General features: G+C 69.3%; 105 protein-coding genes and 1 pseudogene. 53 read left to right on the forward strand and 53 right to left on the reverse strand.

The annotated features are described in order from the left end of the window. From JCR33_RS14905 to JCR33_RS14925, 5 genes are all read right to left on the reverse strand, one after another. On the reverse strand, nt 1-518 hold a 518-nt coding region (locus tag JCR33_RS14905; RefSeq protein WP_198882901.1), incomplete at its 3' end, for an ATP-binding cassette domain-containing protein. Next, on the reverse strand, nt 515-1,396 hold the full coding sequence (locus JCR33_RS14910) for an ABC transporter permease (RefSeq protein ID WP_198882902.1): 882 nt from the start codon (nt 1,394-1,396) through the stop codon (nt 515-517). The genes JCR33_RS14905 and JCR33_RS14910, both read right to left, overlap by 4 nt. Beyond that, entirely contained in the window at nt 1,393-2,316 is a 924-nt protein-coding gene (locus JCR33_RS14915; protein ID WP_198882903.1) for an ABC transporter permease, read from the reverse strand. Before JCR33_RS14915 ends, JCR33_RS14910 begins: the two co-directional genes overlap by 4 nt. A gap of 53 nt (nt 2,317-2,369) precedes the next feature. Beyond that, nucleotides 2,370-3,902 (reverse strand): ABC transporter substrate-binding protein, encoded by a 1,533-nt coding sequence (locus JCR33_RS14920; protein WP_198882904.1) that lies wholly within the window; start codon nt 3,900-3,902, stop codon nt 2,370-2,372. A 56-nt stretch (nt 3,903-3,958) separates the two neighbouring features. Then, complete coding sequence (locus tag JCR33_RS14925) at nt 3,959-4,585, reverse strand: RraA family protein (protein ID WP_332461200.1); 627 nt, start codon at nt 4,583-4,585, stop codon at nt 3,959-3,961. Nucleotides 4,586-4,740: 155 nt separating this feature from the next. On the opposite strand from JCR33_RS14925, the gene JCR33_RS14930 reads away from it, so the two are divergent. Continuing rightward, complete coding sequence (locus tag JCR33_RS14930) at nt 4,741-5,682, forward strand: LysR family transcriptional regulator (RefSeq protein WP_198882905.1); 942 nt, start codon at nt 4,741-4,743, stop codon at nt 5,680-5,682. A 30-nt stretch (nt 5,683-5,712) separates the two neighbouring features. Here the strand turns inward: JCR33_RS14930 and JCR33_RS14935 are convergent, their stop codons facing one another. Further along, entirely contained in the window at nt 5,713-6,825 is a 1,113-nt protein-coding gene (locus JCR33_RS14935; RefSeq protein WP_198882906.1) for a hypothetical protein, read from the reverse strand. A 306-nt stretch (nt 6,826-7,131) separates the two neighbouring features. Here JCR33_RS14935 and JCR33_RS14940 point away from each other — a divergent pair, with 306 nt between their 5' ends. The 3 genes from JCR33_RS14940 to JCR33_RS14950 are packed head-to-tail and all read left to right on the forward strand — an operon-like array spanning nt 7,132 to nt 9,694. Next, nucleotides 7,132-7,869, forward strand: a complete 738-nt coding sequence (locus JCR33_RS14940; RefSeq protein ID WP_198882907.1) for an ABC transporter ATP-binding protein — start codon at nt 7,132-7,134, stop codon at nt 7,867-7,869. Beyond that, on the forward strand, nt 7,866-9,119 hold the full coding sequence (locus tag JCR33_RS14945; protein ID WP_211110324.1) for an ABC transporter permease: 1,254 nt from the start codon (nt 7,866-7,868) through the stop codon (nt 9,117-9,119). Before JCR33_RS14940 ends, JCR33_RS14945 begins: the two co-directional genes overlap by 4 nt. Nucleotides 9,120-9,127: 8 nt before the next feature. Continuing rightward, on the forward strand, nt 9,128-9,694 hold the full coding sequence (locus JCR33_RS14950; protein ID WP_198882908.1) for a DUF3299 domain-containing protein: 567 nt from the start codon (nt 9,128-9,130) through the stop codon (nt 9,692-9,694). A 25-nt stretch (nt 9,695-9,719) separates the two neighbouring features. Here the strand turns inward: JCR33_RS14950 and JCR33_RS14955 are convergent, their stop codons facing one another. The 4 genes from JCR33_RS14955 to JCR33_RS14970 all read right to left on the reverse strand — a co-directional run bounded on the left by JCR33_RS14955 (nt 9,720) and on the right by JCR33_RS14970 (nt 13,976). Next, nucleotides 9,720-10,646 (reverse strand): HlyD family secretion protein, encoded by a 927-nt coding sequence (locus tag JCR33_RS14955; RefSeq protein ID WP_198882909.1) that lies wholly within the window; start codon nt 10,644-10,646, stop codon nt 9,720-9,722. A 5-nt stretch (nt 10,647-10,651) separates the two neighbouring features. Next, the gene (locus JCR33_RS14960) at nt 10,652-10,855 is read right to left on the reverse strand and encodes a DUF1656 domain-containing protein (RefSeq protein ID WP_198882910.1); all 204 of its coding nucleotides are present in this window, start codon (nt 10,853-10,855) and stop codon (nt 10,652-10,654) included. Beyond that, entirely contained in the window at nt 10,845-12,956 is a 2,112-nt protein-coding gene (locus JCR33_RS14965; RefSeq protein ID WP_211110325.1) for an FUSC family protein, read from the reverse strand. The genes JCR33_RS14960 and JCR33_RS14965 overlap by 11 nt, the downstream gene beginning before the upstream one ends. 105 nt (nt 12,957-13,061) lie before the next feature. Further along, nucleotides 13,062-13,976, reverse strand: coding sequence for a LysR family transcriptional regulator (locus JCR33_RS14970; protein WP_198882912.1), 915 nt, complete (start codon nt 13,974-13,976; stop codon nt 13,062-13,064). A 343-nt stretch (nt 13,977-14,319) separates the two neighbouring features. Here JCR33_RS14970 and JCR33_RS14975 point away from each other — a divergent pair, with 343 nt between their 5' ends. Together JCR33_RS14975 and JCR33_RS14980 are read left to right on the forward strand one after the other, a co-directional pair. Continuing rightward, complete coding sequence (locus JCR33_RS14975) at nt 14,320-15,150, forward strand: alpha/beta fold hydrolase (RefSeq protein ID WP_198882913.1); 831 nt, start codon at nt 14,320-14,322, stop codon at nt 15,148-15,150. Between the two features lie 24 nt (nt 15,151-15,174). Then, complete coding sequence (locus JCR33_RS14980) at nt 15,175-16,056, forward strand: MBL fold metallo-hydrolase (protein ID WP_198882914.1); 882 nt, start codon at nt 15,175-15,177, stop codon at nt 16,054-16,056. Here the strand turns inward: JCR33_RS14980 and JCR33_RS14985 are convergent. From JCR33_RS14985 to JCR33_RS14995, 3 genes are all read right to left on the reverse strand, one after another. Beyond that, complete coding sequence (locus JCR33_RS14985) at nt 16,035-17,432, reverse strand: M20/M25/M40 family metallo-hydrolase (RefSeq protein ID WP_198882915.1); 1,398 nt, start codon at nt 17,430-17,432, stop codon at nt 16,035-16,037. The two genes, JCR33_RS14980 and JCR33_RS14985, sit on opposite strands and share 22 nt — an antisense overlap. 85 nt (nt 17,433-17,517) lie before the next feature. Continuing rightward, nucleotides 17,518-18,981 (reverse strand): dihydropyrimidinase, encoded by a 1,464-nt coding sequence (hydA, locus tag JCR33_RS14990; RefSeq protein ID WP_198882916.1) that lies wholly within the window; start codon nt 18,979-18,981, stop codon nt 17,518-17,520. 21 nt (nt 18,982-19,002) lie between these two features. Continuing rightward, nucleotides 19,003-19,734: a GntR family transcriptional regulator gene (locus tag JCR33_RS14995; RefSeq protein WP_198882917.1), complete on the reverse strand. Its 732-nt coding sequence runs from the start codon at nt 19,732-19,734 to the stop codon at nt 19,003-19,005. 131 nt (nt 19,735-19,865) lie between these two features. On the opposite strand from JCR33_RS14995, the gene JCR33_RS15000 reads away from it, so the two are divergent. Genes JCR33_RS15000 through JCR33_RS15040 form a run of 9 tightly spaced genes read left to right on the forward strand, consistent with a single transcriptional unit; the run spans nt 19,866 to nt 29,460 of the window. After that, complete coding sequence (locus tag JCR33_RS15000; RefSeq protein WP_198882918.1) at nt 19,866-21,524, forward strand: ABC transporter substrate-binding protein; 1,659 nt, start codon at nt 19,866-19,868, stop codon at nt 21,522-21,524. 60 nt (nt 21,525-21,584) lie between these two features. Next, nucleotides 21,585-22,409 carry an oxygen-binding di-iron domain-containing protein gene (locus JCR33_RS15005; protein ID WP_198882919.1) on the forward strand — a complete coding sequence of 275 codons (825 nt, stop codon included), beginning with the start codon at nt 21,585-21,587 and terminating at the stop codon, nt 22,407-22,409. Continuing rightward, nucleotides 22,406-23,278 carry an oxygen-binding di-iron domain-containing protein gene (locus tag JCR33_RS15010; protein WP_198882920.1) on the forward strand — a complete coding sequence of 291 codons (873 nt, stop codon included), beginning with the start codon at nt 22,406-22,408 and terminating at the stop codon, nt 23,276-23,278. Before JCR33_RS15005 ends, JCR33_RS15010 begins: the two co-directional genes overlap by 4 nt. A gap of 27 nt (nt 23,279-23,305) precedes the next feature. Beyond that, nucleotides 23,306-24,310: an ABC transporter permease gene (locus JCR33_RS15015; RefSeq protein ID WP_198882921.1), complete on the forward strand. Its 1,005-nt coding sequence runs from the start codon at nt 23,306-23,308 to the stop codon at nt 24,308-24,310. Next, nucleotides 24,307-25,197 (forward strand): ABC transporter permease, encoded by an 891-nt coding sequence (locus JCR33_RS15020; protein WP_198882922.1) that lies wholly within the window; start codon nt 24,307-24,309, stop codon nt 25,195-25,197. Before JCR33_RS15015 ends, JCR33_RS15020 begins: the two co-directional genes overlap by 4 nt. A 3-nt stretch (nt 25,198-25,200) precedes the next feature. Beyond that, nucleotides 25,201-26,277: an ABC transporter ATP-binding protein gene (locus tag JCR33_RS15025; RefSeq protein WP_198882923.1), complete on the forward strand. Its 1,077-nt coding sequence runs from the start codon at nt 25,201-25,203 to the stop codon at nt 26,275-26,277. Next, nucleotides 26,274-27,326, forward strand: a complete 1,053-nt coding sequence (locus tag JCR33_RS15030; protein ID WP_232372595.1) for an ABC transporter ATP-binding protein — start codon at nt 26,274-26,276, stop codon at nt 27,324-27,326. The genes JCR33_RS15025 and JCR33_RS15030 overlap by 4 nt, the downstream gene beginning before the upstream one ends. Further along, nucleotides 27,323-28,561: a cytochrome P450 gene (locus tag JCR33_RS15035; RefSeq protein WP_198882924.1), complete on the forward strand. Its 1,239-nt coding sequence runs from the start codon at nt 27,323-27,325 to the stop codon at nt 28,559-28,561. The genes JCR33_RS15030 and JCR33_RS15035 overlap by 4 nt, the downstream gene beginning before the upstream one ends. Then, a complete protein-coding gene (locus JCR33_RS15040; protein ID WP_198882925.1) occupies nt 28,558-29,460 on the forward strand; it encodes a polysaccharide deacetylase family protein in 903 nt (300 codons plus the stop codon). Before JCR33_RS15035 ends, JCR33_RS15040 begins: the two co-directional genes overlap by 4 nt. Before the next feature lie 25 nt (nt 29,461-29,485). Here JCR33_RS15040 and JCR33_RS15045 read toward each other — a convergent pair whose 3' ends face one another. Then, nucleotides 29,486-29,962, reverse strand: coding sequence for a MarR family winged helix-turn-helix transcriptional regulator (locus JCR33_RS15045; protein WP_269751200.1), 477 nt, complete (start codon nt 29,960-29,962; stop codon nt 29,486-29,488). Between the two features lie 398 nt (nt 29,963-30,360). Here JCR33_RS15045 and nadC point away from each other — a divergent pair, with 398 nt between their 5' ends. From nadC to JCR33_RS15100, 11 genes are all read left to right on the forward strand, one after another. Continuing rightward, on the forward strand, nt 30,361-31,194 hold the full coding sequence (gene nadC / locus JCR33_RS15050; protein WP_198882926.1) for a carboxylating nicotinate-nucleotide diphosphorylase: 834 nt from the start codon (nt 30,361-30,363) through the stop codon (nt 31,192-31,194). Between the two features lie 12 nt (nt 31,195-31,206). Continuing rightward, nucleotides 31,207-33,282 (forward strand): phosphonate metabolism protein/1,5-bisphosphokinase (PRPP-forming) PhnN, encoded by a 2,076-nt coding sequence (phnN, locus tag JCR33_RS15055; RefSeq protein ID WP_198882927.1) that lies wholly within the window; start codon nt 31,207-31,209, stop codon nt 33,280-33,282. An 87-nt stretch (nt 33,283-33,369) separates the two neighbouring features. Continuing rightward, the gene (locus tag JCR33_RS15060) at nt 33,370-34,344 is read left to right on the forward strand and encodes a TAXI family TRAP transporter solute-binding subunit (protein ID WP_198882928.1); all 975 of its coding nucleotides are present in this window, start codon (nt 33,370-33,372) and stop codon (nt 34,342-34,344) included. Nucleotides 34,345-34,407: 63 nt separating this feature from the next. Further along, a complete protein-coding gene (locus JCR33_RS15065; RefSeq protein ID WP_198882929.1) occupies nt 34,408-36,339 on the forward strand; it encodes a TRAP transporter permease in 1,932 nt (643 codons plus the stop codon). Nucleotides 36,340-36,449: 110 nt separating this feature from the next. Then, on the forward strand, nt 36,450-37,595 hold the full coding sequence (locus JCR33_RS15070; protein WP_211110326.1) for a transporter substrate-binding domain-containing protein: 1,146 nt from the start codon (nt 36,450-36,452) through the stop codon (nt 37,593-37,595). 81 nt (nt 37,596-37,676) lie between these two features. After that, nucleotides 37,677-38,372, forward strand: coding sequence for an ANTAR domain-containing response regulator (locus JCR33_RS15075; RefSeq protein ID WP_198882930.1), 696 nt, complete (start codon nt 37,677-37,679; stop codon nt 38,370-38,372). Nucleotides 38,373-38,551: 179 nt separating this feature from the next. Next, the gene (locus JCR33_RS15080) at nt 38,552-39,394 is read left to right on the forward strand and encodes a nitrilase family protein (RefSeq protein ID WP_198882931.1); all 843 of its coding nucleotides are present in this window, start codon (nt 38,552-38,554) and stop codon (nt 39,392-39,394) included. 37 nt (nt 39,395-39,431) lie between these two features. Beyond that, a complete protein-coding gene (locus JCR33_RS15085) occupies nt 39,432-40,586 on the forward strand; it encodes a substrate-binding protein (RefSeq protein WP_198882932.1) in 1,155 nt (384 codons plus the stop codon). Between the two features lie 230 nt (nt 40,587-40,816). Next, nucleotides 40,817-41,650 carry a branched-chain amino acid ABC transporter permease gene (locus JCR33_RS15090; RefSeq protein ID WP_198882933.1) on the forward strand — a complete coding sequence of 278 codons (834 nt, stop codon included), beginning with the start codon at nt 40,817-40,819 and terminating at the stop codon, nt 41,648-41,650. A gap of 85 nt (nt 41,651-41,735) precedes the next feature. Then, complete coding sequence (locus JCR33_RS15095; protein WP_232372603.1) at nt 41,736-43,424, forward strand: branched-chain amino acid ABC transporter ATP-binding protein/permease; 1,689 nt, start codon at nt 41,736-41,738, stop codon at nt 43,422-43,424. Further along, nucleotides 43,417-44,142, forward strand: a complete 726-nt coding sequence (locus JCR33_RS15100) for an ABC transporter ATP-binding protein (protein WP_198882935.1) — start codon at nt 43,417-43,419, stop codon at nt 44,140-44,142. Before JCR33_RS15095 ends, JCR33_RS15100 begins: the two co-directional genes overlap by 8 nt. Before the next feature lie 22 nt (nt 44,143-44,164). Here JCR33_RS15100 and JCR33_RS15105 read toward each other — a convergent pair whose 3' ends face one another. Together JCR33_RS15105 and JCR33_RS15110 are read right to left on the reverse strand one after the other, a co-directional pair. Further along, a complete protein-coding gene (locus JCR33_RS15105) occupies nt 44,165-46,288 on the reverse strand; it encodes an acetate--CoA ligase family protein (RefSeq protein ID WP_198882936.1) in 2,124 nt (707 codons plus the stop codon). A 2-nt stretch (nt 46,289-46,290) separates the two neighbouring features. Then, nucleotides 46,291-47,061 (reverse strand): enoyl-CoA hydratase/isomerase family protein, encoded by a 771-nt coding sequence (locus JCR33_RS15110; RefSeq protein WP_332461201.1) that lies wholly within the window; start codon nt 47,059-47,061, stop codon nt 46,291-46,293. A gap of 144 nt (nt 47,062-47,205) precedes the next feature. Here JCR33_RS15110 and JCR33_RS15115 point away from each other — a divergent pair, with 144 nt between their 5' ends. From JCR33_RS15115 to JCR33_RS15135, 5 genes are all read left to right on the forward strand, one after another. Beyond that, nucleotides 47,206-48,186, forward strand: coding sequence for a LysR family transcriptional regulator (locus JCR33_RS15115; protein WP_198882937.1), 981 nt, complete (start codon nt 47,206-47,208; stop codon nt 48,184-48,186). Between the two features lie 139 nt (nt 48,187-48,325). Continuing rightward, nucleotides 48,326-49,399: an acyl-CoA dehydrogenase family protein gene (locus tag JCR33_RS15120; RefSeq protein WP_198882938.1), complete on the forward strand. Its 1,074-nt coding sequence runs from the start codon at nt 48,326-48,328 to the stop codon at nt 49,397-49,399. Nucleotides 49,400-49,524: 125 nt separating this feature from the next. Then, nucleotides 49,525-50,643, forward strand: coding sequence for a TAXI family TRAP transporter solute-binding subunit (locus JCR33_RS15125; protein WP_198882939.1), 1,119 nt, complete (start codon nt 49,525-49,527; stop codon nt 50,641-50,643). A gap of 66 nt (nt 50,644-50,709) precedes the next feature. Continuing rightward, nucleotides 50,710-52,653, forward strand: coding sequence for a TRAP transporter permease (locus JCR33_RS15130; protein WP_198882940.1), 1,944 nt, complete (start codon nt 50,710-50,712; stop codon nt 52,651-52,653). A gap of 15 nt (nt 52,654-52,668) precedes the next feature. Continuing rightward, on the forward strand, nt 52,669-53,418 hold the full coding sequence (locus tag JCR33_RS15135; RefSeq protein ID WP_211110327.1) for an SDR family NAD(P)-dependent oxidoreductase: 750 nt from the start codon (nt 52,669-52,671) through the stop codon (nt 53,416-53,418). Nucleotides 53,419-53,425: 7 nt separating this feature from the next. On the opposite strand, the gene JCR33_RS15140 is transcribed toward JCR33_RS15135, so the two are convergent. From JCR33_RS15140 to JCR33_RS15150, 3 genes are read right to left on the reverse strand one after another with little or no spacing between them, the layout of a single operon-like run. Further along, nucleotides 53,426-54,604: an acyl-CoA dehydrogenase family protein gene (locus tag JCR33_RS15140; RefSeq protein WP_198882942.1), complete on the reverse strand. Its 1,179-nt coding sequence runs from the start codon at nt 54,602-54,604 to the stop codon at nt 53,426-53,428. Next, nucleotides 54,601-55,575, reverse strand: a complete 975-nt coding sequence (locus tag JCR33_RS15145) for a D-2-hydroxyacid dehydrogenase family protein (protein WP_198882943.1) — start codon at nt 55,573-55,575, stop codon at nt 54,601-54,603. The genes JCR33_RS15140 and JCR33_RS15145 overlap by 4 nt, the downstream gene beginning before the upstream one ends. Continuing rightward, nucleotides 55,572-56,807: a CaiB/BaiF CoA transferase family protein gene (locus tag JCR33_RS15150; RefSeq protein ID WP_198882944.1), complete on the reverse strand. Its 1,236-nt coding sequence runs from the start codon at nt 56,805-56,807 to the stop codon at nt 55,572-55,574. The genes JCR33_RS15145 and JCR33_RS15150 overlap by 4 nt, the downstream gene beginning before the upstream one ends. 233 nt (nt 56,808-57,040) lie before the next feature. Between JCR33_RS15150 and JCR33_RS15155 the strand changes: the two genes are divergently transcribed. Both JCR33_RS15155 and JCR33_RS15160 read left to right on the forward strand, forming a co-directional pair. Further along, a complete protein-coding gene (locus JCR33_RS15155; RefSeq protein ID WP_198882945.1) occupies nt 57,041-58,237 on the forward strand; it encodes an acyl-CoA dehydrogenase family protein in 1,197 nt (398 codons plus the stop codon). Further along, the gene (locus tag JCR33_RS15160) at nt 58,234-59,229 is read left to right on the forward strand and encodes an acyl-CoA dehydrogenase family protein (RefSeq protein ID WP_198882946.1); all 996 of its coding nucleotides are present in this window, start codon (nt 58,234-58,236) and stop codon (nt 59,227-59,229) included. Before JCR33_RS15155 ends, JCR33_RS15160 begins: the two co-directional genes overlap by 4 nt. A 15-nt stretch (nt 59,230-59,244) precedes the next feature. Here the strand turns inward: JCR33_RS15160 and JCR33_RS15165 are convergent, their stop codons facing one another. Genes JCR33_RS15165 through JCR33_RS15215 form a run of 11 tightly spaced genes read right to left on the reverse strand, consistent with a single transcriptional unit; the run spans nt 59,245 to nt 70,132 of the window. Further along, nucleotides 59,245-59,691, reverse strand: a complete 447-nt coding sequence (locus tag JCR33_RS15165; protein WP_198882947.1) for an acyl-CoA thioesterase — start codon at nt 59,689-59,691, stop codon at nt 59,245-59,247. Beyond that, nucleotides 59,691-60,851 (reverse strand): iron-containing alcohol dehydrogenase, encoded by a 1,161-nt coding sequence (locus JCR33_RS15170; protein ID WP_198882948.1) that lies wholly within the window; start codon nt 60,849-60,851, stop codon nt 59,691-59,693. The genes JCR33_RS15165 and JCR33_RS15170 overlap by 1 nt, the downstream gene beginning before the upstream one ends. Nucleotides 60,852-60,858: 7 nt before the next feature. After that, nucleotides 60,859-62,370 (reverse strand): class I adenylate-forming enzyme family protein, encoded by a 1,512-nt coding sequence (locus JCR33_RS15175; protein ID WP_198882949.1) that lies wholly within the window; start codon nt 62,368-62,370, stop codon nt 60,859-60,861. A gap of 32 nt (nt 62,371-62,402) precedes the next feature. Next, entirely contained in the window at nt 62,403-63,158 is a 756-nt protein-coding gene (locus JCR33_RS15180) for an SDR family NAD(P)-dependent oxidoreductase (protein ID WP_198882950.1), read from the reverse strand. A 2-nt stretch (nt 63,159-63,160) separates the two neighbouring features. Further along, a complete protein-coding gene (locus JCR33_RS15185) occupies nt 63,161-65,542 on the reverse strand; it encodes a xanthine dehydrogenase family protein molybdopterin-binding subunit (protein ID WP_198882951.1) in 2,382 nt (793 codons plus the stop codon). Then, nucleotides 65,535-66,296: an N-acyl homoserine lactonase family protein gene (locus JCR33_RS15190; RefSeq protein WP_198882952.1), complete on the reverse strand. Its 762-nt coding sequence runs from the start codon at nt 66,294-66,296 to the stop codon at nt 65,535-65,537. The genes JCR33_RS15185 and JCR33_RS15190 overlap by 8 nt, the downstream gene beginning before the upstream one ends. Beyond that, nucleotides 66,293-66,775 (reverse strand): (2Fe-2S)-binding protein, encoded by a 483-nt coding sequence (locus JCR33_RS15195; RefSeq protein WP_198882953.1) that lies wholly within the window; start codon nt 66,773-66,775, stop codon nt 66,293-66,295. Before JCR33_RS15195 ends, JCR33_RS15190 begins: the two co-directional genes overlap by 4 nt. Then, the gene (locus JCR33_RS15200) at nt 66,772-67,641 is read right to left on the reverse strand and encodes an FAD binding domain-containing protein (RefSeq protein WP_198882954.1); all 870 of its coding nucleotides are present in this window, start codon (nt 67,639-67,641) and stop codon (nt 66,772-66,774) included. The genes JCR33_RS15195 and JCR33_RS15200 overlap by 4 nt, the downstream gene beginning before the upstream one ends. A 1-nt stretch (nt 67,642) precedes the next feature. Then, the gene (locus JCR33_RS15205) at nt 67,643-68,410 is read right to left on the reverse strand and encodes an enoyl-CoA hydratase-related protein (protein WP_198882955.1); all 768 of its coding nucleotides are present in this window, start codon (nt 68,408-68,410) and stop codon (nt 67,643-67,645) included. Then, nucleotides 68,410-68,871 carry an SRPBCC family protein gene (locus JCR33_RS15210; RefSeq protein WP_198882956.1) on the reverse strand — a complete coding sequence of 154 codons (462 nt, stop codon included), beginning with the start codon at nt 68,869-68,871 and terminating at the stop codon, nt 68,410-68,412. Before JCR33_RS15210 ends, JCR33_RS15205 begins: the two co-directional genes overlap by 1 nt. A gap of 58 nt (nt 68,872-68,929) precedes the next feature. Continuing rightward, nucleotides 68,930-70,132 carry an ABC transporter substrate-binding protein gene (locus tag JCR33_RS15215; RefSeq protein WP_198882957.1) on the reverse strand — a complete coding sequence of 401 codons (1,203 nt, stop codon included), beginning with the start codon at nt 70,130-70,132 and terminating at the stop codon, nt 68,930-68,932. 215 nt (nt 70,133-70,347) lie between these two features. On the opposite strand from JCR33_RS15215, the gene JCR33_RS15220 reads away from it, so the two are divergent. The 4 genes from JCR33_RS15220 to JCR33_RS15235 are packed head-to-tail and all read left to right on the forward strand — an operon-like array spanning nt 70,348 to nt 73,741. Then, on the forward strand, nt 70,348-71,151 hold the full coding sequence (locus JCR33_RS15220) for an ABC transporter ATP-binding protein (protein WP_198883032.1): 804 nt from the start codon (nt 70,348-70,350) through the stop codon (nt 71,149-71,151). Then, nucleotides 71,144-71,872, forward strand: a complete 729-nt coding sequence (locus JCR33_RS15225) for an ABC transporter ATP-binding protein (protein ID WP_198882958.1) — start codon at nt 71,144-71,146, stop codon at nt 71,870-71,872. The genes JCR33_RS15220 and JCR33_RS15225 overlap by 8 nt, the downstream gene beginning before the upstream one ends. A 10-nt stretch (nt 71,873-71,882) precedes the next feature. Next, nucleotides 71,883-72,761 (forward strand): branched-chain amino acid ABC transporter permease, encoded by an 879-nt coding sequence (locus JCR33_RS15230; protein WP_198882959.1) that lies wholly within the window; start codon nt 71,883-71,885, stop codon nt 72,759-72,761. Between the two features lie 2 nt (nt 72,762-72,763). Further along, on the forward strand, nt 72,764-73,741 hold the full coding sequence (locus JCR33_RS15235) for a branched-chain amino acid ABC transporter permease (RefSeq protein WP_332461203.1): 978 nt from the start codon (nt 72,764-72,766) through the stop codon (nt 73,739-73,741). Here JCR33_RS15235 and JCR33_RS15240 read toward each other — a convergent pair. Together JCR33_RS15240 and JCR33_RS15245 are read right to left on the reverse strand one after the other, a co-directional pair. After that, nucleotides 73,720-74,682, reverse strand: coding sequence for a winged helix-turn-helix transcriptional regulator (locus JCR33_RS15240; RefSeq protein WP_198882960.1), 963 nt, complete (start codon nt 74,680-74,682; stop codon nt 73,720-73,722). The two genes, JCR33_RS15235 and JCR33_RS15240, sit on opposite strands and share 22 nt — an antisense overlap. Nucleotides 74,683-74,736: 54 nt before the next feature. Then, a complete protein-coding gene (locus JCR33_RS15245) occupies nt 74,737-75,630 on the reverse strand; it encodes a LysR family transcriptional regulator (protein ID WP_198882961.1) in 894 nt (297 codons plus the stop codon). A 95-nt stretch (nt 75,631-75,725) separates the two neighbouring features. Between JCR33_RS15245 and JCR33_RS15250 the strand changes: the two genes are divergently transcribed. Continuing rightward, nucleotides 75,726-76,655, forward strand: a complete 930-nt coding sequence (locus tag JCR33_RS15250) for an AEC family transporter (RefSeq protein WP_198882962.1) — start codon at nt 75,726-75,728, stop codon at nt 76,653-76,655. A 70-nt stretch (nt 76,656-76,725) separates the two neighbouring features. Here JCR33_RS15250 and JCR33_RS15255 read toward each other — a convergent pair whose 3' ends face one another. The 6 genes from JCR33_RS15255 to JCR33_RS15280 form a co-directional block, all read right to left on the reverse strand. Then, entirely contained in the window at nt 76,726-78,189 is a 1,464-nt protein-coding gene (locus JCR33_RS15255; RefSeq protein WP_198882963.1) for an NAD-dependent succinate-semialdehyde dehydrogenase, read from the reverse strand. A 186-nt stretch (nt 78,190-78,375) separates the two neighbouring features. Continuing rightward, entirely contained in the window at nt 78,376-79,107 is a 732-nt protein-coding gene (locus tag JCR33_RS15260; protein ID WP_198882964.1) for a dienelactone hydrolase family protein, read from the reverse strand. 3 nt (nt 79,108-79,110) lie between these two features. Further along, nucleotides 79,111-79,503 carry a Zn-ribbon domain-containing OB-fold protein gene (locus tag JCR33_RS15265; protein ID WP_198882965.1) on the reverse strand — a complete coding sequence of 131 codons (393 nt, stop codon included), beginning with the start codon at nt 79,501-79,503 and terminating at the stop codon, nt 79,111-79,113. A gap of 2 nt (nt 79,504-79,505) precedes the next feature. After that, a complete protein-coding gene (locus JCR33_RS15270) occupies nt 79,506-80,687 on the reverse strand; it encodes a thiolase family protein (RefSeq protein WP_198882966.1) in 1,182 nt (393 codons plus the stop codon). A 115-nt stretch (nt 80,688-80,802) separates the two neighbouring features. Further along, nucleotides 80,803-81,195, reverse strand: coding sequence for a Zn-ribbon domain-containing OB-fold protein (locus JCR33_RS15275; RefSeq protein ID WP_198882967.1), 393 nt, complete (start codon nt 81,193-81,195; stop codon nt 80,803-80,805). Nucleotides 81,196-81,198: 3 nt separating this feature from the next. Further along, nucleotides 81,199-82,368 (reverse strand): thiolase domain-containing protein, encoded by a 1,170-nt coding sequence (locus JCR33_RS15280; RefSeq protein ID WP_198882968.1) that lies wholly within the window; start codon nt 82,366-82,368, stop codon nt 81,199-81,201. A gap of 185 nt (nt 82,369-82,553) precedes the next feature. Between JCR33_RS15280 and gcvA the strand changes: the two genes are divergently transcribed. Continuing rightward, nucleotides 82,554-83,498: a transcriptional regulator GcvA gene (gcvA, locus tag JCR33_RS15285; RefSeq protein ID WP_198882969.1), complete on the forward strand. Its 945-nt coding sequence runs from the start codon at nt 82,554-82,556 to the stop codon at nt 83,496-83,498. Here gcvA and JCR33_RS15290 read toward each other — a convergent pair. Further along, nucleotides 83,474-84,730 carry an MFS transporter gene (locus JCR33_RS15290; protein WP_198882970.1) on the reverse strand — a complete coding sequence of 419 codons (1,257 nt, stop codon included), beginning with the start codon at nt 84,728-84,730 and terminating at the stop codon, nt 83,474-83,476. The genes gcvA and JCR33_RS15290 overlap by 25 nt on opposite strands. 335 nt (nt 84,731-85,065) lie before the next feature. Between JCR33_RS15290 and JCR33_RS15295 the strand changes: the two genes are divergently transcribed. Together JCR33_RS15295 and JCR33_RS15300 are read left to right on the forward strand one after the other, a co-directional pair. Further along, entirely contained in the window at nt 85,066-85,908 is an 843-nt protein-coding gene (locus tag JCR33_RS15295) for a CoA transferase (RefSeq protein ID WP_198882971.1), read from the forward strand. Beyond that, a complete protein-coding gene (locus JCR33_RS15300; protein ID WP_198882972.1) occupies nt 85,905-87,032 on the forward strand; it encodes a CaiB/BaiF CoA transferase family protein in 1,128 nt (375 codons plus the stop codon). The genes JCR33_RS15295 and JCR33_RS15300 overlap by 4 nt, the downstream gene beginning before the upstream one ends. A gap of 9 nt (nt 87,033-87,041) precedes the next feature. Here JCR33_RS15300 and JCR33_RS15305 read toward each other — a convergent pair whose 3' ends face one another. Together JCR33_RS15305 and JCR33_RS15310 are read right to left on the reverse strand one after the other, a co-directional pair. Then, nucleotides 87,042-87,878 carry a fumarylacetoacetate hydrolase family protein gene (locus tag JCR33_RS15305; RefSeq protein ID WP_198882973.1) on the reverse strand — a complete coding sequence of 279 codons (837 nt, stop codon included), beginning with the start codon at nt 87,876-87,878 and terminating at the stop codon, nt 87,042-87,044. A 2-nt stretch (nt 87,879-87,880) separates the two neighbouring features. Further along, nucleotides 87,881-88,318, reverse strand: a complete 438-nt coding sequence (locus JCR33_RS15310) for a nuclear transport factor 2 family protein (RefSeq protein WP_198882974.1) — start codon at nt 88,316-88,318, stop codon at nt 87,881-87,883. 145 nt (nt 88,319-88,463) lie between these two features. Here JCR33_RS15310 and JCR33_RS15315 point away from each other — a divergent pair, with 145 nt between their 5' ends. Then, nucleotides 88,464-90,005, forward strand: coding sequence for an acetolactate synthase large subunit (locus tag JCR33_RS15315; RefSeq protein ID WP_198882975.1), 1,542 nt, complete (start codon nt 88,464-88,466; stop codon nt 90,003-90,005). Here JCR33_RS15315 and JCR33_RS15320 read toward each other — a convergent pair. Continuing rightward, a complete protein-coding gene (locus JCR33_RS15320; RefSeq protein ID WP_198882976.1) occupies nt 90,002-90,898 on the reverse strand; it encodes a LysR substrate-binding domain-containing protein in 897 nt (298 codons plus the stop codon). The two genes, JCR33_RS15315 and JCR33_RS15320, sit on opposite strands and share 4 nt — an antisense overlap. A gap of 83 nt (nt 90,899-90,981) precedes the next feature. Here JCR33_RS15320 and JCR33_RS15325 point away from each other — a divergent pair, with 83 nt between their 5' ends. The 11 genes from JCR33_RS15325 to JCR33_RS15375 all read left to right on the forward strand — a co-directional run bounded on the left by JCR33_RS15325 (nt 90,982) and on the right by JCR33_RS15375 (nt 102,182). Then, the gene (locus JCR33_RS15325) at nt 90,982-91,626 is read left to right on the forward strand and encodes a glutathione S-transferase family protein (protein ID WP_198882977.1); all 645 of its coding nucleotides are present in this window, start codon (nt 90,982-90,984) and stop codon (nt 91,624-91,626) included. Further along, complete coding sequence (locus JCR33_RS15330) at nt 91,623-92,426, forward strand: alpha/beta fold hydrolase (protein WP_198882978.1); 804 nt, start codon at nt 91,623-91,625, stop codon at nt 92,424-92,426. Before JCR33_RS15325 ends, JCR33_RS15330 begins: the two co-directional genes overlap by 4 nt. A gap of 210 nt (nt 92,427-92,636) precedes the next feature. Beyond that, on the forward strand, nt 92,637-93,425 hold the full coding sequence (locus JCR33_RS15335; RefSeq protein WP_198882979.1) for an enoyl-CoA hydratase/isomerase family protein: 789 nt from the start codon (nt 92,637-92,639) through the stop codon (nt 93,423-93,425). A gap of 45 nt (nt 93,426-93,470) precedes the next feature. After that, nucleotides 93,471-94,496: an ABC transporter substrate-binding protein gene (locus JCR33_RS15340; protein ID WP_198882980.1), complete on the forward strand. Its 1,026-nt coding sequence runs from the start codon at nt 93,471-93,473 to the stop codon at nt 94,494-94,496. 95 nt (nt 94,497-94,591) lie between these two features. Further along, nucleotides 94,592-96,250, forward strand: coding sequence for an ABC transporter permease (locus JCR33_RS15345; RefSeq protein ID WP_198882981.1), 1,659 nt, complete (start codon nt 94,592-94,594; stop codon nt 96,248-96,250). Between the two features lie 27 nt (nt 96,251-96,277). Beyond that, on the forward strand, nt 96,278-97,411 hold the full coding sequence (locus JCR33_RS15350; RefSeq protein WP_198882982.1) for an ABC transporter ATP-binding protein: 1,134 nt from the start codon (nt 96,278-96,280) through the stop codon (nt 97,409-97,411). A gap of 16 nt (nt 97,412-97,427) precedes the next feature. Continuing rightward, entirely contained in the window at nt 97,428-98,117 is a 690-nt protein-coding gene (locus JCR33_RS15355) for a CoA transferase subunit A (protein ID WP_198883034.1), read from the forward strand. 7 nt (nt 98,118-98,124) lie between these two features. After that, nucleotides 98,125-98,781 carry a 3-oxoacid CoA-transferase subunit B gene (locus JCR33_RS15360; RefSeq protein WP_198882983.1) on the forward strand — a complete coding sequence of 219 codons (657 nt, stop codon included), beginning with the start codon at nt 98,125-98,127 and terminating at the stop codon, nt 98,779-98,781. Beyond that, nucleotides 98,774-99,631 carry an isocitrate lyase/PEP mutase family protein gene (locus JCR33_RS15365; RefSeq protein ID WP_198882984.1) on the forward strand — a complete coding sequence of 286 codons (858 nt, stop codon included), beginning with the start codon at nt 98,774-98,776 and terminating at the stop codon, nt 99,629-99,631. The genes JCR33_RS15360 and JCR33_RS15365 overlap by 8 nt, the downstream gene beginning before the upstream one ends. A gap of 1,104 nt (nt 99,632-100,735) precedes the next feature. After that, nucleotides 100,736-101,305: a hypothetical protein gene (locus tag JCR33_RS15370; RefSeq protein ID WP_198882985.1), complete on the forward strand. Its 570-nt coding sequence runs from the start codon at nt 100,736-100,738 to the stop codon at nt 101,303-101,305. Between the two features lie 4 nt (nt 101,306-101,309). Next, nucleotides 101,310-102,182, forward strand: coding sequence for a DUF6473 family protein (locus JCR33_RS15375; RefSeq protein WP_198882986.1), 873 nt, complete (start codon nt 101,310-101,312; stop codon nt 102,180-102,182). 370 nt (nt 102,183-102,552) lie between these two features. Here the strand turns inward: JCR33_RS15375 and JCR33_RS15380 are convergent, their stop codons facing one another. The 11 genes and pseudogenes from JCR33_RS15380 to JCR33_RS15425 all read right to left on the reverse strand — a co-directional run bounded on the left by JCR33_RS15380 (nt 102,553) and on the right by JCR33_RS15425 (nt 113,476). Continuing rightward, nucleotides 102,553-103,836 carry a TRAP transporter large permease gene (locus JCR33_RS15380; RefSeq protein WP_198882987.1) on the reverse strand — a complete coding sequence of 428 codons (1,284 nt, stop codon included), beginning with the start codon at nt 103,834-103,836 and terminating at the stop codon, nt 102,553-102,555. After that, nucleotides 103,836-104,438, reverse strand: a complete 603-nt coding sequence (locus JCR33_RS15385) for a TRAP transporter small permease subunit (protein ID WP_198882988.1) — start codon at nt 104,436-104,438, stop codon at nt 103,836-103,838. The genes JCR33_RS15380 and JCR33_RS15385 overlap by 1 nt, the downstream gene beginning before the upstream one ends. Nucleotides 104,439-104,461: 23 nt before the next feature. Further along, a complete protein-coding gene (locus JCR33_RS15390; protein WP_198882989.1) occupies nt 104,462-105,493 on the reverse strand; it encodes a TRAP transporter substrate-binding protein in 1,032 nt (343 codons plus the stop codon). A 46-nt stretch (nt 105,494-105,539) separates the two neighbouring features. Beyond that, nucleotides 105,540-107,651, reverse strand: coding sequence for a hydantoinase/oxoprolinase family protein (locus JCR33_RS15395; protein ID WP_198882990.1), 2,112 nt, complete (start codon nt 107,649-107,651; stop codon nt 105,540-105,542). 69 nt (nt 107,652-107,720) lie between these two features. Continuing rightward, nucleotides 107,721-109,373 carry a hydantoinase B/oxoprolinase family protein gene (locus JCR33_RS15400; protein WP_232372597.1) on the reverse strand — a complete coding sequence of 551 codons (1,653 nt, stop codon included), beginning with the start codon at nt 109,371-109,373 and terminating at the stop codon, nt 107,721-107,723. A 75-nt stretch (nt 109,374-109,448) separates the two neighbouring features. Next, nucleotides 109,449-110,375: a LysR family transcriptional regulator gene (locus JCR33_RS15405; RefSeq protein ID WP_198882992.1), complete on the reverse strand. Its 927-nt coding sequence runs from the start codon at nt 110,373-110,375 to the stop codon at nt 109,449-109,451. Nucleotides 110,376-110,615: 240 nt separating this feature from the next. After that, nucleotides 110,616-110,975 (reverse strand): solute carrier family 23 protein, encoded by a 360-nt coding sequence (locus JCR33_RS25340; RefSeq protein ID WP_332461205.1) that lies wholly within the window; start codon nt 110,973-110,975, stop codon nt 110,616-110,618. A gap of 3 nt (nt 110,976-110,978) precedes the next feature. Beyond that, nucleotides 110,979-111,302, reverse strand: a pseudogene (locus JCR33_RS25345) (solute carrier family 23 protein); the annotation flags it as partial. 51 nt (nt 111,303-111,353) lie between these two features. Next, complete coding sequence (locus JCR33_RS15415) at nt 111,354-112,085, reverse strand: class II aldolase/adducin family protein (protein ID WP_198882993.1); 732 nt, start codon at nt 112,083-112,085, stop codon at nt 111,354-111,356. Between the two features lie 57 nt (nt 112,086-112,142). Beyond that, nucleotides 112,143-112,949: a transporter substrate-binding domain-containing protein gene (locus JCR33_RS15420; protein WP_198882994.1), complete on the reverse strand. Its 807-nt coding sequence runs from the start codon at nt 112,947-112,949 to the stop codon at nt 112,143-112,145. 26 nt (nt 112,950-112,975) lie between these two features. Beyond that, complete coding sequence (locus JCR33_RS15425) at nt 112,976-113,476, reverse strand: cupin domain-containing protein (RefSeq protein ID WP_198882995.1); 501 nt, start codon at nt 113,474-113,476, stop codon at nt 112,976-112,978. Nucleotides 113,477-113,657: the final 181 nt, after the last annotated feature.

Raw genomic sequence — 113,657 nt, forward strand, 5'->3', positions numbered from 1 at the left:
CGCGGCCGCCCCATCAGCGCCATCGCGATCATGATGCGCTGGCGCTGACCGCCGGAGAACTCGTGCGGATACTGGCCGAGCCGGTCGGCGGCGCGCGGGATGCCGACGCGGTCGAGCAGCGCGACGGCGCGCTCGGTGGCGAGGGCGCGGGTCAGCCGCTCGGTGAGGATCACCCCCTCGGTGAGCTGCCGGCCGACGGTGAGCGTCGGATTGAGCGCGGTGGTGGGGTCCTGGAAGATGATCGCCATCTCCCGTCCCCACATCCGCGCGAGCGCCCGGCGGTTCCTGGCGCACTCGTGGCCGGCGACGGTGAGGCGGTCCGCGCGCATCCGCGCTCCCCTCGGCAGGAGGCCCATCACCGACAGCGCCGTCAGCGACTTGCCGCAGCCCGACTCTCCCACCACCGACAGGGTCTCGCCGGCGGCGATGGTGAGGTCGACGCCGCGCACGGCGTGGAGGCGGCCGTGCTCGGTGGGCAGCTCCACCCGCAGGCCCACGATGTCGAGGACCGGGCTCATCGCGTCACCGGCCCGGTGATGTCACGCAGCCCGTCGCCGAGGAGGTTGACGGCGAGGACGAGCACGCAGAGGCAGGACCCCGGCAGCGCGATCAGCCAAGGGTCGAAGAGGATGTTCTCGCGCCCCTCGGCGATCATCAGGCCCCACGAGGGCGTCGGCGGTCGCACCCCAAGCCCCAGGAAGGAGAGCGCCGCCTCGAGCAGGATGGCGTTCGCCACCTCGAGCGTCGCCACCACGATCACCGCCCCGCGCAGGTTGGGCAGGATCTCGCCGAAGAGCACGCCGATCTCGGCCCGCCCGATGGCGCGCGAGCCGGCGACGAAGTCGCGGTTCGCGAGCGACTGCGTCGCCGCGCGGGTGACGACGGCGAAGCGGTCCCACAGCAGCAGGCCGAGGACGAGCACCAGCGTCGTCAGCGAGGCGCCGCCGAGCGCGACCGCGGCGAGCGCCACCAGCACGATGGGCAGCGCGAGGCGCGTGGTGATGACGAAGGAGATGACCATGTCGACCCAGCCGCCGAAATATCCGGCGAAGAGGCCGAGGGTGACGCCGATCAGCCCGCCCACCGCCGCGACCCCGAGACCGACGCCGAGCGACACCCGCGCGCCGTAGACGAGGCGGGCGAAATAGTCGCGCCCGAGATGGTCGGTGCCGAGGAAATGCTCAGGTACCGAGCGATCCATCCAGAACGGGGGCAAGAGACGGGCGGCGAGGTTCTGCGCCGTCGGATCGGCATGGGCGATGAGCGGCGCGAACACCGCCACCAGCACGATGACGAGGAGGAGCCCGCCTCCGACGACGACGCCGGTGTTGCGCAGCGCCCGCCGCGCGAGGCGTCCGGCGTTGGAGCGGGTGGGCGTCTCGATGGCGAGGCTCATGCGCGGCGCCCCCGGATGCGCGGATCGAGGAGGGCGTTGATGACGTCGGACAGCGTTGTGAGCGCCACGTAGATGAGGGCGAGGATGAGGATGATCGCCTGGACCACCGGAAGGTCGCTGCGCAGGAGCGACTCCCAGGCGAGCCGCCCCATGCCGTTCACCGCGAACACGCTCTCGATCACGATCGAACCGGACAGGAGCACCCCGAGCTGCACCGCCGAGAGCGAGATCAGCGGCAGCACCGCGTTGCGCAGCGCGTGGCGGGTGATGACGAGCCATCCGGGAAGCCCCTTGGCCCGGGCCGTGCGCACGTAGTCGGCGTCGAGCACGTCGATCATGCCGGAGCGGGTGACGCGCATCATCGCCGGCATCGCATAGTAGGAGAGGACGAGGACGGGCAGGATGTAGCCGCGCCAGGTGTCGGTACCCGAGATCGGCACGATGCCGTACCAGACGCCGAACACCACGATCAGCATCAGCCCCAGCCAGAAGCTCGGGATCGCCTGGCCGAGCACCGCGAAGCCGAGGGCGAGGCGGTCGACGATCGAGTTGCGGAACATCGCCGCCACCACGCCGAGCGGAACCGCCACCAGGAGCGCGAGGGCAAAGGAAAGGAAGCCGAGCAGCAGCGTGACCTTCACCCGCGCCGCGACGATCTCCGATACCGGCATGTTGAAATAGACGCTGCGGCCGAGGTCGCCGCCGAGGACGCCCGTCACCCAGTCGAGATATTGGACGACGATCGGCCGGTCGAAGCCGTAGGCCTCGCGCACCGCCGCGGCGTCGGCGGCGCTGCCGCCGGAGCCGGCGATGGCGATGGCCGGGTCGCCGGCCATGAAGATCAGCCCGAAGCTGAGCCAGGACACGGCGACCGCCACCAGCAAGGCGACGGTGAGGCGTCGGACCACGAAGCCGAGCATCGGCGACCTTCCTCAGCGGTGGGCCGCCCCGGCGAACCGGGGCGGCGTTGGAATCACTGCCAGCTCGACAGCCACCAGCGGGCGAACTCGTCCGGATGCGGCGTGAAGACGAGGTCGGGGTTGAGGCCGTAGTTCACATTGAAGTTGTACATCGGCATCCAGTAGGCCTCGTCGGCGATCTTCTTCACCGCCTTGGAGTAGTTCTCCAGACGCACCGAGTCCTCGGTGGCGGTGTCGCCGGTGGTCACCCACTCCTGGACCTCCTTGTCCTGCACCAGGTCGTCGGCGCCGCCGCCGAAGAAGTTGGACAGGATGAAGACCACGTCGCCGATGCCGTAGCTGCCCCAGTTGGAGAAGAAAGCCGGCAGCTCCTTGGCGCGCCACTTGCCGACGCCCGCCGCATATTGCTGCTCGTTGAGCACCACGTCGATGCCCACCTTGGCGAGATCGGCGGCCACCGCCTCGGCGACGGGACGCGGCATCGCGGCAAAGATCATCTCGATCTGGAAGCCGTCGCCATAGCCGGCGTCGGCGAGCATCGTCTTGGCGAGCTCGGGGTCGTAGGCGTAGGTGGCGACGTCCTGCTCGCAGCCGAACTGGGCCGGGTTGCAGGGCGTGTTCAGGACCTTCGAGGCACCGCCGGCGAAGGCGTCGACGATCGCCTGCCGGTTCACGGCGTGGATCATCGCCCGGCGCACGTCGGCGTTGGCGATCGGCGTGTCGCCACCGTTGGCGAGCGGTGCGAAGCCGACATAGGCGATGCGCATGATCGGCGCGCTGAGGACGTTCACCCGGCTTTCGAGACGGCTCGCCTGATCGGGCGGAATGCGCCAGATCCAGTCGAGCTTGCCGCTCATCAGCTCGGCATATTGGGTGTTCATCTCCGGGATCGTGCGCACCACGATGTTCTTGATCGCGGGCTTGCCCTTGGGGCTGCCCTCATAGTGATCTTCGAAGCGCTCGAACACGTAGCGGATGCCGGGCTCCTGCTCCACGAGCTTGTAGGGGCCGGTGCCGATCGGGTTCTTCGCCATCCCCTCCGAGCCGCCGGCGGCGAACGCCTCGTGCGGGTAGATCGGCAGCGCATCGGCCAGCATCTCCACCGCGCCCGCGAAGGGCTTCGACATGTTGATGCGCACCTTGTAGTCGTCGAGCTTCTCGACGCTCTCGATCCAGTCGACCGAGATGGCGTAGCGCGTGCCGTATTCCGGGGTGATGACGGTGTTGAGCGTCTCCACCACGTCGTCGGCGGTGAAGTCGGCGCCGTTGTGGAACTTCACGCCCTTGCGCAGAGTGAATTCCATGGTCAGCGGCCCGGTGCGCTCCCACGATTCGGCGAGCGCCGGCACGATCTCACCGGTGTCGAGGTCCTTGTAGAGCAGCCCGTCGTAGACGTGGCGGGCGAGGATGAGGCCCTGCCGCCCGGCGATCTTGTAGGAGTCCAAGGGCTCCGGCTCGGCGGCGAAGGCGGCGTTGAGCGTGTCGTCGGCCTTGCCGGCGAACGCGGCCGGCGCGGTGAAGCTGATCGCCGCGGCCGCGAGGAGTGCGGCAATTGAGGCGGCGCCTTTGCGAGGGAACAGAGGCATGGTCGTGATCTCTCCGTGGGCGAATGGGTCGGGGGCGAAGGGTCGGTTGCGAACGGTCAGGGATGGCGCGGAACGCGGCCGGGCAAGCTCGGTGGTCGGGTGATCTCGGCAAGGGTCTCGCCGGCCTGGAGCCGACGGATGGTCTCCGGCTCGGCGGCCTGCATGGCGCGGGCGCGCTCGGCGTGCTCGGCCGCGGTGGCCGGGTCGAGCACCACGACGCCGCTCTCGTCGGCGAGCACGATGTCGCCCTGCTCGACGCGCACCGAGCCGCAGGTGATGGGACAGCCGATCTCGCCGCCGCCGCCGCGGATCTTGGTGGTGAGCGGCGAGCGGCCGCGGCACCAGACCGGAAATCCGGCGGCGAGGATCGCGGCCTGGTCGGTCATGTAGCCGTCGATGATCACGCCGGCGACGCCGCGGGCGATGGCCGCCGCGCTCGTCACGGCCCCCCAGCAGGCGTGGCGCACGTCGCCGCAGCGGTCGACCACGATCACCTGGCCGGGCTCGGCGATGGAAAGGGCATGGACGAGGGCGGTGCCGTCGCTGCCGGGCAGCCGCACGGTCAGCGCCGGGCCGAACACCCGCGCGCCGGGAATGACGCCCTGGATGACCTGGGCCATGAAGCCCTGCTCGAGAAAATGGCCGAGCGTCGCGGTCTCGATGTCCGATAGATCCAGGCTCACCGCACCCTCTTGCCTCGAATTTCAGCAGCAGGTGAAGGAGATCGGATGTTAGGCAAAGGGTCAAATAGGCCGCCGCTATCCTTCAGATAGGCAAGTCGCTTGTCGGCCGCGGCGCCACCGCCTATCGTTTGCCGGACTCTCGGCTCATGGCGGCAATGGCACGGCAAGCCCGACGTCTCGATCAGCTCAACCTCAACCTCTTGCGCACCTTTTCCGTGATCGCAGAGGAGCAGGGGCTGACGCGGGCGGCCGAGCGGCTCAGCATCCGCCAGCCGTCGGTGACGCTGGCGCTCCAGCGGCTCGAGGAGCAGCTCGGCTGCCAGCTCGTCCATCGCGACAGCCGGCGCTTCGCGCTGACCGCCGCCGGTCAGCGCGTCTACCTCGAATGCCAGGACATCCTGCGCTCGCTGGGGCGCATCGAGGAGGCGACGCGCGAGGTGGGCGACGAGACCGGCGGCGAGATCCGCCTTCTCATCGTCAGCAACCTGTCCTCCCCGCTGATCGACGAGGCGATCCGCCTGGTGCACTCCCGTCACCCCGCGATCAGCTGGACGATCGAGGTGGAGACGAGCCACACCATCGTGCGCCAGGTGCAGCAGGAGCGGGCCGGCCTCGGCATCTGTCTGCTCACCCGGCCGGTGGTGAACCTCGACTGCCGCCTCCTCTTCCGCGAGGCGTTCAGCGTTCTATGCGGCGCCGAGCATCCCTTCTACGGCCGGCACGACGTGCCGATCTCGGAGCTGCAGCAGGAAGCGTTCGTCGCCTTCACCTGCGCCACCGAGGGGCCGGGGCTGGAGCCGATGGCCGTGCTCAGCGAGGGGGCCGGCCTCGGCAGCCGGGTCGCCGCGTCGAGCCCGAACCTCGAGGAGGTGCGCCGGCTGATCATCCTCGGCGTCGGCATCGGCATCCTGCCGCTCACGGCCGTGTCGGCCGAGATCGAGCGCGGCCTTCTGTGGTCGCTGGCGGTGCCCGACCAGGCGCTCGGCGCCGACGTGTTCCTCGTGACCAATCCCGACGTCGGCCTCAGCGCCGCCGAGCAGCAGTTCGTCGCCGCCATCGAGGAGCTGACGACGCTCTATCCCGAGCTCGCGGTGTAGGTCCCCTGCGAGCGGCGGTCGGCGTGGCGCTCAGAGCGCCCCGGCCGCGGCGCTCCCGTCGACCCGCGGCAGCTGGCCGCTCATCTTGGCGTAGGCGACATACTGGGCGATCGGCAGCATCGCCGACGCGCTTGCGAGGCGGTGCCGCTTCATCGCCGACTGGAGATAGGCGGCCTGGGTCCAGTCCTGCCGGCCGCCGAACTGGCGCGCGACGAGGGGCGCAATCTCCGGACGCCCATCGACGGCCTCCTGCAGCGCCTCGAAGATCGCCTCCCGGACCCCCGGCGTGCCGACGCCGTTGTGGATCGCGAGGGCCTCGACGATGATCTCCAGCTTCTGGACGGACTGCGCCGGGTCGAACAGGAAGAGATCGCGCAGGTGCGCCACGCCCGCCTCGTCGTCGAGCTCGACGAGGGCGGTGGCGGCCGCGCCGAGATTGCTCGCCCACTGCCGCTCGACCGCCCGGTCGACCTGCTGGCGGATCACCGTGCGGGCGCGCGCATCGTGGCTGACGCCGAGGAGAAGGAGCCGGATCGGCTGGTTGGTGTAGCCTTCGAGCGTCCAGAGGTCGGCGATGAGATCCTCCACCGGGATCGTCAGCCCGATCGAGCGCAGCATCGGGTAGGTCGCCTGATCGATCTCCCGCAGCACCAGATTGCGCACCTCGGGGTCGGTCGACGACTGGCGCGCCGCGAAGAAGGCGAACCGCCGATCGTCGTAGCCGGCGCTGCCCCAGTCGTCCATGCTGGCGAGCACGTCGTTCGCGAGCTGCTGCATCTCGGCACTCGCGTAGGCGATGCGCTTGATGCCGTCGCTCGCGGCATCGAAGGCGAAGAGCACGCCGTCGCCGGGGTTCGCGGCGAGCTGCGCCTCGGTCGCGGCATCGACCGGCTCGGTGATCCGAACGGTCCGCCCGCCGTCCTTCAGCGTGGCGGCGACCTCGTATCGACCGTCCTCCCCCTGCCGGGCGAGCACCACGTGGTCGCTCTCGATCAGCCGATCGACCACCGTCGGCTCGGGCGCGTAGAAGTGGAAGGCGCAGGCGTCGGCCGGCCGCGGCGTCAAAAGCGCCGGCGACACGACCAGCGCGACGGCCGCGGCGCAGCGAACGAACGTGCGCAGAAAGCTCTGTGCGGTGGGCATCCGATCCCTCCGTCCCCCGGACCAAGATCGCAACAGGGTGGGCGCTTCCCGCCGATCCCGCAAGGCCCGGCCGGGCCTCGATCGGCGAGAGCGGTCCACGTCCGCTGCTGTAATCGAGATGTCATGTTACCGTATATTGTACGACGCGCAACGCTCTCCTATGGTGCGCACCCGAGCGGGAGCGTCCGCTTGACCGCTTGGACAGGAACGGCAGCCATGGCTTGCAAGACGGTGCTGACCGAGACCCGGCCGTTCGGCGTCGGCCGGCTTCTTCTTCCGTTCGACATGCCGAGCGCGTTCTAGGCGATGCCCGTCGTCGACGAGAACGCGGCGATCCGGCTGCAGGACGTTTCCTTCCGCTGGCCGGGACGATCGGGCTTCGGCTTCGAGGTCTCCCACCTCGAGGTCGCGCGCGGGCAGACAATGTTCCTGGTCGGGCCGTCGGGGTCCGGCAAGTCCACTCTCCTCAGCCTCATTTGCGGCATCGTGGCGCCGGACTCGGGGCGCGTGGAGATCGACGGCGAGGACCTCGGCGCCCTCTCCGCGGCGCGGCGCGACCGGCTGCGCGCCGAGCGGATCGGCATCGTGTTCCAGATGTTCAACCTCCTGCCCTATGCGAGCGCGCTCGACAACGTGCTCCTCGCCCTCGCCTTCGCACCGGGGCGGCGCCGGCGTCTCAAGGGGCGCGAGCGGGAGGAGGCGTTGCGGCTGATGGGGGCGCTCGGCCTGCCGTCCTCGCTCGTCGCCACGGCGCCCGCCGCCGAGCTCAGCGTGGGACAGCAGCAGCGGGTGGCGGTGGCGCGCGCGCTGATCGGCGATCCCGGCATCATCATCGCGGACGAGCCCACCTCGGCGCTCGACGCGGCCGCCCAGTCCGCCTTTCTCGACATCCTGTTCGATCTCGTGGGCGACGTCGGCGCGACGCTCCTGATGGTGAGCCACGACGAGCGCCTGGCCGGGCGCTTCGACCGCGTCGCCTCGCTGACGGAGATCGCCCGCACCCAGATGGCCCACACCGGCCGCTCGTCGGCGGAGGCCGCATGATCCTCCTGCGCCTCGCCTACCGCTCGCTGCTCAACCGCCGGCTCACGGCGATCCTCACGGTGTTCGCGGTGGCGCTGTCCGTCGCCCTCTTCCTCGGCACCGAGAAGGTGCGCACCGGCGCCCGGGCGAGCTTCGCCGACACCATCTCGGGCACCGACCTCATCATGGGCGCCCGCTCCGGCGGCGTGCAGCTGCTGCTCTACTCGGTCTTCCGCATCGGCAACGCCACCAACAACGTCACCTGGCAGAGCTATCGGGACATCGCCTCGCGCCCCGAGGTTGCCTGGACGGTGCCGCTGTCGCTCGGCGACAGCCATCGCGGCTTCCGCGTCCTCGGCACCACCGACGCCTATTTCGAGCACTACCGCTATCGCGGCGGCCGGCCGCTCGCCTTCGCCGAGGGCGGCCGCTTCAAGGACCTCTTCGACGCCGTCGTCGGTGCCGACGTCGCGCGCGAGCTCGGCTACGAGATCGGCGACGAGATCGTCGTCGCCCACGGCATCGCCTCCTTCACCAAGCACGACGACAAGCCGTTCCGCGTCGCCGGCATCCTCGCCAAGACGGGAACGCCGGTGGACCGGACGGTGCACGTGAGCCTCGAGGCGATCGAGGCGATCCACGTCGACTGGCGCGGCGGCGCCCGCATTCCGGGTGCCGAAGTGTCGGCGGAGGAGGTGCGGCGGATGGACCTGTCGCCGCGCGCCATCACCGCGGCGCTCATCGGGGTGAAGTCGCGCCTGCAGGTCTTCACCCTGCAGCGGGCGATCAACGAATATCCGGAGGAGCCGCTGCTCGCGATCCTGCCCGGCATCGCGCTGCAGGAGCTGTGGGGGATCGTCGGCATCGCCGAGACCGCCCTGTCGGTCGTCTCGCTGATGGTGGTCGCGACGGCGCTCCTCGGCCTCGCGACGATGATCCTCTCCTCGCTCAACGAACGACGGCGCGAGATGGCGATCCTGCGCGCCGTCGGGGCGCGGCCCTGGACGATCCTCGCGCTTCTCGTCACCGAGGCCGGCCTCCTGAGCCTCGCGGGCGTTCTCCTCGGAGCGGCGATGCTCTATGCTGGCCTCTTCGCGCTGCGCCCGCTCATCGACGACGCGTTCGGCCTCTATCTGACGATCGACCCGCCCACGCCGCGGGAGCTCGTCATGCTCGCCGGCGTGGTCGCCGCCGGCCTCCTCGTCAGCTTCCTGCCGGCGATCCGCGCCTACAAGATGTCGCTCGCCGACGGTATGAGCGTGAAAATCTGAGGTCCACCATGAAACGGCTCGCCCTCCTCGCGCTCGTTGTGTCCGCGGCACCCTTCCTCGCCAATCTCGGCCCCGTGCCGGCGCTCGCGGCGAGCGCCACGGTGGAGATCGACTGGCGCGACCTCATCCCGCCGCGCAAGGCGCTCGACCCGTTCGACGAGATGAAGAGCCGGCTGAGCCAGCCCGACAAGTTCTTCGCCGAGACGACCCAGCCGACCGAGACGCCGCGCGGGATCGTGCAGCACGGCCAGCTGACGACCGCGCTGCAGGGCTCGGACGTCGTCACCCGCTTCAACGGGCAGACGGTGAAGCTCTCGGGCTTCGTCATCCCGCTCGACTACTCCGGCCTCGGCGTGACGAGCTTCATGCTCGTTCCCTTCGTCGGCGCCTGCATCCACGTGCCGCCGCCGCCGCCCAACCAGCTGGTGTTCGTGACCACCGAGACGCCGTTCGAGGTGCAAGGCCTCTTCGAGCCGGTCACCGTGACGGGAGAGTTCAACACCGCCACCACCAGCACCGAGCTCGCCGAGGTCGGCTACGTCATGACGGCGAAGCGCGTCGATCCGTTCGAGTAGATCGCCTCCGCCGAGCGGTGGCGCCCTAGGCGGCGCGGTCGCCCGCGAGGCGCTGCCAGAGGCGGCGCCACAGGGGCGGAGTGTCGGCTCCGTCGGCCGGGCCGACGATCACCGTGGCCGTCGCCCCGTTGACGAGCGGCACACCCTTCGGCCGCTCGATCAGCTCGATCTCGATCGGCACACGCTGGGCGAGGCGCACCCACTGGAAGGACGGGTTCGGCGCCTGCAGCAGACTGCTCGACAGGTCCTCGCTGTAGGCGATGCCCGACGCGATGCCGGCGACCCGCCCCGCGACGACCTCGCCGTTCGCCATGAAGCGGATCCGCGCGCTCGCCCCCACCGCGATCCGCGAGAGCTGGGTCTCGAGGAAGAAGGCGTCGACGCGGAAGGAATCGGTGTCGATCAGCGCGAGGACCGGCGTGCCGGTGGCGCCATAGTCGCCGACGTCGGCGACGAGGTTGGTGACGACGCCGTTCACCGGCGCCCGCAGCTCGGTGCGCTCGCGGTCGACCGTCGCGACCTTCAGCGCGGCTTCGGCCGCCTTCAGCGTCGCCTCCGCGGCCTTGGTCGCGAGATCGGCATTGATGATCTCGACCTCGGCGACGGAGATCGCCCCTTCCGCCTTGAGCTTGTCGAAGCGGCTCGACTTCTGGCGGGCGATATCGAGCTGCGCCGCGGCCTCGTCGCGCGCGGCGGTCGCCTGGGCGACGGCAAGGTCGAAGTCCGTCGGATCGACCCTGAGGAGCAGGTCGCCCCGCTTCACGCTCATGTTGTTCTTGACGGCGACCTCGACGATCTCGCCGGCGACGCGCGGCGCCACCGCCACGATGTTGGCGCGCACGTGGGCGTCACGCGTCCACGGATCGTAGAAGATCCCGTCCCACACGAAGATCCCCGCGTAGATCGCGCTGATCGTCAGGATGGTGGTGAAGAGGAGGCGAACGATGATCATCGTCGTCAAAAATCCGGTGCGATCCAGGCGACCACGCCCAGGGTGACGACGTAGAGGGCGAGCCGCCCGAGCGCCGGGTGGAAGAAATATGCCCAGAGGCCGAACCGCAGCATGAGCATGTCGATCAGATACCAGAGGACCGCCGCGACGATCGCGCAGGCGAGGAAGCTCGGATAGAACATCCCGATGAAGGCCATCTCATGATGCACGGCTCACTCCCCGACCCCGCGACAGCTGTCCCGTCTTGATGATCGCCGCGAGAAGCTCGCCGATCGCCACGTAGCGCAGCGACTCCACGCGGGCCTCCTCGTCGAGACCGCCGGCGGCGAATGTCTCGCGCAGCATAGCGCGCAGCTCTTGGACGATCGTGCAATCCACCGGCCCGTCCGCATGCGCCGCCGCCGCGAGCACGGTCGCCCGGAGGCGCGGACCGAATGCGGCGAGCTGCGGCGGCAGGTGCCCCGCCCGCTCGATCAGGAATTGCTGCTGGAACTCGCCGCCAGCGATCAGCGCCGCCCGCGCCCGCACGCGCAGGTGGAGCCCCTTGCGGTCGTCCGGCGCGACGCTGAGGCCGAGATCGGCGAGGACGTCGACGAACTGCTCCACCATGGCGAAGGGGCCGATCCGGCCCGCCGCGGCCCTGCGCAACAGATCGTCGGTCGAGCGGCGGAGGTGACGCCGCACCCAGCCCGCGTCCTCGGGAAAGATGATCGTCAGCGCCGCGATCAGCGCGATCGGCAGGAAGATCAGCGTGAGGAGCACGTTGACGAGGGTGAGGGGGTCGAAGACCGGCGTGTTCTGCGGCTGGAAGCCCACCGAAATGACCATGATGGAGCCGATGGCGAAGGCCAGATGCTGCGGCGCCTTGGCGACGAGAAAGATCGCGAACACGGCACCGCCGAGGACGAGGGCGAGCGCCACGAACCCTTCGAGGTTTGGCAACAGCACCATCAGCACCATCGCGAAGACCCCGCCGCAGGCGATGCCGCCGCCGAGCGAGCGGGCCCCGGATATTCGCACGGCGCGCGGAGCGATCGTCGGGAAGATGAGCGTGACGGCGGTGCCGATCAGCGCCAGCACCTGCCCGTTGGGCCACGCGGTCGCGAGCCACACCGTCGAGAGGGCGAGGAAGACAAGCATCGGGCGAAGCGCGACCTCGGCCGCCCCCAGAGGATCGAAGTGCCGGCCGGCCATCGGCGCCATCCGCTCGACGGGCAGCGAGGTATCGCTCAGCGCCGCCTCGGTGCGCATCAGCTCCTCGACGGCGAGAGCGAGCAGGCGCATCCGATAAAAGGCGGCGCCGAGCTTCAGGGCGTGATCGGAAAGGTCGCTCCCCTCGAGCGGCAGCACCTGCCGCGGGTGGACCGTCTCCGCGACGCCCGCCATCCGGTCGGCTGCGGCGAGCTTCTCGGCCGGCGGCGCGCCGGGCGCCGGAAGCGCGTCGATCGCGTCGGCAAGGCGCAGGCGGGCGGCACGGATGTCGGCGTCGCTCGCCTCGTCCGGCAGCACGAACAGGGCGAAGCGGCCCGTCTCCGCGCGGATCGCGAGCTTGTTGAGCGCCATCGCCACCGCCGTCATCCGCGGCCGCAGGTGATTGCGCCGGGTGCGCTCGTAGGCGAGGCCGCGCAAGGCCGTGTTGGCGAGGGAGAGCGAGGGCAGCACGTTCGGCTCGTAGCCGAGGCCGCCGCCCGCCTCGTTGCGCAGGATGCGCCCCGTCAGGGAGAGCGCCGCGGTGCGGGCGGCGCGCAACCCGTCGGCCGCCTGCGCCGAGACGGAGCGGGGGAACACGACGAGCATCACCGCGAACGCCACGATCACCGGGATCGTCGTCTCGGTGGTGCGCTCCACGGCGAGGGAGAAGGCGTTGGCGGCGTCGGGCCCGGTGTCGACCACGATGATCAGCGTGACGAGCCCGGCGGTGCCGTAGGTATAGACGTCGAGCCCGCTTTCCTTCTGGCCCCAGAAGGCGACGAGGAAAATGAAGATCGCGACGGCGATGATCGCCGTCTCCCCCGTCTGGCCGAAGAGCACGGCGAGGGCGAAGCCCGACAGGCAGCCGAGGAGCGTGCCGGCGAGCCGCGCCATCGCCCGCCACACGGTGGTGCCGCCGTCGGGCCGCACGATGAGCGGCACGGTGAGAAGCGCCCAGAAGGTGTGGTCGAGATCGAGGAGAAACGCCACGTAGAGCGACAGCACCGTGATCAGCGCGACCTTGAGGGCATAGGTCGGGTGCGCGTCGGCGATCCGCGTGCCGGTTCGGGCGGCCCACTCACCGAGACCCGCTGAGGGGGCGCCCGCTCGTTCGCTCATCATCGTGCGCGGTCTCGCTCGGTTATCTCGGCCGTCTCACACCCCGCTGCGTCGACAGGGCGGCGCGCGGGGTCTTTCGCAGGACGGATCGGCGGCCACTTCCCGTCATGACGCGCAGACGACGTCGCCGACGGCGGCACAGACGAAGTCGCAGAAGACGCGCGTCCTGATGGGCATTCTATCAAGCGGCGGAAAGACGAGCCAGACGCCGCCGCGCGGCGTAGCGTAGGCGCTCAGCACCGGCTCCAGGCGTCCGGCCGCGATGTCGCTGGAGACGAGATAGCTCGGCGCCTGGACGATGCCGAGACCGCTGAGTGCCGCGTGGAGCAGCGCCTCGCCGTCGTCGAGCACGAGAAAGGGCTTGCCGGCGATCTCGGCCTGCTCGGTGAACGCCCAGACCTCCGGCAGCCCGGTGGTCGGGAAGCGGAAGTGGACGCAGCGGTGGTCGCGCAGATCCTCCGGCGCGCGGGGGCGCCCCCGCTCCGCGAGGTAGGCCGGCGAGGCGCAGGTAACGAAGCTGTGGACCCCGAGCCGCCGCGCCTTCAGCGAGGAGTCCTCGAGCTCGCCGAGCCGCAGGACGACGTCGTAGCCGTTCTCGACCACCTTCACCTTGGTGTCGTCGAGCCGCACGTCGAGCTCGACCTCGGGATAGGCGGCGGTGAATTCGGCGAGGCGGGGAATGACGTATCGCCGCCCCAAAACAGTCGGCAGGCTCACCTGCAGCCGTCCGCGAGCGCTGCCGGCGAACTCGGCGAGCTCCGTCTCCGCCTCCTTGAGGTGGGCGAGGATCGCGGTGGCGTGGGACCAGACGACCTGCCCCTCCTGGGTCAGCGTGAGCGAGCGCGTCGTGCGGTAGAAGAGCTTCGCCGACATCCGCCCCTCGAGCCGCGATATCGCCTTGCCGACCGCCGATCCGGACAGCCCCAGCTCGCGACCCGCCGCGCTGAAGCTACCGGTCTGCACCGCCGACACCAAAGCGACGAGGCCACTCAGCGTGTCAAGGTTCGACGATCCGGACATTCTGTCTCCAGTGTCAGGACACTCCCATCTCTTTTTCTTAAGTACCAGCAACCGCATGTCGGGGGAGTAACAAACGACAATGCTGCCATTCCCGATGGAGACGGCGAGACGCCCGTGATCGCTCGTACTGTCCGTCCGGATCGATGGCGGGCCCGCGGGGTCCGCCACGCCGGGCAGAGACGACGGCGGCTCGCCGTGTTCCCCGCCCTCCGCGCGGCGTTCCGACCGGAGCTGCGCGCCTGACGCACCGACGGCCGTCGACCGACGTCGCCGTCGGCACGTCCCCCGTCTGACCCTCTCGCCGGCGACGCCACCACCGTCGCGGCACAACGGAGCCCGGACCATGCCGACCTTCACGACCTCCGACGGAACGACGATCCACTACAAGGACCAGGGAGAGGGCCCGACCCTCCTGTTCTCCCACGGCTGGCCGCTCGCGTCCGAAGCCTGGGACGCGCAGCTCCTCTTCTTCGGCCAGAGGGGCTACCGAGTCATCGCCCACGATCGCCGCTCGCACGGCCGCTCCGACCACACCTGGGACGGCAACGTCATGGACCGCTACGCCGACGATCTCGGCGAGCTGATGGCCCATCTCGACCTCCAGAAGGTGGTGATGGTCGGCCACTCCACCGGCGGCGGAGAAGTCGCCCACACGATCGCCCGCCACGGCAACGAGCGCGTCGCCGGCGCCGTGCTCGTCAGCGCCGTGCCGCCGCTGATGCTGCAGACGGCGGACAACCCGAAGGGCACACCGAAACAGGTGTTCGACGACATCCGCGCCGGCGTCGCCAGCGACCGCTCGCAATTCTATCTGGACCTCACGATGCCCTTCTACGGCTTCAACCGCGAGGGAGCGACGGTCAGCGAGGGACTGCGCCAGAGCTTCTGGCTGATGGGCATGCAGGGCGGCATCAAGGGTCAGTACGACTGCATCGCCGAGTTCTCCGAGGTCGACTATACGGACGACCTCAAGGCGATCACCGTGCCCACCCTCGTCGTCCATGGCGACGACGATCAGATCGTCCCCATCGACGCCTCGGGCCGGATGAGCGCGGAGATCGTCCGGAACGCCGAGCTCAAGGTCTACGAGGGCGCCTCGCACGGCCACGCGCAAGTGCAGCCCGACCGCTTCAACGCCGACCTTCTGGCCTTCGTCCAGAAAGTCGGCCTCTAAACCCACGACCGAGGGGGATCGAGGATGTCCGAACCTGTCGTCCGCCACATGGGCGAACTCAAGATCACGCGGATTTCCGAGCCGGACATCCTCGCCCTCACGCCGGCGCGGCTCTTTCCCGACCTCGCCGACGAGGCCGCCGACCCGGCGCTGTTTCCCCCGCACATGCTGACGGAGGAGGGGTTCGTCCGCCTCGCCGTGCACGCCTGGCTCGTCGAGGGGCCGCTCGTCACGCTCCTCGTCGATACCGGCATCGGCAACGCCAAGGCGCGCCCCAAGGCGCCGCTCTTCCACGAGCGGCAGACCGACTTCCTCGACACCCTGGCAGCGGCCGGGGTGGCGCCGAGCGCGGTCGATCTCGTCCTCCTCTCCCACCTTCATGTCGACCATGTGGGATGGAACACGGTACGGACCGACGACGTCTGGCTGCCCACCTTCCCACACGCCAAGTACGTCTTCTCCGAAAAGGAATACCGCTTCTACGCCGCGCCCCAGCACTACGAGGCGCGGCACCACAACAGCTTTCTGGCGCGGATGGACAGCGTCGACCCGGTGGTCGCCAACGGTCAGGCCGTGATGATCGCGGTGGATGGATCGGAGGTGATGCCGAACGTCCGCTTCCATGCAACCCCCGGCCACAGCCCCGACCACGCGGTGATCACGATCGATACGCCCGATGGCCGCCTGCTCTTCGCCGCGGACACGCTCCACCACCCCGCGCAGGTGCTGCGGCCCGACGTGAACTCGACGTTCGACCTCGAGCCCGAAGCCGCCCGCGCCTCGCGCCGCAAGATGCTCGACATGGCCGCCGAGGAGAACACCCTCCTCTTCGGTGCGCACCTGTCGGGCACCTCGGTGCTCGACATCCGCCGCACCGCCGAGGGCTACACCTGGCGGGAGGCCTGAGGCACCGGATCCGGAACCCGACCCGCGGCGCCGATCGAGACGTAGATCGCCGCCGCCGTTCGGATGCCGTCGCGAAAGCAGGCGATCTTCAGATTCTCGTCGGGCGCGTGGTTCGCCTCGTCGGCATTGGCGAAGGGGACGAGGAAGGTCGGCAGCCCGAGAACGCTCTGAAACGCGGCCGTCGGCAGCGTGGCGCCGAGCATCGGCTGAAGGAGCGGCTCGGCCCCCCGCGCCCGAACGATCGCCTCGCGCAGCGCCCCGGCCCACGGATGGTCGAGCGGCGTCCGGGCGACCGGGGTGCCCTGTCCGCGCACCACCTCGACGTCCTCGGCGTGGCGAGCGACATGGCGCTCCAGGCAGGCGAAGACGTGCTCCGGCTCCATCCCGGCCACGAGGCGGATGTCGCACTTGGCGATGGCTTGCGCCGGGATCACCGCCTTGCTGCCGCGCCCGGCGTAGCCGCCGGAGATGCCGTTGATCGTCAGCGTGGGATGGAACATCAGCCGGTCCGCGAAGGGGCGGTCCTTCGGCTGATCGAGGTGCGTCAGGCCAAGCTCGCGCTGCACGGCCTCCACGTCGACGGGGAAGATGTCGGCCGCGGCGCGCTCGGCGGGCGCAGGCGGCTCCACCCCGTCCAACAGGCCCTCGACGGTGAGGCGACCGTCGCGGTCCCGCATGCTCGCCAGGGCATGCACCAGCGCCCACGCCGCGTTGGGCATCACCCCACCGAAGAGGCCGGAATGCGCATCGCGCCGCGCGGTCTTCGCGTGCAGCTCGAAGGAGAGGAATCCGCGGTTGCCGAAGCAGATCACCGACGCCCCGCTCTCGTGCAGCGGACCGTCGGAGATGACGACGAGATCGGCACCGAGGGCGTCGGCGTGCGTCTTGAGGAACGGCCTGAGGTTGGGACTGCCCACCTCCTCTTCGCCTTCGAGGAGGAAGAGCACGTTGCACGGCAGCCGGCCATGCGTCTCGCGCAGCGCCTCCAGCGCGAGGATGTGGGCGAAGTGCTGGCCCTTGTTGTCGCCGGCGCCGCGGGCGTAGAGCCTGCCGTCGCGCACCTGCGGGCTGAACGGCGGCGACGTCCACGCCTCGACCGGCTCGGGCGGCTGCACGTCGTAGTGGCCGTAGACGAGCACAGTGGGCCCGTCGACCCGCGGGCTCTTGCCGAGCACCATCGGGTAGCCCGCGGTGGGGATGAGCTCGACCTCCATCCCCAGGCGGTCCACCAGATGGCCGGCGGCGAGGCGGGCCGCCTCCCCCATCCCGACATTCTGGGCGCTGATGCTCGGCTGGCGCAGATAGTCGATGAGAAGCTCGAGGTGCGCCTCGAAGCGCTCGTCCAAGCGGGCGAACACGTCGTCGAGATCGCTCATGCGGCAGTCCCCTTGGCTGTTGGTCGAAACGATGCGGCGGCCGGGCGGGTCCGGCAGGCCTGCCGCATGGCGTGCGGCCGTCGGATCAGCGCAGGACGGCGCCGAAGTTGCGCGCCGGGTCGAACTCCGGCGAGGGCCGGCCCAGCGGCATCGCCGCCTCGCCTGCCGCACGCGCGAGGAAGCGGCCGGACCCCGCCGCAGCAAGAAGCCTGCCATCGTCGACGACGACCTCGCCGCGCCGCACGGTGGTGACCGGCCAGCCTCGCACCGTCCGTCCCGCATAGGGCGTGTAGCGGGCCCCGTCGTGAACGCTCTCGTCGGCGAAGGTGATCTCCTTGTCGGCGTCCCAGATCGCGATGTCGGCGTCGGCGCCGGGCGCGATCGTGCCCTTCTGCGGGGCGAGCCCGTAGAGCCGCGCCGGTTCCGACGCGGTCCAGCGCACGAAGTCGGTGAGGCGGAACCGGCCCGAGGCGACCATCGCGTCGAAGAGGAGCGGGAGCCGCGCCTCGATGCCGGGCATCCCCGAGACGATCTCCTTGAAGTTGGGCGTGGGGCTGAAACGCAGCTTGCCCGTGTCGTCGAAGGCGTAGGGGGAATGGTCGGATGAGATCAGCTGCAGATCGCCTTGGGCGAGGGCAGCCCAGAGCGCATCCCCGTCCGCCGCCTCGCGGCCGGGGGGCGAATAGACGAACTTCGCCGCCTCGTTGCCGGGCCGATCCATGTCGCCGCGGGTGAGGAAGAGATATTGGGGACAGGTCTCGGCGTAGACCTTGAGCCCCCTGCCCCGCGCCTGGCGCACGATCGCCGCTCCCTCGGCGGTGGAGACGTGGTAGAGCATCACCGGCTGGTCGACGAGCTCGGCGAGCGCGATCAACCGCTGAAAGGCCTCCGCCTCCGCCGCCCGCGCGTGGGCGACGCCGTGATAGCGGGCGTGGGTGTAGCCGCGATCGAGCAGGCGGCGGGTCAGCCACTCGATCATGCCGTGGTTCTCGGCGTGCGCCATCACCAGGGCGCCGAGCTCGCGCGCCGTCTCCAGAACGTCGAGGATCTGGAGATCGTCGAGCTTCACGCGATCGTAGGTCATGAAGAGCTTCAGCGAGCTGTGGCCGGCCGCGACCAGCTCGGGCAGCTCACCCTTCAAGACCTCCTCGGTGGGGTCGGCGAGGATGAGGTGGAAGGCGTAGTCGGTCACCGCGCCGGCGCGCGCGAGGGCGTGATAGGCGTCCGCGTTGCGCGCGACGCTCTCGCCGCGCCCCTGCGCCACGAACGAGATCGTCGTCGTCGTGCCGCCCATCAGCGCGGCCTTGGTCGCGGTCTCGAAGGTGTCGGAGCAGACGAAGCCGCCGGACGACATCTGCTCGATGTGGGTGTGGCTGTCGACGCCGCCCGGCAGGACGAAGCGGCCCCTGGCGTCGATCTCGGTCCGACCGCGACCGAGACCGCTGCCGATCGCGGCGATCGTGCCGCCGGAGACGGCGACGTCGGCGGCGAAGACGTCCGACGCGGTGGCGACGGTGCCGCCGCGGATGACAAGGTCGTAGTCGGTCACTCAAGTGTTCCGTTCATTGTCTCATTTGGAGGCGCCGAAGCCCACGAGCTTGGCGCGTTCGGGGTCGCGCATCAGCGAATCGAGGATGCGCCGGGTCGTCTCGTCGGTCTCCTGCCGGCAGAGCTGCACGGCGCGGTCGCAGTCGCGCGCCTCGAGAGCCTTGACGAGATCGAGATGGGTGCTCTCCAGCTCGGTCGCGGGCCACGCGACGATGCCGAAATTGAACAGCCGCTCGCTCTCGTCGAGGATCCGCGTCAGCATCGCGACGAGGCGCGTGTTGTGCGTGATCTTGGCGACCGCGAGGTGGAAGGCGCGGTTGATGGCGATCCGCTCCGGTCCGCCCTTGAGGTGCCCGTCGGGGACGACCGCGTAGGCCTCGAGCGAGGCGATCGCGGCATCGTCGGCATTCTCCACGATCATCCGCACGATGCCGCTTTCGAGGACGAAGCGTGCCTCGCTGAGATCGCGCAGATCGGCGAGGTTGATGGGCGTGACGTGATAGCTGCGCCCGTTGGAGGGCGACACGAGCCCTTCCTGGCGCAGTCGCGAGAGCGCGTCGCGCACCGGGGTGGGGCTGACGTCGTACTCGCGGGCGAGACCGGCCTCGGAAACCGCGCTTCCGGGCGGCAGCTCGCAGGAGATGATGCGCTTCTTCAGCTCAAGATAGATCTGCTCCCATCGCGCCTTGTGTCCCCCGCCGCCCGCCTGCTTGCGCGAGCCCGATTTCGATCCGGCCACCTGATCACCCGTCATTTGTCGCATTCATTTTTTATTCGCTGTAGCGTTGACGTCAATACACTGTAGTGATTACCGTAGTGATCACAATAGCAATACCCTCGTTTGATACCCGTCAGCCCGCATGGCTGCCAGAATAGGACCACTCTATGAGACAGACGACGGCCCTTTGGTTGGCGAGCTCCTGCCTCGTTGCCGCCAGCTTGGTTGCAGGGAGCGCCCAGGCGCAGAGCGAAGCCTGCGGCACCACGGGGGGGACGATGATCGTCGCGATGCCGGCGGACATGCTGCGCACCGACCTCACCCTCGCCTCGGACACTCAGGCCTGGTACATCGGCGGCAACGTCATGCAGGGCCTGATGGGCCCGAAGCCGGGCACTCTGTCGGAGCTCATCCCGGTGCTCGCCGCCGCGCAGCCCGAGCTGTCGGACGACGGCCTCACCTACTCCTTCACCCTGCGCGAGGGCGTGACCTTCCACGACGGCACGCCCTTCGACGCCGAGGCGGTGAAATATAATTTCGATCGCTGGCTCTCGCTGCCGCCTGAGCTGCAGCCCTATGCGCCCTACACGGCGTCCACCATCGGCTTCGGCGACGCGTCGATCATCTCCGAGGTGAACGTCACCGGCGACCACACGATCGACATCGTGCTGAAGGAGCCGAACTCCTCCTTCCTCAACTATCTGGCCCTCGCCGGCTTCACCATCGCGAGCCCGACGGCGCTGAAGGCCGGCGGCGCCGACAACACCGTCACCGACATCACCCAGATCTCCGAGGCCCAGGGTGGCAAGGGCGCCCTCATCGGCACCGGCCCGTTCAGCTTCAAGGAATGGGTGCGCGGCGACCACACCACCATCGTCAAGAACGACGACTATTGGGACGAGGCGGGTGTGCCGTGCCTCGACCAGGTGGTGTTCCGCCCGGTGTCGAACCCGGCGACGGTGATGGCGGGCCTCCAGGCCGGCGACATCGACTTCGCCTTCCAGGTCGGCCCGACGGACGTGCCGATCATCAAGGCCAACAAGAAGATCGACATTGTCGAGCGCGGCGACAGCTGCAACATGTTCGAGCTGGCGCTGAACCACGCCCACGCCCCGCTCGACAACCCCGACGTGCGTCGTGCCATCGCCTATGCGGTGAACAAGCAGGCGCTGGTCGACAATTTCTACGCCGGCTACGCCGCTCCCGCCAACGGCTACCTGCCGCCCGCCTTCCAGTTCGCCAAGGCCCTCGACCTTCCGGGCTACGATCCGGAAAAGGCCAAGGAGATCCTGGCGAAGTCGGGTCTCACCCCCGAACAGCTGACGGTGGATTTCTGGTACCCGTCCGACGTCGTGCGCCCCTACATGCCGGACCCGTCGGGCATCTTCCAGTCGCTCGCCGCCGACCTCGAGGCCGTGGGCTTCACGATCAACCCGAAGTCCGACATCTGGGCGCCGAGCTACCTCGACAGCTACGTGCGCGGCACCTATCCGATGTACCTCATGGGCACGATCTGCCAGTGGGCGAGCGCGGACAACTTCTTGCTGACGAACTTCTTCGGCTACGTCGACGGCGAGCCGCGCAAGCAGTGGAACTACCGCAACGACGACCTGCAGACGACGATGGAAGCCGCCCTCGGCGCCCCCAACGCCGACGAGGCCGCGAAGCTCTGGGGTGAAGCTCAGGACATGCTGGGCGAGGACCTGCCCATCATTCCGCTCGTCAACGCCAAACCGCCGGCAGCGGCGCGCAGCGTGGTGCACGGCTTCGTCAGCTCGGGGAACCTCAGAGAGCAGATGAACACGGTCTGGCTCTCGCAGGAATAGACCCCATCCATCGGCCGGGGCGCATTGCCCGCCCCGGCCCCAACAGTCCCGGAAACTATGATGAACGATCCCACCGAGATCGTTCCGGGCCGGATCTACCGGCTGGGCGGAACGGTCGCGCTGCACGACAATGTCTCCTGGGTGCCGGCCGGCGTGCGCGGCTACCAGCCGCAGAACTGCTACCTCGTCATCGAAGACGAGACCGTCACCCTGATCGACACGGGCATCGCCGCCCATCGCGACCTCATCGTCGAGCAGATGCTCAAGGTGATGCCCCGCGACAAGCCGCTGACCGTGTTCCTCACCCGGTCGGAATATGACTGCATCGGTGGTCTCGCCGCGATCCAGCAGCACTTTCCCGTGGCCCACCTCCTCGCCGGCGGGTCGGTCAACCCGTTCGACGGGTTCGCCGGCGTCACCGAGCTCGAGGGCACCTGGGACAGCCGCATCCAGCTCGGCCGCAACCCGGTCGGCGGCTCCTCGATGGTCGACACCTCCAAGGACCTCGAGACGATCACCCCGGCGCTGCGCCTTCTCGTGACCTTCTGGGTCTATGATCGCGTGTCGAAGACCTTCTTCTCGTCCGACCTCTTCGGCCACACGGTCACCGCGACGGCCGACGCCAAGCTGACGCTCGACCCCGGCGACCCGGACCCCACCACCCCGGAGAGCCTGCGCGCCCACATGCTCGCCAAGTTCCACTGGCTCGCGCAGTCGCTGCCCGACGGCGTCCCCGCGCGCGACCTGAAGACGGTTTTTGCCGATCGCGAGATCGAGAACATCGCGCCCTCGCACGGCCTCGTCCTGCGCGGTAAGGAAGTTATTCAGCGCGACTTCGACCGCATGATCACGCTTCTGGAACATCCCTGGGAGATGCCCGCATGACGATCGACACCTCCGGACGTCCGCGTCAGATCGCGCCGGGAATTCACCATCTCGGCATCTGCCACGTCTATCTCAACGACGTGCGCTTCCCGATGGTCGGCGGCAAGCCGATCCACCTCCACCTGTCGAACTACATGATCCTCGGCACCGAGAAGACGCTGCTCATCGACACCGGCGAGCCGGCGGGATGGGAGGCGCTGTCGGCGCAGATCGACCAAGTGCTCAACGGCCGCGAGCTCAACTATCTCTTCCCGACGCACCCCGAGTTCCTGCACTCGGCCAACCTGACGCGCATCCTCGACAAGTACCCCGAATGCCGCGTCGTCGGCGACGTGCGCGACTACGAGATGTATTTCCCCGGCTGCACGGATCGGATGGACGCGATGCCGATCCGCTCCGAGATCGACCTCGGCGGCGGCTACGAGTTCGTCATCCTCGAAGCGCCCATCAAGGACTTGCCGGCCTCGGTCTGGGGCTACGAGAAGTCGCAGCAGGCGCTGTTTTGCGCCGACGCCTTCTCGTTCGCCCACATCAACGCCAGCGTGCCGGGCCAGGACATGACCGAGTACCATCTCGCCGACGAGTGCTCGCTCACCACCGACGAGCTCCCCGGCGGCGTCGGCCAGATCCGCGACAACTCCGCCTTCATCCTGCGTGCGGCGCTCTACTGGCTGCGCTACATCGACCCGAACCCGCTGTTCGCCAAGGTGGAGAAGCTCTTCCAGGAGTTCCCGCCGAAGATCGTCGCGCCGGCCCATGGCCACGTGATCATCAACCCGCGCGAGGTGGTGCCGATCATCGAGGCGGAGATGGAGTCCGTCAGCGGCACCAGCGGCACGATGGCCGACCGCGTGAAGGTCTCGGCCTAAGCGCAACCCGACGGGACAGGAACGCCAGTGCCCCGCTATATTCTGCGCCGATTGCTGGTCTCGATCCCGGTGCTCTTCGGAGTGACGCTGATCGCCTTCGCCTTCGTCCGGCTCCTGCCGGGCGATCCGGCGGTCACCATCCTCGGCGAGCGGGCCACCCCGGCGGCGATCGAACGGCTGCGCACCTCGCTCGGCCTCGACCGGCCGATCTGGCAGCAATATGCCGAATATATGTCGAACCTCCTGCAAGGGGATCTCGGCAACTCCACCATCACCGCCGCGCCGGTCACCAAGGAGCTCTTCAGCCGCTTCCCCGCCACGCTGGAGCTCTCCATCTGCGCGCTGTTGATCGGGGTCACGGCGGGCCTCTGGCTCGGGCGCGCGGCAGCCCGGCGGCCCGGCGGCGGCACCGACGGCGGCCTCACCCTCCTCTCCCTCCTCGGCATCTCGATCCCGATCTTCGTGCTCGGCCCGCTCCTCCAGTACGTGTTCGGCGTGGTGCTCGACTGGCTGCCCACCTCCGGCCGCATCAACCCGCGCCTCTTCGTCAGCACCCCCACCGGCTTCCTCCTCTGGGACACCGCCTCGCAGGGGGAGTGGGGCGCCTTCCGCGACGTGGTGGCCCATCTCGTCCTGCCCTCCGTCACCCTGTCGATGATGCCGATGGCGATGGTCGCGCGGATGACGCGCAGCAGCGTCATCGAGGTGCAGCGCGAGGACTATGTGCGCACCGCCCGGGCGAAGGGCGTCGTCCCGCCCCGCATCGCGCGCCGTCACGTCATGCGCAACGCCTGGCTGCCGGTCGTCACCGTCATCGGCCTGCAGGTGGGCGCCCTCCTCGCAGGCACCGTCATCACCGAGACCGTGTTCGGCTGGAACGGGGTCGGCTCCCTGGTGGTCAACGCCATCAACCAGCGGGACTATTTCGTCGTGCAGTCGGCCATTCTCGTGTTCGCCGTCATCTTCATCGTGGTGAACCTTCTCGTCGATATCAGCTATGCGCTGCTCGACCCGCGGATCAGCTACCGATGAGCGCCGCCGACACCACCGCGGCGCCCGCCACCCGGGCCCCCTCCAACAGCTACTGGCGTCTGGTGTTCCGCCGGCTGCGGCGCAACCGGCCGGCAATGGCGGGCCTCGTCTGCCTGGTGGTCGTGATCCTCGCGGCCGTCACCGCCCCGATCATCGCGCCCTACGACCCGATGAAGGTCTCCCTCGCCGACGCCTACCAGTCGCCGAACGCGGCGCATCTCATGGGCACCGACAAGCTCGGCCGCGACATCCTCTCCCGCGTTCTCTGGGGCAGCCGCAACAGCCTCAAGACCGGCTTCTTCGCCGTGCTGTGGGGGCTCGCCATCGGTGGCGTGCTCGGATCGCTGGCGCTGTGGGGCGGGCGCATCGTCGACGCGGTGGTCATGCGCTTCACCGACGTCCTCCTCGCCTTCCCCGGCATCCTCCTCGCCATCGGGGTGATCTCCTGGCTCGGGCGGGGCGACGTGCAGATGACCCTCGCCGTCGGCCTCTCTCTCGCCCCGATCTTCACCCGCCTGCTGCGCGCGAGCCTCCTGTCGCTGCAGGAATCGGACTTCGTGCTCGCGCTGCGTTCGGTGGGCGTGCCGCGACGGCAGATCCTCTTCCGCCACATGCTGCCCAACGCGCTGACGCCGCTCATCGTCCAGGCGACGCTGCAGCTCGGCACCACGATCCTCACCGTCGCCGGGCTCGGCTTCCTCGGCCTCGGCCCGGAAGACCCGCGCATCCCCGAATGGGGGACGATGCTCATCGAGGGCGCGCAGATGATCCAGACCTTCCCCCACCTCGTCCTCGGTCCGGGGGCGTGCCTCGTCGCGATCGTCGTCAGCGTCAATCTCCTCGGCGACGGGCTGCGGGACGCGCTCGACCCCCGTGTCAGAAGGTGACCGATGACCCTTCTCGAAGTTGAAGACCTCACCGTTCGCATCGACACCGAGTTCGGCACCGTCCACGCCGTCAACGGCATCAGCCTGAGCGTCGAGCGGGGCGAGACCCTCGCCATCGTGGGCGAGTCGGGCTGCGGCAAGTCGATCACCGGGCTCTCCCTCGCCCGGCTCCTGCCGGAGCCCGCCGCCCGCATCGCCGGCGGCACGATCCGGTTCGAAGGCATCGATCTCGTCACCGCGTCGCCGCGCACCCTCGCCGATCTCAGGGGCCGCGACGTCGCGATGATCTTCCAGGACCCGATGTCGACGCTCAACCCCGTGCTCACCATCGGCGAGCAGATGGCCGAGGCGCTCCTGCGCGGCAACTACGGCGTCTCGATCCGCCCCGTCCGCGACCGTCTCCTCGAGCTTCTCGACATGGTGGGGCTGCCGGGCGGCGAGGCGATGCTGCGACGCTATCCCCATCAGCTCTCCGGCGGCATGCGGCAGCGCGTGATGATCGCGATGGCCCTCGCCCAGAAGCCGCGCCTCCTCATCGCCGACGAGCCCACCACCGGGCTCGACGTGACGGTGGAAGCCCAGATCCTCGATCTCGTCGGCCGCCTGACCGAAGAGAGCGAAACGGCGGTGATCCTCATCACCCACGACCTCGGTGTGGTCGCCGGCGTCTCCCGGCGCGTCGCGGTGATGTATTGCGGCACCGTCATCGAAACCGCCCCCACCGACACCCTCTTCGATGCGCCGATGCACCCCTACACGGTGGGCCTATTGCACGCGACGCCGTCGATCGACGCCGACGCGGACGAAGACCTCCTCGCCATCGAGGGCGTGCCCCCGAACCAACTCCGTCCGCCCGCCGGATGCCCGTTCGCCCCGCGCTGCGCCTGGCGGCAGGAGCGGTGCTGGGTGGAGGTGCCGCAGCCCCGCGCCGTCGGCGAACAACACCAGGTGGCCTGCCACAACACCGCGACGCGGGAGGAGGCGCAGCAAGGCCGCCCCGCGCGCCTCGCCCCCGCCCCGCCCCCGCCGAACCTCTTCGGCATCGGCGAAGTCGTCACCTTCCGGGGCGTGAGCACATGATGCGCCTCGATCCGCGCAGCATCGATCCTCCCGGCGCACGCCCGAACGCCGGCGATCCGGTCCTCTCGGTCCGCCATCTCAACGTCGAGTTCTCCGTCCCCTCCCGGCGGGGGCTGTTGCCGCGCAAGGTCAACGTGCGGGCGGTCAACGATCTCAGCTTCGACATCGGTCGGGGGGAGACGCTGGCGCTCGTCGGTGAATCGGGTTGCGGCAAGAGCACGACCGGGCGCGCGATCTTGAACCTCATCCCCCCCTCGAGCGGCACCGTGCTCTTCGACGGCAGGAACATCGCCGGGCTCGAGGAAAGGGCCCTGCGGCGCACCCGCGCCCGCATGCAGATGATCTTCCAGGATCCCTACGGCAGCCTCAGCCCGCGCCAGACCATCCGCAGCGCCGTGCGCGAGGCGCTCGACGTCCACGATATCGGCGAGCGGGCCGGGCGCTCGGCCGTGGTCGACACGCTGCTCGAGACCTGCGGCATCCGCCCCGACCTCCGCGACCGCTACCCGCACGAGCTCTCCGGCGGCCAGCGCCAGCGCGTCGGCATCGCCCGGGCCCTCGCGACGGGTCCCGACCTCATCGTCGCCGACGAACCCACCTCCGCCCTCGACGTCTCGATCCAGGCGCAGATCCTCAACCTCATCCGCCGCCTGCAGCGCGAGCGGCAGATCTCGTTTCTCTTCATCTCCCACAACATGGCGGTGGTGCGGAACGTGTCGGCGCGCGTCGCGGTGATGTATCTCGGCAGCATCGTCGAGACGGGGCTGACCCACGAGGTCCTGTCGCTGCCGCTCCACCCCTACACCAAGGCCCTCGTGTCGGCGGTGCGCGTGCCGGACCCCGCCGTCGAGCGCCGGCGCGAGCGCATCGTCCTGTCCGGCGAGCAGCCCTCGCTGATGGAACTGCCGAGCGGCTGCCCGTTCCACAGCCGCTGCTGGCTGCGCAAACAGATCCCCACATCGAACCGCTGTGCCGACGAGCGCCCCGTGCCCCGCACGATCTCGCCCGGACGCACGGTGAGCTGTCACTTCGCGGAAGAACTCGGATGAACCGACCCATCCTTTTCGACATCCCCCAGACCGAGACCTTCGCGGAGGCCGATGAGATCCTGAAATCGCGGGACTTCGTGCAAGGCGAAGCGCTCGAGGTGGGGCGCGTGCCACACCTTCCGGAGATCATCACCTCCATCGACGGCCCCCGCCACATGGCCCGGCGCCGGCTCTATATGCCGCTGTTCCGGCCCAAGCGCCTCGCGATGCTCGAGGCCGACATCCTGCGCCGCGAGCTGCGCGAAGCCCTCGACGAGGCGGTGAAGGGCCAGGCGGCCCCGGCGCGGGTGCCGGATCTGCCGTGGGTGATCCGCTCGGCCATCGTGAAGGTGTCGGCCGCCCTCATCGGGCTCGATCTCGCCGACGAGGACGCCGTACGCGGCCTCGTCGAGCATGCCCGCAACATCGCCGAGGGGCGCGATCAGGTCTGGGCCCGCGAGCCCAATCCCGACTCCATCGCCCGGGGGCGGGAGACCTGGGTCGCCTTCATCCGCGACTATTTCGAGCCCTCCGCCGAGCGTCGCCGCGCCCTCGTCGCCGCGCATGCCGCGGGCCGGCTCGGTGCGGACGAGCTCCCCAACGACCTCATCACGCTGATGCTCACCCAGCCCGACCACGACGAGGCCTATGCCCCGATCATGGCCTACGAGGTCGGCCTCTTCCTGACCGCCTCCGTCAACACGACGGCGGCCGTCGCCCCGAAGGCGGTGGAGGCCTGCGCCCACTGGCTCGAGGCGCATCCGGAAGACCAGGCCCGGCGCGAAGACCTCGACTTCCTCCGTCTCGTCGCCCAGGAGGCGCTGCGGCTCTACCCCACCGTGCCCTTCCTGGTGCGCGAGGCCGCCCGGGACGTCACCCTCTCGACGGGCCGGAGCTTCAAGGCGGGCGATCTCGTCCGCACCGACATCACCGGGGGCAATCGCGACCGCTCCGCCTTCGGCGAGGACGCGGACGTCTTCAACCCCCACCGCACCTTCAGCGCCCCACGCCATTTCGGGCTGAGCTTCGGCGGCGGCCCGCACTTCTGCATCGGCCGCGAGATGACCATCGGGCGCACCAAGCCGGGGCCGGCCGACGGGGCCGTCGGGCTCACCATCGCCGTTCTCCAGGAAGTCTATGCGCGCGGCCTGACGCTCGATCCCGACGACTTGCCGCAGCTCGTCGGCGGCACGTCGCAGCACAAATATCTCTCCTTTCCCGTCCTCCTCCACCGGCCGGAGGGCCTCTGCCAATGACCGACGAAAGCACCAAGCAACCCTGGGAGTGGTCGGAGTCCCATTGGCGGGGCCTCGTCGATCAGGTGCGGGCCGGGCGCCCGCTGAAGCCCACGTCCTGGCCGGGTGGCGCGCGCTGCGCCGTCGCGCTGTCGTTCGACTGCGATCACGAGACCAACGAGCTGCGCGACGGCGGCCGGTCGATCGGCCGCATGTCGTGGGGTGAGTTCGGGGCGCGGGTGGGCATCGAGCGCGTCCTCGCCTGCCTCGATCGGCACGGCGTGCCGGCGACCTTCTTCACCCCCGCGGTGGCCGCCCTCCTCCATCCCGACGAGCCCAAGCGGCTCGTCGATGCCGGCCACGAGATCGGCATTCACGGTTGGATCCACGAGCTGAACTCGGTGCTGCCGGCCGAGACCGAACGCGAGCTGATGCTGCGCTCGGCCGACGTCCTCGAAAAGCTCACCGGCGTGCGCCCTTGCGGCATGCGCACCGCGTCCTGGGATTTCAGCCCGTCCACCCTCACGATCCAGCGCGAGATGGGCCTCCTCTACGATTCCTCGCTGATGGCCGACGACGAGTGCTACGAGCTCCTCCAGAACGGCGAGCCGACGGGCATCGTCGAAATCCCCGTCGAGTGGATCCGCGACGACGGCGCCTATCTCACGATGCTGCGCATGGGGGGCCTGCGCCCCTACACCCCGCCGCGCGAGGTGCTGCAGATCTTCATCGACGAGTTCGACGCGGCCTGGGAGGACGGCGGCCTGTTCCAGCTCACCTGCCATCCCCACGTGGTCGGCTACCGGTCGCGGATCCTGATCCTCGAAGAGCTCTTGCGCCACATAAAGGCGAAGGGGTCCTCATGGTTCGCCACCCACGCCGACGTCGCCCGCCACGTGACGGCGGCGAGCCCGCTCTGAGGCGCCGGCCGAGAGCCGGGGCCCGCTACTTGCCGTCAAGGTCGGCGAGCTTGCGCAGGGTGTAGAGGAGGGCCACGCGCTCGGCCGGATTGAGCGGGTCGAGCGTGTCGGCGGTGGCCTGGACGGCGCGCGGAACCATCGTTTCGAGGAGCGTGAGGCCGGCGTCGGTGATGCCGATGATCACCTTGCGGCCGTCCGCCGGGTCCTTGGAGATCGCGACGAGATCGCGCGCCTTCAGACGATCGACGATCCCGCGGATCGTCGCCTGGTCGACGCCCGTCGCCTTGACGAGCTCGGCCTGCGACTGGCGGCCATGGCTGCGCAGGGCGCACAGCGTCGTGAACTGCACCGCGGTGAGCTGCGGATCGCGGCAATTGGCCTGGAAGATGGCGAGATGGCGGTGGTAGGCGCGCCGCAGCAGGTAGCCCACCTGCTCGGTGACGTCATACTGCGAGACGGCCGTCGCGGCATCCGCGCGGGGCTCTTCGGTGTCGTCTTTCAAGTGCCCGTCCAAGTGCCCGTCACCTTCAGCAGCCATCCATTCCCGCGCGGCGGCGCGCATCGTGACCCAATTGTCACCCCGCCGCCCTTTCCAGGGTGACACGCCGCCGCCACACGCTCGGCGGGTCGCCCTGCGCGGCACCCACATTGAGCGTACACCTTATATTTGTCTACTCCACTTGCACAAAACCTCGGTCGTCGTCATGCCCCTAGCAGCGGCAAACAGCCTATGATCCGTGTTGCTTTATTGTGCGCGTGTGACCACGATCTGATCTTGCAGTTTGACAAAAGTAATGGAACTCTAGCGTAGACACTGCACTTTGCGTCGGTCCGCGGCTCCGTTCGAGAATGACGAGATGCCGAGGCCGTGGATGCTGAAGATCGTGATAAGACCTGCCTATGTATGACACCTTTGCCGTCCGCGCCCTGATCGACCTCTGGCTGACAGAGGACGTCGGCTGTTTCGATCTCACCGCCAAGCTGATGGTGGATCCCGCCGCCACCGCGACGCTCTACATGAACGCCCGCGAGCCCATGACCCTCGCCGGCATCGACGTCGCCGCCATGGTGTTCACCCGCTACGAGCCGGCGATCACCGCCGAAGTCGTCGCCACCGACGGCGACCGGGTGGAAAAGGGCACCATCCTGATGAAGGTCTCCGGCCCCGCCCAGGCGCTGCTGACGGCCGAGCGCACCGCCCTCAACATCGTTCAGCGCCTCTCCGGCATCGCCACCGAGACGCAGAAATATGTCGACGCCATCGCCCACACCAAGGCGCGCCTGCTCGACACCCGCAAGACCACGCCGGGCCTTCGAATGCTCGAAAAGCACGCCGCGGCCTGCGGCGGGGCGCTGAACCACCGGCTGAACCTTGCCGACGGCGTCATGCTGAAGGACAACCACATCGCCGTCTGCGGCTCCATCGCCAATGCCGTCGCCATCGCGCGCAAGAAGGTCCCCGCCCTCACCAAGATCGAGGTGGAGTGCGATCGCATGGACCAGGTGGCCGAGGCCGTGGAAGCCGGCGCCGACGTCATCATGCTCGACAACATGGACAACGCCGTGATGGCCGAGGCGGTCGAGATGATCGCCGGCCGCGCCCTCGTCGAAGCGTCGGGCGGCATCCGGCTCGACACCATCGCCGGCAAGGCCGAAACCGGGGTCGACTTCGTGTCCACGAGCCGGCCCTTCCAGTCCGCTCCGGCCGTCGACATCGGCCTGGACGACGCCTGAGGCGACACCAGGATGCAGCCCGGAACGCTCTTCATCATCGTCGGGGCGAGCGGCGTCGGGAAAGACACGCTGCTGTCGGCGGCGGTGGAGGCGCTGGAGCCCTCCGGGCGCTACGTCCAGGCGCGGCGGGTCATCACCCGCCCGGCCGGCGGCGCCGAAGCGCACGAGCCCGTCACCGATGAGGAGTTCGAGCGGCGCCTCGCGAGCGGCGAACTCCTCGCCCACTGGCGCGCCCATGGCCTCTCCTACGGATGGCCCGTCTCGATCCTCGACGAGCTGAAGGCCGGCCGCAACGTGCTCGCCAACGGCTCGCGCGGCGCGATTCCGGACCTTTCGGGCGTGGTCGACCGCTGCGTCATCGTCGAGATCACCGCCCCTCGCGAGATCATCGCCGAGCGCCTCGCCGCCCGCGGCCGTGAGAGTGCGGAGGAGATCGAAGCCCGCCTCAACCGCCACGTCCCGCCGCTGCCGGCGACGATGACCGTCGCCGAGGTGATGAACGACGGCACGGTGGAAGACGCGGTCAACCACCTGATCGCGACGCTGGAACGCTACGCCACGCGGCTGTCCCTCAAGCGCATGCCCATCGGCGCCGGCACCACCACCATCGCCTATCTGAGCGATGCGTGCCGGCTCGTCGACGCCAAGGCGCTCGCCGATGGCGGGCGGGTCGACGTGGTGGGCGAAACGGCGAGCGTGCGGGCGATCGTGAACCTCGTCGAGCCCGGCGGTGCGCTCGGCGACCACGAGATCGGCCTGTCGCGCGAGGGGTTCGAGCTCCTGGGGCTCGACGCGGGCACCCTCGTCTCGGTCCACCGCACGCCCTCGCCCAAGAGCCGGGAGATTTTGCGCCGCAAGATCGCCGGCCGGCATCTGGGCTCGGCCGACTACGAAACCCTCTTCCGCGACATCGTCGACGGCCGCTACACCAACCGCGAAACCGCCGCCTTCCTGGTCAAGACCGTTCAATCGCTCGACGACGACGAGGTGGTGGCCGTCGCCCGCGCCCGCTGCGCCTTCTCCCCGCGCATCGACTGGGAGGCGCCGGTCGTCGTCGACAAGCACTCCCTCGGCGGCGTGCCGGGGAGCCGGATCACCCTCATCGTGGTGCCCATCGTCGCGGCCTGCGGCCTGGTGATCCCGAAAACCTCGTCGCGCGCCATCACCTCCGCGTCCGGCACCGCCGACGTGATGGAAGCGCTCTGCCGCATCGATCTCGGCCCCGCCGACGTGCGCCGCGTGGTGGGGGAGACCGGCGGGTGCATCGCCTGGAACGGCCGGCTCAACCACTCGGTGCTCGACGACATCGTCAACGCCATCACCCGGCCGCTGGCGCTCGACAGCAACCACTGGTCGGTCGCCTCGATCATGTCAAAGAAGTTCACCGCCGGCTCCACCCACGTGGTGATCGACATGCCGTTCGGCCCGCGCGCAAAACTCAAAACCGAGGCGGACGCGCTGGAGCTCGGCCGGATCTTCGAGCTGACGGGCGCGGGGCTCGGTCTCACCGTGCGCGCCTTCGCCACCGACGGGTCCAACGCCATCGGCAACGGCATCGGCCCCGCGCTCGAATTGCGGGACGTGTTGAAGGTGCTCGAAAACGCCCCCGACGCGCCGGCGGATCTTCGGGAGAAGGCGCTGTTCTTCGCCTCCGAGGTGCTGTCCTTCGCGCCGGGCGCCGGCTCCCTCGCCGACTGCCGGGCGCGCGCCGAAGCGGTGCTCGCCTCGGGCGCGGCGCGCGAAAAGCTTTCCGCCATCGCGAGCGCCCAGGGGGCCCGCCCCATCGTGCGCCCCGGCTCGCTGCACCACACCGTGCGCGCCCGCACCGCCGGCGCCATCGCCCGGGCCGACGGCTGGCACCTCGCCGGCATCGCCCGCACCGCGGGGGCCCCGCACGACAAGTCCGCCGGGGTCGACCTCCACGTGCGCCCCGGCGTGAGCGTCGCTCGCGGCGAGGCGCTCTACACCATCCACGCGAGCGACATCGCCGCAATGGAGCGCGCCGTCGCCCGCGCCGAGGCCGAGACCGGCTTCACCCTCGTGCGTGACGGGGCCGCGTCCCCCGAGCCCGCGCGGAAGGCGTCGTGAGCGCCCTCCGCCTCGTTTCCCGTGTTGGCCGACCCGCCGGCGGCCTCGAGTACCGTGACCGGTGGTCCTCAGCGAAAGGATGCTTCGATGCGTAAATTCAACAGGCTGATCGCCGCGATCGGCGCCGGCGCCCTCCTCGCCGCGGGTGCCGCCACCGGCGCGAGCGCCGAAAACTACACGCTGTGCGGCGCGAGCCCGGGCGGCCTGTGGGCGCTGCTCGGCGCCGGCATCGACGCCGCGGTGAAAGCCGAGGACCCGTCCTCCTCCGTCACCTACCAGACCTCGTCGGGCGGCTTCGCCAACATCGTGCAGATGTCCCAGGGCAACTGCGACATGGCCATCATCCACCTCGGCGAAGGCGTGATCGCCACGAACGGCGAGCCCCCGTTCCCGCAGCCGATGGACGATTTCGCCCTCGTCGCCGTGATGTACAACTGGGCGCCGATGCAGTGGCTCATGAGCGAGAAGTTCGCCGCCGAGCACGACATCACCTCCATCGCCGACATGAAGGACACCCCGGTCGACCTCATCGTCAACCGCAAGGGCATTCTGCCGTCGATCCTCGCCGAGGCCGCCCTCGGTCAGCTCGGCATTACCTATGACGGCATCGACGCCGCCGGCGGTTCGGTGCAGTTCCAGGGCTCCAAGACCGCCGAGGAACTGATGAAGGACGGCCGCGGCGACATCTGGACCAACGCCATGTTCATCGGCACCGGCTCCATCAACGCCATCGCCGAGAGCGTCGACCTGCGCCTCCTGTCGGTGCCGGACGAGGTGGTCGACTACATGGTGAAGAACTACGGCTCGATGCCCTACACGGTGCCGGCCGGCAGCTATCCCTGGCTGAAGGAAGACGTGAAGACCTTCGGCGCCCAGGCCGGTCTCGTGGTGCCGAAGTCGGCGAGCAAGGAAGAGGTCGAGGCGCTGACCAAGGCGCTCCTCGACAACATCTCGGCGATCCAGAACGTGCACAAATCCATGAAGGCGCTGACGCCCGAGATCATGATGTCCGGCGAGAGCCTGCCCTACCACGAAGGCGCGCTCGCCGCTTACGGCAAGTAAGGGGTTGCCGCCGCGCCTCCCGGCGCGGCGGCTCTTTCGCACGCAGCCCCCGGAGACGGTCCGATGATGGCAATCCTGAACTCCCTGTTCGCGGTCGGCGGGCGGCGCCGGCTCGAAGGTCCCGTCGACGTCGCCGTGAAGGTCTATGCCGCCGGCGTCGCGCTCTGGGTGCTCTACGAGACCACGGTGGCGCGGGTCGACGCGCTCGCCGCGACGGCCGTCTTCCTCGCCCTGGTGCTGCCGCTGTCGTTCCTCCTGGTGCGGGGCAGCCAGCGGGCGAACGAAACCCGCGTGCCCTGGTACGACTGGGTGCTCGCCGCCATCGCCGCGGCGACGGCGATCTATTTCGTCGCCAGCATCGAGATGATCGCGACGCGCATCAGCCTGTTCTTCCCGCTGACGACGGTGCAGACCATCGCCGCCCTCTCCATCGTGCTCCTGACGCTGGAGATCACCCGGCGCACGGTCGGCACCTTCCTGATGCTGCTCGTCGTGGCGTTCACCGCCTACAACCTCTTCGGCCATCTGCTCGACGGCCCGCTGAGCCACGGCACTATCAGCCTCAACCATTTCCTCGACATCAACGTCTTCACCGGCGACGGCCTCTTCGGCGTGCCGGTGCGGGTCGCGGCCACCTACGTGTTCCTGTTCGTGATGTTCGGGACGTTTCTGGAGCTCGCCGGCGGGGGCGAGTTCTTCTTCCGCATCTCCGCCGCCCTCGCCGGGCGCTCCCACGGCGGGCCGGCGAAGATCGCGGTGATCTCCTCGGCGCTCTTCGGGACGATGTCCGGCAGCCCCACCTCCGACGTCGTCACCACCGGCTCCATCACCATCCCGATGATGCAGCGCATGCGCTACAGCCCCGTGCTCGCCTCCGCGGTGGAGGTCGCCGCGTCGACGGGCGGCTCGATCCTGCCGCCGGTAATGGGCTCGGCCGCCTTCATCATGGCCGAGTACACGGGCATTTCGTACATCACCATCGTCATCGCCTCGATCCTGCCGGCGCTGCTCTACTACGCCTGCATCATGCTGCAGGTGCATCTGCGCTCCGAGCGGCTCTCCCTCGCCGGGCTCGAGGGGGAGGAGGTGCCGTCCGCCTGGCGTTCGCTCGCCGAGGGGTGGCCTTATCTGGTGCCGCTCGCGGTGCTGGTGGTGGCGCTGATCCAGGGCTATTCGCCGACCATGGTGGCGGTGATTGCGCTCGCCTCGGTGGTGGTCGCGTCGTGGTTCCGGCCGGGCTACCGGATCGGCCCGCGCCGGCTCTTCACCGGGCTGTCGGCCACCACCATCCGCATGCTCGGCGTCACCGGGGCGTGCGCGGCGGCGGGCCTCGTCATCGGCGGGATCACCATGACCGGCCTTGCGATGAAGTTCTCCTACATCACCTTCGCGCTCGCCGGCGACAACATGGTGGTGGCGCTCGTCCTCTCGGCGATGGTGACGATCCTCCTCGGGCTCGGCATGCCCACCCCCAGCGCCTACGTGCTGGCGGCGGTGCTGATCGGCCCGACGCTGGTGAACGAGTTCCACATCCCGCTCCTCAACGCGCACCTGTTCCTGATGTATTTCGCGGTGCTGTCGGCGATGACGCCGCCCGTCGCGGTGGCGGCCTATGCGGCGGCGGCGATCTCCAACGCCAACCCCATCTCGATCTCGCTGCAGGCGTGCCGGCTCTCCATCGCCGCGTTCGCGCTGCCCTTCGCCTTCATCTTCGCCCCCAGCATCCTGACGCCGCAGCTCGACCCCAACACCCTCGTCCAGCTCGCGACGGTGTGCGCGGGCACGCTGTTCCTCGCGATCGGCACCGAGGGCTTCTGGCGCGAGCGCATCGCGACGCTGCCGCGGCTCGCGGTGTTCCTCGGCGGGGCGATGCTGTTCACCCCGAGCTACATCGTGTCGGGCCTCGGTCTGGTCCTGGCGCTCGCAGGGCTGTTCCTGTCGGAGCGGCGGCGCAAGTCGCACGGCCGCGTCGCGGCGGAAGGCCGTCAGGCGTAGCCTCGCGCCCCACGGCACCGCGGCGAGGCGCTCGGCGGCGCTTGCCCGGGGAGGGATCGTTGCCCACCTACGATCGTCGCCACATCGGCGCCACACGTGGACATCTCCCTTTGATCCCAGCCCAAGACGGTTGGCGGGTCGGTGTGCTGTTCTCCGAGAGCGGCACCACCGTCGTCACCGAGACCGAGCACCTGCGCGGCACCGAGCTTGCCATCGCCGAGATCAACGCCGCCGGCGGCGTGCTCGGCCGCCCGATCGTGCCCACGGTCTACGACCCCGGCGCCCGCAACGCCGACTATCTCGCCTTCGCCCGCCGCATGCTCGCCGAGGACGATCTCGACATCATCTTCGGCTGCTCCATGTCCGCGAGCCGCAAGACCGTGCTGCCCATCGTCGAGCGTCACAACGGGCTGTTGTTCTACCCCTCGATGTATGAGGGGTTCGAGTATTGCGAAAACGTCTTCTATTGCGGGGCAACGGTGAACCAGACCTGCCTGCCGCTGGCGGACTATCTGATCCGCAACTATGGCGGCCGGGTCTATTTCGTGGGGTGCGACTACATCTTCCCGCGCGAATCGAACCGCATCATGCAGGAGCTGATCGAGGCGCGCGGCGGCGAGGTGGTGGGCGAGACCTACGTGCCCCTCGACGCGGGCGAGGACGCGGTGTCGGCGCTGATCCCCAAGATCCGCACCGCGGCGCCCGACGTGGTGTTCTCGACCCTCGTCGGCACCACCGCGCAGGCGTTCTACCGCCTCTACGACGCCGCCGGCTTCGACCGCACGCGCCATCCCGTCGCGAGCCTCACCATGGCCGAGACCGAGATCGCCACCATCGGCCGCGCCGCCTGCACCGGCCACATCCTCGCCGCCACCTACATGCAGACCGTCGACAACGCCGAGAACGCGCGCTTCGTCGCCGCCTTCAAGGCCCGCTTCGGCGCGGACGCCACCACCAGCATCTGGTCGGAGGCGGCCTATATGCAGGTGCACCTCTTCGCCCGCGCGCTCGCCCGCGTGGGCTCGGCCGATCCCCGCCGCATCGCCCTCGACCCCCTCGGCGACGAGTTCGACACCCCCGAAGGCCGCGTGCGCGTCGACGTCGACACCCGCCATTTGTGGCTCACCCCGCGCATCGGCATCGCCACCGGCGAGGGGCTCTTCGACATCGTCTGGGAAAGCCGGGTCGCGGTCCGGCCCGACCCCTATCTCGCCGCGACCCGGATCGAGGAGAGCGCGCTCGATGCCTGGATCTGAGGGCGGTTCGGCACGGCGGATGCCTCTGGCCACAGGGGCGGCGGGCGGCCGCGGGGGAGCGGGCATGGAAGGGTCGCGCGCATGAAGGACGGGCAGGGGACGAGAGGCGCGCGCCGCATCCTCGACGAGCTGCGCCGCGCCCGCGCGCTCCTCATCAACCCGCTCGACGAGGACGGCCAGCTCCTCGCCGACCATCTGAAGCGCCTCGGCTGCGCCGTCGCCCCCGCCTGGCCACCGCCCTCGACGCTGCCCGACGGCATCGACACCGTGCTCATCGGCGTCGACGAGGTGGCCGTCGGCGACATGGTGCAGCTTCTCGAGGGCCACGACGTCGCGGTGATCGCCATCGTGACCTACGAGAGCCCGACGACGCTGAAATCGATCTACGACCTCAACGCCCACGGGGTGATGAGCAAGCCCTTGCGGCCGCTCGGGATCCTCACCCAGTTCACCCTCGCGCGCTATCGCCACCGCACCGAGGGCCGGCTCAACGGCAAGATCCGCAAGCTCGAGGACACGCTGAAGGGCCGCCGCATGGTCGACCGCGCCATCCGCCTGCTGATGGACGAGCAGGGCCTCGCCGAGGACGCCGCCTATCGCCTCCTGCGCGATCAGGCGACGGCCGAGCGCATCGCGCTCTCCTCCATCGCCGAGGAGATCGTCACCGCCTACGAGACGATGGCCCGCCTCGGGCTGAAGCGCCCCGGCCCGGGGAGTGCGGCGAGTGCGGCGAGTGCGGCGGGGGTGCCACCGAAAGTGGCGTCGCCCAAAGATTAGGCGCGTTAGGCAGGTTTTGACCGAATCTTCGGCTTGAGCGGGTCGGGGACCCGTGTCAGCTTTTGCCGACAAGAGCAGCGATGCTCGGCGGCAAGGTTGCCGTCTTCACATCAAGGCTTCGTAGCCCCTGACCTGCGGTTCGCGCCGCGTCAGGGGCTTTTTGCGTTTTGGAGACCCGCATGACCTCTGACCGCGGCCCCGGCCGCTACAAGGTCGCGTGCGTCCAGTTCGCGCCGGTGATCGGCGATCTGGACGGCAATCTCGCGACCATCGCCACCAAGGTCCGCGCCGCCCATGCCGCCGGGGCGAGCCTCGTGGTGCTGCCCGAGCTCGCCCCCTCGGGCTACGTGTTCGAGAGCGACGAGGAACTCGCCGCCCTCGCCGGCCCGGTGCCGGAGGGGAAGGCGGCGGCCTTCCTCGTGGCGCTCGCGATGGAGCTCGGCATTCACCTCGTGTCGGGGATTGCCGAAGCGGCGAACGGGCGGGTCTACAACGCCGCCCTCCTCGCCGGGCCCGGCGGGTTCATCGGCGGCTACCGCAAGCTTCACCTGTGGGACCGGGAAACCCTGTTCTTCGCCCCCGGCGACCTCGGCCTGCCGGTCTACGACACGCCGCTCGGCAAGATCGGCATCGCCGTCTGCTACGACGGGTGGTTCCCCGAGACCTTCCGCACCCTCGCCGACGCCGGCGCCGAGATCGTGTGCGTGCCCACCAACTGGGTGCCGATGCCGAGCCAGGACCCCGACACGGAGGCGATGGCCAACACCCTCCACAAGGCGGCCGCCCATTCCAACGGCCTCTATATCGCCTGCGCCGACCGGGTGGGGGTGGAGCGGGGCCAGCCCTTCATCGGCCAGAGCCTGATCCTCGGTCCGAACGGCTGGCCGCTCGCCGGTCCCGCCCACCGCAGCGAGCCCGAGACCCTCATCGCCGAGGTGGACATCGGCGCGATCGAGCGCGTCCGCCAGATCAACGCCCACAACCACGTCCACGCGGACCGACGTCGCGACGTCTACCGCTGACCGCCTTTCGCCTTTTCATGCAGCCGGAGCTGAACCCATGAATGTCCTTATGAATGCCAAGATCCTCAGCGTCCTCGCGGCCACCCTCCTCGCCGGCACGGCGCAGGCGGCCGACCCGATCAAGATCGGCGTGCCCGTCGGGCTGTCGGGCGCCAACAGCGTCGTCGCCCCCTCGGTGGTGCAGGCCGCCGAGCTCGCGGTGGAGGAGATCAACGCCGAGGGCGGCGTGCTCGGCCGCCCGCTGAAGCTCGTCGTCGCCGACGACGGGTCGGGCGCGGTGGGCGCCCAGAAGGCCTTCGACGCCCTCGTCTTCCGCGACGAGGTGGACGTGCTCATCTCCATGGAGACGAGCGCGGCGCGCAACGCCGGCCTGCCGATCGTCCAGCGTGGCCGGATCCCCTACATCTACACCTCGTTCTACGAGGGTCGCTCCTGCAGCCCGTTCCTCTACGTCGACGCCTGGGTGCCCGAGCAGCAGGTGCCCCCGGTGGTCGACTATCTGAAGGCCGAGGGCGCCAAGACCTATTTCCTCATCGGCAGCGACTACGCCTTCGGCCGCGGCATGCTCGACTTTGCCGAAAGCTACATCAAGGAAACGGGCGGTGAGGTCGTCGGCGAGGAATATCTGCCGATGGACGGGACCGACTGGACCGCGATCATCTCCCAGTTGAAGAGCTCGGGCGCCGATGCGCTGATCACCTCCACCGCCGGCGGCGCGCCCAACGTGACCCTCACCAAGCAGCTGCGCGGCGCGGGGGTGACGATCCCCTACGCCAACCTCGCCGTCGACGAGGGCACCGCCAAGTCCATGGGCGCCGACGCCGAGGGCATCCTCATCTCCGCCTCCTACATCACCGGCATCGACAGCGACGAGAACAAGAGCTTCCTCAAGGCGATGAACGACAAGTTCGGCGGCGACCTGCGCACCCCCAACGACCTGTCGGTGCCGCAGTACGAGGGCGTCTATCTCTATAAGGAAGCCGTGGAGAAGGCCGGCAGCACCGACCCGCGCGCCGTCCTGAAGGCGCTCGGCGAGGTGTCGTTCACCGGCCCGCGCGGCACCATCGAGATGTCCAAGCAGCACCACGCCCCGCTGACGATGTATCTGGGTCAGGTGCAGGCCGACGGTTCGGTGAAGGTGGTGGAATCCTTCCCCAACGTCGATCCCGGCGAACAATGCCCCGATCTTTGAGGCACGCTTTGGGGCGCGCTTCAGGCTGTTCTGGGAGCATTCTGGGGGACGCCCTTCGAGCGACACTTCGGGCCGGCGCGCCGCGTCCTGACGCGCCGTCACCCGGCCCCTCATCCCCGACCCATCACCCGACATGACGCGCTGCCGACCTGGCGCGTCACCGGCTCGACACGCGGCGGCGGGCACCGGCCCCGCCGCCCATCCCAGGCGCCCCCAGCGGAGACAAGCCCATGTCCCTCTTCCTCGACGTCGTGACGAGTTCGGCCGTGCTCTTCATCGTCGCGACGGGCCTTCTGACGATCTTCGGCGTGCTCAAGATCATCAATTTCGCGCACGGGGCCTGGCTCACCGTGGGCGGCTACTGCGCGGTGGCGACCACCCAGACGGGGCTCAGCCCCTGGCTCGCGCTCCCCGTCGCCTTCGTCGTGGGCGGGGTGCTCGGCATCCTCACCGAGCGCTTCATCGTCCGCCCGCTCTATGCCCGACCCCTCGACGCGATCCTCGCCACCTGGGGGCTCGGCATCGTCATCGGCCAGCTCATCACCCTGATCTTCGGGCGCGACGTGCAGTTCACCCCGAGCCTCATCCCCGGCACCGTCGACGTGTTCGGCACCGCCTACTCGGCCTACCGGCTGTTCGCGCTTCTCGCGGCCGTCGTCCTGGGGCTCGGCTTCGCCTTCCTGATGGAAGGCACCCGGCTCGGCCTCTCCGCCCGCGCCGTCATCATGAACGAGACGCTCGCCCGCATCCTCGGGCTCGACACCGCGAAGATCCGCACCGTCACCTTCATGATCGGCACCGGGCTCGCGGGGCTCGCGGGGGTGCTCCTCACCCCGCTGACCAGCGTCGATCCGAACATGGGCGTCGCCTGGCTCGTCGGCTCTTTCATGCTGGTGATGGTGGCGGGGGAATCGTTCGGCACGCTCGCCGTCGCCTGCCTCCTCCTCGGCGGGGCGCAGGTGGTCGTCTCCACCTATGTCAGCCCGATCCTCGGCGGCATCACCATCGCCGTCCTCGCCGCCCTCATCCTGCGCCTCTCGCCGAAAGGGTTTTCGCGTGCCTGATGCCGCCCTCACCGGAGGGGCGCCCGTGGCGCGGCGGCGCCGCGGCCTCGTGCTCCTCGTCCTCGCGCTCGTTGCCGCCGCGGTGATGCTCGCCGCCCCCGCCGTGCTCGACCGCTTCTCGCTCAACGTGCTGACGCGGGCGATGATCTTCGCGATCCTCGCGATCACCGTCGACCTCCTGTGGGGTTTTGCCGGGATCCTCACCTTCGGCCAGGCCGCCTTCTTCGGCGTCGGTGCCTACGCGACCGCGATGATCCTCACCCATGTGGGCGACAGCGCGCCCTATGTGGCGCTCGGCCTCGTCGCCGCGGTGATCCTGCCGATGGTGGTGGGGGCGATGGTCGGCTGGCTCACCTTCTATCCGGGGTCCTCGGCGTTCTACGCCACCATCATCTCGCTGGTGGTGCCCATCGTCGTCACCCAGGTGATCTATTCGGGCGGCACGTTCACGGGCTCCTCCTCCGGCCTCGTCGGCTATTGGGGGATGCCGCTGTCGCTCGAGGGCTATTTCCGCCTCGCCGGGGTGGTGCTGGTGGCGGTGGCGTTCGCCGCCCTCGTCTTCGTGCGCTCCGACGCCGGCCGCCTCCTGACCGCGATCCGCAACAACGAGACGCGGTGCGCCTATCTCGGCATCAACACCCAGCGCATCAAGATCCTGCTGACGGTGGTGCTCGCCGGGGTCACGGGGCTCGCCGGCTTCCTCTACGCCAACGCCTCGGGGATGGTGGCGCCGGAAAACGCCGGCTTCGTGTTCGGCACCGAGCTCGTGGTGTGGACCGCGCTCGGCGGGCGGGGAACCATCGTCGGCCCGGTGCTGGGGGCGGTCGGCATCGGCTACCTGTCGGCCGAACTCTCGGGCGATCTCCCCTTCCTGTGGCAGCTGCTGATCGGGACGCTGTTCGTCCTCGTCATCATCGTCCTGCCCAACGGGCTCGCCGCGCTGGTGGCGCCGCTGAAGGCCTGGCGCAAGCCGCCGCCGCCGCCCACCCTCGTGGCGCTGCCGGTGACGGTACCCCGGCGCACCGGCACCGCGCCGCTCCTCGCCATGGAGAAGGTGGAAAAATCCTATGGCAGCCAGAAGGTGCTCGCCGACATCACCCTGACGGTGGCGCCGGGCGAGCTCGTCAGCCTCGTCGGCCCCAACGGCGCCGGCAAGACCACGCTGATGCGCTGCATGACCGACGGCGCCGCCGCGAGCGGGGGCACGGTCAGGATCAACGGCACCGCCATCGCCGGGATGCTGCCGGACGCCATCGTCGCCCGCGGCATCGGCCGCAAGTTCCAGGTGGCGAGCGTGTTCGAGGATCTCACCGTCGCCGAGTGCCTGCGCATGGCGCGGGCGTGCCACGAGACGCCGAGCCTCGTTGCCGCCGCCGAGACGCTGGCGCTGCCGGCCTCGGCCATCGACATCCTGCGGCTCACCGGGCTCGACCGGATGCTGGCGAGCCCGGTCTCGCTCCTCTCCCACGGCCAGAAGCAGAGCCTCGAGCTTGCCATGGTGGTGTCGCTGGAGCCGGAGCTGATCCTCCTCGACGAGCCCACCGCCGGCCTCACCAAGACCGAGCGCTCCACCATAGGCACCGTCCTGAAGACGCTGACGGCCGAGCGCGGGATGGCGGCGATCCTCGTCGAGCACGATCTCGACTTCGTGCGCGAGATTTCGAGCCGCATCGTGGTGCTGCACCAGGGCCGGCTCGTGGTGGACGGCACCGTGGAGGAGGCCGTCAACGCTGACATCGTCAAGCGCATCTATTCGGGAGGCGGTCATGAGTGAGGTTCTGGAGACGCCCGTCACGACGGCCAAGCTCGCCCTCGAGGGGGTCACCAGCGGCTACGGCCACGTGGAGATCATCAAGGACCTCTCGCTCGAAGTGCGGCCCGGTGAGATCTTCGCCCTGATGGGCAAGAACGGCATGGGCAAGACGACGCTCCTGAAGACCATCGTCGGGCTGTTGCCGGCGCGGCGGGGGCGCATCCTCCTCGACGGGGCGGACGTGACGAAGCGGGGGCCGAAGGCGCTGGTGGATCGGGGCGTCGCCTATGCGCCGCAGGAGCAGCCCCTGTTTCAGGACCTGTCGATCCGCGACAACCTGCGCCTCGCGCTCCCCTCCGATAAGGCGCTCGCGGCGGGGCTCGAGCGGGTGTACGGGCATTTCCCCTTCCTCGCCGACCGGCTCGCCCAGAAGGCGGGCACCCTGTCGGGCGGGGAGCAGAAGATGCTTATCATCGCCCGCGCCATGATGACGGAGCCCGACCTCCTCCTCATCGACGAGATTTCCGAGGGGCTGCAGCCGACGGTGATCGAGCGCATCGCCGCCGCGCTGAAGGACGAGCGGGCGAACGGCACGACGATCCTCATCGTCGAGCAGCATCTCGCCTTCGTGCTCGGGATCGCCGACCGGTGGGCGGTGATGAAGCTCGGCCAGATCGACGACGCGGGCGCCATCGGGCCGGATACAGAGGCGCGGGTGCTCGAGCACCTGCGCCTCTGAGGCGCCGGCCACGCGCGGGTGGCTACGGCTCGACCGGCCGCGCGTGGGGCACGATGAGCGCGTCAAGCGCGTAGCCGCCGCCGGGCAGGGCGAGGTAGGGGTTGATCTCCATCTCGGCGATCGCGTCGCGGTTGGCGGCGGCGATCTGCGACACGCGGACGATGGTGGCGACGAGGGCGTCGCGGTCGATCGCCGGCCGACCGCGGACGCTTTCGAGGAGCAGCGCGGAGGCCTTGAGCGCACCGATCATCTCCTCCGCCGTCTCCGGCGAGACGGGCGCGGGGCGGAACACGACGTCGCGCAGCACCTCGACGAGCACGCCGCCGAGGCCCAGCATCACCAGCGGACCGAACACCGGATCGGTGACGCTGCCGATGACGCACTCGACGCCACCCGTCAGCATCGGCGTGACGAGGAAGCCGTCCTGACGCGCGTCCGGGGCCTTGCGGGCGACCTCCTCGGCCATCTCGCGGGCCGCCGTCTCGACGGCCTCGGCGCCGGCGACGTCGAGCCGCACGCCGCCGACGTCGGACTTGTGGGCGATGTCGGGCGAGATGATCTTGAGCGCCACGGCGCCGCCCATATGCGCCGCTGCGGCGCCCGCCTCCTGCGCGGTCCGCACCGTGGCGGACGGCGGAAACGCAATGCCGGCCGCCGCCAGGATTTGCCGCGCCGCCACCTCGTCGAGCGAACCCGACGGCAAGCGGACCACCGCGTCGGCCGGGACTTCCCCGGCGGGGGCCGGAGCGCGCCCCAGTTCGGCGAGGAGACCGGCGAGCCGGACCGCCCGGCGCGGCTCGTCGTTGACGAGGAAGCCTTCCGCGCGGAACCGGTCGCGCACTTCGGGCGTGTGGCGCGCGCACACGATGAACGGCACGTCGGGATGACGCCGGCGCAAGGCGGCGAGCGCCGGGATCAGCTGGTCCATCACCCCGAGATTGCGCGCCATGTGGGCGAGGAACAGGATCACCGTGTCGAACCCGCCGCCGTCGATGGCGATCTCGGCAATGTCGGCGACGCGGGTGATGTCGGTGATCACCTGCGCGGTGACGTCGACCGGGTTGCGCCCGCTCGCGAAGGGCACGATCGCCTTCACCGCCGCCTGAGCCTTATCGGGCAAGGGGGGGAAGGTCAGCCCCTCGTTCGCCGCGAGGTCGGCCATCAGGACGCCCACCCCGCCCGACAGAGTGATCACGCCGACGCGCCGGCCGCGCGCGAACACGCCCGTCGCCGCGGCCTCCGCCGCGTCCACCAGATCGTCCATCGAGGTGGCCGCATAGGCGCCGGCGGCGGCCATCACGGCGTCGGCGCCGCGCGCCGCGCCGGCGAGCGCGCCGGTGTGCGAGGCGACCGCCTCGGCGCCGAGATCGGAGCGCCCGACCTTCATCACGACCACCGGCTTGCCCGCCGCCCGCGCCGTCTTCAGCGCGGCGACGAAGGCCGGCCCGTCCTTGATCCCTTCGACGTAGGCGACGATGACCGAGGTCGCCGGATCGTGTGAGAAGTGGGCGATGAGATCGGCGACGGTGACGTCGGCCTCGTTGCCGGTCGCGGCGAAATGGCTGATGCCGATCCCGCGATCGGCGAGCATCGCGTAGCAGTAGCTGCCGACGGCGCCGCTCTGGCTCGCGATGGCGATCACCCCGGGTTCGGGCCAGGTCGCATGGAGGGCAGTGGAGAAGGTCGCGAAGGTCGCAGTGAGCGGCGAGAACACGCCGAGCGCGTTGGGGCCGACGAGCCGCACCCCGGCGGCGCGGCAGCGGGCCGCGATCCGCGCTTCGAGCGCCTTGCCCGCCTCGTCGATCTCGCCGAGCCCGGCGCTGAAGATGACGATCGCCCGCACCCCTGCCGCGATGCAGTCGTCGACGGCCCCCTCCACCAGCTTCGCCGGCAGCGAGATCACCGCGAGGTCGACCGGACGGCCGGCGGCCGACAGCGTCGGAACGGCGGCAAGCCCCTGGATGGTGTCCGACTTCGGGTTGACGGGGATGATGTCGCCCCGAAACCCGGCCTTCTTCAGGAGCGCGATCGGCACGCCGCCGATCTTCGCCGTGTCCGAGGAGGCCCCGAGCACGGCGATCGAGCGCGGCGCAAGGAGCGCGTCGAGGGCGCTGCGCTCCTGCTCGCGCGGAGCAAGGTCCGCCAACGTCAGCGCCCCTTGAAGACGGGCGCGCGCTTCTCGATGAACGCGGCCCGCGCCTCCTGGGCGTCCTCGGTCTTCGACAGCGCGACGGTGTAGTCCTGCTCGAAGCGATAGGCGTATTTCTGCGGCATCAGATCGGCGATGTTGCAGGACGCCTTGGCGTAGCGCATCGCGACGGGGCTCTTCGAGGCGATCTCGCGGGCGAGCGACATCGCCGCGTCCATCAGCTCGTCGGCCTTATAGACGGCGGAGAGCACGTTCATCCGATAGAGCTCGGCCGCGGGCAGGCGGCGGCCGGTGAAGAACATCAGCCGCATGTCGGATCGGCCGAGCACGGTCTTCAGCATCGAGGCGCCGCCGGCAAGGCCGACATTGATCTCCGGCATGCCGAACGTCGCATCCTCGGAGGCGAGCATGATGTCGCAGTGGGTGAGGAGGGCGAAGCCGAGGCCGAGCGCGGTGCCGTTGCAGGCGGCGATGACCGGCTTGGCGCACTCCATGATGGCGTTGCCGGTCTCGCGGGTGATGCGGTTGTGGGAGGAGAACTCGCCCGCGACGGTCGGGTCCGGCCGCTCCTTCAGATCCGCCCCGGCGGAAAAGACCTTCTGGGAGCTGGTCAGCACCGCGACGCGGATGTCGTCACGCTCGGAGACCTCGTCGAACACGGCCACGATCCGGTCGCGCATCGCCCGATTGAACGCGTTCACGGGGGCTCTGTTCATCGTCACGACGGCGACGTGGTCCTCGACGTCCAGCGTGATCATGTCCTCGTCCACGTTTCTCTCCACTTTTCCGGTTATCGCGCGACCTTACGGTGGCCAATCAGGGTGCGCCTGTGCTTTCAGCGCATTAGTCTCTTGCCTTAAGGGCGTGACCGGGCTGGTCGAGCCCGGCGCCCTCGTGGAGGGGAAGAAGGTGTGATGCGTTACCGGCCACAGAACTCGATCGAAGACCTCAACGTGCTGCTCGCGGTCATCCGCAGCGGCAACTTCTCGTCCGCGGCCCGCGAGCTCGGCCTGCCGCCGTCCTCGGTGTCGCGCCGCATCCGGGCCATCGAGGAGCGGCTCGGCGTCGCCCTCTTCAAGCGCAACACGCGCGAGGTGCAGGCGACCGAGGCGGGCATCGCCTACGCCGACCAGGTGGAGCGCATCCTCGGCGACCTGCAGGACGCCGAGACCGGCATCTCGCTGCAGACGCGGCTGCCCGAAGGCGTGCTGCACATCGAATCGATGCCCGGCCTCACCGCCGCGCTGGTCACGCCGCTATTGACGAAGTTCGCCGAGGCCTACCCGATGATCCGCATCGACCTTCGCGTGTCGAACGGCACCATCGAGACCCTCGCGCCGGAAACCGATGTCGGCATCCGCTACGATCTCGGCGCGCCGTCGAGCCTGATCACGCGCAAGCTCACCACCACGCGGCAGGCGACCTACGCGGCGCCCTCCTACCTCGCCAAGCGCGGCGTGCCGAAGACGCCGGACGAGCTCGTCGAGCACAACCTCATCCCGACCGCCTACGACTTCCACGACGTAACGTGGCGGTTTCGCCGCGGCGACTACAAGCGCCTCATCGTCGCCCAGGGCAACATGCGCACCAACGACGTGAACGCCGCGCGGATCTCCACCGTGCACGGCCTCGGCATCACCGTGGTGCACAACTGGATGATGGACGCGGCGATCGCATCGGGGCAGATCGTGGAGATCCTGTCCGACTACGAGGTGTCGACGGCGCGTTTCTTCGACCGCCAGGTGCACGCCATCTACCCGCCGGCGATGCGCGAGGTGCAGAAGGTGCAGGTCTTCATCAACTTCCTGGTCCGCGAGCTGCGCTCCGACCATCACCGCTTCACCGCGGACCTTCCTTCTCCGTTCCGTTCGGCCGAGACCACGGTGGAATGCTGAGGGGGCCGTCCCCTCGCCACATTGAGGTCATCTTTGCCGCAACGACAATGGTCTTTTCGCGAGCGGCGAATAGCGCGGCGGCTGCGATCGACTAACCTTGCCGAGGCGACTGAGGATAGGCGCCGACAGGAGGATCGCGGTGGCCGACATTTTGGCCGACACAGCAGCCGACGACGACATCGCGGCGATGATCCGCGACAGCGCCCGCGGCATCGCCGAGCGGGACGGCGGCGTCGCGCGGGCTCGACGGCTGCGCTTCGCGTCGCCCGGCTACGATCCCGACGTTCTCTACGAGATGGCGGCGCTCGGATGGTTCGCGATCCGCCTGCCCGAGGCCGCCGGAGGCAGCGCCCTCCCCATCGCGACGCTCGGCCTGCTGGTGCACGATCTCGGCCGCGTCCTCACGCCCGAACCCCTCGTCGCGATGACCCTCGCCGCCCGCCTCCTCGCCGCGGCCGAGCCGGACGGCGACGTCCTCGCCGCACACGTCGCCGGCGAGCGGCTCGCGACCGTCGCCGCATTCGAAGGCCGGGACGGCATCGCCGTGACCGGCACGCGCGGCCCCCGCCACGCCGTGCCCGCCGTCGACACGGCCGCGACCGTCCTGATGGTCGAGCGCACCGCCGACGGTCTCGCCCTCCTCGCCTACGATCGCGATGCGGTGGACGCCGCCCCCGTCGCCCTGCAGGACGGCGGCTTCTGGGCGACGGTCTCGCCGACGGGCACCGGTCGCCTCGTCGGCCGGCCGGCGGCGCGGGACGTCGACGTCGCGCTGGAGGAGGCCACCCTCGCCACCGCGTTCGAGCTCTGCGGCATCGCCGCGGCCGCGCTCGACATCTCGCTCGACTATCTACGCGTGCGCCAGCAGTTCGGCCGCGCGATCGGATCCTTCCAGGCGCTCCAGCACGCCGCGGTGAACCTCAAGATCGAGGCCGAGCTCGCGATGGCGAGCGCCCGGGCCGCCGCCGCGCAGATCGACGCCGACGCCGACGCCGCGGCCGCCGTCTCCTGCGCCAAGGCGCAGGCCTCCGCCGCCGCGATCAAGGTCACGCGGGCGGCGATCCAGCTCCACGGCGGCATCGGCTACACCGACGAGCACGACATCGGCCTCTATCTGCGCCGCGCCATGGTTCTCGCCAGCGCCTTCGGCAGCGCCGACTGGCACGTGCGCCGATACGCGGACCTCACACGCCCCATGGCGGCAGCCGCCTGACCGACAGCCTCGCCGCGGACGCAATGCACCATTGCGGACGTGGCTCCAACTGGAGGCCGGGCCCGCTCGCGGCCGCCTCCGCGAAACGCTCCGGGCCAACCCGGATCAACCCAGGGAGGGGAACGATGAAACTTCGCAATCTCGGCTTGGCGGCGCTGGCCGTCGCGCTCGGCGGCCCGGCGCTGGCCGACGACCTGCCGCGCAGCATGGTCTGGTCGTCCTACGACGTCGGCTCGCAGGGCTATTCGGAAGCCTCCGCCATCGCCGACGCCTTCGGCAAGAAGTTCGGCACCCGCATCCGCATCCAGCCGTCCGGCACCAGCATCGGCCGCCTCCAGCCGCTCCTCGGCGGCCGCGCCGCCTACGGCTTCCTCGCCACCGAGACCTTCTTCGCCACCGAAGGCACCGAAGATTTCGCGCGACCCGACTGGGGCCCCCAGGACCTGCGCGTCGTGGCCGGCCGCCCCGGCTCCACCGGCATGGTGACGAGCCAGGAAAGCGGCATCGAGACCATCGCGGAGGTGAAGGGCCACCGCCTCGCGCTCACCGCCGGCAACGCCTCGATCAACGTGAAGTGCGCCGCCCTCCTCTCCTTCGCCGGGCTGACGCTCGACGACGTCGAGCTGGTGATGTTCCCGACCTACGCCGCGGCGCAGGCCTCCATCACCAACGGCGAGGCGGACGTCACCTGCGGCGCCACCACGTCGAGCGCGATGTACGAGCTCGAGGCCTCGCCTCGCGGCATCAAGTGGCTCCCCGTCCCCGCCTCGAACACCGAAGGTTGGGAGAAGCTCACCGCCGTCGCCCCGTTCTTCGCCCCCTATGAGGAGACCCAGGGCGCCGGCCTCTCCGCGGAGCACCCCGGCCACATCGTCGCCCTGCGCTACCCGATCATCGTGACGCTCGCCGACGCCGACGACGACGCCGTCTACGCCTTCACCAAGGCGCTGGACGAGACCTACGGGCTCTATAAGAACGCCACCTCGGTGACCGACCGCTGGGCGCTCGAGCAGTCCGGCGTCGGTCCCGTCGACGCGCCGTTCCACGAGGGCGCGATCCGCTACCTCAAGGAAAAGGGCATCTGGACCGAGAAGGAAGAGGAATGGAACGCGCGACGGCTCGCTCGCCTCGAAGCGCTCCAGGCCGCCTGGAAGACGTACAAGGCCGAGAATGCCGACCTTTCGGAGGAGGACTTCGTCAAGGGCTGGACCGAAAAACACGACGAGGTTCTTGCCTCGCTCTGACCGCTCCCGTCCGATGGCTCCGCCGCATCCGCGGCAGAGCCTTCAATGCCAGCGCAAGGCCCCGCCATGTCCGCCGACCCGTCTAACGATCAGATCGACTTCCACGTTCCCCTCGCCTCGACGATCAATCCCCGCGTCGCCGGACCGGCCGGCGTCGGTCTCATCGTGCTCGGTACGGCCGGCCTGGCGCTGACGATCAATCAGGTGTTCCGCCTCCAGCCGTTCGGCTTCCTGCCGATCGGCAACGCCTTTCTCTACTACGTCATCGGCCTCTATCTCGCCGCGACGTACATTATCTTCCCCGCGCGCGACGCCGACGCCACGAGGGTGCGGTTCTATGACTACATCCTGAGCGCCGCCGCGCTCGTCACGGGCGGCTGGCTCGGCCTGCACGGGCTCGAGATCATCCAGCTCGGCTGGGACTTCTCGGCGCCGACCATCGCCACCGTCTTCTCCGGCATCATGCTGGTGCTGGTGCTCGAGGGCGTGCGCCGCTCGGGCGGCACGGCGCTTCTCCTCGTCGCCCTCCTGTTCGCCGCCTACCCGCTCTACGCCGACTTCATGCCGGGCTTCCTCTGGGGCACGCAATACGGCGTCGGCGAGACGCTGCGCGCCCACGTCCTGGGCGTGGAGAGCATCATCGGCATTCCGATGCAGGTGGTGGCGAACCTCATCGTCGGCTTCGTCGTCTTCGGCACGGCGCTCGTCATCACCGGCGGCGGCCACTTCTTCATGTCGCTGGCGATCTCGCTCATGGGAGCCTCGCGCGGCGGGCCGGCCAAGGTGGCGGTGCTGTCCTCCGCCTTCATGGGCAGCCTCTCGGGCAGCGTCGTCACCAACATCCTGACGACCGGTCCGATCACCATCAACATGATGAAGCGCACCGGCTATCCGCCGCACTATGCCGCTTCGGTGGAGGCCTGCGCGTCCACCGGCGGCACGCTGATGCCGCCCGTGATGGGCGCCGTCGCCTTCATCATGGCGTCCTTCCTCGCCGTCCCCTACTCCACCGTGATGATCGCCGCCCTGTTCCCGGCGGTGCTCTTCTATCTCGCGCTGCTGATCCAGGTGGACCTCTTCGCGGCCCGCGCCGGGCTTCAGGGACTGAAGCGGGAGGACCTCCCCCGCATGTCCGAGACGCTCAAGGAGGGCTGGCCCTACCTCCTCAGCCTCGCCGTGCTCATCTACATGCTGATCGTGATGCGGCTCGAGAGCCATGCGCCCTACTATGCGACGCTGGTGCTGATCGCCGTCTCCGCGTTCAAGCGGCGCGAGCGGCTGACCCCGAAGCGGCTCGTCTCGCTGCTCCTCGAGGTCACCATCGCGGTGGCCCACCTCGTCTCCATTCTCGCCGGCATCGGCCTCGTGGTCGGCGGCCTCTCCTATACCGGCGTCGCCGGGGCCTTCTCGCGCGAGCTGCTGCTCTACGCCGGCAACTCGGTGCCGCTGCTCCTCATCGCCGGCGCGGTGACGAGCTTCGTCCTCGGCATGGGGATGACGGTGTCGGCCTGCTACATCTTCCTGTCGATCCTCCTCGCCCCGGCGCTGGTCGAGGCGGGCCTCGATCCCGTCGCGAGCCACCTCTTCATCCTCTATTGGGGCATGATGAGCTACATCACGCCACCCGTGGCGCTCGCCTCGATCACCGCGGCCAACATCGCCCACGCCGAAGCCTGGCGCACCGGCCTCTATTCGATGCGACTCGGCGCCATCCTCTTCGTGCTGCCGTTCTTCTTCGTCGTGAACCCGGCGCTCATCCTCAGCGGCCCGCCGCTCGACGTGATCGGCGCGACGGTGACGGCCTGCGGCGCGGCGCTCGCCCTCACGAGCGCGATGGAAGGCTACTTCTACCGCATCGGCACGCTCCTGCCGGTCACGCGGGTGGTGATGGGTCTCTCCGCGCTGGCCCTCATCTACCCGAACGGGCTGTCGGATCTCGTCGGCCTCTGCGCCATCGGCCTCGCGCTCGGCGCGCAGAGCCTGCTGAAGCGAAACGAAGCCCATGCGTGACGGGCCCGCCGCGCGATGAGCTCGGGGGGCGAATTCGAAGGGCGCGCCGTGCTCGTCACCGGAGCGGGCCGTCCGGGCGGCCAGGGGGCGGCGATCGCACGGCTTCTTCTGGCGCGCGGCGCCGCGGTGGTGATCGGCGACGTCGTGGAGCGGGCCGCCGGCGACGCGCTGGCGGCCGGGATGGGGCCGAACTGCCGCTACGTCCCGCTCGACGTCACCCGCGCCGCGGACTGGGACGCGGCGCTCGAGATCGCCGAGGCGCTCGGAACGCTGACCGGCCTCGTCAACAACGCGGCGATCTATCACCCGCATTCCCTCGCCGAGACCACCGAGGCCGACTTTCGCGCCCACATGGAGGTGAACCAGCTCGGCCCGTTCCTCGGCATGCAGCGCGCGGCGCCGCGGCTCGCCGCCGCGGGTGGCGGATCGATCGTCAACATCTCCTCCACCGCGGGGCTCAAAGGATCGACCCGCGCCTTCGCCTATTGCGGGACGAAGTGGGCGCTGCGGGGGATGACCAAGGCCGCCGCACTCGCGCTCGCGAAGGACGCGATCCGGGTCAACTCCGTCCATCCCGGCCCGATCGACACGACGATGCTCGACGTGGTGCCCGAAGCGATGCGGCAGGCGCGGGCCGCATCGGTGCCCCTCGGCCGGGAAGGACGTGCGGAGGAGGTCGCCGAGATCGTCGTCGTCCTCCTTTCGGAGCGCAGCAGCTACGTCACCGGCGCGGAAGTCGCGGTGGACGGCGGCGTCAGCCTCTGACGCCCCGTCAGGACGACGGCAGCCCGAGCACGACCTTGGCGAGGATGTTGCGCTGGATCTCGTTCGAGCCGGCATAGATCGAGGTCGGCAGCGACTGAATGGCCATCTGCCCGGGATTGAGGCCGCCGGCGAGCGGCTCGAGCCGGGCCGCGTCGAGACCCGACACGTCGGCCATCAGCACGGTGATCGCCTGGTAGAGCTCGGTCTGCACGATCTTGAGGATCGACACGTCCGCGCCGAGCGTTCCGCCGCGCCGCACGATGTCGACATGGCCGGCATAGAGCGCCTTCAGATCGGCAAGGCGCATGGCGAGGCGCGCGTAGCGGTCGCGGAACACCGGATCGTCGGCGATCCCCAGATGGTCCGCGAGCGTCGACAGTCGGGTGAGCGCGTTCTCCGACTGCTTCGGCGAGCCGACGAAGATGCGCTCGAACCCGAGGAGCGACTTCGCCATCGTCCAGCCGTGATTTTCCGGCCCGACGCGGTTGTCGACCGGCACCTTCACGTCGTCGAAGAAGACCTCGGCGAACTCCTCGTGAAGGTCGAGATTCTTGATCGGCCGCAGCGTGATGCCGGGGCTGTCCATCGGCACCAGCAGGAAGGAGATGCCGGCCTGCTGGCGCACGTTCGGATCGGTCCGCACGAGCATGAACATCCAGTTCGCGTCCATGCCGAGCGTCGTCCAGGTCTTCTGGCCGTTGACGACGTAGTGGTCGCCCTCGCGCACGGCGCGGGTCCGGAGCGAGGCGAGGTCGGAGCCGGCGTTCGGCTCGGAGTAGCCTTGCGCCCAGACGTGCTCGCCGCGCAGGATCGCCGGCAGGAAGCGCTCGCGCTGGGCGTCCGTACCATACTGGATGAGGAGCGGGCCGAGCATGACGATGCCGTGGTCGGCGATGCGCGCGCAGCCGTAGCGCTCCTGCTCCTCGACCATGATGATCTGCTTGGCGGGCGACAGCCCCATCCCGCCATGTTCCTTGGGCCAGCCGGGACAGAGCCAGCCCTTCTCGGCCAGCTTGAAGTACCAGAGGCTCGACTCCTTCCAGTGGAGCCGCTTGGGGCGGTGGCGGATCTCGTCCGGGTAGTTCTCCTCGATCCACCGGCGCACGAGGAGGCGGAACGTCTCGTCGGGCAGGGCGTCGAGGTCCGCCTCGGGGTCGATGGCGGGAGCGGAGGGAGCGATCGTCATGGGTGAACTCGTTGCGGGGCGGCGAGGACGCGCACCGGCGTGCCGTCGAGATAGGCCGCGATGTCCTCCACGGCGTCGGCGTAGTAGCGCGCGTAGTTGGCCTTGGTGACGTAGCCGAGGTGGGGGGTGAGAACGGTGTTGGGGGCCGCGAGCAGCGCCTCGTCGCCCCGGATCGGCTCGTGGTCGAAGACGTCGACCGCGGCGCCACCGAGGCGGCCGTCCGCCAGCGCCACGGCGAGCGCGTCGCTGTCGACGATCGGACCGCGCGAGGTGTTGAGGAGCAGCGCGCCGCGCCGCATCCGCGACAGTGCATCGGCGCCGATCAGGCCGCGCGTCGCGTCCGTCAGCGGCACGTGCACGCTGACGATGTCGGCCGCCGCGAGGAGTTCGTCGAGGGAGGCGGCGCGCCGCACGCCATGCTCGGCGGCGACGTCGTCCGTCAGAGAGCGGCTGAAGGCGACCACCCGCATCTCGAAGGCTGCGGCGTACCGCGCCATGACCTTCGCCACCTTGCCGAAGCCGACGAGGCCGAGCGTCGCGCCGGCGAGGTCGCGGCCGATCGTCTGCTGCCAGCGCCCCGCGCGGAGCGCCCGCTCCTCGGCCGGGATGTTGCGGCACAGCGCCATCAGCAGCGCCCAAGCGTGCTCCGGCGTCGGCGTCGCGAGGCTTCGCGTGCCGCAGACCGTGACGCCGCGGTCGGCCGCCGCGCCCATGTCGATGGCGGCGTTGAGCATTCCCGTCGTCACGATGAGGCGGAGGTTCGGCAGCGCGCCGACGAGGGCCGCGTCGAATGGCGTCCGCTCGCGCATCGCGACGACGATATGGTAGGGCGCCAGGCGCTCCGCGCGCGCGTCGTCCGCCAGCGGCTCGCGCAGGACCTCGACATGCACGCGATCGCCGAGCGCCGACCAGTCGGCGAGGCCGAGAGCCACGCCCTGATAGTCGTCGAGGATCGCGCACGCGAGGCTCATGCCGCGCTCGACGCCCCGCGGTCCCGCGTGCCGATCGCGCCGGCCCGGCGCAGGCTCGCGAGCTCGCCCGCCCCCGCTCCGAGCCAGTCCGCCAACGCCTCCTCGGTGTGCTCGCCGTGGCGCGGTGCGGGGCGCGGCGGGTAGGCGGGCGTGCTGGACAAGTGCAGCGGATTGCCGACGATCCGCATGGCGCCGACCACGGGATGCTCGATGTCGTGCAGCATCCCGGAGGCTTCGGCCTCCGGCGAGGCCAGCGTCTCGAGCGGCGTGCGGACCGCGCCGGCCGGCACCCCGTGCTCGCGCAACGTGGCGATCCACTCCGCGCGCGTGCGGGTCGCAAGACGCTCCGAAAGCCGCGCGGTCAGCTCCTCGAGGTTCGCGAGGCGCGCGGCGTTGCTCGCGAACGCGGCCCGCTGGGCCATCTCGGGCACGCCGAGCGCACCGCAAAGCTTGGCGAACAGGCGGTTGTTGCCGGCGCTCAGCATGATCTTGCCATCGGCGCAGTCGTAGAGCCCGTTCGGCGCCATGAAGAAGGAGGTGTTGCCGAGGCGCTCCGGATTCTCGCCGGTGACGAGCGGGCCCTGCAGCATATAGCCGAGGCTCGACAGGGCGGTGTCGAACAGCGAGACGTCGATGAACTGGCCGCGCCCCGACGTCTCGCGCGCCTTGAGGGCGGCGACGATGGCGAGTGCCCCGTGCACCCCGGTGAGGATGTCGATGACCGAGCCGCCGGCGCGGATCGGCGGCATCGAGGCGTCGCCGGTCATGTACATGTAGCCGGTCTCGGCCTGGATGATCGGATCATAGCCCGGCAGCGGGCCGAAGCGGCTGGTGTAGCCGTAGCCGGACAGGGCGCAGTAGACGAGGCGCGGGTTCGCCGCGATCAGCCGGTCGGCGTCGAGGCCGAAGCGCGCCATGGTGCCGGGGCGGAAGTTCTCAACGAGCACGTCGGCCGTCGCGGCGAGGCGCGCGGCCAAAGCGCGGCCCTCCTCGGTGGCGAGGTTGATGGCGACCGAACGCTTCGACCGGTTGAGGGCGAGAAAGATCGACGCCTCGCCATTCTTTCCGGGGGGATAGTGCGTGCGCGCGTCGTCCCCGGTCACAGGATCCTCGACCTTGACGACGTCGGCGCCGAGGTCGGCGAGCATCGCGGTGAGGTAGGGGCCCGCGATGACTCGCGTGAAATCCAGCACCCGCAGTCGAGCGAGCGGCGGTTCTGTCGTTGGCTCCACGGATTGGCCTTCCGGTTCGCGTCGCGGCAATCGTCACTGCCTGAACCCGAACGCTATCAAAGGCTTCGCGCGGCGCGTTATTGCCGTTGCTGGCACAAGTCCTATGCGACAGCGGCAACAGACGGCACCGCCCGCCCCCTCTAGGCTCGCGAGCGCGGCGCCCTCGATCGGGACGTTCGCGCCGGGCCGCCGCGGACAACGGGCGGCTCCAACGGACCGAGTAAGGGGGAGCCATGGATGCGGTGACGACGACGCACGAGACGGAGACGCTCGCCGCCTACCGGGCCCGCCTTGCCGACTTCCTCGCCGCTAGCGCGCCGGCACACCTTTATGCCGACAGCGTCGCCTACCGCCCCGCCTCCAACGCCGAGCTGGCCGACTGGGAGCGGGCGTGCTGGCAGGCCGGCTTCTGGGGCGTCACCTGGCCGACCGCCTATGGCGGCCACGGCCTCACGATGCGTCACCACCTCGTCGCCAACGAAGAGATCGGCCGCCTCGCCCTGCCGCCGAGCGTCAACTCGATCGGCAAGGAGCTCGTCGGCCCGATCATCCTGAAGGCCGGCAGCGAGGCGCAGAAGCAAGAGTTTCTGCCGCGCATCCTGTCGATGGACGACATCTGGTGCCAGGGCTTCTCCGAGCCGGGCGCCGGCTCCGATCTCGCCCGGCTGCGCACCAAGGCGGTGAAGATCGACGGCGGCTGGCGCATCGACGGGCAGAAGACCTGGACCTCCTACGCCGACCGGGCGTCGCACTGCCTGCTCCTCGCGCGCACGGGTACCGTGGAGGACCGCCACAAGGGCCTCGTCCTCTTCGCCGTGCCGATGACGACGCCGGGCATCGAGGCGCGTCCGATCGCCCAGATGACCGAGGCGGAGGGGTTCTGCGAGACGTTCTTTTCCGGCGTCGAGGTGCCGGACGACGCCCTCGTCGGCGCCGAGGACGGCGGATGGGCCGCCGCGGTGTCGGTGCTGTCGGTGGAGCGGGCGACGAACCGCATGTATCGCGGCATGCGCTTCGAAAACGAGCTCCGACATCTGATCCGCACCCTGAAGACGGCCCCCTCGCTGGCGCCGCGCCTGGAAGACGGGGCGGTGCGGGTGCGCCTCGCCGCCCTCTGGCGCGACATGGAGGTCGTGAAGGCGAACGCCCGCGACGTGGTGGAGCGGATCATGGCGGGTGCCGAGGTCGGCGAATATGGGAGCTTCATCAAGCTCCACTGGAGCGAGGCGCACCAGCGGCTCGGCGCCTTCGCCCTGGAGCTCCTCTCCGGCGCGCGCGAGACCGACGACCCGGACGTCGCCCGCGCACGCGCGAGGTTCGAGGCGCAATATCTCGAGGATCGCGCGGCGACCATCTATGCCGGCACGAGCGAAATTCAGCTCGGCATCATCGCCGACCGGATCCTGCGTTTGCCGAGGACGAGCCGATGACCGCCTTCGACCTGCCCGCTTCCGTCGCCGACATCTTCGATGCGGCGGAGGCCTCGCTCGCCGCCTGCGGCACGGACGACCTCGACGTGGCTCTGTCGCGCATCGGCGGCGACGGCCTCCTCGGCGTACTCGCGCCGGAGCCCGCGGGGCTCGCTCTGGAGCTGCCCGCGGCCGTCGCCGTCGTTAGAGCGGCCGGCGCGGGCTGCTTTGCCATCCCCCTCGGCCCCGTGCTCGCGGCGTCCGACATCCTGGCGCGCGAGGCGGGGCTCGCCGAAAAGGCGTTCGCCGGCGAAGTGCTCGTGACCGCGGCCCCCGTCGCCGACCTCGCGCCGAGCGGCGGCCGCGTCGCGGGCCGTGCGCTGCTGGTGCCGCTGGCCGACCGAGCGGGTCTCCTCGTGGCCCCGGTGGGCGGTGCCGTCGCCATCGTCGACCTCGCCGCCGGCGGCGTCGCGATGCACCTTTCGAGCCCGCTCGACGAGGCCCGCCCCGCCTATACGCTCGACATCGATGCCGCCCCCGCGCTTCTCGTCGACGACCCCGCCCTCGTCGCCGAGTGGCACGCGCGCGACCTCCTGTTCCGCGCGGCGGAGGGAGCGGCCGCGGCCGGGGCGGCGCTGACGATGGCGATCGCCCACCTCACCGACCGCCAGCAGTTCGGCCGCACGCTGATCAGCTTCCAGAGCCTGCGGCACGACCTCGCGCGGGCGCGCATGGATCTCCACTCGCTCGACCGCCTGATTCTCCAGAGCGCCGACGCCGCGCCGGGCGAAAGCCGCCTCGCCGCCGCGGAGATGGCCTACGCGCGGGCCGCGAGCGTGGTGCCGCCGGCGATCGAGATGGCGCTGCACATGCACGGCGGCATGGGCTTCACCCGCGAGGTGCGGGTCCACGAGTTCCTGCGCCGCGCCCGCGGCCTCTTCGCCGGCCGCGACGGCGCCTGGGCGGACGCCCTGATCGCGACGCGCATCCTCGCCGACGACACCGTGGGCTGAAAGCGCGCGAGAGGGTCAGGCGTCCCGGTCGATCCGGAGGCGTTCGAAAGCCGCCCGCCGGGCCGCGTCGATCTCCACCGGCCGGCGGGTCTCCCGATCGACGTAGACGTGCACGAACTGGCCTTCGGCGGCGGCGCGAGGATCGTCGTTGCGGAAGAGGCCCACGCCGAAGCGCACCGAAGAGCGGCCGAGCTGGTCGACCCGCAGCCCCGCCGCGACGACGTCGGGAAACGCCATCTCCGCGAAATAATCGCAGCCCGTCGAGACCACGAGGCCGACCGTCGGGCTCGCACGCAGATCGAGCAAGCCTTCCTCGATGAGCCAGCCGTTCACCGCGGTGTCGAACACCGAATAGTGCACCACGTTGTTCATGTGGCCGTAGATGTCGTTGTCCATCCACCGCAGCGGGACGGTGCGGAAGAGGGCGTAGGCGGATCGGGCCGAGGGCTCGGGGCGAGCCATCACCAGGCCGCCCGGTAGATCGCCAGCGCGTCCGCCTCGGCGACCTCGCGCGGATTGTTCACGAGAAGGCGCGTCTGAAGCATCGCGTCCGCGGCCATCTTCGCCAGCGCCGTCTCGGGGATCTCGACGTCGCGCAAGCGGGGTGGCAGGCCGAGCCGCGCCGAGAGGTCGGCGAGCGCCTCGATGAAGGCCGCCGTGCGCGCCTGCCCGCCTTCCACCGCGGCGAGGTGGGGGAATGCGTCGGCGGCGATCTCGGCGTAGACGGCGGAGGCGGCCGGCGCGTTGAAGCCGAGGACGTGCGGCAGGACGAGCGCGTTCGAGAGTCCGTGCGGGATGTGGAACGTGCCGCCGATCGGATAGGCGAGCGCGTGGACGGCGGCGACCGGCGAGTTGGCGAAGGCCTGCCCGGCGAGCATCGAGCCGAGCAGCATCGCGCCGCGCGCCTCGGCGTTGCCCCCGTCGGCCACCACCAGCTCGATGTTGGCGCCGAGGAGACGCAGCGCCTCGCGCGCGAGCATGCGCGACAGCGGGTTGTTGTTGGCGCTCTTCGAGGCGTAGGCCTCGATGGCGTGGACCATGGCGTCGATCCCCGTCGCCGCAGTGATCGCGGGCGGCAGGCCGAGGGTGAGGTCGGCGTCGAGAACGGCGACGTCGGGCAGGATCACCGGCGAGGAGACGCCCCGCTTCTCCTCCTCCCCGACGGTAATGATCGACACCGGCGTGACCTCCGAGCCGGTCCCCGCCGTGGTCGGCACCAGCACCAAGGGCAGCCGCGGCCCGACCGCATTGCCGACTCCCCAGGCGGCGTCGAGATCCTCGTCCGAGCCGAGGAGCAGCGCCGCGAGCTTCGCGACGTCGAGCGAGGAGCCGCCGCCGAAGCCCACCACACCGGTGGCGCCGGCCTCCCGCCCCGCCTCGACGGCCTTGACGAGCGTCGCGCGGGAGGGGTCGGCCTCCACCGCGTCGAAGACCGTCACCGCGGCCCCCGCCGCCGTCAGCGAGGCGATGGCGGGCTCGGTCAGCCCGAGCCGCCGCAGTCCGCCGTCGGTCACGAGCAGCACGCGCGCGCCGAGCAGGCCGCCGGCGATGGCGGCGAGCTCGGCCGCCGCCCCGGGGCGGAAGACGACCGAGCGGGTGGTGTTGAAGATGAAGGGATGCATGGGGACCTCAGGCGAGCGCGCGCTGGGTGTAGGCGTCGCGCAGACGGAACCGGATCGTCTTGCCCGATCCGGTGCGCGGGATCTCGTCGACGACGACGACATCGTGCGGCAGCTTATATGCCGAAAGCGTCTCGGTGCAGAACGCCTTGATCGCGTCGAGCGACGGCGGCGGCCCCTCGCAGATCACGAACGCCACCGGCACCTCGCCGAGCGTCTCGTGCGGCACGCCGACCACGGCGCAGTCGCGGATGCCGGCCATCTTGCCGATGGTCTCCTCCACCTCCGCCGGCGCGATGTTCTGGCCGCCGCGGATGATCAGCTCCTTGAGCCGCCCGGTGATGGTGAGAAAGCCGCTGGCGTCCTGCCGGGCGAGGTCGCCGGTGCGGTACCAGCCGCCTCGCAGCGCCGCGTCGGTCTCGGCCTTCTTGCCGAAATAGCCCTGCATCACGTTCGGCCCGCGCACGATCAGCTCGCCTTCCATGCCGGGCGGCACGTCGCAGTCCTCGACGTCGACGAGGCGGACGGAGAGGCCCGGCACCGGCAGCCCGCACGATCCGGCGACGCGCGCGCCGCCGGGCCAGTTCAGCGTGACCATCGTCGAGGTCTCGGTGATGCCGTAGCCGTCGAGCAGCTCGACGTCGAAATAGTCCTCGAACTCGCGGTTGAGCGTCGCCGGCAGGATCGCCCCGGCGGAGACGCAGCGGTCGATGCCGGCGAGCGGGTTGATCCCGGCCTCCTTCGAGGCGAGCAGCAGGTAGTGGAACATCGTCGGCACGCCGGGGAGCTTGGTGAAGCCGCCGGACGACAGGCGCTCCATCGCCTCGTGCACGGAGAAGCGCTCCATGATGAACTCCGACGCGCCGTTGGCGAGGAGCGACAGCACTGCGATGTTGAGCGCGTAGGAGTGGAAGAGCGGCAGCGGGGAGAGCACGCGATCGTCGGGCCCGAGGCCGAAGATCGGCGCCCAGCAGGCGGCGTTGACCCACAGCATCGACCGGGTCGACAGCATCACCCCCTTGGGATGGCCGGTCGTGCCGGAGGTATAGACGATCATCGACGTGCGATCGATGTCGTCCACCGGCAGCCGCGCGGACGCGGGAAGCTCCGCAAAGCGGACGCGGTCGGTCAGGATCGGCTGCGGCCGCGGGGCCGGCATCGCGGCGACGGCGCCCGCCTTGTCGCTCGTCGTCACGATCAGCCGAACGCCCGCGTCCGCGACCCGGTAGGCGGCCTCGGACTGGGTGGCGTCGGCGGCGATGGGCACCGCGATCGCGCCGGCGCGGATCGCCGCCAGCGTGGCGACGACCCAGTCGACCGAGTTCGCGAGCCAGATCCCCACCGCCCCGCCGGGCGCGAGGCCGAGCGACACGTAGTGCGCCGAAAGCGCCTCCACCTCCGCCGCGAGCCCGGCGTAGGTGAGTGCGCGCGTCTTGTCCTCGTAGGCGATCTTGTCGGGCCACGCCGCGGCCTGCCGTGCCAGAAGCTCGGCGACCGGAGCGATCAGTTGGGTCCGGATCATATTGTTATTCCTCCCCGTTCTTGTTGTTCGTGTCAGACCATGCTGAAGCCACCATTCGTGCTGATCACCTGCCCGGTGATCCAGGAGGCGTGATCGGACGCGAGGAACGCCACGAGCGGCGCGACGTCCGCCGGCGTGCCGATCCGTCTCAGCGGGTAGGCACGTACGATCTTATCCATATTCTTGGCGAGGAAGTCGGCATCGGAGTGCGCCGTCTGGACGAGCCCGAGGGACACGGTGTTGACGCACACATTGTTGCGGCCGAGCTCCTTGGCGAGGCTTTTGCCGAGGGCCATCGTTCCGGCACGGCTCGCGGCGGCCATCGCGAGGTTCGCCTCGCCGATGCGCGAGGAATCGCCGATCAGGCTGATGATCCGCCCCCAGTTGGCGGCGATCATGTGCGGCGCCACGGCGTGGCAGCAGTGAATCGCGCCGTAGAGGCAAGTGTCGATCTGGGCCTTCCAGTCGGCGGGGGTGGAATCGACGAACCGGCCGTACTTCACGTAGCCGGCGTTGTTGACGAGGATGTCGAGGGAGCCGAAGTCGGCGACGATCGCGTCGACCATCGCCTTCACCGCGTCATAGTCGACGATGTCGGCCCGGTAGGCCTTCGCGGTACCACCCGCGGCCTCGATGGCGCTGACCACCTCGGCGGCCTCGGCTTCGGACGAGCGGTAGTTGACCGCCACCGTCGCCCCCTCGGCGGCGAGCGCCTTCGAGATCTCGCCGCCGGTGTCGCGGCCTCCGCCGGTGACCAGCGCCACGCGGCGGGCAAGGTTGAGTTCCATGGTCACTCCTTTTCGTTGTCGGCGAGCAGCCGTGCGAGCTTCGAGGGGGTGATCGGCAGCGTGGCGACGCCGACGCCGAGATGGGCGACGGCGTCGCTGACGGCGTTGGCGATGGCCGCCGGTGCGCCGATGGTTCCGCCCTCCCCCATGCCGCGGAAGCCTCCCGGGTTGGCGGGAAGCTCGGTCTCGAGGTGCGCGACGCCGAGCGACGGCACCTCGGCGGCGGTGGGAATGAGATAGTCGGCGAGGCTCGCCGAGAGGATCTGCCCCGTTTCGTCGAACTGGAGCTCTTCGAGGAGAGCGACGCCGATGCCCTGGACCACACCGCCGTGCACCTGCCCGTCGACGACGAGCGGATTGATCATCCGCCCGCAGTCCTCGGCGACGAAGAAGCGGGTAAGGCGGATCGCGAGGGTCTCGGCGTCGATCTCCACCTCGGCGAGGTGCGTGGCCGAGGTGGTGGTGCCGAGCCGCGGGTCGAAGCTCTCCTGCGCCTCCAGCGTCGCGCGGGCGTCGTGCGGCAGCGCCGCCATGTCGGAGTAGACGGCCCGGGCGAGGTCGGCGAAGTCGATGCGATGGTTGGTGCCGGGGACGAAGATCACGCCGTCGCCGGTCTCGACCTCGGCGGGATCGACGTCGAAGAGCAGCGCCGCCGCCGCCTTGACCTTGCCCAAGAGCGTGCGCGTCGCCCGGATCGCGGCGCCGCCGCCGATCACCGCGCTGCGGCTCGCGTAGGTGCCGGTGCCATGCGCCGCGGCGTCGGTGTCGCCCTGGACCACCGCCACGTCCTGCGGCCGCACGCCGAGCTCCTCGGCGACGATCTGGGCGAGGGTGGTTTCGAGGCTCTGCCCGTGCGAGGCCATCGCGAAGGTGGCGGTGACGGCGCCGGTGGCGTCGATGCGGATGGTGGCGGTCTCCGAGCCGGTGTTGATCGGCATGCCGGGGGCGACCGCGATGCGCGAACCGATGCCGGTCAGCTCGGCGTAGCTCGCAAAACCGATGCCGAGCCAGCGGCCGGCGGCGCGCGCCTCCGCCTGCCGCCGCCGGAACTCGGTGAGGTCGGCCGCGACGCTCGCCGCGTCGAGGCATTCGAGGAAGCCCGAGCGGTCCCAGCGGATCCCCGAGCCGATCCGGAACGGGAAGTCCTCCGGCCGCACCAGGTTGCGGCGGCGGATCTCGTCGGGCGGCAGGCCGAGCCGGACGGCGGCCATGTCCACGAGGCGCTCCAGCGCGAACACCGCCATCGGGCGGCCGACGCCGCGATAGGGGCCGGTCGGCGGCTTCGGCGTGGTCGCGGCCCGCACCCGCCCGCGATAGGCCGCGATGCGGTAGGGTCCGGGCAGGAAGCTCACCACCTGCACCGGCTCCAGCGCCGCCGTCCACGGATAGATCGAATAGGCGCCGATGTCGCCGATCACCTCGGCCTCGAGGGCGACGAAGCGCCCCTCGGCGTCCAACCCCAGGCGGGCCTCGACGACCTCGTCGAACCCCTGGCTGGTGGAGGTGAGATCTTCGAGCCGGTCGCCGACATATTTCACCGGCCGCTCCAGCCGGCGCGCCAATGCGGCGACGATCACCTCCTCGACATAGAGCGACCCCTTGCCGCCGAACCCGCCGCCGACGTCGGGCGCCACGACGCGCAGCCGGTTGCCCGGCAGATGGAGCAGCGAGGCGAGCGCGTCGCGCACCACGCCCGGGATCTGGGTCGAGGAGAACAGCGTGATGGCGTCGCGCCCGCGATCGTAGTCGGCGACATAGGCGCGCGTCTCGATCGCGAGCGGCGACTTGCGGGCGAGCCGGAAGGTGCCCTCGACGACGTGGGCGGCCTCGGCGATCGCCGCGGCGGCGTCGCCGGTCCGGAACTCGCGCTCGAGCACCAGGTTGCCCGGCACTTCCGGATGGAGCTGCGGCGCACCGGGGGCGAGGGCGGCGGCCGGATCGATTGCGGCGGCGAGCGGCGCGTAGTCGACCGCGATCGCGGCGGCCGCGTCCTCGGCGCGGTAGCGATCGGCGGCGACCACGATCGCGACCGCCTCGCCCACGTAGCGGACCCTGTCGCGCGCGAGCAGCGGGCAGTGGGTGGCGTTGTAGGTCTGCATCCGCGACGTCGCGACGAGGTCGGCGACATCGGCGAAGTCCGCCGCCGTCAGCACGGCGACGACCCCCGGCATCGCCGCGGCCGCGTTGGTGTCGATCGCGCGGATCTCGGCGTGCGCCTGGTCCGCCCGCACGAAGGCGAGGTGCAGCATACGGTCGAGCTGGATGTCGGCCGTGTAGCGCCCGGCGCCGGCGAGGAGGCGGGGATCCTCCAGCCGCTGCACGGGCTTGCCGATATATTTCGGCCGCACGGTCTCCACCGGCGCCAGCGCGAGCGCGTCAGTCATACGCGTCTGCCCCCATCCGCAGGCTCTCCGCCTGCTTCAGGTCGTGGCCGCAGATGACGAACGCACCGGTGGCCTCGATCTCCCGGATCTTGGCGTAGGAGGCGAGGAGCGCCGCGGGGTCGACGGCGTTCTTCGGCACCTCGTCGTTGTCGAGGTTGCGGCGCAGGCTGACGGCGTCGGACACGAGGAGCACCGTGCCGGTGCGTGCGAGCCTCGCTTCGAGCCCCATCAGCCCCGGCGTGTGGCCGGGCAGGTGCACGGTGACGAGGCGTCCGTCGCCCATCACGTCGTGCCCGCCGTCCACCGTCTCCATCACCATCGGGTGGTCCCAATCGGCGGGCAGGTAGCCGCGCGCCTCGCCGTCGGGGGCCCGGGCCGCGGCGAGCTCGGCGTGGTGGACGAGGAAGCGCGCGTTGCGGAAGAACTCGTTGCAGCCGCAGTGATCGGGGTGGAAGTGGGAATTCACCACCACGTCGATGGCGTCGGGCGAGAGCCCCAGCGCGGCGAGCGAGGTGAGGACGTTGGCGGTGTGCCCGGGCGTCGGCGTCATCGCCGCCGCGAGGCTGCCCCAGCGTGCCGCGGCATCGACCTGCGCCGCCGGGTGGCAGCCGGTGTCGAACAGGATGTTGCCGCCCGGATGGCGGAACAGAACCGCGATCACCGGCAGCTCGATGGTCTCGGCCCGGTCGGCGTCGGGCACGTAGACGCGCCGGCGCATCGTCAGCCGCCCGCCGTCGAGGATGTGCATCTTCATGCCGTCACCCCGTCCCGCGCGTCGACGAGGTCGCGCACGGCGCGCACGATGTGCTCGTAGCCGGTGCAGCGGCAGAGGTTGCCGGAGAGGGCGTCGCGGATCTCCTCGTCGGTGCGCAGCGGGTGGGTCTCGAGGATCTCCGCCACCGTCATCAGGAAGCCGGGGGTGCAGAAGCCGCACTGGAGGGCGTGGTGACGGCGGAAGGCCTCCTGGATCGGGTGGAGGTTCCGCACCGTGCCGAGCCCCTCCACGGTATCGACGCGCGCCCCGTCGAGCTGGGCGGCGAACAGCAGGCAGGCGCGGGCGGTCACGCCGTCGAGACGGATGGTGCAGGCGCCGCAGACGCCGTGCTCGCAGCCGACATGGGTGCCGGTGCAGCGCAGACGATCGCGCAGGAAGTCGGAGGCGAGCATGCGCGGCTCGGCGCGGGCGCGCACCTCCTCGCCGTTGAGGGTCAGGGTGATGTCGATCTCGCTCATTTGACCATTGCCAGAGTGGAGCTGCGCTCGGCCGCCCGTTCCAGGGCGCGCCGCGCCAGCACGGGGATGAGGCGGCGGCGGTAGTCGGCCGAGGCGTGCATGTCGTCGTTGGGCTCGAGGTCGGCGGCGGCGTCGGCGACCGCGTCGGCGATGTCGCGCCGGTCGGCGCCCGCGAGCGCCGCCTCGATGGCGGCGAGGCGCATCGGCGCGTCGGCGACGCCGCCGAGGGCGAGCCGCGCCTCGACGATCCGGTCGCCGTCGAGGCGCACGGTCGCGCCCGCCGCGGCGGCGGCGAAGTCCCCGGCCCGCTGGGCGACCTCCAGGAAGGCCATGCCGGTGCCCGGCGCCGGCCGGGGAACGCGCACGGCGACGACGATCTCGCCGTCTTCGAGCGCCGTCACCAGCGGTGCGATGAAGAAGCCGTCGCCGGGTTCGCTGCGCCGGCCGGCGGCGGAGGCGATGTCGATCGAGGCGTCGAGCAGCACCGTCAGGAGCGGCCATTCGGCGGACGGGTCGGCGTGGCAGAGGCTGCCGCCGATCGTGCCGCGGTTGCGGATCGCGACGTGCGCGACGTTCGCCATCGCCTCGGCCACCACCGGCAGCATGCGGGCCAAGAGCGGGTCGCGCGCCGCCTCGGCGTGGCGCGTCAGCGCGCCGATCCTGACGGCGTCGCCGTCCTCGACGATGCCGCGCAGCTCGGCGACATGGTTGATGTCGACGATCCGCTCCGGCTGAACCAGGCGGAAATTCATCATCGGCACCAGGCTCTGGCCGCCGGCGAGCAGCTTCGCGTCGTCGTGGTCGAGCGCCGCGAGGGCCTCCGCGAGCGTCGTCGGGCGCACATATTCGAACGCAGCCGGCTTCATCTCATGCTCCGACGAAGCGCGGCGCCCGCTTCTCGGCGAAGGCGCGGCGGCCCTCGGCGTAGTCGGCGCTCGCCGAGGCCGCGTCGATGGCGGCGTCGATGCGGGCGGCGTCGAGCGCGCCGAAGGTGGCGCCATTGAGGATCAGCTTCGCGCCGGCCTGCGTCAGCGGCGCCTGGTCGGCGAGGGTGGCGGCGAAGGCCTGCGCGGCCGCCAGCGGCTCGTCCGAGACGTCGTCGACGAAGCCGGTGCGCAGGGCGTGGGCGGCACCAAAGCGCTCCGCCGAATAGAGGATGCGCTTCGCCTCGGTGAGGCCGACGAGGGCGAGAAGCTTGCGCGTCGCCTGCGCCCCATAGACGATCGAAAGCCGCGCCGCGGGAATGCCGAACAGGGCGTCGCTCGCGGCGAAGCGGAAGTCCGCCGACATCGCGATGTGGGCGCCGCCGCCGAGGGTGTAGCCGCGGCAGACGGCGATCACCGGCTTGTCGACGTGGGCGATGGCGGCGCATCCGGCGTCGACCGCAACCTCGTAGGCCTTCGACTGCGCGAGATCGTCGCGCACGGCGGCGAACTCGGCGATGTCGGCGCCGGTGGAGAAGTCGTCCCCCGCCCCGGCGAGGATGATGACGCGGACCTCGGGGTTCGCGTCGAGGGCGCTGAAGACGTCGACGAACCCCCACCACATCGCCAGCGTCACCGAGTTGCGCTGACGCGGGCGGTTGATCGTGACGGTGGCGATGGCGCCGTCGGTCGTGACCGCGAGATCCGCCATCAGCCATCCACCTCTTCGGTGACGCCGACCGCCGTGCGGATGTTCTCGAAGAACGCTGCCGCGAGCTTGCGCGCCGTCGAATCGAGCAGGCGCGAGCCGAGTTGGGCGAGCTTGCCGCCGACATCGGCCGACGCGTCGTAGTTGAGCATCGTCTCGTCGGCCGACACCCGCTCGAGCCGGACCCGCGCCGAGCCCTTGGCGAAGCCCGCGACGCCGCCCTTGCCGTGCCCCGAGAGGAGATAGCTCTCCTCGGGGACGATCTCGCTCAGCGTCACCTCGCCCTCGAAGCGGGCCTTCACCGGGCCCACCTTGAGGGCCACCACGGCCGTCATGTGGTCGGGCGCGTCCATCGTCAGCGTCTCGCATCCGGGGATGCAGCGGGCGAGGACGTCGGGGTCGTTGAGCGCCGCCCAGGCCGTGGCCCGGTCGCAAGGGAGGAGGACGCTGTCCTTGAGGTCCATGGGTCTCACCGATTGTGTCTGGCTCGGGGCGGGCGACGCTCGGGGCGAGCGGGCGCGGTCAGTCCGCCTTGACGAGCGGGCAGTCGCTCTCCGACAGCGGCCGGAAGGCCTTGTCGCCGGGGATGGTCTCAATCAGCTTGTAGACGTCCCATTCACCGGTCGATTCGGCGGGGGTCTTCACCTGATAGACGTACATGTCGTGCACCATGCGCCCGTCCTCGCGGATCTTGCCGCCGTGGGCGAAGAAGTCCTCGACCGGAAGCTCGCGCATCTTCGCCATCACGGCGTCCGCGTCGGTCGTGCCGGCGGCCTCGACGGCCTTCAGGTAGTGGAGGGTGGACGAATAGTTTCCGGCATCACCCATGTGCGGCATCTTCCCGGTCTTCGCCTTGAACTTCTCGGCGAAGGCGCGGGTGTCGTCGTCGCGATCCCAGTAGAAGCCGTTGGTGAGCACCATGCCCTGCGCCGCCGGCAGCCCCAGCGCCTTGACGTCGGTGAGCCACACGAGCAGCCCGGCGACGAGCTTGCCGGAATCGGTGAGGCCGAACTCCTGCGCCGACTTCACCGCGTTGATGAACGTCGTACCGGACCCGGCGATGGCGACCACCTCGGCCGGGGAAGCCTGCGCCTGGAGCATGAAGGCGGAGTGGTCGGCGGTTTCGATCGGATAGAGGACGTTGCCTTCGACCGAGCCGCCCGCCGCCTCCACAATGGCCGAGGCGTCGGCTTCGAGGGCATGGCCGAACGCGTAGTCGGCGGTGAGGAAGAACCAGCTCTTGTGACCGTCGTCGACGAGATGGTTCGCCGTGCCGTTCGCGAGCGCATAGGTGTCGTAGGCGTAGTGGATCGAGTTGGGGGTGCAGCCCGCGCCCGTCAGCTTGGACGAGCCGGAGCCGTTGACGATCGCGATGCCGCCCTTCTGCTCGGCGATCTGCGCGACGGAGAGCGCGATGCCGGAGTTGATCAGGTCGTTGATCATCGTGACGCCGTCGCTCTCGTACCACTCTTGGGCGAGCGAGGCGGCGACCTCGGGCTTGTTCTGGTGGTCGCCGACCACGACCTCGACGGGCTCCCCGAGCACCGTTCCGCCGAAGTCCTCGACCGCGAGCTCGACGGCGGCGACCGCGCCGGGGCCGGCTTCGTGGCTGAACTGTCCGGTCATGTCGGTGAGGACGCCGATCTTCGCCTGATCGGCGAGCGCCGGTCCGGCAACGCAGGTCGCCGCCACGAGGGCGAGCGCAAGTCGATGGGTCTGCATCATTTCCTTCCCGCAATCTGCGGCTTGCCTGCCGCTATCTAATTGCACAACAAGACTTATAGGCACGAGGGAGACGGAACATGATCGAAATTATAAGGAGATAGTTGGAGAAATATCCCTTATGATCGATCGAGTGCTGCATCTCCGTGCAACTTATTGACTTGCGCTAATAGACTTTAATAGCATCCGCTCGTCAAGCCCGGTCGATGCCGGGGGACATGGTCCGCTGCGGTGGGCCCAAGACAACACAGGGAGGGGACGTGGGCGACGCCAACGCGAACGTCATCGAGACGCGCGGCCTGACGCGCACATTCGGCGGCTTCGTCGCCGTCAAGGACGTCGATTTCGCTGTCCGCAAGCATGCCCTGCACGCGCTGATCGGACCGAACGGCGCGGGCAAGAGCACGCTGTTCAACCTCCTCACCCGCTTCCTGCCGGCGACGCGCGGGACGATCGTCTACCGCGGCACCGACGTCACCCGCACGCCCCCCGCCACGCTGGCGCGACGCGGGATGGTGCGCTCGTTCCAGATCTCCTCGGTCTTCCCGCACCTGACAACCCACGAGAACGTGCGCATCGCGCTCCAGTCCCGCCACCGGGAGACCTTCGCCTTCTGGCGCGCCGACCGCTCGCTCAAGCACTATGACGAGGAGGTCCGCACCCTCCTCGCCGACGTCGGCCTCGAGCCCTACGCCCAGCGCCTCGCGACCGAGCTGCCCTACGGCCGCAAGCGCGCGCTCGAGCTCGCAACGACGCTCGCGATGCAACCCGACGTGATCCTGCTCGACGAGCCGATGGCCGGCATGGGCCAGGAGGACATCGCGCGCACCGCCGAGCTGATCCGCCGCGTCGGCGAGGGCCGCACCATCTTGATGGTGGAGCACAACCTGTCCGTCGTCGCCGACATCTGCGACCGCATCACCGTCTTGCGGCGTGGCGAGATCATCGCCGAAGGCAGCTACGCCGAGGTCTCCGCCGACCCCGAGGTGCGCCAGGCCTATATCGGCAGCGACCATGACTGACGCGCCCGCCCCCGCGGCCCGCCCGCGGCGTCTCGACGTGCGCGACCTCCACGCCTGGTACGGCGAGAGCCACGTCGTCCACGGCGCCACCTTCCACGTCGACCGCGGCGAGATCGTCACGCTGCTCGGCCGCAACGGGGCGGGCAAGACCACGACGATGCGCGCCCTCGCCGGCGTGGTGCGCACGCGCAAGGGCAGCGCCCACCTCGATGGACACGACCTCCTCGCGACGCCGCCGCACCGCGTCGCCCGCACCGGCCTCGGCTACGTGCCCGAGGAGCGCGGCATCTTCGCCTCGCTCAGCGTCGCCGAGAATCTGCTGCTTCCCCCCGTGGTCCGGCCGGGCGGCGTGTCGCTTGCCGAGATCCATGCGCTGTTCCCGAACCTCAAGGGGCGCGACCGCACCCAGGGCACGCGCCTGTCGGGCGGCGAGCAGCAGATGCTGGCGATCGCCCGCGTCCTGCGCACCGGCGCCGACTTCATCCTGCTCGACGAGCCGACCGAGGGGCTCGCCCCGGTGATCGTCGAGGAGATCGCCCACGCGCTCGGCGCGCTCAAGGCGCGCGGCCTCACCATCCTTCTGGTGGAGCAGAATATCCGCTTCGCGCTCGCCGCCGCCGACCGCCACTACGTCGTCGAGCAGGGCCGCGTGGTAGACGAGTTCGACAACACGACGCTCCGGACCGACCGGGCGCGCATCGACGCCTATCTCGGCGTCTGAGGGGAGGACGATGCTGTCAGTGCCGCTGGTGGTGCTGCTGGGACAGGTGGTGCTCGGGCTGATCAACGGGGCGTTCTACGCCGTGCTCAGCCTCGGGCTCGCCATCATCTTCGGCATGCTCAACGTGATCAACTTCGCCCATGGCGCCTTCTACATGCTGGGCGCCTTCGTCTGCTGGCTCCTCCTCACCCATGTCGGGCTCGGCTACTGGCCCGCGCTCGTCGTGGTGCCGCTCGTGGTCGGCGCGGTGGGCGTCGTCGTCGAGCGCGTCTTTCTCAGCCGCCTCGCCGGCATCGACCACCTCTACGGGCTCCTCTTCACCTTCGGCCTGGCGCTCGCCCTCGAAGGCGGGTTCATCTTCGTGTTCGGCGCGGCCGGCAACCCCTATCCGGTGCCCGACGCGCTGCGCGGCATCGTCCGCCTCGGGCCGCTGATCCTGCCGCTCTACCGCTTCTGGGTGATCACCGCCTCGATCATCGTCTGCCTCGCCGTCTGGCTCCTCATCGAGAAGACGCGCCTCGGCGCGCTGCTGCGGGCGGCCACCGAGAACCCGCGCCTCGTCACCGCCTTCGGCGTCAACGTCCCGCTGCTGGTAACGCTGACCTACGGCGCCTGCGTCGGCCTCGCGGGCTTCGCCGGCGTCCTCGCCGCGCCGATCTACCAGGTGAGCCCCACCATGGGCTCCAACCTCATCATCATCGTCTTCGCCGTGGTCGTCATCGGCGGGCTCGGCTCGATCGGCGGGTCGATCGTCACCGGGCTGGCGCTCGGCGTCATCGAGGGGCTGACCAAGGTGTTCTACCCCGCGGGCTCCACCATCGTGATCTTCCTCGTGATGGTGCTGGTGCTCATGCTGCGCCCGGCGGGCCTGTTTGGACGGGAGACCTAGCGGTGGCCGCCCTCGTCCTCCCCCTCGTCCGAAGCCGCATCCTCGGCGCGCTCGCCCTCGCCGTGCTCGCGGTCGTGCTCGTGATCCTGCCCTACCGGATCTATCCGCTGTTCGTGATGAACGTGTTCGCGCTGGTGCTGTTCGCCTCGGCGGTGAACCTCGTCGTCGGCTACGCGGGGCTCCTGTCGCTCGGCCATGCCGCCTTCTTCGGTGGCGCGGCCTACGTCACCGCCCACGCGGCGAAGGCCTGGGCGCTGCCCTTCGAGGTCTCGGTCCTCCTCGGAACCGCCTTCGCTGCACTGCTGGGCCTATTGTTCGGCCTGATCGGCATCCGCCGCCGCGGCATCTACTTCGCCATGATCACCCTGGCGCTCGCGCAGATGGTGTACTTCCTCGCCGTGCAGCTCCCCTTCACCGGCGGCGAGGACGGCATCCAGTCGGTGCCCCGCGGCACCCTCCTCGGCATCGTCGACCTCGGGGACATCCGCTCGATGTACTACGTCGTCCTCGCCGGCATGGTCATCGGCCTCGTCGTGATCTGGCGCACCATCCATTCGCCCTTCGGCCACGTCCTCGCCGCGATCCGCGAGAACGAGGCGCGCGCGGTCTCCCTGGGGCTCGACGTGGCGCGCTACAAGTTGACCGCCTTCGTCCTCTCCGCCGCCCTGTCGGGCTTCGCCGGCGCGCTCAAGGTGCTGTCGTTCCAGCTCGCGGCGCTCAACAACGTCTCCTGGCACCTGTCCGGCGAGGTCGTGCTGATGACGCTGATCGGCGGGCTCGGCACCTTCGCCGGACCGATCATCGGCGCCGCCTCCCTCGTCACGCTGGAGCAGATGCTCGCCACCAGCGGACTGCCGATCTCCCTCGTCATCGGTACGATCTTCATGGTCTGCGTCATGCTGTTCCGCCGCGGCGCGTGGGGCGAGGTGCGCGCCCGCCTCGCCGCGCTGGCGGACCGTCAGGGCCCGGGGAAATCGTAGCGCAGGATATAGTCCGTCTCGTTGGCGACGAGCGGTTCCTTGCAGTGGCTGCACACCACCTGGGGCACGAAGTCCTGCTGGCAGAGGCGGTGGCGCAGCCGCAGCGGCGGCCGGTCGCCGGTCAGCCAGCGGTCGCCCCAGGCCATCATCACGATCATCGGCTTGTAGAGATCGCGGCCCATCGCGGTGAAGCGATATTCGTGACGCCCGCCGCCGTAGTGGACGCGGTCGAACACGCCGGCCTCGACGAGGCGGGCGAGCCGGTCGGCGAGGATGTTTGAGGCGATGCCGAGCTTCTCGCGCATCTCGTCGTAGCGGCGCACGCCGAAATAGGCCTCGCGCAGGACGAGGAAGCTCCAGCGGTCGCCGATCAGCCCGAGGCTGCGTGCGACCGAGCACGGCCGCACGCGCTGCAGCACCTCGGGGTCGGACGCCCGACGCGTCTTCGCCCGCCGCTGGACGGGGCCGAAGCCGGCCCCCGGCCCGTCGCGAAAGTGGACGTCGCGCGCCTCGATGGGCGTCTTGCACTCCGAGCAGACCGTCATCGGGTGGCACTCGTGGCCGCAGGTCTTGTGGATCAGCTGCAGCGGCGGCGGTGCACCGCCGGCGAGCCACTTGTCGCCGAACTCCATCAGCGAGAGCATCGAGGCGAAGAGATCCTTGCCGCGCGGGGTGAAGAAATATTGATGCCGGCGCTCGCCCTCGCGGTGGCCGATGACGAGGATCTCGTTGTCGACGAGCGCGGCGAGGCGGTTCGTCAGCGTCTGCCGCGGAATGCCGAGGCGCGACTGGAGAAGGTCGAACCGGCGCACGCCGAAGAAGGCTTCCCGGATGATGAGGAAGCTCCAGCTGTCGAGGACGATCTCGACCGTGTCCCGGACGGAGCAGTTCCGCTCCACGAGGGTCGGGCCATTCGAGAGAGCGTCGATCTGATGCTGCATGAGGATGATCTAGTCTGAGAATAGCCGCCGCGCCAAGCGCCGCGGCGGCCGACGCTACCCCGTCTCCCCGCTCGCGAGGGCGGCGGCCACCTCCAGGAAGCGCGGAAGGGCCGGGTTGAGGTTCGTCGGCTGCCAGGCGAGGACCTGCTCGACGGTCGGCGGATCGCGCAGCGCACGGAAGCACACCCCCGACACGCCCAGCCGCCCGACCGAGTGCGGGACGAGCGCGACCCCGATCCCCTCCGCCACGAGGCTGACGATCGTCTGCTGAAGCTGGGTCTCGAGGCGAACGTGCGGCTCGACGCCGGCACGGGCGAGATATTCGACGATCGCCGCGCGCAGGGTCGGGGTGGCGTCCTGCGGTGACGCGATCAGCGGCACGCCGGCGAGCATCGCGGCGTCGACGACGTCGTGCGCGGCGAGCGCGTGACCTTCCGGAAGGGCGAGGACCAGCGGCTCGCGATGGACCACGATGGTCTCGATGCCGCGCACGTCGTCCGGCCGGAACGTCACCACGGCGTCGAACCGGCCGCTCCCGATGCCGTCGAGGAGGTTCGACGGCATCGCTTCGAGGAGCGTCAGCGTGACGTCCGGGCACTCCGCCAGGAAGCGCCGGGTGAGGACGGGTACGCTCGCATAGGCGGCGTGCATCATGAACCCGATCGTCAGCGCGCCGAGCTCCCCGGCGCTCGCCCGGCGGGCGTTGCGGCAGGCCTGGTCCAGCTGGACGAGCACCGCCTTGCTGTCGAGGAGGAAGCGCTCGCCGGCCGGCGTGAGGCGGGCGCTGCGCGAGTGTCGCTCGATGAGCCTCACGCCGAGGTCCTTCTCGAGCGCGGCGAGCTGCCGGCTCAACGGCGGCTGGGTCACGTTGAGCCGCGCCGCGGCCCGCCCGAAGTGCAGCGTCTCGGCGAGGGCGACGAAGTAACGGAGCTGGCGGACGTCGACCATGTTACCGATCCGGAATGAATGGGGCACCGAGAATGCATTGGTGTGCATCGAATGCGCCGTCTATTCCAGCGGCATTCCTCGAACCGGACCCATCCATGCAGACCCTCGTCGTCGTCCTGCCGATCTTCGCCCTGATCTTCGCCGGCTGGCTCGTCCGCCGCATCGGCGTGCTCGGGCCCCATGCGACGGTGGAGCTCAACCGCTTCGTCGTCTTCCTCGCCCTCCCCGCGCTCCTGTTCGACATCGTCGCGAGCGCGGACTGGGCCGAGCTCTGGCAGCCCGGCTTCGTCGCCGCCTTCGGCCTCGGCTCGGCGGCGGTGTTCGTGCTCACGATCTGCCTGCGCCTGAGGGGGCGCTATCTCGCCGACGCCACCATCGACGGACTGAACGCCGCCTATGCCAACGCCGGCTTCATCGGCTTCCCGCTGGCCGTCGCCATCTTCGGGCCGGCGGCGCTGGCCCCGACCATGATCGCGACGATTCTCACGGCGTGCATCCTCTTCGCGGTGGCGCTGATCCTGGTGGAGATCGGCCTCGCCGGCGAGCGGCCGTCGCCCAACATGCTGCGCACCGTCGCACTTCGCTTCGCCCGCAGTCCGCTGATCGTGGCGCCCGTCCTCGGCGCCGTCGTGATGGCCTCCGGCGTCGGCCTTCCGGGGCCGGTCGAGCACTTCGTCGACCTCCTCGGGCAGGCGGCCTCGCCCTGCGCGCTCATCGCGCTCGGCCTCTTCCTCGCGGAGCCGCGGCCGACCGCCGAACCGGTGACGAGGACCACGGTGCTCCTCGGCAGCCTGAAGCTCTTCGGGCAGCCCGCGGCAACATGGCTCCTCGCGGTCGAGGTCTTCCACCTCGCCCCGCCGCTCGCCGCGACGGCGACGCTCCTCGCCGCGCTGCCCACCGGGACCGGCCCGTTCATGGTCGCCGAACTCTACGGCCGCGAATCGAGCGTGACGTCCCGCGTCATCCTCGGCTCCACCATCGCCTCGCTCGCGACGATCACCCCGCTCCTGGCGCTGGTCGGCTAGACCGACCGCCGAAGGGCCGGGCTGCGGACAACCCGCAGCCCTCCCGCCGGCGCCGCCACGGCGGGCTCGGCTAGCCCTTCATCGTGGCGAAGCGGGTCTCGAGATAGGCGTCCGTCGCCTCGGAGCCGCCCTCGGTGCCGTAGCCGGAATCGCCGATGCCGCCGAACGGGACCTCGGCGAGCGCGAGGCCGATGTGGTTCACCGTCAGCATGCCGGAGCGGACCGCGAAGGGCAGCCGCTGGGCGGTCGCGGCGGAGCCGGTCCAGGCGTAGGCGGCAAGACCGTAGGGCAGCCGGTTCGCCTCGGCGATGGCGTCGTCGAAGTCCTTGAAGCGGTTGACGATCGCCAGCGGGCCGAACGGCTCCTCGTTCATCACCCGTGCATCGGTCGGAACGTCGGACAGGACTGTCGGTTGGAAGAAGTTGCCCTGGTTGCCGATGCGCTCGCCGCCGCAGTCGAGCGTCGCGCCCTTGTCGACCGCGTCGCTGATGAGACCCTCGAGGGCCGGGATGCGACGCTCGTTGGCGAGCGGCCCCATCTCGACACCCGCCTCGGTGCCGCGGCCGACCTTCACCGCGCCCAGCATCTGCACGAAGCCCTCGCGGAAGCGGTCGAACGCCCCCTCCTGCACCAGAAAGCGCGTCGGCGAGACGCAGACCTGGCCGGCGTTGCGGATCTTGGAGTCCGCCATCGTCTTCACCGCCTGGTCGATGTCGGCATCGTCGAACACCAGGACGGGGGCGTGGCCGCCGAGCTCCATCGTGGCGCGCTTCATGTGCTGGCCGGCGAGCGCGGCGAGGTGCTTGCCCACCGGGGTGGAGCCGGTGAACGAGACCTTCCGGATGACCGGGTGCGGGATCAGATATTCCGAGATCTCGGCCGGCACGCCGTAGACGAGGCCGATCACCCCGGAGGGGATGCCGGCATCGAGGAAGGCCTGGATCAGCGCCGCGGGCGAGGCCGGCGTTTCCTCCGGCGCCTTGACGATGATCGAGCAGCCGCTCGCGAGCGCCGCCGACAGCTTGCGGACCACCTGGTTGATCGGGAAGTTCCAGGGCGTGAAGGCGGCGACCGGGCCCACCGGCACCTTGAAGGTGAGCTGCATGACGCCGGGGGCACGAGAAGGGATCGTCTGGCCGTAGGTGCGACGAGCCTCCTCAGCGAACCAGTCGATCACCTCGGCCGCGCGCTCGATCTCGCCGGCGGCCTGGCCGAGCGGCTTGCCCTGCTCGAGCGTCATCATGTGCGCGATGGCGTCGACCCGCCCGCGCAGGAGATCGGCCGCCTTGCGCATCGCCGCGTAGCGCTCCATCACGCCGGTGCGGCTCCAGATCTCGAAACCCTTCACGGCGGCGGCGAGCGCCCGGTCGAGATCCTCGGTACCCGCATGCGCGACGGTCCCGATCACCTCGTCGGTCGCGGGGTCGCGGACGTCGATCGTCCGGCCCGAGGCGGCGTCGCACCACTCGTCGTCGATCAGAAGCTGCGTCGACGGGTAGGTACGGGCGGACGGATCGAAGGCCCTCTGCTGCATTGTCTGTCTCCTTGAGGTCGGCCCGCCGTTGCGCGCGAGCCTATGACAACCGTGCTCGACGACCTGCGGCCTTCCCCGCCCGCTCACGCAGCGCGGAGGCCCGCAGCCGGCACTTGACGCTCGTCCATAGGGCCGGCCCGGCGCGCCCCGCAATGGGGCGAACGCCCGCAGCCGGCCGGCGGCCCGTCAGAGCGTGCGGGACCACAGGTCGAAGAGGCGCTTCCACACGAGCTCCGTCGCGACCGGCGCGTAGGCGCCGCGCTCGGGGAAGCAGAAACCGTGCTTGCATCCCTCGTGAACCTCGACCTGATGCGTCACCCCCGCATCCTCCATGGCCTTGGTGAAGATTTCGATCGTCTCGGGCGGGGACGCCGGATCGTCGCCGCCGAAGCCGAAATACATCTCCGCCTGGACCTTGCCGACCCACAGATGGGGCGACTGCTCCAGCTCGTTGACGAGGCGGACCGCGTAGAGGCCGGCGGCCGACTTGATGCGGTCCGGATAAGCGGCGGCGGCCCAGGTGACGAACGGGCCGCCCATGCAATATCCGACGCAGCCGACTGGACCCGGCTTCACCTGCGATAGACCGTCGGCGAACGCGATGGCGGCGCCGGTGTCGTCGATGATCTGCTCGCGGTTCATCGCATGCTGGACGCACGCCCTGACGACGGCCGACATCGTCTCCTCGCGCCGCGGCAGGTCGAACCGCACGGTGCCGATCCGGTAGTAGAGGTCCGGCAGCACGACGGCGTAGCCCGCCTTGGCGATCCGCCGCGCGATGTGCTTCAGCTCGTCGCGGAAGCCGGGCGCGTCCATGTAGAACAAGATCAGCGGCCATTCACCCTCCGCCGAGGGGCTGACGGTGAAGGCCGGCATCCGTCCGTGCCGGGTCGAGATCGACACATCCTGTTCGAACATCACCTACTCCGCGATCCGTGCCGCGTGCTGGCGGCGTCCGTCATGATCCACATACTCGAGACTGACGCGTTTGCCGATCCACGATCCCTCCGGCTCCTCGCCGACGAGGTTGGTCATGATGATCGGCCCTTCGTCGAGCCGCACGGCGACGGCGTTGTAGGGCGGCGGGAAGTCGTCGAAATATTTGCGATGGAAGACGACCCAGGACAGGATCGTGCCGGTGCCGGCGATCGGCTTCCATTCCGTCTCCATCGACAGGCACTTGGGGCAGATCGGCGATGGCGGGTAGCGGTACGTCCCGCATGTCTTGCAGGCCATCAGCGCGAGCTTGCCGTTCTCGATGCTCTGCCACATCGGCGCATCCGAGAGGCTCATGACTGGGGTGGTCTTGCCCATCTCTACCTCCCGTAGATGATCGACACCGCCTTGCCGGCGACGTCGGACGAGTAGTGGACGAAATTGCAGTCGGGCACCTGGCGCTTGCCGCAGGTGCCGCGGACCTGGCGCACCGCCTCGATCTGGTGCCCCCACCCCTGCATGTAGCTCTCCGACAGATGCCCGCCGGAGGTGTTGACCGGCAGCGTGCCGCCGAGCGCATGCTGGCCTTCGGCGAGAAACTTGCCCGCCCCGCCGGGTGGACAGTAGCCGTAGCCTTCGAGGGCCAGCGGGATGTGGCAGGAGAAGCTGTCGTAGATCTGCGCCGAGGAGATGTCCTGCGGCCCGACGCCGGCCATGTCGAACACCTGGCGCGCCACCTTCTGCTGAGCGGGCAGGTAGTACTCGGTCAGCCGCGGCTCCAGGCTGGTGGCGCCGCTGTTGAGGTCGTAGCGGCCGACGCCGTGGATCACCACCGGGTCGGGCCGCAGCGACCGCGCCCGCTCCGCCTCACAGATGATCAGCGCGACGCCGCCGTCGTTGATGAGGCAGTAGTCGAAGAGGTGCAGCGGCTCGCAGACGAAGGCCGAGGTGAGATAGTCCTCGATGGTGATGGGCTTCTGCATTACCGCTTCGGGGTTGAGGCTCGCGGCGGCGCGTTGGGCGACGGCGACCTGTCCGAGCTCCTCCGGCTTCAGCCCCGTCTCCTCCATGTAGCGGCGGAACATCAGCGCGTAGAGCGCGCCCTGGGAGGTGAAGCCCCACGGCGCGTGATAGACGTAGGACAGGAACGAGGCGCCGCCGGCCGCGTTGGTGCCGCCGTAGTTCACCTTCTGGCTGCGCTGGGCGTTGCCGTAGACGAGGGCGACGACCTCGGCGAGGCCGGACTTGATCGCCATGCAGGCCTGGATCACCGCGAGCATCGCGTCGGCCTGGCCGCCCCAACGCACGTCGAGGCCGAGCACCTCGCCCATGCGCTCGTACGGCGTCGTCGGCCCGACGATCAGCCCGTCGATATCGTCGCGCTTCAGGCCGCTGTCCTCGAGCGCCCGCACGAACGCGAGCGCGCCGAGCCCGACAGAATCGAGCGTCGCCTTCTCGCCGGCGCGTTGCGCGCGATAGTCGGTGTGCCAGTCGGTGTGGCCGACCCCGACCACCGACGCGACCTTGCTGAGGCCTTTGCGCTCTTCGTCCGCTGCTTGCACAGTTCCTCCAACTCGTTGTTCGTATTGGCAACGGCGGTGCCCGGCGTGGTTCGCCGCCGGACGCGCATACCCTGCCGGATGGACCGATCGTCCGGCGCCCCGCGAGGCGGCGGCATCATGTGGGGGTGAAGACGGGCACCTTGTATTCGCCGCTCGTCGGCACGAAGGCGACGCGGACGGGCTGACCGGTCGTCAGCTCCTCCGGTCGGGCGTTGACGATGTTCGTCATCATGGTCGGCCCTTCCGCGAGGGTCACGTAGGCGAGGATGTAGGGGGCCGCCGTCCGCCGCATCGGCGCAAACGCATAGATCGTCCCCTCCCCGGACGCCTCGCGGAAGGCGGTGTCGTCGGAGAAGCAGAACGGGCAGCGCGCCCGCGGATACCAATGGGCGCGCTCGCACACGTTGCACCATTTGACGAGGAACCGATCCTCCTTCGTCGCATCCCAGAAGGGCTGGTTTTCCGGCTGCACGACCGGCTCGGGATTGATGAAACCGTCGAGATCCATGGCTCAGCCGCGCTCCAGAATGATCGTCGACGAGGCGTGCCGCACGCCGAGCTGTCCGCCGATCGCATTGGCGAGGGCGAGGTCGCAGTCCGGCACCTGGACGGCGGGGTGCGCTTCCCCGCGGATCTGGCGCACCGCCTCCAGCGCCTTCGTCATCCCGCCACGGTTGACGGGGTGGTTGTTGCAGAGCCCGCCGCCGTCGGTGTTGACCGCGAGCCGGCCACTGCCGGAGATGAGCCCGCCGTCGGACACGAAGGCGCCGATCTCGCCCTTCTCGCAGAAGCCGAGATCCTCGAGCTGCACCATCGCGGTGATGGTGAAGCTGTCGTAGATCGAGGCGTAGCGGATGTCGGCCGGCGTGACGTTCGCCTGGGCGTAGGCTGTCGCGCCGGAGCGCCGGGCGCCGCTGTCGGTGATCTCGGCATAGCCGCCGGCCTGGCCGTAGGGCGCCTCGCCACAGCCGATCACCTTGACGAGCGGCCGGTCGAGGCTCTTCGCGATCTCCTCACGCGTGACGACGAGGGCGCCGCCGCCGTCAGTGACGACGCAGCAATCGAGCCGGTGCAAGGGATCGGCGACGAGCGGCGAGTTCACCACGTCCTCGACCGTGACCACGTTGCGCAGCTTGGCGTTGGGGTTGTGCTGGGCGTGGTGGGAGAAGGCGACCTTGACCCAGGCCATCTGCTCCGCCGTGGTGCCGTAGAGGTGGGCGTGCCGCTGCGCGACCATCGCATAGACGCCGAGGATCTGGATGCCGAACGGATGCTCGAACTCGAAGTCCGGCTGGTTCGGATTGTCGGCGCGCTTCAGCGAGCCTTTGGCCTTGCCTTCCTGGCGCGGGCGGCCGGCGAGCGTGATCAGCGCGACATCGCACTTGCCGGCGGCGATCGCCTGGCAAGCGTGCGCGACGTGGATGAGGTAGGACGATCCCGAGGTGTTCGTCGTGTCCACGTGGCGCAGGTTGAGGTTCATGTAGTCGGCCATCGACAAAGGGCCGGTGCCGGGCGTGTCGGGGCCACAGAACAGCCCGTCGACGTCGTCCTTCGTCAGGCCGGCGTCGGCGAGCGCCCCGGCGGCGACCTCGGCGTGGAGCTGCGCGACCGATCGGTCCGGCGCGTCGCGCAAGGGGTGCTCGTACGCACCGACGATATAGCCGAGCCCTGGCCGCCGCATTCCCCATCCCTTTGCGATGTTCTTGACTTTGCGCGAGGATAGGCAGCTCACCCGCCGCATTCAAACGCTCATACGTCGGCCATGGGTTGAGAAAAACTCATCGACCGTCTGTCAGTCCGCGCTTCTGGCCGCTGCACGGGCGGTGTAGGCTCGTAGCGGTTGCTGGTTCGGAGCGGAACGTCACGATGGCGCGTCGATTGCCCCCTCTCAACGCCCTGCGCGCCCTGGAGGCGGCCGGCCGGCATCTGAGCTTCACCCAGGCGGCCAACGAGCTGAACGTCACCCCGGGCGCCGTCAGCCGGCAGATCAAGCTGCTCGAGGAGACGCTGGGGCTGCAGCTCTTCGAGCGGAAGGCCGGCGCGCTGGAGGCGACGCCGCGCTGCCGGGACTACGCGCAGGTTCTCTCCGACGTGTTCAGCCGCATCGAGACGGCGACGAACCGGCTGACCGACGTCGACCGCGACCGCGAGCTTTGCATCTCGGCCTCGGTGACCTTCACCCTCCTCTGGCTCGTGCCGCGGATGACCGCGTTCCACGAGCGGCACCCCGAGTGGCAGCTTCGCCTGACCGCCGCCGTGCCCCCGCCCCGCCTCAACGACGGCGGCAAGGCGGACGTCTTCATCCAGCTCAACGCCGGGACGGAGACCGACCTCAGCTGCGAGCGCCTGCTCGGCAACGATCTCATCCCGGTCTGCAGCCCGGCGCTGTTGGAGAGCGGGCCGCCGCTCGTGACACCGGCCGACCTCAACCGCCATCGCCTGCTCCACTCGCTGCTGCGGCCGATGCATTGGCCGCATTGGCTCGCCGCGGCGGGGGTGACGGAGGTCGACGGCGAGGCGGGCCATTTCCACGGCACGTCGGCGCTCTGCTATCAGGCGGCCATCGAAGGGCTCGGCGTCGCCATCGCGCAGCTCAATTTCGTGGTCGACGACCTCGTATCCGGGCGCCTCGTCACGCCGTTCCGCGTGATCGCGGAGGATCGCGAGGCGTTCCACTTCATCAGGGGAACCAAGCCGCGCACGGCCAAGCTCGACCAGTTCGAGGCCTGGATCTTCGAGGAGGCGGCGCGCCACGAGGCGTGGGTGCGCAGCCTGACCGCCGACTATCAGCGGCTGCCCCCGGCCTGCTGAGGCGCCTCGAAGCGTGCCGCGATCTCGTCGCAGTGCAGCGCCAGCCACAGAATGAAGATCGCGGCGAGGATCGCCGCGGCGGCCACCGTGGGACGCAGGCCGAACACGTCGGCGAGCGCCCCGGTGACGAGCGCCCCGACCGCCGGGCTCGCCTTGAGGATGAGGCCGAACAGGGCGAGGACGCGGCCGCGCACCTCGTCCGGCACGCCGAGCTGAAGGAGGGTCTGCGCCGAGATGCCGGTGAGCGTCCAGCAGCAGCCGGCACCCATGATGAGGAGGAGGGCCACCGGGAAGGAGGACGTCGTGGCGAAGAGGGTGACGGTGATCGCGCCGCACAGCGCCGCCGTGACCATCGTGCGCGTCATCGGGCTGCCCGGGCGACGGTTGGCGACCCACAGGCCACCGAGCGCCGCCCCGATACCGACCGACGAGGTGAGCATCGCGAGACCGTCCGCCCCCCGGCCGAAAACGCGGTCCGAGAAGCCCGGCAGCAGCTCGATCAACGGCCGCGAGGCGACGCCGGTGACGATCATGGCGAGAAGCACGGTGCCCGCCGCACGGTCGCGCATCACGTAGGTGATGCCCTCGCCGAGATCGGCAAGGAAGCTGCTGCCGCGCCGGGCGGGCGCCGCCGCGAGGGCCGGCAGCCGGACGAGCGCCCAGACGAAGACGGCGTAGCTCACCGCGTTCAGGGCGAAGACCCAGGCGACGCCGGCGGTCGAGATCAGCACACCGGCGATGCCGGGTCCGATGAAGCGGGCGAGGTTGAACGTGATCGCGTTGATCGCCACCGCCGAACCCAAGACCTCGCGCGGGACCATCAGCGAGATCATCGCGAGGCGCGCCGGCTGAGCGAACGCGGTGATGACGCCGAGGACGAGCGTGATCGTGAACAGCGACCCGATCGTCAGCCCGCCGGCGAGGTAGAGCGCAGCGAGGCCGATCGCCTGCAGCAGGCCGAGCGCCTGCATCAGCAAGAGCACGCGCCGCCGGTTCCAGCGGTCAGCGGCGACGCCCGCGACCGGGCCGACGATGACGGTCGGGAACAGGTCGGCAAAGGCGACGATGCCGAGCCACGTCGCCGAATGGGTCAGCTCCCAGGCGAGGTAGCCGACCGAGATGCGCTGCATCCACGTGCCGATCAGCGATGTGGCGTTGCCGATCGTATAGATGCGGTAAGGGCCCGGCCCGAGCGCTTTGCGGGCGCCTTCGAACTTTGGGAAGCGGATCATCGGGATGGGCGTCCCGGGCGGGCGATGTCCGGCCTCGCGGTCGGCGGACGGATGTTCAACAACGGCATGACTTTTCGTCGTTTGACTGTAGAGGCGACGCGACGGCTAATCGGTCGCAGGATAGACACTCCGGTTTATCCTAAACGGTTGAGTAGTCAACGTCACAACGTAGAGAATGCACCCACCGAATATGAATTGCAAAGGAGGGAAGACGTATCCGCACTGCCTTGGGAAGTTCAGCAATGCCGCCGTTTCTTTCAATTGATATCGAAGAGCGGCATTCTAAAGACGACGAACCTGCCGTCACCGAGGCGATCGCGTTCTGCGGACGCATCTTGTCCGACCTTGGTGCCCGTGTCGTCAGCAATGCGGCGGAGAACACCTTTCGTGACGCCCGGACCCGCCTGTTCCTGTCGCTTGGCAAGGCGCATGGCGCACCGGCCGAGCGCCCGCGGCTCGCCCTCGTGGGCGGCGCGTCCGCCGCGGGAGCCGAGACGAGCGTACGCGTCGCGCTGCTGCCCGAGGGCTCGCCCGACATTCCGATGTCCGAGTTCACGCTGATGGCGGCGACGGGGCTGCTCGATCTGATCGGCGATCCTGCGCGGGAGCCGCTGCGCCTGCCCGCGGGCCAGCTCGCGCGCGCGGCGGGCCTTGCCGCGTTCACCGCCGCCGCCGGGCTGATCCGCGGCGGGGTGGCGGGATCGGCGCACGTGTCGCTGCTCGACGTCGGCCTGTGGCTCAACTGGAAGAGCTTCGTCCTCGCGCGCGAGACCGGCCGAGCGCCGCACCGCCTCGGCCGGGGTGCCGAGTGGCAGGTCCTCGCCTGCCGCGACGGCTTCATCGGCCTCGTCTATCGTGAGCAGGACTGGGACGCTGTGAAGGCGCTCGTCGGCGACCCCCGCCTCGACGATCCCGGATTCGACCTGCGCGCCGACCGCAAGGCGCGCTCGGCGGAAATCGTCGCGATCGTGGAAGAGCGGATCGCCGATCGCACCCGCGCCGACATCATGGCCTTCGCCAGCGCGCACCGGATTCCGCTCGGCCCGGTGCTGACCACCGCCGAGGTCATCGACGACCCCCACTCCGTCGCCCGCGGCGCCTTCGTGAAGGCGGAGGGCGCCCTCCTTCCCCGGCTGCCGGTCCTGTGGAACGGCAGCCCCCTCGAGACCCGACCATGACCCCTCTCAAAGGCGTAACCGTCCTCGACCTCGGGATCATCACCGCGGGGGCGGCGACGTCCGCCCTCCTCGCCGATCTCGGCGCCGACGTGATCAAGATCGAATCGCCCACCTACAAGGACCCGTTCCGGATCTGGGTGTCGTCGTCGCCGCAGGATCGCGACAAGCTCTCCCCTCACTTCGGCGCGACGAACCGGGGCAAGAAGGCCCTCGCCGTCAACCTCAAGGAGCCCGAGGGGCGCGACTGCTTCCTGCGCCTCGTCGCCCGGGCCGACGTGGTGGTGGAGAACTTCCGCCGCGGCGTGCTCGACAAGCTCGGCATCGGCTTCGAGGCGCTCAAGGCGGCGAACCCGCGTGTCGTTCTCGCCTCGATTTCGAGCCAGGGCGAGACCGGCCCCGACGCGATGCACGTCTCCTACGGCTCCACGCTCGAATGCGTCGCGGGGATGGCCTGGCTCCTCGGCTACGACGACGGACGGCCGACCGTGAGCGGCGTCGACCTCAACTACCCCGATCAGGTCGCCGCGATCTTCGCCGCCGGGATGATCGTGTCGGCGGTCCACGCCGTGGAGAACGGCGCCGAGGCGGTCCATCTCGACCTGTCGCAGCGCGAGCTCACGTCGTTCATGATCGGCGACAGCTTCGCGAACCCGGAAGCGGTACCCGCCCGGGGCAACGCCGACCCCCGCTTCGCGCTGCAGGACTGCCTGAAAGCCGCGGACGGCCGGTGGGTCGCGCTCAGCGTGCGCGAGGCCGACGCGGTGGCGCACCCGCACGTCGGCACCCCAACCGCGGCGGCCGAGTGGATCGCCGCGCGCCCCGCCGACGAGGCCGTGGATGCGCTGACGGCGGCCGGGATCGCTGCCGCGGTGGCTGCGACCGGCGTCGAGATCCTCGACGCGAAGCCCTGGTCCACCGCGATGATCGAGACGCCCGACGGCGCCATCCTGAAGGGAACGCCGTTCGACATCGGCACTCCCCATGCCGATCTCGTGGCGCCGGTGTTCGGCGGTGACACGGTCGAGGTGCTGGAGCGGCTCGGTGGCTATAGCCGCGAGGAGATCCGCACGCTGATCGAGCGCGGCATCGTCGCCGCGCCCGAGACCGCGGAAGCGGCGGAGTAGGCGCCCCGCCTACTCCGCGACGATGGTGTTGCGCAGCACGCCCACGCCGCCGATCTCGACCTCGACGACGTCGCCGGGCTTCATCCACACCGGCGGCTTGCGGGCCTTGCCCACCCCCTCCGGCGTGCCCGTCATGATGAGGTCGCCCGGCCGAAGCTCCGTGAACACCGAGACGAAGGCGATGATCGCGCCGATGTCGAAGATCATCTTCGAGGTGTCGGAGTGCTGCATCACGGTGCCGTTGAGCCGGGTTTCCAGCGTCAGCGCGGAGGGGTCGGGGATCTCGTCGGCGGTCACGATCCACGGGCCGATGCCGCCGGTGGAGGGAAAATTCTTCCCGACGATCGCCTTGTAGCGGGACTGGAAATCGCGCAGCGAGCCGTCGTTGAAGCACGTGTAGCCGAACACGTGCTCGAGCGCCCGCTCGGCCGGAATGTCCCGGCCCGGCTTGCCGATCACGACGCAGACCTCGCCCTCATAGTCGAGCGCGTCGGAGGCGCGCGGGCGCACGATCGGCCCCTCGTGCGGCGTCAGCGACAGCAGCGTACGCATGAAGAGGCCGGGATATTTCGGCGGCGTCGCGTCGGCCCCCTCGGCGAGGTGGTCGACGTAGTTGCGCCCGACGCAGAGGACCTTGCCCGGACGCGTGATCGGCAGGGCATAGGTCACGTCGGTGAGGCGGTAGCGCGGCGCGTCGGCCGGCAGCGGCAGGGTGTCGCCGAGGCCCATGGCGATGGCGTCCTCCACCGTCTCACATCCCGGCAGCGCCGTGAGGTCCGACACCATGTCGCCCTCGACGAGGCCCCAGGCCGAGCGCGCGGCGATCGTGTAGCTTGCGACGCGCATCGCTAGCCTCGGCGCTTGAACGCGGGCGTCGAGCGCAGGTCCGCCATCAGCCAGGTGTCGCCCTCGTAGCGGAACTTCGCCTGGTAGACGCCGATGCTGCTCGGCAGATCCATCGGTGCCGCGCCCCTGTCGTCGAGATCGTCGCCGGTGTAGACGAACGCGGTGGAGTAGAACTGCGCCGCCGCGGTGCCGTCGTCGGCGACGTCGACGAGCACGTTGCTCAGAAGGTGGCGCGAATGACGGTCGGTGCCGCGCTTGTCCATCGCGGCGAGGAGGCCCTCGCGCCCGCGCAGGTCCTTGCCCGCGCGCCGCCAGCAGCCATCGGGGGTCATCACCGCGGCCATGACGTCGAAGTCACGGCTGTCGAGCGCGACGTAGAAGCGCTTGATCTGCTTCTCGATGGCAAGTTCGGCGGCCTGTCCCATGGTCGTATCTGTCACGAAATCCTCCCTTTTCTGTCGAGAGGATCACGCCCCCGGCGCGGTGACGGTCAACCGAAATAACCGCACATGGCGCATGCGTTTTAATCGTTTGACCGGATGGCGAGCGGACGCGGAAAACAACCAACCACAGCGGGAGGACGGGATGAACGGCGCGGAAAGTCTGGTGGCGACCCTGGTGAATGCGGGGGTCGAGGTGTGTTTTGCCAACCCCGGTACGTCCGAACTGCATCTCGTCGCGGCGCTCGACCGCGTGCCGGGCATGCGCTGCGTCCTGTGCCTGTTCGAGGGCGGCGTGACCGGCGCGGCGGACGGCTACGCCCGCATGGCCGGCAAGCCGGCGGCGACGCTGCTTCATCTCGGCCCCGGCCTCGGCAACGGCTTCGCCAACCTGCACAACGCCCGCCGCGCGCACACGCCCGTCCTCAACGTGGTGGGCGAGCATGCGACCTATCACATGGCGTTCGACGCCCCGCTGACGTCGGACATCCAGGCCGTCGCCGGCGCGGTCTCGGCGCACGTGGACACGGTGCGCGAGGCGTCGGCTCTCGGGGCGGCGGGTGCCCGCGCGCTCGCCGCCGCCCAGTCCGGGATGGGCCACGTCTCGACGCTCATCGTGCATGCCGACGCCGCCTGGACCGAGGGCGGGATCGTCGCCGATCCCGTCGCCCCGACGCCGCCGGCCGCGCCGGAGCCGGAGCGGGTCCGGGCCGCCGCCGAGGCGCTGCGGGCGGGTCAGGCGATGATCCTCGCCGGCAACCTCGGCGCCCGGCGCGAGGCGCTGCTCCTCGCCTCCGCCATCGCGGCCAAGACCGGCGCGCGGCTCGCCACCATCGGCCGCAATCCGCGGCTCGAGCGTGGCGCGGGCACGGCGGTGGCCGAACGGCTCGCCAATCCCGCCGGCCCGCAGTCCAAGGCGCTCGCGGACGTGCGCAACCTCATCCTCGTCGGCGAGGGCGAGCCGATCACCTTCTTCGGCCACCCCAACCGACCGAGCCGCACCACCCATCCGGACTGCGCCATGCTCCATCTCGCCGACCCGCACGACGACGCCCTCGCGGCGCTGCGGGCGCTCGCGGACGAGGTGGGCGCGAGGACGGCCGACGCGGTCCTCGAGCCCTACGCCCCGCCGGAGCTGCCGACCGGGCCGCTCAACCCCGACAGCGTCGCGGCGGTGGTCGGTGCGCTGCTGCCGGAGAACGCGGTGGTCGCCGACGAATCGATCACCGTCGGCCGCTCGCTGCACAAGTTCACCCGCAGCTCGGCACCGCACGACTGGATGCACCTTCCGGGCGGGGCGATCGGCATCGGCATTCCTCTCGCCACCGGTGCCGCCGTCGCGGTGCCCGACCGCAAGGTCATCAACCTGCAGGCCGACGGCAGCGGCATGTACACGGTGCAGGCGCTCTGGACCCAGGCGCGCGAGAACCTCGACGTCCTCACCGTCGTCTGGTCGAACCGCAGCTACAAGATCCTGCGCGACGAGCTCGGCAATGTCGGCCTGCCCAACCCCGGCCCCACCGCCTTGTCGATGCTCGACCTGTCGAACCCGGAGATCGGCTGGGTGGGAATCGCCCGCGGCTTCGGCGTCGAGGCCGAGCAGGTGGACACTCTGGAGGGCTTCATCGCGGCCTTCCGCGACGGCATCGCCCACCGCGGCCCGCGGCTCATCGAAGTGGTGCTCTAGACCGTGGCGCGCGTCGCCGCGGCCTCTTCCCGGATCCAGCCGACGAACTGCTGCACCACGTCGTCGCTCTCGAACGGCACGGCGTAGACGACATGAAAGGTCGCATCGATAGGGATGCCGCCGGGGAACGGGGCGACCAGCCGTCCGGCGGCGAGATCGTCCGCCACGAACGCGTCCATCGCGATGGCGAACCCGGCGCCTCCGAGGGCGGCCTGATAGGCCATCGACGAGCTGGAGAAGGCCACGACCTCGGCGGACGCCCCGTCGACGTTCTTCGCATCGAGCCAGGCCTTCCAGTCCGCCGGCCGCTTCTCGGAAACGAGCAGCTGCAGCTCGAGGAGGTCGGCCGGCTCCGCGACGGGATGCTTGTCCAGGAAGGACGGGCTGCAGACGGGAAGGAGCGCCACGCGGAACAGCGGCTCCGCCACCTCGTTCGGCCGCGCGCCGGCGAGGCGAACCGCCACGTCGACGTCCGCCGTGCCGAGGTCCGGCGGCGGATCGAACAGGCTCGCGACGTCGATCCCCTGCTCCGGAAATTGCGCGTGATAGCGACTGAGGCGCGGCAGCAGCCAGCGCAGGGAGAAGGTCACCGGCGCGTAGATCTGCAGCTTGCGCTGCACATCGCGGGCGACGAAGGCGCGGGTGGCGCGATCGATCCGCGCGAACGCCTCGAACAGCTCCGCGGCATAGATTCGGCTCGCATCGTTCGGGACCACCTCACGGTAGTTCCGGTCGAACAGCGAGCGGCCCAGATAGTCCTCGAGCCCGCGCACCTGGCGCGAGATCGCGCCGGGGGTCACGAACAGCTCGTCGGCCGCCTTGGTGAAGCTCGCGTGGCGGGCCGCCACCTCGAATGCGCGCAGGGCGTTCAACGGCGGCAGACGCCAGGACATTTGAGAACTCCCCCCTACTACGCCAGGTCAAGCTGGAGCGCTGAAAACCGCGCTCTTCTGAGGGGAATGCTAGGCTTCGATTGATGATTGCTCAAGAGACCAATGAAGACGCACTCCGGCTGATCGGCTCCCGCCGCTCACCCTATGTGCGCAAGACCACCCTCTTCGCCCACGAAGCGGGGCTCGCCGGGCGGATCGCTCTGGTGCCCGTCGTCGTCAACATGCGCATGCTCGATCCGGACCCCGTCAATCCTCACCCGCTGAAGCAGGTGCCGACGCTGATCGCCCCCTCGGGCGAAGCGATCTACGATTCGTTCGTGATCTGTAGCTGGCTCGCCGAGGCGGCCGGACCGGCGGGCCAGGCTCTCTTCGAGGGTCCCCGCGGCCGCACCGAGGTCCTGACCCGGCACGCCCTCGCCCAGTCGACGATGGATCATCAGATCCGCCTCTACAGCGAGCGGCGGCGCTTTCCCGATCAACCGGAGAGCGACTTCGCCCGCGGCGTGGGGGCCCGGCTCGGCTGGGGCTGCGACGCCCTCGAGGACGACGCCGGCGGATGGATGGTGGGCCCCTTCGATCTCGGTCAGATCGCCGCGGCCGCGATGCTGAGCTACATGGACTTCCGCTTCGCCGACCTAGCCTGGCGCGACGGCCGGCCCAAGCTCGCCGCATGGTTCGACGGGCTCGCGGAGCGCCCCTCGATGCTCGCCACGGTGTACCAGGGATGAGCCCGGCGGAGATCGGCTATGCCGACGTCAACGGCGTCGCGCTGCGCTATGCCGTGCGCCGCACCGGCCGGCCCCGCCTCGTGCTCGTGCACGAGATGGGCGGCTCGCTCGAAAGCTGGGACGAAGCGGCGGACTCGCTCGCCGCACATTGGGAGATCCTGAGCTACGACGCCCGCGGCGCGGGCTTGTCGGAGAAGATCATCGGCACGGTGACGATCGACGATCTCGCCGCGGACCTTCTCGCGCTGCTCGACCGGATCGGCTGGACCGGGCCGGTGCGCGCGGCCGGCACCGCGGTCGGCGCGGCGACCGCCATCCGCGCGGCGGTGCGCACACCGGACCGCTTCCGCGCACTCGCCGCCCTCTCCCCGGCCCTCGGGGTGCCGCCGGATCGCCGCGCCGCGACCTATGCCACCGCGGAGACGATCGAGCGGACCGGCGTGCGCGCCGCCACGGACCACCGCTGGGACCGGGCCTGGCCGCCCCATCTGCGCGACGATCCGGCGCGGGCCGAGGCCGCACGCTGCCGTAAGCTCGGACACGATCCGAAGAGCTTCGCCGCCCTCTACCGCATGGTCGCCGAGATGAACCTCGCGCCGGACCTTGCGCGCCTGTCCTGCCCGACCCTCGTGCTCGCAGGACGTTTCGACGCAACCCGTCCGCCGGAGCAGGTCGCGGCGGTCGCGGCGGCGATCCCCGGCGCCACCTATGAGGTCGTCGACAGCGGCCACGTCATGCAGGCGATCTCGCCGTCGATCATCGCCGACCGTCTCGACCGGTTCTTCGCTGCGACAGACTGACTTTCGTTTTTCTCAAGCGAGCATGGCGGAATACGCCGCGCAGGGCCGCGAATTGACAGTTTTGGATGGTCGCGCCCGCGTTCGGCATGAACGAAACTCAAAATTAGTCCATTTTTCGTCGTTTGACGACCTCTGGCGCGCCGCTCACCCTGATCGCATAACGCAGCAAGAACGACGATCCCGCCGAGAGCGGGGCGCGGGGAGACGAAAGTGGCGATTGAAGTTGAGCGGCGCGGTCATATCGCCATCGTCACCCTGAACCGACCGGAAGCACTCAACGCCATCGATCCCGAAACGCGTGTCGAGTTCCGCGCCGTGATGGCCGACCTCGGCGCCGACGCGGACGTTCGCGTGGTGATCCTGACCGGCGCCGGCGAGCGCGCCTTCTGCACCGGCTCCGATCTGAAGAAGACCATGCCGCCGGCGGAGAGCTTCGCCTCGCTGGCGTTCGGCTCCACCGAGCAGAAGGTGCAGACCGAGACGATCACCAACGCTCTCGCGATCCCACAGCCGGTGATCTGCGCGGTCAACGGCATCGCGGTGGCCGGTGGGCTCGAGCTGGCGCTCGCCTGCGACATTCGCATCGCCGTCGACACCGCGAGCTTCGGCCTCTCCGAAGTGCGCGTCGGCTCGATCCCCGGCGGCGGCGGGACCCAGCGCCTACCGCGCACGATCGGCCTCACCAACGCCATGCCGATGCTCCTGAGCGGCGAGCGGATCAACGCCGCCGACGCGCTGCGGATCGGCCTCGTCTGGCAGCTGGTGCCCGCCGACGAATTGATGCCGACGGTTCTGGCGCTCGCCGAGCGGATCGCGTCGAACGCACCGCTCGCGGTGCGGGCGGTGAAGATGCTCGCCCATCGCGGGCTCGGGATGCCGCTCGCGGAAGGCATCGAGCTCGAGCGCATGACGGCCGGCGTTCTGCGCGACAGCAAGGATCGGATCGAAGGCCGCCGGGCCTTCGCCGAGAAGCGCAAGCCGGTGTACCGCGGCGAATAGATCGCCCGGCCGAATAACAACGACCACTAAGAACGGGAGGATACGATGCTCGACAGACGAACGTTGATTTGCGGGACGATGGCCGTGGCGGCGCTGGCCGCCGTCGGCGCCGCGCCCGCCCTCGCGGCCGATCAGGCGCTGATCGACGCGGCGACGAAGGAAGGCTCGGTCAACTGGTACACTTCGCTGATCCAGGACCAGGCCGCCCGTCCCCTCGCCCGCGCCTTCGAGGAGAAATACCCCGGCATCTCGGTGGAGATCATCGCCGGCAAGTCCGCCGATCTCCTTCTGAAAATCAACGACGAGCTCGCCGCCGGGCGACTCCATGCCGACGTCCACCACGGCGGCAGCGTCGTGCCGAAGCTGCTCGCGATGGACGCGATCCAGCCCTACGTGCCGCCGTCGGCCGCCAACCTGCCCGACGACATGAAGGACCCGGACGGCTACTGGGTCGCCGAGGTCGTGAGCTTCCTCGTGCCCGCCTACAACACCGACATGGTGCCGGCGGAGGAGGCGCCGAAGACCTACGAGGATCTCCTCGATCCCAAGTGGAAGGGCGCGATCGCCTGGGCGGCGACGATGACGCAGGGTGGCCCTCCGGGGTTCATCGGCACCGTGCTCGGCCTCATGGGGCAGGAGAAGGGCATGGAGTATCTGCGCAAGCTGAGCGAGCAGAACATCGTCAACGTGCCGGCCAATCAGCGCGTCACGCTGGATCAGGTCATCGCCGGCGAATATCCGCTAGCGCTCAGCACCTTCTCCCACCACACCGACATCTCGCAGGAAGACGGCGCGCCGGTGCAGTGGATCGCACTGCAGCCGAAGGTGACGAACACCATCGACTCCACCTTCCTGATGAAGGGCGCGCCGCATCCGAACGCGGGCAAGCTGTTCATCGACTTCATCGTCTCTGATGCCGGTCAGAAGGTCTTGGCCGACGCCGGCTACATTCCCGCCAACCCCAAGTTCCGCAATCCGGAGCGCAGCCCCGAGGCGTTCGCCCTGACCCCGAGCCTCGTCGCCGCGCACCTCAACGACTGGGTGGCGATCTACGACGAGCTCTTCAAGTGACGGACAGTCCGACCATGGACGGGGGGGCCTACCCGGCACCCCGTCGCCCCGCACCAACCCGCGCCAGCTGGCGCGGACGGGGCATCGAGCTCACGGTGCCCACGGTCGTCCTGACGGTGATCATCGCGGTGCTCGTGCTGCCGCCGCTCGCCATGCTGGTGCGCACGAGCCTCATCGACTACTCCGACGGCTCGTTCGGCCTCGTGAACTACCGCAAGCTCTTCGCCGAGCCCGAGCTCTACCTCACCACCATCAACTCCGTCGTCTTCGCGGCCGGCGCGACGTGCGTGTCCCTCCTCATCGGTGCCTGCGTCGCCTGGATCGTGGAGCGCACCAACGCGCCCTTCCGCGGCCTCGCCTACGTCACGACCATCGTCTCGCTCGGGACCCCCGCGATCCTCTATGTCTGCGGCTGGATCTTTCTCCTCGGCCGCGCCGGTCCGCTGAACTCCGCCTGGCGGGCGCTCACCGGATCGTTCCAGCCTCTCGTCAACGTCTATTCGATTCCCGGGATGATCCTGATCGAGGGCCTCCTTTGGGTGCCGCTCGTCTTCCTCCTGTGCGGGGCGACGTTCAAGCGGCAGAACGCCGACCTCGAGGAGGCCGCACGCATGTCCGGCGCGTCCGTGATCGCGACGGTGCGGCGCGTCTCGCTTCCGCTCGCCAAGCCGGCGCTCTACGGTCTCGCGATCTTCATCTTCATCCGCAATCTCGAAGCGTTCGACGTGCCGGTGCTGCTCGGCATGCCCGGCGGCATCAAGCTGCTCACGTCCGACATCTACCTCACGATGACGCGCGTGCCCCCCGACCTCGGCCACGCCAGCGCCTTCGCGGTGGTGATGATCGCCTTCATCTCCGTCCTCCTCTATTTCTACGGCCGTGTCTCGGCCAATGCGGACCGCTTCGCCAGCATCACGGGGAAGGGCTTCCGCCCGCGCCCGTTCGATCTCGGCCGGTTCCGCTGGGTCGGCGGCCTCGTGGTGGTGCTGCACTTCACGCTGGTCCTGGCGCTGCCGATCATCGCCGTCTTGTGGAACTCGATCACCCCGTTCGTGCGTGCGTTCAGCGTGAAGGCGCTCGGCAACCTGACGCTGCGCAACTACACCTACGTGCTGACCGACAGCCACTATCTGCACCTCGCCTGGAACACGGTGCTCGCGGCGAGCGTCGCGGCGACCGTCGCGGTGGCACTGACGGCGGTGGCGGCGTGGTTCGCCGTGCGGCGCTGGCCGGCCTCGGGCGGTCTGACGCAGCTCGTCAGCCTGCCGATCGTGTTCCCCGGCATCGTGCTCGGCGTGGCGATGATCCAGATCGCGCTGCGCACGCCCTTCGGCCTCTACGGCACGATCTGGCTGATCGCGATCGCCTTCCTGATCCGCTACCTGCCCTACGGCATGCGCTACGCCCAACCGGCGATGATGCAGATCCACCGCGAGCTGGAGGAGGCCGCCGGCATCTCCGGCGCCACCCAGCCGGGCATCTTCCGGCGCGTGGTGCTGCCGCTCGCAGCGCCGGCGCTCATCGCCGGATGGCTCTTCATCTTCCTCCTCGCCGCCAAGGAGCTGTCGATCGCCGTGCTGCTCGCCGGTGCCCGATCCAAGACCATCGCGGTCGCCATGTTTGACCAGTGGACCAACGGCGAAGCCGGCGAAGTCGCTGCGCTCGGCATCATCTGGACCATCGTCATGTCCTGCTGCGCCGGGCTGATGCATTACCTTTCCCGCGGCGACATGAAGTCGCGCGGCACGCAGTAAGGGGCCAGCGTGAGAGACTCCACCAGCATGACCCTCGAGGTCGAGAACCTGTCCAAGCTCTACTGGACGCCCAACGCGACGTTTCCTGGCGGCGGTATCCAGCCGATCAGCTTCAACCTCGCACCCGGCACCTTCTTCACGCTGCTCGGGCCGTCGGGCTGCGGCAAGACGACGACGCTGCGCTGTGTCGCCGGTCTCGAGATCCCGGACGAGGGACGGCTCACGCTCGGTCCCACCGTGTTCTTCGACGCCGCCCGCCGGACCAACGTGCCGCTCAACAAGCGCAACATCGGCATGGTGTTCCAGAGCTACGCGATCTGGCCGCACATGTCGGTGTTCGAGAACGTCGCCTTCCCGCTGCGGGTGCGGCGGGAGCTGAAGCTCCGGGCCGAAGAGGTCCGCGAGATGGTCGCCCGGGCGCTCGCCACCGTCGGTCTCGAAGGCTACGCCGACCGCTCGGCAACGCAGCTCTCCGGCGGCCAGCAGCAGCGTGTCGCCCTCGCCCGCGCCATCGTGCGCCAGCCGGGCCTCCTCCTCCTCGACGAGCCGCTGTCGAACCTCGACGCGCTGCTGCGCGACGAGATGCGCAACGAGCTGAAGCGCCTGCAGCGGCAGATCGGCATCACCACGATCTACGTGACGCACGACCAGGCCGAGGCGCTCGAGATGTCCGACGTCATCGCCGTCATCAACGCCGGCGTGGTGGAGCAGATGGGTTCGCCCCGGGAGATCTACGACCGTCCCCGCAGTGCGTTCGTGGCCGGCTTCATGGGGGCGACGAACCTGCTGCCGGCGACGGCCCGCAGCGCGCAGAAGGGCGACAGCTCCGGAACCGTCGCGATCGACAGCGGCGAGGCGCTCAGCACGTGGTTCCCCTACGACATCGGCGCCGGCAGCCGCATCGCGCTGTCCATCCGGCCGGAGGCGGTCACGGTCGCGCCGGCGGGGACCGCCGCACCGCAGGGCTGGAACCGCCTCACGGGCACTGTGATCGGCTCGGGCTTTCTCGGCAACATCGTTCGCTATACGGTGGCGCTCCCCCATGGGCGAATCCACGCTCACCAGCCGCCCGACCGCATCTTCGCGGAGGGCGAGACCGTCGAACTACATTTCGCGCCGGACCGGACGCTCGGCTTGTCCGACAACCGCGCCGCCGCGTAAGGAGAGCCTTTCAATGATCGACAAACGCGTCGCCGACCTCGCCGCGGCGCTCGAGGGCATCAGCGACGGTGCCGTGGTGATGATCGGCGGCTTCGGCGCCGTCGGGCAGCCGGACGCGCTGGTCGATGCGCTCGCCGAGCTCGGCCCGCGCGAGCTGACCATCATCGCCAACAACGCGGGATGGAGTGCCGAGACCGGCATCCCGCGTCTCATGGACCTCGGCCTCGTGCGCAAGATCATCTGCTCGTTTCCGAAGGGGTCGACGGTCTTCAAGGATCTGTTCACCGCCGGCAAGATCGAGCTGGAGCTCGTGCCGCAAGGCACTCTCGCCGAGCGCATCCGCTGCGGCGGCGCCGGCATTCCGGCCTTCTACACGGCGACCGCCGCCGGCACGCGCCTCGCCGAGGGCAAGGAGGTGCGTACCTTCAGGGGCCGCGAGTGCGTGATGGAAGAGGCGCTCACCGCCGACGTCGCCCTCGTCGAGGCGTGGCAGGCCGACCGGTGGGGCAATCTCGTCTTTCGGGGGTCCGGGCGGAACTTCAATCCCATCATGGCGATGGCCGCCGAGCTGACGATCGTGCAGGCACACCAGTTCGCCAACGAGCTCGATCCCAACGTCATCGTCACGCCAGGGATCTTCGTCAACCGTGTGGTGCAGGTGGACAGCCGGGTCGAGAAGCTGCTCGCTGCACAGAAGGCTTCGTGAGGGAATGATGAGCGAGACGATCGAGAAAGCGCTGGGCGATGATCGCGTTGCCATGACGCGGCGGCTCGCCGGGGACATCGCCGACGGCTGGTACGTCAACCTCGGCGTCGGCATGCCGACGAAGGTCGCCGACATGATCGACGACGGCCGCGAGGTGATGTTCCACTCCGAGAACGGCATCCTCGGCATGGGTCCGACGCCGGCCGAGGACGAGATCGACCCCTGGCTGGTGAACGCAGGCAAGAAGGCGGTTTCGCTGACACCCGGCGCCGCGCTGTTCCATCACGCCGACAGCTTCGCCATGATCCGCGGCGGGCACATCGACCTGTGCGTGCTCGGCGGCTACGAGGTGGCCGAGAACGGCGACCTCGCCAACTGGACGACGCCATCCGGTGACATCCTGCCGGCCGTCGGCGGTGCCATGGACCTCGCCGTCGGGGCGAAGCGGGTCTGGGTGCTGATGCAGCACACCACCCGCGACGGCGCCGCCAAGCTGGTTCGGCGCTGCACCTATCCGTTGACCGCCCCGGCCGCCGTCGACCGCGTCTATACCGAGCTCGGCACCTTCGCGGTCACCGAAGAGGGCTTCCGTGTGCTCACCCTCGCCGACGGTGTCAGCCTGGCGGATGTGCAGGCCCGGACGGACGCGCCGATCCATGGCTGACGCCGCCGGCGCTCCGGCGATGCGCCGGAGCATGCGGCAGATCCTTGCCGGCGACGCGTGCGTCCACCCCGCGTCGATCTACGACGCGATGACCGCGCGTGCCGCGGCGAAGCTCGGCTACCAGGTGGGCATGCTGGGCGGGTCGGTGGCGGCGCTCGCCGTCCTCGGCGCGCCGGACCACACGCTGCTGTCGCTCGACGAGCTGGCGGGGCTGTGCCGCCGGATCTGCCGCACCGGCGCGCTGCCGCTGATCGTCGACGCCGACCACGGCTTCGGCAACGCGCTCAACGCCATGCGCTGCGTCGAGGAGCTGGAGAATGCCGGCGTCGCCGCGCTCACGCTGGAAGACACGCTGCTGCCGCGCCCGTTCGGCGCGGCCGACACGGCGCTGATCTCGCTCGAGGAGGCGCGCGGCAAGGTCGCCGCGGCGATCGCGGCGCGGCGCGATCCGAGCCTCGTCGTCGCGGCACGGACCGACGCGCGCCTGCAGGACACGCCGGAGCTCACCCGGCGCGCGGAAGCCTACGCCGACGCCGGCGCCGACGCCGTGTTCCTCACCGGCGTGCGGACCCGTGAGGAGGTCGAGGCCGTGCGCGCCGCGACGGGCCTGCCCATTCTCCTCGCCGCAGCCAAGGGCGAGCTCGAGGGCGCCGACCTCGCCGCTCTCGGGGTGCGGGTGTGCCTGACCGGGCACCGCACCTTCCCCGCCGCCCTCGCCGCGGCCTGGGACACCCTCGCGGGGGGCTCGACCGCGTCGCGCCCCGATCCCGCCGCGCTCGTCAAGGATCTCAGCGACACCACACTCTACGCCGGCTACATCGCGCGCTATCTGAGCCTCCCGGCCAACTGACCGCTCCGCCCTGCTCCACGGGCACTGCCGGCGCTATTTCCACGCGGGTGGCTCCGACAAGGTAACGAACGGGCCAGACCTTCGGCATATGGGGGATGACCGTGTTCGTCAGGTGGTACGCCTGCGTGTTCTGGGGCAGAATCACGTCGGCTATCCGCCGGCCGCGCTGCTGAACGCGGGCAATCGCCGGCCGTAGTCGGACGGCGGGAGAGCGATTCGCACATCGTTCCGGGCAAGCTCCTCAGCGAGGATCTCGCCTGACGCGGCGGTGATCCCTGCCCCCTGACCCGACACCAGCGCCAGTCAATGGATCGCATCCCCCAACGGCATCGCGCGCCTCCGCCACCCATCGAGCCGCTCCACGAGCGAGCGGGTGTCGACGACCGCCGCCGGGCGGACCTTCGCGCCGAGCAGCCTCCGATGGAGAAGCCATGTACGGTCGACGACAGGACATTAAAGCCGCGCGTGTCTTCTCCGAACTCAACACCTCGGCACCGACGGCTGGCGGCATCCTAGGCCATTGACCAGGTGCACCCGTGGCGACGTCAGCAATTGACATTCGGGTCTGCCGCGATCCTCCGTTCCGGACGGTCACCACCCTGCGTCGTCCGGACTTACGCGTGCCGCATTTGCAGAAATATACCCATCAAATAATAATATCATGCCATCCCGTTTCTCGTCGCCTTGATTCTCCTCCTGTGCTTGACTCTTGTCAAATCGGAGCACTCGGTTATCGTCTGTAGTCCGCTGCAGCGACTCCGAGTCAGGCAGACAGTCCTGCGCCCGCTTTTAACGAAGAATGTTTCACTTGACACGAGAATCACAAACTTAATGAAACATCCTCATGAGATGACGCAGCAGAAACGATGCTCTTTGCATTATTGCAACCTTCACCTTTGCCAATCAATTGCCTCAAGGAACATTCACTCGCCACTTGACGTCCCCAACTTTCCACTCCCGCCGGCGAGAAGTTAAATCCACTAGCGTACACTCAATATGTAACCTCACAAAGAATACATATTTCACAATCACACACACTACCTCCTGCTTCACGCCAACCAGATATCGAGGCCACCTTCTGTGATAATTACTGATACACTTATCATGATCCATATGCAGAAATGCGCAGGCACTGCTTTTGCAAAATCTATTATTCGCAGACAACCGGACGCATTGTATTGGGGTTATGATCCAGAAGGAGAATTACGATCGAAGGCATGGGCTTCTATCGGCCTTTGGAAGCACTCGACTGCATATGAAATCTATAATGCCGTACCAAGGAAAACTTGGAATGCTGCATACAAAGTACTCGTTTCGGCTCGACATCCTGTCGAGCGAACATTATCACATTACGCACATTATGTTCACAAACATAAATTGGATATGTCTCTACATACATTTATTCATTCATCCCATTTAAGCACTATTCAACAATATATAACCTCTCCTGACGGAGCAATACTAGTAGATGACATCGTGATGTTTGATCAACTCGAAGAGGGACTCGCGCGAGTTCGCAAGAATACAGCATTGCCTGCACTGGAGCTCAAAATAGAGAATCAAAATCGAAAGAAAACTGACATTCTGTCTACAACCGTACTTGAGCAGCCTGACTTGCGCTATCTCAAGAGTATATGTCGATGGGAACTTAATTATTTTGGCTGGGAGGCGTAGATCATTGGATATTAATTACAACACGGTTCGATCAACTCTTACTTCGAAAAACTATTACGCACGATACCGACGATTTATTACTTACGAATATGAAGAGGTTGCAGGACATTATTTTCGCCGCTGCATAGGCACGGCGGGAGATCACCGTCACATCGCGTTTCTCGGTGCCGCTCAGGTGTTCGGCTGCCATGTCGACGATCCCTTTCCCTCCCAAACAGCGCGCGGCCTCGATGTGAACGCCTACAACGTCGGCGTGGCAGGCGCGGGCCCTGGATACTTCCTCTCCCGACCAGAGTTGATCGACATTGCAAACGCCTGCGACGTCGTCGTTCTCCAAATCATGTCGGGGAGTTCCGTTTCGTTTCCTGGCCTAACCGTCCATCCCGTGTTCAATGCACAACACATCGACCCTGCCTCAGGCAAACTGAAGACTAAGCGAAAAAACAAACTCTACTTCGCCGACAAACTCGCTGCCGGTCCAGACATATTCAAGGAAACGATCCTGAGGATGCGGACCGCATATGTCGAGCAATACAAAGATCTCATACGCGCGATCAGGGTCCCGGTCGTTCCGATATGGACGTCCGCCCATGAGCCGGGAGAACTCCCCTTGGATCCGTCTACTATCAACGCAGCGCTTGGTTCGTTTCCACAACTGGTCGACATCCATCTGGTGGAGGCAATTGAAGGGCTTTCGTCACCGGCCGTCTGGGCGATCGCCCCGCTTGAGCCCAAGCGGCTTCCGCTCCGCTGGCGCGAAAACTGCTGCTCAACACCAGGGAATAAGAAAGAACTCAACGTTGGATACTATCTGTCGGAAACATTCCACAAGAAAGCCAGGGAACTTCTGATTGAGCGCCTGTCCGAGATCCTTTAGAGCGTGGGCTCCCGCCGAGCATCCAAGCAGCGCCCCGCGATGGCTGAGAGCCTTCCCACTGTCGCGGGCCCGTCAGATCGGGCCTTCAGCAAAGGACGAGGATTGGGGTTGGTTCAGCTCGATCCGATGCCAGGCACCTCACACTTTTGAGCCGTTTCCGGAGTTGATGCGCGAATGCGGCGGCACCGTGCACCATCCTATTAGCGAAGGAACGTCACGACGAGCATGTCGACAACGGCTTCCACCGGCCCGGTTGGCACCCTCGAAGCACGGACCTAAAGCGTTCGCCGAGCGAGCCACGTATCTGGGCGAGCCGGAGCCCCCCTCTGACCGTCTGACGTCGGACACCCAAAAGCCGTCCTCGTCGGCGTCAGCGCATGAGGGACGGGAGCCAGAGTGCGATGCCCGGGAAGGCGATCAGGAGGGCGATCAAGGCGAGCATGCCGACGACGAAAGGCAGCGCGCCGAGCATCACGTCCTCCATGCCGCCGCGTCGCCGGATCGCCTGCACCACGTAGAGGTTGATGCCGACCGGCGGCGTGATCAACGCCACCTCCAGCAAGATGATGAGGACGATGCCGAACCAGATCGGATCGTAGCCGAGCTTGACGACGACCGGGGCGACGAGGGGGGTCATCGTCACCAGCATCGACAGGCTCTCCAGAACGCAGCCGAGCGCGATGAAGAACAGCACAATGAGCGCCATGGTCGCCGTCGGCGAGAGCCCGAGGGACGCGACGAACCGCGTCAGGCCCTGCGGAATCCCGAGGAAGGAGAGGACGAAGTTCAGATAGTAGGACGCGAGGACGATGAGCATGATCATCGCCGTCGTGCGCATGGTGCCGACGAAGGCGCCGTGCAGCATCGCGAACGTCAACCGGCGGTGCGCCGCGGCGAGGATCAGCGCGAAGACGACGCCGAGCGCGGCGGCCTCCGTCGGTGTCGCGACCCCGGCATAGATCGAGCCGACGACGACCAAGAAGAGCGCCACGATCGGCGCGATGCCCGGAAGACTGGCGAACCGCTGACGCCAGGTGGCCTCGACCCTGGCGCCGCCGAACGCCGGCCGCACGACGCACACGACGATCACGATCGCGGCGAACAGGACGGCGAGCAGCAGGCCCGGCACCATGGCGGCGAGGTAGAGCTGCGGGATCGAGGTCTGCGTCATCATCCCGTAGAGGATGAGGTGGATCGACGGCGGGATGAGGATGCCGAGCGTGCCGCCGCCCGCGAGGCTGCCGAGAAACAGCCGCTCGTTGTAGCCGCGCCGCTCGACCTCGGGCAGGGCCACGGTGCCGATGGTCGCGGCCGTCGCGACGGACGAACCGGAGGTCGCCGAGAACAGCGTCGAGGCGGCGATGTTGGCGTGCAGCAGGCCGCCCGGCAGCCGATTGAGCCACACCGCGACGGCGGAATACATGCGCTCCGCGACGCCCGCCCGCAGGAGGATTTCGCCGAGCAGCACGAACAGCGGGATCGTCGTCAGCGTGAACTCGTTGGCGACGTTCCAGAAGATCTCCGACCCCGCCACGTAGAGCGGCATCGGCGAATAGGCCGCGCCCATGACGAGGGCGACGATCACGAGGACCGCCGCGATGGGCAGCGACAACAGGATGAGGCCGAACAAGAGGCCGAACGCTTGCGCGACCATCAACGCGCCTCCGTGGACTGCGCGACGGCCTCGCTCGCCTCGTCCTCGGGACGCGTCACGCCGTGGCGTTGGGTGATCGCCCGCGGCGAGCGGGCGAGGAGATCGCGCACGGCCTGCAGCAGCGCGACGAGGAGGCAGACCCCGAACACCAGGATGCCGAAGAGCCAGAGACCCTGCGGCACGACGAGCGGCATCTGCAGCGTCGACGCCGAGTGGGAGTTGCGCGCCCAGGAGGTCGAGAGCACCAGCCAGCTCGAGTAGGTCAGGAAGGCGGCGACGGCGAGAAGCGACACCATGGCGCTGAGATCGAGCAGGGCGCGCGGGACGATCGGCAGCCTCGCATAGAGAATGTCGATGCGGATGTGCGCCCGTGCGTGGAAGGCGGAGGCGAGCGACCAGCTGATCCCGATCGCGAACAGATAGGAGGCGATCTCGTCCACGTTTCCGAGGTTGCGGCCGATGCTCGCACGCATCGCGACATCGGCCGCCACCATCAGCCCCATGACGAGAACCGCCCAGCCACTCGCCAGCACCATCGCGTGCGCGAGGGCCCGGCAGGCGAGGTCGGCGCGGTCGATGGCGCCGCCTCGGCTGTCCGGCATGGCCGTTCCCCCGCGCCGGTCCGTCATTTCGCGGCGGCGAGGCCCGTGATGGCGCCGACCGTCTCGTTCCACCCGTCGATGCAGTCCTGCGAGCAGCGCGCCGCCCACTGCGGAAGGATCGCCTCCTCCAGGATGCGCTTGCGGGCGGCGTCGTCCTCGTCGGACACGGGCACGAAGGTCATGTCGGCGGCCTCGCCGTAGGGGCACTCGCCGTTGCCCGTGTCGCAGGCGATGCCGGCGGCGTCATCGACTTCCACCTGCTTCCACAGCTTCGCTTCGAGGCCGGCGACGGAGTCGGACAGCGCGCTCTGCTCGTCTTCGGAGAGGCCGTCCCAGAAGCCCTTGTTCGCCGCGATCAGCGTGAGGCCCCAGCCGAGACGCAGACCGTAGAGGCTCGACGTGACCTCGGGGAACTTGAACGAGTAGCCGGTGAGCGTGCCGGTGAAGGCGCAGTCCACCACGCCGCGCTGCAGGCTCGGGACGACCTCCGCCAACGGCACGCCGACACCGGTGCCGCCGGCCGCCTCGATGAAGTCGTTCATGCTGGCGCCGTAGTAGCGGATCTTGAGGCCGTCGAAGTCGGACATCGATTCGACCGGCTCGCGGCAGTACATCACCTGGCTGGGATTGGGATAGATGCCGAGATAGACGAGGCCGTGGTTCTCGACCAGCGAGGCCTCGAGCATCGGCCGGTAGGCGTCGACGGCCTCGCGCAGCGTCGGCAGATCCTGGATCACACCGGCGAGCTCGATGCCCTCGATCACCGGATCGTCCGACACCGAGTAGCCGACGACGATGTGGGCGACATCGAACACACCCATGCTGGCGAGCCGCAGGATCTCCTCGCCGGAGAGGCCCAGCTCGGAGTAGTTGGACAGCTTGGCCTCGAGCGCGCCGCCGGTCTGGTCGCCCAGCTCTTCGGTCCAGAACGGCTGCTCGATGAGGCCGAATGCGTTGAGGCTCGACCAGGGGGCGACGACGCTGACGCGCGTCTGTGCCGACGCTGCGGTGGCGAGGCTCGCGGCGAGCGCCGCACCGATTAGAAGCTTCTTCACTATGCTCTCCGGGGTGGGGTGGGGGCCATGTGGGGGGTGGGGACCATTAGTCGGCAATCGCCGGCTGAGTGGGGGCGTCGGCTTCAGCCAACACGTCGACCTTGGGCGCGACGGCGATGTCGAGCCATCCATGCGCCGTTACGCTGACGCGGTCGCCGGCGTGCAGGGCGACGGTGGTCGTCTCGCTTTCGATGAGGGCGGGTCCGTCAATCCGGTGACCCGGCGCCATCGCCTCGAAGGCGAACACCGGGGCCTCGACGAAGCGGCCGCCGGTGTGGATCGTCCGCGCCCCAACCGGCGCGATCGGGCGCGTGGCGGGCGCCAGCGGACGCGCCGCGTCGCCACGCTCCACTTCGCCGACGACGGCGACACGCGCATTGACGAGGTCGACGTCCTGCCCAGGCGAGGAATAGGTGTAGAGGTCCTCGTGACGGCGGTGGAAGCGGTCCACCACCGCATCGGCGAGGCCGGGCGCGGCGAAGTCGATGCCGTCGAGGGGAACGTTGATCTCGAAGATCTGCTCGCCGTAGCGCATCTCCGCCGATCGTTCGATCCGCAGCCGCTCGGCGAACCGGTCCGGCAGGCGTGCCCGCGCGTCCGCCTCCAGCTCGTCGAAAAGCGCGCGCAGGGCGGTGTCGGAGAGGGCCGCGCTGTCGCCCACGCGCGAGCGCGCCACCTCGTATCGGAGGTCGCTGGCGAGCATCCCCCACGCGCACAGCACCGAGGCGATGGTCGGCACCACGACGCGCGTCACGCCGATCTCGCGCGCCACCTCCGCGGCGTGGAGCCCCGCGGCCCCGCCGAAGGCGACGATGGTGAAGTTGCGCGGATCGACGCCGCGCCGCAGCGTCATCAAGCGGATGCCGTCGGCCATCTTCACGTTGATGAGGCGGTGGATCCCGACGGCAGTGCCGATCCGGTCGAGGCCGATCTTGCCGGCAAGGTCGTCGATGGCCGCTTCGGCGGCGGCGCGGTCGAGGGTGCCGCGACCGCCCGCGAAGGCGTCGTCGGCGAGGTAGCCGAGCACGAGATTGCTGTCGGTCACCGTGGCCTCGGTACCGCCTTGGCCGTAGCAGGCCGGACCCGGAACGGCGCCCGCCGAGCGCGGGCCGACGGTGAAGCTGCCGGTCCCGTCCGGGCTCGCGAGCGACCCGCCGCCCGCACCGATGGAGTGGATGTCGTAGCTGCGCAGCGCGATGCGCTCGCCCGCGAGGCCGCGCTCGGAGGTGAGCGCCACACGCCCATCGGCGATCAGCGAGATTTCGGTCGACGTGCCGCCCATGTCGAACGGGATGACGTTGCGCTCGCCGATGAGGTCGGCGCAGGCGCGCGCCCCCGCGATTCCGCCCGCCGGCCCCGAGAGGCAGGTGCCCGCCGCCAGCGCGATGGCGTCCGCCACCTGGGTGATCCCGCCGTGCGACAGGATCACGAACAGCGGACCGTCGAAGCCCGCCTCCGCGAGGCGCCCGGTGAGGCGCTGCATGTAGCGCTTCACCACCGGGCCGATGGCGGCGTTGACGACGGTGGTCGACAGCCGCTCGTACTCCTTGATCTGCGGCAGCACCGCCGAGGAGACCGAGACGTAGGCCTCCGGCATCATCTCCGCGACGATCTCGGCCGCCCGCGCCTCGTGCGCGGCGTTGCGATAGGCGTGCAGAAAGCAGATCGCGACCGACGTGACGCCGCGTTCGCGCAGATGCTCGACCTCGCGCCGCACCGCCGCTTCGTCCAGCGGCTGCGCGACGGTGCCGTCGTGCGCGATCCTCTCGGGCACACCGCGGCGCAGCGCGCGGGGGACGAGCGGCTCGGGCGGCGCCATCAGCAGATTGTAGCGCTCGGGCTTCAGGCCCTCCCGCATTTCCAGGATGTCGCGATGCCCCGCCGTGGTCAGGAGGCCCACCTTCGCCCCCTTGCGCTCGAGCATCGCGTTGGTGGCGACGGTGGTGCCGTGAACGATCCGCTCGGTGCGCCCCAACAGGGCGGCGGTCGACAGATCGAGGCGGGCGGCGAGCTCCTCCAGCCCGGCGAGGACGCCGATGGACTGGTCCTCGGGCGTCGACAGCGACTTCGCGATCACGGTCGCGCCATCAGGATCGATGGCGACGAAGTCGGTGAACGTCCCGCCCACGTCTATGCCGATGGTGTAGGTCGTGCTCATGCGTCCTCGGGGCCCGGTGTACTGATGGGGAAGGCGGGGGCCGTTGCTGGTGGGCGGCGGGGACCGCCGTTAGGGGGTGACGAGTTCCTCGTCGACATCGTGGGCGCGGGCGGCCGGCGTGCGCTCGGCGGGATCGCCCCAGCCGCCGCCACCGCCGGAGCGGATCGCGAACACGCTGCCGGGCGCGATCTCGAGCCCGAACTGCTTCGTCGCGAGACGGCTCGCCTCGCCGTCCGTGACGAGACGGTAGTCGTGCGGGGCGCCATCGCGGCCGCCGGCGATGCCGGCCGCACCATGACGCGCGCCTTCGCCGGCGGTGTGGGCGTAGGCGGGAACTTCGACCCGGAGGTCGAGCGTCGTTCCGACGCCTCCGCGATAGCGGCCGTCTCCGCCGGAATCAGGGCGGAACTCGTGCTGCTCGAACACCAGCGGGAAGCGCGCCTCGGTCACCTCGATCGAGCCGAACTTGATGCCGCCGACGGAGTGCCATTCGCCGGCGCCCGACCACCCGTCGCCGACCGGTGAGGCGCCGCCCCCCGGCCGCGCGTGGAACATGTGCCAGATGAAGGTACGCCCGTTGCGCGGGTTCTCGCCGGTGATCGAGATGCGGAAGCGGCGCGACCATCCGCCGGAGCAGCGCTCGGGGCAGGCGTGCTGGAGCGCGCGCACGATGGCCTCGACGATCTCGTTCGCCGGGTGGGTGGTCGCGAGCGTCACCGGCACGTTGGCATCCGGGTGGACGATCGACCCGGGCCGCAGCTTCACGTCGAGCACGCGAAACACCCCGTCATTCTTCGGAATGTCCGCGTCGATGAGGTAGGCGAGAGCCATCGCGACGGAGGCCTGGGTGTTGGCGAAGGGCGAGTTGACGAAGCTCTTCGACTGATCGTCGCTGCCGGTGAGGTCGACGGTGAGATCGCTGCCGCTGACGGTCACGCGGGCGCGGATGGCGACGTCCTGCCGGCCGCGTCCGTCGTCGTCGAGATAGGCGGTGCCCTCGTAGGTCCCATCCGGCCACTCGGAGACGATCGCGCGCGTCCGCGCCTCGGCGCCGCTCATGATCTCCTCGACCGCGCGGTGCACCACGGTGCCGCCGAATTCGCGGTAGAGCTGCGACAGCGAGCGCTCGCCGAGGTGCGCGGCGCCGATCATCGCGTCGAGATCGCCCTTGAACTCCCGCGGCAGGCGCACGTTCATCAGGATCATGTCGAGCACGTCGCCTCTGAGCCGGCCCCGCTCGGCGAGCTTGAGCGGGGGAATGCGCAGGCCTTCCTGCCAGATCTCGGTGGCGTTCGGGTTGTAGGCGCCGTGGGTGGCGCCGCCGATGTCGCCCATATGGGCGCGCACGACCGTCCAGAGCCGGCGCTCGCCGTCGAAGAAGACCGGCGCGAAGATGGTGACGTCCGGCAGGTGGCTGCCGCCGGCATAGGGATCGTTGAGGACGAAGAGATCGCCCTCGGCGACGTCGTCGGCGAAACGCTCCTCGAGCGCGCGCACGGCCCAGGGCAACGCGCCGACGTGGACGGGGATGTGGTCGGCCTGAGCGACCAGCCGGCAGTCGCGGTCGACGATACCCATGGAGAAATCGCGGCTGGCATTGAGGATCTGCGAGTAGGCGGTGCGCAGCATCGCCTCGCCCATCTCCTCCACGATCGCGCTCAGGCGATGCTGGATGACCGCCCGCGAGATCGGGTCGAGCCGATCGGTCTGTTCCCTCGGCAAGGTGTGCTCCGCTTCGTCCATGAAGACGGGACGGTAGCGACGGGAACTCGACCGTTCCAATACGGAATATATATATTATTTTCTGGTTTCGATGATGTTCAGATCCGGTCGGACGCGGGTCTCGCTGGCGTCTTCGTCGATCAAATCCAACAAATCTTGTGCAAGACTTGCCCCATCATTGGGCACCCAGGCCGCATAGAGCTCAACATCTGGGCTCGTGTCGATCAAGGGGCGGAACACGACCCCCTCGATCTGAAGCCGGCGGGCGGAGCGCGGGACGAGAGCGATCCCCATGCCGCTGCCGACCAGACACAGCATGGTCATGATCTGCTGCGCGTCCTGGATCATCGACGGAACGAAGCCCGCCGACCGGCAGACGTGCAGGATGAGGTCGCGAAAGGCGGGCGCCTCCTTGCTCTCGAAGATCACCAGCGGCGCGCCGTTCAGCTCGGCCAGGCGGATGGCGTCCTGACGCGCCCGCGGGTGGTCGGCGGGCAGCGCCACGACGAACGGGTCGGTGTGGACGAGCTTGATCGCGAATTGATCGTCCGGCACCGGCGGGCGCAGGAAGCCGAGATGGATGTCGCCCGCGGCGAGCGCGACGAGCTGAGCCGGCGAGGACATCTCCCGCAAGGCCAGCTGGACGTTCGGCCGCCGGCGGCCGAACGCGCGCAGGGCCGGGGCGGCGAACTCGAGCGCCGCCGTCCCGGTGACGCCGATGACGAGACGGCCGCCGTCGCCGACCCCCGCACGCCGCGTCGTCGCCTCGGCGCGGGCGACCTGCGACAGGATCAACCTCGCCTCACGCAGCAGGGTCTGCCCCGCGGGGGTGAGGCCGATCGGGCGGGTCGACCGGTCGAACAGCTCGACGCCGAGGTCCGCCTCGAGCGCCTTCATCTGCTGCGACAGCGGCGGCTGCGCGATGTTGAGGAGCTCCGACGCGCGGCCGAAGTGCCGCTGTTCCGCAAGGGTTACGAAGTACCTGAGTTGGCGGAGATCCATTGCCAATCGGTCGACCTGCTCATGACGGGGCACGGCTTCCGATTGGCGGCGGACAAGGCCCGGGGCCGATAGCCGGATAGGACTCGGCGGCCGCCGAAGGAGACGCCGAGGGTGCAGCGAACAATAACGCGTCTTCGAGCGCGTCGGAAGAGGCCGCCGGGATCGTTCCGCATCGCCGCAACGATCCCGCCGAACGGGGTTCGGCGGGATCGGTATGGCTCCGGCGGTTCGCCCGCTCGGTCAGGAGGCCTCGCTCGGCTGCGCCTGCAGGGCCGGCTTGCGCACGTGCTCCGGCAGCAGCAGGCCGCACAGGATCGCGGTCAGCCCGCCCGTCGTGATGCCCGAGCCGAAGATCTGCTTCCACAGCGGCGGCAGGATGTTCAGGACGTCCGGCAGGAGCTGCACGCCGAGGCCCATGCCGACGGAGAGCGCCACCGTGATCGTGTCCTTCTTCGTCAGATGGTTGCTGCCGATGATGCGGATCCCGGACACCACGATCAGGCTGAACATGACGAAGGTCGACCCGCCGAGCACCGGGCGCGGGATCTGCTGGAGCACCGCGCCGAGGATCGGGAACAGCCCGAGGCTCACCAGGATCACCGCGACGACGAAGGCGGCGAGGGCGACGTTCGTGCCGTTGCCGAAGTCGGCCGAGCCGGCGCCGCCGCCGATGTCGCGGATCGAGACGAGGATCAGGCTCATGCCGATCAGCACCACCACGCTGCCGGAGACCACCGGGGTGATGACCCGCCTGAGCCACGGCAGGGCGTAGGCGATGCCGATCTCGATAAAGCTCGCGACGGCGCAGACGCCGAAGATCGTGGCGAGCACCTCTTCGGGCGTGGCGCCGCCTTCCTGGGCGATCTTACCCGACGTGATCAGCGCGGCGACGAACGCGACGCTCGTGCCCTGGAGGCTGAGGAGGCCCGATCCGACCGGGGCCGGCCGGGATGATGCGTGGTGTGGGGGCCTTGCTGGTCAGTCGCGATAGCTTGCGTCGCGGCGTTCGATCATTCTGATCAGTGCCGGCCACTCGGCCTTGCCGCCTTCTCGGTCGTAGGCGTCCCACTGCCCTGCGGCCTGCGCGCAAGTTGCCGCATCGGGAATGATGATCGGATCCCCGCTCGCCTGCGCGTCGAGCTGGGTGCGACACGCCGTGACGAGATAGTACATGTCGACGACGGCCTCCCCGATCGAGCGGCCGGTCGTCAGCAGACCATGGTTTCGCAGGATCATCGCGCGGTTCTGCCCGAGATCCTTGCAGAGCTGCTCGCCCTCGGAGAGATCGGAGATGCCGTCATACTGGTGGTAGCTGAGACGATCGAAGAAGCGCATCGACGCCTGAGTCATGAACAACAGGCCCCCCTTCAGGGCCGAGACGGACATGCCGGCGTCCGAATGGATGTGCGCCAAGGCGTTGAGGTCGGGACGGGCGCGCAGCAGGGCGCTGTGAATGGCGTACCCGGCAGCGTTGACGTTGGAGGATTCGTCCGAGACCTGATCGATGTGGAGCCTGATGAGGCTCGATGCCGTCACCTCCTCGAAGAGCAGCTCGTGCGGCTTGATGAGGAAGTAGTCGGGGTCGCCAGGCACTCTGAGGGTCAGGTGGTTGGAGACGAGGCTGGTCCATCCGAAGGCGTCGATGATCCGGTGAGCCGCTGCGAGCGCAAGTCGCGCAGCGGCCTCGTCGGTCAGGCGTTCGGCATCCATCCAGCGATCCGAAACAGTCGTCATGGGATACCTGTGACGGTTAGGGGTGATCGGTTCTTACTTCTTGTAGTAATCGGCCCACATGTCTGGCTCGACGGTCAGCGCGCCACCGATATATTTCTCGTGGATCTTCTTGAGCGTTCCATCATCCATCGCGGACATGATGATGTCCTCGAGCGCCAGACGCCACTTGGAGTCGTCCTGACGAATGATCATGACGAAGGGGTCGGGGCGGAAGGTCTTCGGCATGACGACAAGGTTGTCGTCTTGCGCGGCGAACTTGGCGAGAACGGAGTAGGACGTCGTCACCGCGTCCACACGGCCGCTTTGGAGCGCCAGCACGGCGTTCGGATACTCCTGGAAATAGACCAGCTCGGCGGTCGGCTGTCGTTTGACCAGCTGGTCGCCGTCGAGCGAGCCTTGCACCGTCCCGACCTTGTGGTTGGCGAGGTCGTCGAGGGTGGTGATGCCGGAGTCCTTGCGAACCAGGATGGTCTGACCATCGATCTGGTAGGGCTGCGTGAAGTCGACGATCTTGGCCCGCTCGCGTGTCGGGTTGCTCGCCGCCATCAGAATGTCGATGTTACCGTTCAGGAGCAGCGGGATCTTGGTCTTGGAAATGACCTCGACCATCTCGAGCTCGACGCCGAGCTTTTCGGCGACATAGTGGGCGAAGTCGATCTCGGTGCCGACCCAGCTGCCGTCGCGGTCGATGAAGCCGACCGGCGGGAAGTCCTTGCGCAGACCGATCTTGACGGTGCCGCGCGCCTTCACCTCGTCGAGCAGGGACTCGGCGCTGGCGAGGCCAGACGTGAAGATCAACGACAGCGCGAGCACGCCCGCCGCTACGTTCCGGTAGAACATCTCAAGTCTCCATTTCTTTGCTTGAATCAGCCGAAGACCTTGTCTTCGGAGAGGATCACGTCGACCTGCTTGTTGGCATCGCTGTAGCCGTCGACATCATTGCCTTCGGGGTCGAGCCGAAGCAGGACGTCTTCGGTCGACGTGACCGAGGCCCCCACCCGCAGCATGACCAAGGGGCCGGAGGCGTCGGCCTGGAAGCGGTAGAAGGCGGTACCGGGCAGGAACACGCCTTCGTTCGGGCCGACCGTCTTGGTCTCCCCGTCCGGGCCGTAGAAGGTCGCCTTGCCCTGCAGGATGACGAAGACGTGCTCCTCGTTCGGGTGGCGATGCAGCTCGTTCTCGCCGAGCCCGGCGTAGGTCTTGAGGATGACCGACATGGTCTTGCCGGCGGCCATCGGGATCTCGGTGCGGCCCTGCTCGGGCAGGGTGGCCCGCAGCCGGAAGAAGGTCGGCCCCTCGGTTTCCGCCAGCGTCTCCAGACGCTGTCTCAGATCTTCGGTGCTCACGGCGTACTCAACGTCTGCCATTTCGGCCTGACTCCATCTTGGCTTAAGTCGATTGTCGACAAACGACGATATGCGTATACTGGCCAAGACCCGTTGCACTGTCAACGCTTCCGCGTGCACAAGAATGCGGCTCAAACCGCCCTCTATTGAGCAAATCCGACAACGAAATCAGGCAAGTTCAGTAGAGGCGGAAGCCAGCACG

The sequence above is a fragment of the Acuticoccus mangrovi genome (assembly GCF_016411865.1).
GTDB lineage: Bacteria > Pseudomonadota > Alphaproteobacteria > Rhizobiales > Amorphaceae > Acuticoccus > Acuticoccus mangrovi.

Coding starts and splice junctions, on each gene's coding strand:
- JCR33_RS15365 (WP_198882984.1), top strand. CDS start 98,774: ATGGCTGACGCCGCCGGCGCTCCGGCGATGCGCCGGAGCATGCGGCAG.
- JCR33_RS15380 (WP_198882987.1), bottom strand. CDS start 103,836: ATGGTCGCGCAAGCGTTCGGCCTCTTGTTCGGCCTCATCCTGTTGTCG.
- JCR33_RS14930 (WP_198882905.1), top strand. CDS start 4,741: ATGGCACGGCAAGCCCGACGTCTCGATCAGCTCAACCTCAACCTCTTG.
- JCR33_RS15415 (WP_198882993.1), bottom strand. CDS start 112,085: ATGGATGCCGAACGCCTGACCGACGAGGCCGCTGCGCGACTTGCGCTC.
- JCR33_RS15330 (WP_198882978.1), top strand. CDS start 91,623: ATGAGCCCGGCGGAGATCGGCTATGCCGACGTCAACGGCGTCGCGCTG.
- JCR33_RS15230 (WP_198882959.1), top strand. CDS start 71,883: ATGCTGTCAGTGCCGCTGGTGGTGCTGCTGGGACAGGTGGTGCTCGGG.
- JCR33_RS14915 (WP_198882903.1), bottom strand. CDS start 2,316: ATGCTCGGCTTCGTGGTCCGACGCCTCACCGTCGCCTTGCTGGTGGCG.
- JCR33_RS14920 (WP_198882904.1), bottom strand. CDS start 3,902: ATGCCTCTGTTCCCTCGCAAAGGCGCCGCCTCAATTGCCGCACTCCTC.
- JCR33_RS15280 (WP_198882968.1), bottom strand. CDS start 82,368: ATGCGGCGGCCAGGGCTCGGCTATATCGTCGGTGCGTACGAGCACCCC.
- JCR33_RS15085 (WP_198882932.1), top strand. CDS start 39,432: ATGAATGTCCTTATGAATGCCAAGATCCTCAGCGTCCTCGCGGCCACC.
- JCR33_RS15300 (WP_198882972.1), top strand. CDS start 85,905: ATGACCCCTCTCAAAGGCGTAACCGTCCTCGACCTCGGGATCATCACC.
- JCR33_RS15420 (WP_198882994.1), bottom strand. CDS start 112,949: ATGTTCTACCGGAACGTAGCGGCGGGCGTGCTCGCGCTGTCGTTGATC.
- JCR33_RS14975 (WP_198882913.1), top strand. CDS start 14,320: ATGCCGACCTTCACGACCTCCGACGGAACGACGATCCACTACAAGGAC.
- gcvA (WP_198882969.1), top strand. CDS start 82,554: ATGGCGCGTCGATTGCCCCCTCTCAACGCCCTGCGCGCCCTGGAGGCG.
- JCR33_RS15360 (WP_198882983.1), top strand. CDS start 98,125: ATGAGCGAGACGATCGAGAAAGCGCTGGGCGATGATCGCGTTGCCATG.
- JCR33_RS15145 (WP_198882943.1), bottom strand. CDS start 55,575: ATGAGCCTCGCGTGCGCGATCCTCGACGACTATCAGGGCGTGGCTCTC.
- JCR33_RS15040 (WP_198882925.1), top strand. CDS start 28,558: ATGACCGACGAAAGCACCAAGCAACCCTGGGAGTGGTCGGAGTCCCAT.
- JCR33_RS14950 (WP_198882908.1), top strand. CDS start 9,128: ATGAAACGGCTCGCCCTCCTCGCGCTCGTTGTGTCCGCGGCACCCTTC.
- JCR33_RS14910 (WP_198882902.1), bottom strand. CDS start 1,396: ATGAGCCTCGCCATCGAGACGCCCACCCGCTCCAACGCCGGACGCCTC.
- JCR33_RS15195 (WP_198882953.1), bottom strand. CDS start 66,775: ATGAGCGAGATCGACATCACCCTGACCCTCAACGGCGAGGAGGTGCGC.
- JCR33_RS15125 (WP_198882939.1), top strand. CDS start 49,525: ATGAAACTTCGCAATCTCGGCTTGGCGGCGCTGGCCGTCGCGCTCGGC.
- JCR33_RS15005 (WP_198882919.1), top strand. CDS start 21,585: ATGAACGATCCCACCGAGATCGTTCCGGGCCGGATCTACCGGCTGGGC.
- JCR33_RS15425 (WP_198882995.1), bottom strand. CDS start 113,476: ATGGCAGACGTTGAGTACGCCGTGAGCACCGAAGATCTGAGACAGCGT.
- JCR33_RS15240 (WP_198882960.1), bottom strand. CDS start 74,682: ATGCAGCATCAGATCGACGCTCTCTCGAATGGCCCGACCCTCGTGGAG.
- JCR33_RS15275 (WP_198882967.1), bottom strand. CDS start 81,195: ATGGATCTCGACGGTTTCATCAATCCCGAGCCGGTCGTGCAGCCGGAA.
- JCR33_RS15340 (WP_198882980.1), top strand. CDS start 93,471: ATGCTCGACAGACGAACGTTGATTTGCGGGACGATGGCCGTGGCGGCG.
- JCR33_RS14995 (WP_198882917.1), bottom strand. CDS start 19,734: ATGACGGGTGATCAGGTGGCCGGATCGAAATCGGGCTCGCGCAAGCAG.
- JCR33_RS15265 (WP_198882965.1), bottom strand. CDS start 79,503: ATGGGCAAGACCACCCCAGTCATGAGCCTCTCGGATGCGCCGATGTGG.
- JCR33_RS15020 (WP_198882922.1), top strand. CDS start 24,307: ATGAGCGCCGCCGACACCACCGCGGCGCCCGCCACCCGGGCCCCCTCC.
- JCR33_RS15290 (WP_198882970.1), bottom strand. CDS start 84,730: ATGATCCGCTTCCCAAAGTTCGAAGGCGCCCGCAAAGCGCTCGGGCCG.
- JCR33_RS15180 (WP_198882950.1), bottom strand. CDS start 63,158: ATGGAACTCAACCTTGCCCGCCGCGTGGCGCTGGTCACCGGCGGAGGC.
- nadC (WP_198882926.1), top strand. CDS start 30,361: ATGTATGACACCTTTGCCGTCCGCGCCCTGATCGACCTCTGGCTGACA.
- JCR33_RS15205 (WP_198882955.1), bottom strand. CDS start 68,410: ATGGCGGATCTCGCGGTCACGACCGACGGCGCCATCGCCACCGTCACG.
- JCR33_RS15200 (WP_198882954.1), bottom strand. CDS start 67,641: ATGAAGCCGGCTGCGTTCGAATATGTGCGCCCGACGACGCTCGCGGAG.
- JCR33_RS15370 (WP_198882985.1), top strand. CDS start 100,736: ATGATCCATATGCAGAAATGCGCAGGCACTGCTTTTGCAAAATCTATT.
- JCR33_RS15405 (WP_198882992.1), bottom strand. CDS start 110,375: ATGGATCTCCGCCAACTCAGGTACTTCGTAACCCTTGCGGAACAGCGG.
- JCR33_RS15060 (WP_198882928.1), top strand. CDS start 33,370: ATGCGTAAATTCAACAGGCTGATCGCCGCGATCGGCGCCGGCGCCCTC.
- JCR33_RS15035 (WP_198882924.1), top strand. CDS start 27,323: ATGAACCGACCCATCCTTTTCGACATCCCCCAGACCGAGACCTTCGCG.
- JCR33_RS15350 (WP_198882982.1), top strand. CDS start 96,278: ATGACCCTCGAGGTCGAGAACCTGTCCAAGCTCTACTGGACGCCCAAC.
- JCR33_RS14945 (WP_211110324.1), top strand. CDS start 7,866: ATGATCCTCCTGCGCCTCGCCTACCGCTCGCTGCTCAACCGCCGGCTC.
- JCR33_RS15140 (WP_198882942.1), bottom strand. CDS start 54,604: ATGACGATCGCTCCCTCCGCTCCCGCCATCGACCCCGAGGCGGACCTC.
- JCR33_RS15210 (WP_198882956.1), bottom strand. CDS start 68,871: ATGGACCTCAAGGACAGCGTCCTCCTCCCTTGCGACCGGGCCACGGCC.
- JCR33_RS15000 (WP_198882918.1), top strand. CDS start 19,866: ATGAGACAGACGACGGCCCTTTGGTTGGCGAGCTCCTGCCTCGTTGCC.
- JCR33_RS15135 (WP_211110327.1), top strand. CDS start 52,669: ATGAGCTCGGGGGGCGAATTCGAAGGGCGCGCCGTGCTCGTCACCGGA.
- JCR33_RS15220 (WP_198883032.1), top strand. CDS start 70,348: ATGGTCCGCTGCGGTGGGCCCAAGACAACACAGGGAGGGGACGTGGGC.
- JCR33_RS15025 (WP_198882923.1), top strand. CDS start 25,201: ATGACCCTTCTCGAAGTTGAAGACCTCACCGTTCGCATCGACACCGAG.
- JCR33_RS15175 (WP_198882949.1), bottom strand. CDS start 62,370: ATGATCCGGACCCAACTGATCGCTCCGGTCGCCGAGCTTCTGGCACGG.
- JCR33_RS15115 (WP_198882937.1), top strand. CDS start 47,206: ATGCGTTACCGGCCACAGAACTCGATCGAAGACCTCAACGTGCTGCTC.
- JCR33_RS15095 (WP_232372603.1), top strand. CDS start 41,736: ATGCTCGCCGCCCCCGCCGTGCTCGACCGCTTCTCGCTCAACGTGCTG.
- JCR33_RS15260 (WP_198882964.1), bottom strand. CDS start 79,107: ATGTTCGAACAGGATGTGTCGATCTCGACCCGGCACGGACGGATGCCG.
- JCR33_RS15030 (WP_232372595.1), top strand. CDS start 26,274: ATGATGCGCCTCGATCCGCGCAGCATCGATCCTCCCGGCGCACGCCCG.
- JCR33_RS15305 (WP_198882973.1), bottom strand. CDS start 87,878: ATGCGCGTCGCAAGCTACACGATCGCCGCGCGCTCGGCCTGGGGCCTC.
- JCR33_RS15255 (WP_198882963.1), bottom strand. CDS start 78,189: ATGCAGCAGAGGGCCTTCGATCCGTCCGCCCGTACCTACCCGTCGACG.
- JCR33_RS14985 (WP_198882915.1), bottom strand. CDS start 17,432: ATGAGCGATCTCGACGACGTGTTCGCCCGCTTGGACGAGCGCTTCGAG.
- JCR33_RS14980 (WP_198882914.1), top strand. CDS start 15,175: ATGTCCGAACCTGTCGTCCGCCACATGGGCGAACTCAAGATCACGCGG.
- JCR33_RS15185 (WP_198882951.1), bottom strand. CDS start 65,542: ATGACTGACGCGCTCGCGCTGGCGCCGGTGGAGACCGTGCGGCCGAAA.
- JCR33_RS15395 (WP_198882990.1), bottom strand. CDS start 107,651: ATGAGCACGACCTACACCATCGGCATAGACGTGGGCGGGACGTTCACC.
- JCR33_RS15245 (WP_198882961.1), bottom strand. CDS start 75,630: ATGGTCGACGTCCGCCAGCTCCGTTACTTCGTCGCCCTCGCCGAGACG.
- JCR33_RS15080 (WP_198882931.1), top strand. CDS start 38,552: ATGACCTCTGACCGCGGCCCCGGCCGCTACAAGGTCGCGTGCGTCCAG.
- JCR33_RS15090 (WP_198882933.1), top strand. CDS start 40,817: ATGTCCCTCTTCCTCGACGTCGTGACGAGTTCGGCCGTGCTCTTCATC.
- JCR33_RS15315 (WP_198882975.1), top strand. CDS start 88,464: ATGAACGGCGCGGAAAGTCTGGTGGCGACCCTGGTGAATGCGGGGGTC.
- JCR33_RS15385 (WP_198882988.1), bottom strand. CDS start 104,438: ATGCCGGACAGCCGAGGCGGCGCCATCGACCGCGCCGACCTCGCCTGC.
- JCR33_RS15100 (WP_198882935.1), top strand. CDS start 43,417: ATGAGTGAGGTTCTGGAGACGCCCGTCACGACGGCCAAGCTCGCCCTC.
- JCR33_RS15075 (WP_198882930.1), top strand. CDS start 37,677: ATGAAGGACGGGCAGGGGACGAGAGGCGCGCGCCGCATCCTCGACGAG.
- JCR33_RS14970 (WP_198882912.1), bottom strand. CDS start 13,976: ATGTCCGGATCGTCGAACCTTGACACGCTGAGTGGCCTCGTCGCTTTG.
- JCR33_RS15160 (WP_198882946.1), top strand. CDS start 58,234: ATGACCGCCTTCGACCTGCCCGCTTCCGTCGCCGACATCTTCGATGCG.
- JCR33_RS15320 (WP_198882976.1), bottom strand. CDS start 90,898: ATGTCCTGGCGTCTGCCGCCGTTGAACGCCCTGCGCGCATTCGAGGTG.
- JCR33_RS15190 (WP_198882952.1), bottom strand. CDS start 66,296: ATGAAGATGCACATCCTCGACGGCGGGCGGCTGACGATGCGCCGGCGC.
- JCR33_RS14935 (WP_198882906.1), bottom strand. CDS start 6,825: ATGCCCACCGCACAGAGCTTTCTGCGCACGTTCGTTCGCTGCGCCGCG.
- JCR33_RS15325 (WP_198882977.1), top strand. CDS start 90,982: ATGATTGCTCAAGAGACCAATGAAGACGCACTCCGGCTGATCGGCTCC.
- JCR33_RS15225 (WP_198882958.1), top strand. CDS start 71,144: ATGACTGACGCGCCCGCCCCCGCGGCCCGCCCGCGGCGTCTCGACGTG.
- JCR33_RS15170 (WP_198882948.1), bottom strand. CDS start 60,851: ATGCATCCCTTCATCTTCAACACCACCCGCTCGGTCGTCTTCCGCCCC.
- JCR33_RS14955 (WP_198882909.1), bottom strand. CDS start 10,646: ATGATCATCGTTCGCCTCCTCTTCACCACCATCCTGACGATCAGCGCG.
- JCR33_RS15165 (WP_198882947.1), bottom strand. CDS start 59,691: ATGGCTCGCCCCGAGCCCTCGGCCCGATCCGCCTACGCCCTCTTCCGC.
- JCR33_RS14965 (WP_211110325.1), bottom strand. CDS start 12,956: ATGAGCGAACGAGCGGGCGCCCCCTCAGCGGGTCTCGGTGAGTGGGCC.
- JCR33_RS15250 (WP_198882962.1), top strand. CDS start 75,726: ATGCAGACCCTCGTCGTCGTCCTGCCGATCTTCGCCCTGATCTTCGCC.
- JCR33_RS14940 (WP_198882907.1), top strand. CDS start 7,132: ATGCCCGTCGTCGACGAGAACGCGGCGATCCGGCTGCAGGACGTTTCC.
- JCR33_RS15010 (WP_198882920.1), top strand. CDS start 22,406: ATGACGATCGACACCTCCGGACGTCCGCGTCAGATCGCGCCGGGAATT.
- JCR33_RS15130 (WP_198882940.1), top strand. CDS start 50,710: ATGTCCGCCGACCCGTCTAACGATCAGATCGACTTCCACGTTCCCCTC.
- phnN (WP_198882927.1), top strand. CDS start 31,207: ATGCAGCCCGGAACGCTCTTCATCATCGTCGGGGCGAGCGGCGTCGGG.
- JCR33_RS15215 (WP_198882957.1), bottom strand. CDS start 70,132: ATGATGCAGACCCATCGACTTGCGCTCGCCCTCGTGGCGGCGACCTGC.
- JCR33_RS15065 (WP_198882929.1), top strand. CDS start 34,408: ATGATGGCAATCCTGAACTCCCTGTTCGCGGTCGGCGGGCGGCGCCGG.
- JCR33_RS15155 (WP_198882945.1), top strand. CDS start 57,041: ATGGATGCGGTGACGACGACGCACGAGACGGAGACGCTCGCCGCCTAC.